Source organism: Streptomyces sp. NBC_01446 (genome assembly GCF_026340095.1).
GTDB lineage: Bacteria > Actinomycetota > Actinomycetes > Streptomycetales > Streptomycetaceae > Streptomyces > Streptomyces aureus.
The window spans coordinates 6,240,294-6,352,738 of sequence record NZ_JAPEPO010000001.1 but is presented as its reverse complement, the minus strand read 5'-3'; the positions used below and the strand labels follow the sequence as shown (position 1 = coordinate 6,352,738).

Here is a 112,445-nt window from a genome sequence, read left to right as displayed (position 1 = left end):
ATCTCCTCGCGGGAGGTCAGGGTCCGCTCCAGGTCCATGCCGCCGATGATGTTGCGCAGGGTGGTGACCGTGAGCTGCTCGATGGCCTGGATGTAGCTGGCGACCTCGTAGGTCGCGGCGCGGGCGTCGGTCACCTGGTAGTAGATGACGGTGTCGATGTTCACGACCAGGTTGTCCTGGGTGATCACCGGCTGGGGCGGGAAGGGGACGACCTGTTCACGCAGGTCGATCCGGTTGCGGATCGAGTCGATGAACGGGACGACGATGTTCAGGCCCGCGTTCAGTGTGCGGGTGTAGCGGCCGAAGCGTTCGACGATCGCCGCGCTCGCCTGCGGGATGACTTGAATGGTCTTGATCAGGGCTATGAAGACCAGCACCACCAGAATGATCAGGACGATGATGATCGCTGACATCGCGTCTCCCGTGCCCTTCGTGCCGTCGTCGTTCCGGCGGGTCCCGCCGGAAGATCTTGCGGATCTTGCTGGTCGAGTCTGTCAGAACGGGCCCTGCGGCGTGAGGAGTTCAAGCCACCTCCCCGATCACGTCACCATGATCACACGACGATCGCGGTGGCTCCCTCGATGTCGACGACGTCGACGTGACGGCCCGGCTCGTAGCTCTCGGACTCGTCGAGTGAGCGGGCGGACCAGATCTCTCCGGCCAGCTTGATACGGCCGCCGCTGCCGTCGACGCGTTCGACGACGACGGCCTGTTTGCCCTTAAGGGCCTCGATTCCGGTGGCGAGCAAGGGGCGTTGGGCGCTGTGGCGGGCCGCGATGGGCCGTACGACGGCGATGAGCGCGACCGAGACGGCGGCGAAGACGAGGACCTGCATCACCATCCCGCCGCCGAGGCCGGCGGTCACGGCGCCCGCGACGGCGCCGGCGGAGAGCATGCCGAATTCGGGCATCGCGGTGATGACGAGAGGGATTCCAAGCGCGGCCGCCCCGATCAGCCACCACACCCATGCGTCGATGTCTGCCACATGGTCATGGTAGGACCGGGGTTCCCTCCGGCGACAGGGTGCCGTGGGAGCGGCCCGCGCCGGGTCAGCCCAGCGGGAGGCCCTGCGCGCTCCAGCGCTCGCCGCGCTGCTCGACGATGAGCGGGAGGCCGAAGCAGAGGGAGAGGTTGCGGGAGGTCAGCTCCAGCTCCAGGGGGCCCGCGGCGAGTACCTTGCCCTGGCGGATCATGAGGACGTGGGTGAAGCCGGGGGCGATCTCCTCGACATGGTGCGTGACCATGATCATCGAGGGGGCGATCGGGTCGCGGGCGAGACGGCCGAGACGGCGCACCAGGTCCTCGCGGCCGCCGAGGTCGAGGCCGGCGGCGGGCTCGTCGAGGAGCAGGAGCTCGGGGTCGGTCATGAGGGCGCGGGCGATGAGGGTGCGCTTGCGCTCGCCCTCGGAGAGCGTGCCGAACTTGCGGTCCACGTACTCGGTCATGCCGAGGCGGTCGAGGAAGGCGCGGGCGCGCTGCTCGTCGATGTCCTCGTAGTCCTCGTGCCAGCCGGCGGTCATGCCGTACGCGGCGGTGAGGACCGTCTGCAGGACGGTCTGGCGCTTGGGGAGCTTCTCGGCGAGGGCGATGCCGGCGACGCCGATGCGCGGGCGCAGCTCGAAGACGTCGGTGCCGGGCTTGCCGAGGGTCTCGCCGAGGATCGTGGCGGCGCCCTGGCTGGGGAAGAGGTAGCTGGAGGCGACGTTCAGGAGGGTCGTCTTGCCGGCGCCGTTCGGGCCGAGGATGACCCAGCGCTCACCTTCCTTGACCGACCAGGAGACCTGGTCCACCAGAGCCCGGCCCTCGCGGACCACGGATACGTCCACCAGCTCCAGTACATCGCTCATGAGCGCGTTGTCTCCCATTGCAGTCTCGGCTGTCGCGTGCGTCTTGTGGACGCATCCCCCAAGGGAAAACCTACGCCACCGGTCGACCGGTCCAATCCATCGGCCGGTCTTTAGGGTGGAGCCCATGCTTTCGGAACCACGCTCAGGTCGGCTGGCCTCATGGGGAAATGCACTTTTGGCCGGGTTTGTTGCTCCCGATGACGCCGCGCTCGCCATCGTCGGCGAGGACGCGGTGCACCGGGTGGAGGGGCTGCCCGGCGAGTCGACGCCGGTGGGGCTGACCCTCGCCCTGGGGCGGCTGCGCACGCTGGGGGCGATTGGGCTGCGGGTGGCGCTGCCCGCGCCGGGCCACCCGCTGGGCCTGAGCGGTCCTCCCGAGTTCAACGCGCGCGCCCTCGAGGCGGAGGAGGCCGTCGTATGTCAGGGGGCCGCGCTCGGGCTCGTGCCCGAGGTGTACGAGGCCGGGCCCGCCGGCGACGTCCATGTGGACGTCCTGTGGCACTGCCTTCCCGTGCGGGAGGCGCCCCCTGCCGATGTGCCCTCCCTCGGTGAGGCCGAGCGGGAGCTGGCGGAGGCGCTGCGGGACGCGACGGCCGTGCTCTCGCGGCTCGACGTCGCCGGGTCGGGCCCGGTGGCCGAGGCGGCGGTGGACGCGTACCGGGCGCGGGCCGAGCGGGGGCGTGAGGTTCTCGCGCCTGGGTATCCGCCGCGCGCGGTGAGGGTGCTGGAGCTGGCGCAGCGCGTCGGGCTGCTGATCTCGGTGGCGTACGAGAGCGGGCACGGCGGGGCCGTGAGTGCCTCGGAGATGGCGGCGCGGTCGGAGGCGCTACGTCCGGTGGAGCGGACGGCCCGGCGGGCGCAGGTCGCGGCGTACAACGCTTTCGTGGAGGAGCGGGAGCGCGGGGGGAGGTAAGGCCGGGGCCGTATGGCGTTGGGGGCGGGGGCGCCGGTACACGGACGCCCGCCCGGGATTGACGTAACACATAGGAAGGGCCCCACGGATCCATGTCCGTGGGGCCCTTCCAGGGGGGTGTGTCAGCCGTTCGCGGAGGCGTTGCCGAACGTCGGGTTCAGCAGTCCGATCACGTTGACACTGTCGCCCGTGACGTTGACCGGAACGTGGACCGGGACCTGTACCGCGTTGCCGGAGCCCACACCCGGGGAGTGGGCCGCCAGGCCCTCGGCACCCGAGTCCGCGACAGCGGCTCCGGCGGAAGCGCCCGCGGCGATCCCGGCGACGGCGACGGCCAGGGCGGCCTTCTTGGCGATGTTCATGAGAAGCATTCCTCCAGCTATGGCGATTCGACCCCAGCCACGGGGGTGCACGCTGTGCAACGGGTGGGCCGGGCGGATGACACGGGCGGGGGCGGCGATGCGCCCGTTCGGATCAACCGGTCTGCGGCCGGGCCGGAAACGGGACCGGCCCCCGGGGTCACCCGGGGGCCGGTGGTCACTGGTGGACCTGAGGCGTACGTCAGTGGTTGACGCCGAGGTTGCCGAAGGCCGGGTTGAGCACACCGATGACGTTCACAGTGTTGCCGACGACGTTGACCGGGACGTGGACCGGAGCCTGGATCACGTTGCCCGAGACGACGCCGGGCGAGTGCACGGCCTGGCCGTCCGCGTGCGCGTCGGTGGCGGAGGCCATACCGGCACCGGCGGCGACGAGCCCACCGGCGACCATCGATACGGCCGCGACCCTCTTCAGCTTCTTCACTTCTTGACCCTCCTAGGCGATCACTGCGACGAACCGCCGCAGCACGCACTGGAGAACGCCGGAGCCTCGCGCAGGATGCGCCATCTGGGGGACATACACACGACAGTATGAATCTCAGCCCGGAACGGAACCATCCGAGTTGCCGTCCCCCTCGCCCGGTCCGGCGAAGCCTCATGCCGTCCCGCGGCCGCGGCATCGTTCAGCCGGCCGCCCCATGGCGTACGGCCCACAGAGCGGCCTGGGTGCGGTCAGCCAAGTCGAGTTTCATCAGGATGTTGGACACATGGGTCTTGACCGTCTTCTCGGAGAGGACGAGGGCGCGGGCGATCTCCCGGTTCGACCGACCGTCCGCGATCAGGCCGAGCACCTCGCGCTCCCGCTCGGTCAGGGAATTGCCTCTCCCCTGCCCGCCGTTGGTCTCCTCCTGCGAGAGCAGGGCGCCGGCCACCTCCGGCTGGAGCAGCACATGGCCCGCGTGCACCGAGCGGATGGCGCCGGCCAGGGCGTCCGGGTCGACGTCCTTGTAGACGTACCCGGCGGCGCCCGCGCGCAGGGCGGGGACCACGGTGCGCTGTTCGGTGAAGCTCGTGACGATGAGCACGCGCGCGGGGTTGGCCAGCTCGCGCAGCTTGCGCAGGGCCTCGACGCCGTCCATGACGGGCATCTTGACGTCCATCAGGACGACGTCCGGCCTCAGCTCCTCGGTACGGGCGACGCCCTCGGCGCCGTCCGACGCCTCCCCCACGACCTCGATGTCGTCCTGGACCTCGAGGAACGTGCGCAGCCCTCGGCGGACGACCTGGTGGTCGTCGACCAGCAGCACCCGGATCCTGTTGTCAGCCACCGGGGACCTCCATCTCGATCGTGGTGCCCTTGCCGGGCTCCGATTCCACCGTCAGACGGCCGCCGACGCCACCGGACCGGTCACGCATCGAGACCAGGCCGAGGTGGCGTCCCGCATGCCGGACGGCCTGTGGTTCGAAGCCGCCGCCGTCGTCGCTGACGCGCAGGACGGCTCCGGGGCCTCGCTTGTCGAGCGTCACGCGGACGTGCTCGGCGCCCGAGTGGCGCAGCGCGTTGTGCAGCGCCTCCTGGGCGACGCGGAGCATGGCCTCCTCCTGGGCGGCGGGCAGGGCGCGGATGCCGCCGCAGTCGAAGGTGACGTGGGCCGAGTGGGCGCGGTCGAGTACCTGGATCTGCGTGCGCAGCGTGGCGATCAGGCCGTCCTCGTCGAGCGCGGCGGGGCGCAACTCGACCACGGCGGCGCGCAGTTCGTCGGCGGCTTCGGCGGCCAGCTCCGCCACGTGCTGCAACTCGCCCTTGGCGCGGGACGGGTCGCGGTCGACGAGGGCCGCGGCGGCCTGGGCGGTCAGGCGCAGGGAGAAGAGTTTCTGGCTTACGGCGTCGTGCAGTTCGTGGGCGAGGCGCGAGCGCTCCTCGGCGATGGTGAGCTCGCGGCTGCGCTCGTACAGGCGGGCGTTCGTCAGGGCGATGGCCGCGTGCTGGGCGAGGATCGTCAGCAGCTCCTCGTCCTCCATGGTGAAGCCGCAACCTCCTTGCGGCTTGGGGCACTTCTTGTTGGCGAGGAAGAGGGCGCCGATGACCTCGTCCCCGTCACGGATGGGCAGGCCGAGGAAATCGGACATCTCGGGGTGCGCGGACGGCCAGCCCTCGAAGCGCGGGTCCTTGCGCACGTCGCCCAGGCGCTCGGTCTTCGCCTCGCGCAGCATCGCGGCGAGGATGCCGTGCTGGCGCGGGAGCGGGCCGATGGCCTTCCACTGCGCGTCGCTGACGCCGTCGACGACGAACTGGGCGAAGCCTCCGTGGTCGTCCGGCACTCCGAGGGCCGCGTACTCGGCGTCGAGCAGCTCGCGGGCCGACGCGACGATCGTCTTGAGGACGTCGCGCACCTCGAGGTGTCTGCTCATGGCCAGCAGCGCGGAGCTCACCGCGGAAAGGCCTGATCGTGGGCCGTGACTCATGACCTCAAGGTACCGGCGGGGTGTGACAGCGCGTATCGGGCCTGTAGCGGCCGCCTTCTGGTCCGGTGGACGTAGGGCGAAGGGCCCCGGTGAGGTGCGGCCCGCGGACGAGGCGCCCTGGGCGGGTCGGTTCCTACGTTGGAGGCGGATCGAAGCACGTACGGCACAAGGGCGGCCCGACGGGCCCGAGGGGACGGATGTCATGCCGGTGGCGATCATCACGGGGGCTTCGAAGGGGCTCGGTCGCGCGCTCGCCGTGGCGCTCGCGCGGCGCGGCTGGGATCTGGTGCTCGACGCCAGGTCCGGGGCGGTGCTGCGGGAGGCCGCGGACGAGGCGGGGAAGTACGGGACGCGGGTGGAGGCGCTGTCCGGGGATGTCACGGACGCGGCGCACCGCGCGGATCTGGTGACGGCGGCGCGCGGTCTCGGGGGGCTCGATCTGCTGGTGAACAACGCGAGCGCGCTGGGGGCCGAGCCGCTGGTGCGCCTTGACGCGCTGCCGGTGGAGGGGCTGCGGCGGGCGCTGGAGGTCAATGTCGTGGCGGCGCTCGGGCTGGTGCAGGAGGCGTTGCCGCTGCTGAGGGAGACGGCCGGGGGCGCGGTCGTCTCGGTGAGCTCGGACGCGTCGGCGGAGGCGTACGAGACCTGGGGCGGGTACGGCGCTTCCAAGGCCGCGCTCGACCAGCTGTCCGCGGTCCTCGCGGTGGAGGAGCCGGGGCTGCGGGTGTGGGCGGTGGATCCGGGCGACATGCGCACGGATCTCTACCGGGCGGCGGCGCCGCTCGACGACGACTCGGACCGGCCGCTGCCGGAGACGGTGGTGCCGGCGTTCCTGCGGCTCCTCGACGAGCGGCCGGACAGCGGCCGATATGCCGCCCCCTCTCTTCTTCTGGGGGCACGGTGACCGTCGCGGTGCGGGTACCGGAGGAGTTGTCGGCCCGGGTGCCGGCGGAGCAGCGTGGGCCCGGCCTGGACAGGGACGCGGTGCGGCTGCTCGTCTCGCGCGGCACGGACGTCACGCACCGGGACTTCGCTCAGCTGCCGGGAGAGTTGCGGGCCGGGGATCTGCTCGTGGTCAATACGTCGCCGACGCTGGCCGCCGCGGTCGACGGGCGGATCGGGCACGCGCGCGTGGTGGTGCATTTCTCCACGCGTGGCGATGACGGGCGATGGGCCGTCGAGTTGCGGGACCCGGACGGGCGTGGCACCACGCGCCCGCGTGCGGGCGGTCCCGAGGGGACGGTGGCGGTGCTCCCCGGAGGTGTGCGCCTCGTATGGGAGGAGCCGCTGGCGGGTGGTGGGGCGCGGTTGTGGTGGGTGCGGGCCACGGGGGACGTGCCCGCGCTGCTGCGGGGGCACGGCAGGCCCATCCGCTACTCCTATACGGAGCGTGATCAGCCGCTCTCCGTCTATCAGACGGTGTTCGCGCTGCCGTACGCGGACGGGGCCGGCAGTGCGGAGATGCCGAGTGCGGCACGTCCGTTCACTGCGCGACTGGTGGCGGAGCTGGTCAGCAGGGGGGTGCAGTTCGCGCCCATCACGCTGCACACGGGGGTGGCGTCGGCGGAGTCGCACGAGCCGCCGTATCCGGAGCGGTTCGAAGTGCCGGAGGCGTCGGCGCGGCTGATCAACGCGGCGAGGGCCGGGGGCGGGCGGGTGGTGGCGGTCGGGACGACGGCCGTACGGGCCGTGGAGTCGGCCGCGGGGCGGGACGGGGTGGTGCGGGCGGCCGCGGGCTGGACGGACCTCGTGGTGACGCCCGAGCGGGGTGTGCGGGTGGTGGACGGCCTCCTCACCGGGCTGCACGAGCCGGAGGCGTCGCATCTGCTGATGCTGGAGGCCATCGCAGGAGCCGAGGCAATTACCCGTACATATGCGGAAGCATTGGGACATTTTTACCTGTGGCATGAGTTTGGGGACGTCCACCTCATACTTCCTGACGAATCCGGTCACGCAGCGCGTTGCAGTGGCAACGCTTGGTGAGGTTGTTACGTGCCCGATGTGACCCCGCACATAGGGCCCACGTCACGTACGAAGGCGGCTAGGAATTAGCTGTGGGCGGCAGTACCGGGGCAGGAAGGGCGAAATGGACCTCGCCAGGGGGCCTGATCCACTACCCGGCTTCGTACGTCACACCTTTGCCACGGAATTTTGCGGCCGCTAACAATGGCTCTCGTTGCTCGACAGCGTGGGCCGGTACCCACGGCGTTCATGACCGAAACATGAGCGGTCCTGCTCTGGACCGGTGAGCGACTTCCCCGATTCGAAGAGGTCCTCCATGTCCAAGCTCAGCTTCTCCGGTCATAGTCCCCTGACGAAGACCCACAAGTACTCGATCGCCGGTATCGCCACTCTCGGCGCCGCTGCCCTCGCGTTCACGCTGGTGCCGGGCAACTCCAACGCGGAGGCCGAGACGATTTCGGCGGCTCCGGCCGCCTTCGAGGTGGCCGCCGGCAAGCCCCAGATCAAGGACGTGCACGCCAGCGTCACCAACCAGATGGCCACCGCCGACCAGCAGGTCAGGAACGCGGCCGCCAAGCTGAAGGCCACGCAGGTCGCCGCGACGAAGAAGGCCGCCGACGCGGCCGCGGCGAAGGCCAAGGTCGACGCAGCTGCAAAGGCCAAGGTCGAGAAGGACCGCCAGGTCAGGGAGGCCGCCAGCCGCGCCGCCGCCCGGAAGCCGGTCTACGCGAACAACCTGGACGGCTGGATCCGCGAGTCCCTGGCCATCATGAAGGCCAAGGGCATCCCGGGCTCCTACAACGGCCTGCACCGCAACATCATCCGCGAGTCGTCCGGCAACCCGCAGGCGATCAACAACTGGGACATCAACGCGATCAACGGCATCCCGTCGAAGGGTCTGCTGCAGGTCATCCCGCCGACCTTCGCCGCGTACCACGTCCCCGGTACCTCGTGGAACATCTACGACCCGGTCGCCAACATCACCGCCGCCGCGAACTACGCCGCGGACAAGTACGGCTCGATGGACAACGTGAACAGCGCTTACTGAGACTCTCCCTGGACCTCAGGGTCTTCGTGAACGCCGAAGGGCGGCACCCCGTGCGGGGTGCCGCCCTTCATCCGTGCGCGGGTCACGCTACTTGCGCATGACCTCGGGCTCGTGGCGGCGCAGCAGGCGCGCGACCGCGAAGCCGCAGATGACACCGAGGGCGATGAGGATCGCGAGGTTGATGCCCCACTGGCTCACCGAGTGCTCCCACAGCGGGTCCAGGTCGTTCGGGTGCGCCTGGTCCCACGGCGGCATGAGGTGCGCGAGGTCGAGCGTCGAACCGGCGCCGGCGATGGCCCAGCGCGACGGCATCAGCCACGCGAACTGCTCCAGGCCCGGCGAGCCGTACACCTGGAACAGGATGCCGGTGAAGACGACCTGGACGATCGCGAACATGACCAGGAGCGGCATCGTCTTCTCGGCGGTCTTCACCAGCGAGGAGATGACCAGGCCGAACATCATCGAGGTGAAGCCGAGCGCGATGATCACGATGCACAGCTCGACGGCCGGCGGCATCATCAGACCCTCGGCCGGCAGGTCGCGCGGGACGAAGCCGATGGCGCAGATGATCACGCCCTGGATGGCCGTGACGACGCCGAGGACGATCACCTTGGACATCAGGTACGCCGAGCGGGACAGGCCGGTGGCCCGCTCCCGTTCGTAGATGACGCGTTCCTTGATCAGCTCACGTACGGAGTTGGCCGCGCCCGAGAAGCACATGCCGACCGCGAGGATCAGCATGATCGTGCCGGCGTCGCCGTTGAACCGGGACGGCGGCTTTGGCGGGCCCAGGCCGAAGTCGGCCGGGATCACCGTGCTGACGACGCCGAGGACCGCCGGCAGGATCACCATCAGGCCCAGGAAGCCCTTGTCGGACGCGATCACCGACGTGTAGCGGCGGATCAGGGTCCACAGCTGTGAGCCCCAGCCCTGCGGCTTGGGCGGCTTCATCGCCTGCGGCGGCGGCATGTGTACGGACTGTGCGGCGACGGCGTCGATGTCCGCGGCGTACATCTGGTAGTGCTGCGAGCCCTTCCAGCGGCCCGCCCAGTCGTAGTCGCGGTAGTTCTCGAAGGCGGAGAAGACATCGGCCCAGGTGCTGTAGCCGAAGAAGTTCAGAGCCTCCTCGGGCGGACCGAAGTACGCCACCGAACCGCCCGGCGCCATCACCAGGAGCTTGTCGCAGATCGCCAGCTCGGCGACCGAGTGCGTGACGACGAGGACCGTGCGGCCGTCGTCGGCGAGGCCGCGCAGGAGCTGCATGACGTCGCGGTCCATGCCCGGGTCGAGGCCGGAGGTCGGCTCGTCCAGGAAGATCAGCGACGGCTTGGTGAGCAGCTCCAGGGCGACGGAGACGCGCTTGCGCTGGCCACCGGAGAGGGAGGTGACCTTCTTCTCCTTGTGGATGTCCAGCTTGAGCTCGCGCAGCACCTCGTCGATGCGCTGCGCGCGCTCCTGCTCGCTGGTGTCCGAGGGGAAGCGCAGCTTGGCCGCGTACTTGAGAGCCTTCTTGACGGTCAGTTCCTTGTGCAGGATGTCGTCCTGCGGGACCAGACCGATGCGCTGACGCAGCTCGGCGAACTGCTTGTACAGGTTCCGGTTGTCGTAGAGCACGTCGCCCTTGTTGGCGGGCCGGTAGCCGGTGAGCGCCTTGAGCAGGGTGGACTTGCCGGAGCCCGAGGGGCCGATGACCGCGATGAGCGACTTCTCCGGGACGCCGAAGGAGACGTCCTTGAGGATGTCCTTGCCCCCGTCGACCGTCACCGTCAGATGGCGGGCGGAGAAGGAGACCTCACCGGTGTCGACGAACTCCTCGAGACGGTCGCCGACGAGGCGGAACGTCGAGTGGCCGACGCCGACGATGTCGTTCGGGCCGAGCAGCGCGGAGCCGCCCTTGGCGATCGGCATACCGTTGACGTACGTGCCGTTGTGCGAGCCGAGGTCACGGATCTCGTAGCGGCCGTCGGGCGTCGCGTGGAACTCGGCGTGCAGGCGCGAGACCTGGAGGTCGGAGACCACCAGCTCGTTCTCGAGGGCGCGGCCGATCCGCATCACGCGGCCGAGGGCCAGCTGGTGGAACGTGGTGGGGCTGCGGTCGCCGTACACCGGCGGAGCCCCCGCGACACCGCCGGGCCCCTGCTGGGGCGGGATGTTCTGCGCCTGCTGCGGCTGCTGCCAGCCCTGCTGGGCGGGCACCTGCTGCTGCGGGGCGTTGTGCGCCCAGCCGGCGCCACCACCTTGCGGCGCGGCGTGCGGCTGCTGGGCCGGCGCCTGCTGCGGGTGGACCTGCTGCTGGGCCTGCTGGGCCGCGGGCACGGCCGCGCCGGAGGCGCTGCCCGAGAGGCTGACCCGCGGACCGTCCGTCGCGTTGCCGAGGTGCAGCGTCGAGCCCGGGCCGATCTCCATCTGATGGATCCGCTGACCCTGCACGAACGTGCCGTTGGTGGAGCCGTGGTCCTCGATGACCCAACTGCGGCCGCCCCAGCTGATGGTGGCGTGACGCCAGGACACCCTGGCATCGTCGATCGCGACGTCCCCCTGCGGATCACGTCCGAGGGTGTATGACCTGGACGGGTCGAGCGTCCAGGTCCTTCCATTCAATTCCAGTACGAGTTCCGGCACTCCATGCCCCACTGAGTTGTCCCCCGAGCTAGCCCCCATCTTGGGGAGTCTAGGGATGTCGAACATCGTGGGGAACTATTTCAGGCGGAGCCCCCTGACCGAAAGTCGGGCCTTGAGGCGGTCCTTGGGAAGACTGTCTACGCGCCTGTACGCCCTCCCCGTTGACGAGGCAGAAACAGCCCCGGAGAGTGGTAAGCGCTCACAAGTGCCTACGGATCATGCGCGAATGGACATCCGATACATCACGGTACGGAACGGGGGCCCTGATGGAGACCGTTGTTCTGGGGACCGGGCACGAGGGCGTGCGCTGGAGCGATGTACTGCTCTCCGCGGTCGCCTCCGTGAGCTGGGCGTTCATCGGGATGGCGGCGGTCGCCGCGGCCGGCCTTCATCTGCTCGGTGCGGATTCCGCGGGCTCGCTCGGCCCGATGACGGCCGCGGTGGTGGTCCTTGGAGTGGGTGGGAAAGTCACGCCGTCGGGAGACGTCTCAGCCTTCGGGCTGGACGGCGCGCAGGCCCACACGGCGATCGATATCGCGCCGCTCGGTGTGGGCCTCACGGGCGCTCTGCTGCTCAGCTGGTTCTTCCTGCGTTCCTTACGTGGGACGGGAGTTGAGGTCACGCTGGCCGAACTCGCGGCACGCGCGGGGAGCGTGGCCGCGCTGTTTCTGGCGATGCTCGCAGGGCTCGCCTGGGCGGGTCACGACCTCATCACGATTGACGGCGGGAAGCTCGGGCTCGACCGGATACCGGACGGGGATCTGCCGGGCGGCATCAAGGACAAGCTGCCGGGCGGCCTCGACCTCGGAGGGCTCCTGCCGGACCACATCGGCGGCCTCGCGGACGCGAAGGCGACCGTCGGGTTCACCGTCGAGACCGGGTCCTCTCTGCTGGGCGGCGCCGCGTGGGTGATCGGCGTCCTGCTGATCGCACTGCTCGCCTCACGTCGGACGCCGCTCCCGCGCGCCCTCGACGCGCTGCACCGGGTGGTTCGTCCCGCCGCTTCGTCGCTGGTCACGGTGTTACTGGTAGCGGTGGCCGCGGGGCTCGCGGCGGCGGCGTACGCGATGATCGGCGACGACCATCCGCGGCGGATCGCGGGCGCCGCGCTGCTCGGGGCACCCAACGGGGTGTGGCTCGGCATTCCCCTAGGCCTCTTCGTCCCGTGGGACGGCAAGGCGACGGGCGCCCTCGCGCAGGCCCTTCCCCACCCGGTCGACGAGCTGCTGCGGGTACACACGAACGAGCCGGTGACGCTGGGCCGTCTTGCCGAACTGGACGGCAGGATATGGCTGTTGGCCTTCGCGACCGTTCTGATGACGGTGCTCGCGGGCGTGCTGACCGCCGTACGGACACCTGCGGTGACCGGCGGGCCCGGGTCGCGGCCGATGGGCGCCGTCGGCTTCGCCGGGAGGTGCGCGCTGCGGCTCGGGGTCGTCACGGCGCTCGGCCTGCCGCTGCTCGTGCGGCTGACGGACGTGTCGGCGGACGCCTCGCTGTCCGTACTCGGCTTCGACGCATTCGGGGCCGGCATCGAGCTGCACGGACATCTCGGCATGGCGCTGCTGCTCGGGGCCGCTTGGGGAGCGGGGGCCGGAGCCGTGGGGGCGCTGCTGGCTCACGGGGCGGGGGCGGCGGGCCGCCGGGCGGCTCCTGCTGCGCTGGGCGGGGGCGGCGTGGAACCGGAGGAGCGGTGGGAACGGGGGGACCGCGCGGTCCGGCCCGTCGGGCCCGTCCCGCCCCAGGAGGCGGGGCCGTATCGGCCGAGCATTCCGTACCGGGCGTCGCCGGACGGGGCGAACCCGTATCTGAAGCCGCCGGACGAACGGGCGGACGAACGGGCGGGCGACCGGACGAGCGATCGGTCGGGGAACAGGTCGAGCGATCGGTCGCGGGACCGGTCGGGCAATCGGCAGGATGGTCTGCCGGACGATCTGTACGGGGCGCCGACGGTGGTGGGGCCGGTCAGGCCACCGGTGCCGCCGCGTCCGCGGGGGCGGCCCGGGTCGGGTTCCGGGTCCGGGTCCGGGTCCGGCAAGGGCGGATGGCCCGTGCCGCCACCGCCACCTCCCCCGCCGCCACTGCCGCGCTCGCCGGCACCGTCGCCGTCGTCGCCGGACGAGGAGGGGCCGCCGCCACCCCGGAGGGGCCCGCGCGGCTGAGCCGAGTACGGGCGGTGGACGGTGAAGGGGCCGGTCGGGGTGGGCGCCGCACATGTCCGCCACACGGACCACCACCGCGCACCGCGACGTGGGCCGGATAACGTGGGACCACCATGAGTGCTTCGCAGCCCCGCCACCCCGCTGACGTCCCGGTCGCAGTTCCGGACGACGTCCCGACGCTCCTCGTCAAGATATTCGGCAAGGACCGCCCCGGCATCACCGCCGGGCTCTTCGACACCCTCGCCGCCTACTCCGTCGATGTCGTCGACATCGAGCAGGTCGTCACCCGAGGCCGCATTGTCCTGTGCGCCCTGGTGACGGAGCCGCCCCCCGGTCTCGAGGGCGACCTGCGGGCCACCGTCCACAGCTGGGCGGAGTCCATGCGGATGCAGGCCGAGATCATCTCGGGCATCGGCGACAACCGTCCGCGCGGTCTCGGCCGCTCGCTCGTCACCGTGCTCGGCCACCCGCTGACCGCGGAGACGACGGCCGCCATCGCAGCCAGGATCACCGGCACCGGCGGCAACATCGACCGTATCTTCCGGCTCGCGAAGTACCCCGTGACCGCGGTCGAGTTCGCCGTCTCCGGCACCGAGACCGAGCCCCTGCGCACCGCACTCGCGACGGAGTCGGCGGCGCTCGGCGTCGATGTCGCCGTCGTCGCGGCCGGGCTGCACCGGCGCGCCCAGCGCCTCGTCGTGATGGACGTCGACTCGACGCTCATCCAGGACGAGGTCATCGAGCTCTTCGCGGCGCACGCCGGCTGCGAGGACAAGGTCGCCGAGGTCACCGCGGCGGCGATGCGGGGCGAGCTGGACTTCGAGCAGTCGCTGCACGCGCGGGTCGCGCTGCTCGCCGGGCTCGACGCGTCGGTCGTCGACAAGGTCCGCGCCGAGGTGCGGCTCACGCCCGGCGCGCGGACCCTGATCCGCACGCTGAAGCGGCTCGGCTATCAAGTGGGCGTCGTCTCGGGCGGGTTCACCCAGGTCACGGACGATCTGCAGGACCGGCTCGGGCTCGACTTCGCCCAGGCCAACACCCTGGAGATCGTCGACGGAAAGCTGACCGGCCGGGTCACCGGCGAGATCGTGGACCGCGCGGGCAAGGCGCGTCTGCTGCGCCGGTTCGCAGCGGAGGCGGGGGTGCCGCTCGCGCAGACCGTGGCGATCGGCGACGGCGCCAACGATCTGGACATGCTGAACGCGGCGGGCCTCGGTGTCGCCTTCAACGCGAAGCCCGTGGTCCGCGAGGCCGCGCACACCGCGGTGAACGTGCCGTTCCTCGACACCGTCCTCTACCTTCTCGGCATCACCCGTGAAGAGGTCGAGGCCGCGGACGCCCACGACGACTGATTCCGGTCGACGCGGACGATCACTGATGCGGCGGGCCCCGGTACCCATGCGGTACCGGGGCCCGCCGGCGTATCAGGGGCCGGCCGTCGGGCGACGGGTCACTCGGACGGCGCCCAGTAGTCGAGGAGGGTGGCGGTGCCCGGCTCGAGGGACTTCCAGGGGCCGGTGAAGGACAGGACCGCGAAGGCGGAGGTCGGGAAGCCGCGCCGGGCCATCCGCTCCCCCGCGTCGCCCTCGACCTGCCCGGAGAGGACGTCGGCGAGCCCCTGGATCCCGGGGTTGTGGCCGACCAGCACCGCGCTCCGCACGTCGTCCGGGGTCTCGTTCAGCACGGCGATGAGCTCACCGGGCGAGGCCTCGTAGACCCGCTCCTCGTACACCGTCCTCGGCCGGTGGGGCAGCTCGTGGACGGCGAGCTTCCACGTCTCGCGGGTCCTCGCGGAGGTCGAGCAGATGGCCAGGTCGAGGTCGATACCGGAGTCGGCGAGCTTGCGGCCGGCGACGGGGGCGTCCTTGCGGCCCCTCTCGGCGAGAGGCCTCTCGTGGTCGGAGACCTGGGGCCAGTCCGCCTTCGCATGCCGGAAAAGGACAATCCTGCGGGGTTCTGCGACGCTCATGGGTCCCAGCTTCGCACGAAACCGGCCACGGGGCGCAGAGAGTTGAAGCGCTCGACCGGCACGGGTGACGCGCCTTGCGGGCCGCTCACGGGGCCGTGTGCAGCACCGCCTGCTGGATGCGGTCGAGGAGCTGGCCGACTGCCGGGTCGCCGGTCGCGGCGTGCGCGTCGGCCGGGTTGAGTATCAGGAGCAGGAGTACGGCGAAGGTGAGCGCGGGCAGGGCGATCGCCCACCACGGGAGTCTGACGTCGACGCCGCCCGCCGGGGCCGGGTGGGGCCGGGTGTGCGTAGGGGCCGACATGACGCCTCCGGGGTCATCGAGATGCTCGGTGCCGTGGTCCGCGGTGCTCGCGGTCACATCTCGAATTTACGGAAGGCCGGGCCCTCAACCCATCCGGTGATCCACCCAGTTGACCCTGACACTGACCCCCTAGGGGTTAGGGGTGCTAGCCCCACCAGCCCCGGCCGCCATCGACGCCATCGGGACCGCCGTCACGGTGCCGCGATGACGGTCCCGATGGCGTCGATGGTCACGGTGAGGCGATCGAGGCGATGACCGCGATGATCACGGTGATGGCCAGCATCGAGCCGAGCACGATGAGGAGCTTCTTCTGGCCATTCTGGGGGTTCGGGTCGAGCACAGGCGACATGCGGTCAGTCTCGCACCCTTTGCCTCGGCTCCGGGAGCCGGGGTGGGCACCGGCGGACGTCAGACCGCGCCGGCCGGAGCGGCCTCGTCCTCGACCGTACGGTTGCGTCCCGCGATGACGCCCACCACGATCTGCGGCACCATCAGGGCCGCCATGAGCGCGATCGGGACTCCCCAGCCGCCGCTGTGCTGGTAGAGCACGCCGACGAGCAGCGGCCCCGGGATGGAGATCAGGTAGCCGGTGCTCTGGGCGAAGGCGGAGAGCTTGGCGACGCCCGTGCCGGTCCGCGCCCGCATGCCCACCATCGTCAGGGCGAGCGGGAAGGCGCAGTTGGAGATGCCGAGGAGGACGGCCCACGCCCAGGCGCCACCGGACGGGGCGAGGTAGAGGCCCGCGTAACCGGCGAGTCCGCACACGCCGAGGGCGACCACGATGGGGCCCTGGCTGGGCAGCCGGGTGGCGAGGCGGGGGATGACGAAGGCGAGCGGTACGCCCATCGCCATGGTGACGGCGAGCAGCACGCCCGCGGTCCCGGCGGAGACTCCGGCGTCACGGAAGATCTGGGCCATCCAGCCCATGGTGATGTAGGCGGCGGTGGCCTGGAGGCCGAAGAAGACGGCGAGCGCCCAGGCGGTGCGGCTGCGGGTGATGCGCAGGCCGTCGTCCTGCTGCGAGGTGCCGGCGGTGGTGCCGCCCTCGGCTCCCCGTTCGCGTACGAGCGGGACCCACGGGACGACGGCGGCCACGGCGAGAGCGGCCCAGACGGCGAGTCCGGTCTTCCAGTTGCCGCCGAGCGCGTCCGTCATGGGCACGGTCACGGCCGCCGCGAGGGAGGTGCCGAGCGCGAGGGCCATCGAGTAGAGGCCGGTCATGGAGCCCACGCGGTCGGGGAACCAGCGCTTGACGATCACCGGCATGAGGACGTTGCTGACCGCGATGCCCATGAGGGCGAGGCCGCTGGCGACGAGGAAGCCGACGGTGCTGCCGGTGAACGGGCGGATCACCAGACCGGCGGCGATCGCGGCCATGCCGGCGCACACCACGGCGCCGGGGCCGAAGCGGCGGGCGAGCCGGGGCGCCATCACTCCGAAGATCGCGAAACAGAGCGGGGGTACGGACGTGAGGAGGCCGGCGACGCTGCCGCTCATGCCGAGCCCGTCGCGCACCTCTTCGAGGAGGGCACCGAGGCTGGTGATGGCGGGGCGCAGGTTCAGAGCCGCGAGGACGATGCCCACGATCATCAGGCGCACGGCCCACGCGCGCGTGGGGGCTGTTTTCGCCTCGGGTGCGCTCGCGGTCCGTATCGGGGGCTGTGTCATCGTCGGGGTTTCCTCACTGGCCATGGCCCCATCTTAGAATCATGGGATGATTGGGTGTCCAATCGGATTGCGTCACACTTGGCGCGGCCACCACGCCCGCGCCCCGTTTCTGCCCGCCCCGGTTCGCCCCGGACATCGCACCAAGGACCGTCATGCCGCTGACCTCCCCCAGGCGCTCGGCTCTCTCCGAACAGGTCATCGCCGAGCTGCGCGCCCAGATCTCGTCGGGCGAGTGGCCGGTGGGCTCCCGCATCCCGACCGAGCCCGAGCTGGTCGAGCAGCTCGGCGTCGCGCGCAACACGGTGCGCGAGGCCGTGCGCGCACTCGCCCACAACGGCCTGCTCGACATCCGGCAGGGGTCGGGCACCTACGTCGTCGCGACCAGCGAGCTGGCGGGCGTGATGCAGCGCAGGTTCGCCGACGCCGACCCCCGGCACATCGCCGAGCTGCGCTCGACCCTGGAGTCCAGCGCCGCGAGCCTCGCCGCGCAGCGTCGTACCGAACGCGACCTCAAGCAGCTCGACGCGCTGATGGTGCGCCGCGAGGACGCCTGGGCGTCGGGCGACGCGGAGGCGTTCGTGGCGGCCGACGCGACCTTCCACCTGGCGGTCGTGGCCGCCTCGCACAACGACGTCATGACGGCGATGTACGCGGACCTCGGTGAGGTCCTGCGGGACGTCCTGCGCGTGGATGTGGGCGAGGAGCTGACGCCCGAGAACCACATGGACCACACGGGTCTGCTCGACGCGATCCGGGTCGGTGACGCGGAGGCGGCCGCCGCCGAGGCGGCGCGCTATCCGTTCCTGTGCCTGCCGATCCCGTCCGCCACTCAGTAGGCCGAGAACCCAGGCCCGGGCCCGGCGCTCAGTCGTCGACCCTGGCGTGGCTGATCCAGGCCGAGCGGACCTCTTTCCAGCACCGGCCGGTGAGCCGCACGGTCTCGGCGGCCTCGGCCGGAACCAGCCCGCCGTCGCTGTCTATGTCCCACCAACGGTCGCACTCGACGTGCAGGCTGACCGCGTCGGTCGCCGGATACGGGTTGTGGCAGTACGCCGTCACGTCCGAACCGGAGACGGTCACCCGGCAGTCCGCTCCGAAGGGTTCGGTCCTGCGGTCGTCCCCGCCGTCGGCCACGCGCGCGTGGGGCGCGGTCCGGGCGGAATGGGAAGCGGCGTCGTACGGCACCGCGAAGAGGAGTACGAGAGCTGCGAGTACCTGGGCACTGCGCTGGAAATGGCGCACAAAGGGACCTCCTCGGCCGTACGGGAGAGGGGGAACGAACGCCTTCTCAGCCTGCGTGCCCACCCCGCGCGCCCGCCCGGCCGGTGGGCCGAACGGGTGACGCCCCGCCCCCCGCGCAGTGCGGGGAACGGGGCGTCGGCCACGTACGGGTGATCAGGCGCCGATCGCGTGCAGACCGCCGTCGACGTGGATGATCTCGCCGGTGGTCTTCGGGAACCAGTCGCTCAACAGGGCGACGATGCCCTTGCCGGCCGGCTCCGGGTCCTTGAGGTCCCACTCCAGCGGAGCGCGGTCGTCCCAGACGGCGGCCAGCTCGCCGAAGCCCGGGATGGACTTGGCGGCCATGGAGCCGATCGGGCCGGCCGAGATGAGGTTCGAGCGGACGTTCTGCTTGCCGAGGTCACGCGCGAGGTACCGGTTGGTGGCCTCGAGGGCGGCCTTGGCCGGGCCCATCCAGTCATACTGCGGCCAGGCGTACTGGGCGTCGAAGGTGAGGCCGACGACCGAGCCGCCGTTCTGCATCAGCGGCAGGCAGGCCATGGTCAGCGACTTCAGGGAGAAGGCGGAGACGTGCATGGCCGTGGCGACCGACTCGAACGGGGTGTTGAGGAAGTTGCCGCCGAGGGCGTCCTGCGGCGCGAAGCCGATGGAGTGCACGACGCCGTCGAGGCCGCCGAGCTCCTCGCCGACGAGCTCGGCGAGGCGGCCGAGGTGCTCGTCGTTGGTGACGTCGAGCTCGATGACCTTGGTGGGCTTGGGGAGCTTCTTGGCAATGCGCTCGGTCAGCGTGGGCCGCGGGAACGCGGTGAGGATGATCTCCGCACCCTGCTCCTGGGCCAGCTTCGCGGCGTGGAAGGCGATGGAGGACTCCATCAGCACACCGGTGATCAGGACGCGCTTGCCCTCGAGAATTCCACTCATGGTGATCAGTGACCCATGCCCAATCCGCCGTCGACGGGAATGACGGCTCCAGTGATGTACGAGGCGTCGTCCGAGGCGAGGAACCGCACCGTCGCGGCGATCTCCTCGGGCTGCGCGTAGCGGCCGAGGGGCACCTGCTTCACGATGCCCTCGCGCTGCTCGTCGGTGAGCGCCTTGGTCATGTCGGTGTCGACGAAACCGGGCGCGACGACGTTGAAAGTGAGGTTGCGCGACCCGAGCTCACGGGCGAGGGAGCGCGCGAAACCGACCAGACCCGCCTTCGACGCGGCGTAGTTCGCCTGTCCCGCGGAGCCGAGCAGGCCGACCACGGAGGAGATGAGTACGACGCGGCCCTTCTTGGCGCGCAGCATGCCGCGGTTGGCACGCTTCACGACCCGGAAGGTGCCGGTGAGGTTGGTGTCGAGGACCGACGTGAAGTCGTCCTCGGACATGCGCATGAGGAGCTGGTCCTTGGTGACGCCGGCGTTGGCCACGAGGACCTCGACGGGACCGTGCTTCTCCTCGATCTCCTTGTAGGCCTGCTCCACCTGCTCGCTGTCGGTGATGTCGCACTTGACGGCGAGGAAGCCGGCCTTCTCCAGCTCGGCGGCGTCGCCCGAGCGGTATGTGATCGCGACCTTGTCGCCGGCGTCGGCGAACGCACGGGCGATGGCGAGGCCGATGCCCCGGTTTCCTCCGGTGACGAGAACCGAGCGGCTCAACGGATCACCCTTTCGATAGCGGTCTGGTACCTCGAAAACCTATCGGTACCGCCCTGGATACGGAGAATCGACCACCGACAGTGGCGCCGGACAGTCGCTGTCGGGTCCCTACAGAAAAGTGTGGCCGCGAGGCCCGCCGACGCGACATGATCGGGGCTGACCGGTGCCCGTACCCGGGAGCGGCCGGGTGCCCGAGGCTCCTGACAGCACTGGCGACAGCGCCTCCGACAGCAGGGAGAACATCCGTGCCCCATTCGATCGATGAAGCCTTCACGGCGCTGCCGCTGCGGGCCCTCGCCGATGCCGCGCTGGCCCGCGCGCGGGCTCTCGGCGCCGACCACGCGGACTTCCGCCTGGAGCGGGTGCGCAGCGCGGAGCGGCGGCTGCGGGACGCGCGGCCCGCGGGCTCGTCGGACACCACGGACCTCGGGTACGCGGTGCGGGTCGTACACGGCGGCACATGGGGCTTCGCGTCGGGCGTGGATCTGACGATGGACGCGGCCGCGAAGGTGGCCTCGCAGGCCGTCGCGATGGCGAAGCTGTCGGCCCAGGTGATCAAGGCCGCGGGTTCGGACGAGAGAGTGGAGCTGGCCCCCGAGCCGGTGCACGAGGACCGGACGTGGGTGTCCTCGTACGAGATCGATCCGTTCTCCGTGCCGGACGAGGAGAAGGCCGGGCTGCTCGCCGACTGGAGTGCGCGGCTGCTCGGTGCGAACGGCGTCGACCATGTGGACGCCTCGCTGCTCACCGTGCACGAGAACAAGTTCTACGCCGACACGGCGGGGACGGTGACGACGCAGCAGCGGGTGCGGCTGCATCCGCAGCTGACGGCGGTCGCCGTGGACGGTTCGAGCGGCGAGTTCGATTCCATGCGGACGCTTGCGCCGCCGGTGGGCCGGGGCTGGGAGTACCTCACCGGGACCGGCTGGGACTGGGACCGCGAGCTGGCCGAGATCCCGGAGCTGCTCGCCGAGAAGATGCGGGCGCCCAGCGTCGAGGCGGGCCTGTACGACCTCGTGGTCGACCCGTCCAACCTGTGGCTGACCATCCACGAGTCCATCGGCCACGCGACCGAACTCGACCGGGCGCTCGGCTACGAGGCGGCGTACGCGGGCACGTCCTTCGCCACGTTCGACCAGCTCGGCAAGCTCAGGTACGGCTCCGAGATCATGAACGTGACGGGTGACCGCACCGCCGAGCACGGCCTCGCGACCATCGGGTACGACGACGAGGGCGTGGCCGGGCAGTCCTGGGACCTGGTCAGGGACGGGACGCTCGTCGGCTATCAGCTGGACCGCCGCATCGCGAAGCTGACGGGCTTCGACCGGTCGAACGGCTGCGCGTACGCGGACTCTCCCGGCCATGTGCCCGTACAGCGCATGGCGAACGTGTCGCTCCGGCCGGACCCGGGCGGCCTGTCGACCGAGGACCTGATCGGGGGCGTCGACCGCGGGATCTACGTCGTCGGCGACCGTTCCTGGTCGATCGACATGCAGCGCTACAACTTCCAGTTCACGGGGCAGCGCTTCTACCGCATCGAGAACGGCCGGCTCGCCGGACAGCTGCGCGATGTCGCCTACCAGGCCACGACCACCGACTTCTGGGGTTCGATGGCGGCGGTCGGCGGCCCGCAGACGTACGTGCTGGGCGGCGCGTTCAACTGCGGAAAGGCCCAGCCCGGGCAGGTCGCCGCGGTGTCGCACGGCTGCCCGTCCGCCCTCTTCAAGGGCGTGAACATTCTGAACACCACGCAGGAGGCGGGTCGATGAGCCCTCGTACGAACAAGCCGCACGAGATCGTCGAGCGTGCCCTCGAACTGTCCACGGCCGACGGCTGCGTGGTCATCGCCGACGAGCAGTCCACCGCCAATCTGCGCTGGGCGGGCAACGCGCTCACCACGAACGGGGTCACGCGCGGGCGCACCCTCACGGTCATCGCGACCGTCGACGGCAAGGAGGGCACCGCCTCCGGGGTCGTCTCCCGCTCGGCCGTGACCACGGACGACCTGGAACCACTGGTGCGGGCCGCCGAGGCCGCCGCCCGGGGCGCGGCGCCCGCCGAGGACGCCGGGCCGCTGGTCTCCGCGGTGCCGCACTCCCCCGACTTCACGGACGCGCCCGCCGAGACCTCGTCGGCCGTCTTCGCGGACTTCGCCCCGGCCCTGGGCGAGTCGTTCGCCCGCGCCCACGCGGGAGGCCGTGAGCTGTACGGCTTCGCCAACCATGAGCTCGTCTCCAGCTATCTCGGTACGTCGACGGGCCTGCGCCTGCGGCACGACCAGCCGAACGGGACGCTGGAGGTGAACGCGAAGTCCCCGGACCGGACGCGCTCGGCCTGGGCGGGGCGCTCGACGCGCGACTTCAAGGACGTCGACCCGGGCGCGCTCGACGCCGAGCTGGCGCAGCGCCTCGACTGGGCGCGCCGCCGCATCGAGCTGCCCGCGGGCCGTTACGAGACGCTCCTGCCGCCGACCGCGGTCGCCGACCTGCTGATCTACCAGCTGTGGTCGTCCGCGGCCCGGGACGCCGCCGAGGGCCGGACCGTCTTCAGCAGGCCGGGCGGCGGCACGCGCGTCGGCGAGCGGCTGACCGAGCTCCCGCTGACACTGCGCAGCGACCCGAACGAGCCGGGCCTGGAGTCGGCGCCGTTCGTCCTCGCGCACGCCTCGGGCGACAGCGCCTCCGTGTTCGACAACGGGCTGCCGCTGACGGCGACGGACTGGGTGCGCGAGGGCGAGCTGGCCCATCTGGCGACGACCCGGCACAGCGCGGGCCTCACCGGTCTCCCGGTGGCGCCGGCGATCGACAACCTGATCCTGGACGGGGGCGAGGACCGTTCCCTGGACGAGATGGTCGCGGCCACCGGGCGCGGGCTGCTCCTGACCTGCCTCTGGTACATCCGCGAGGTCGATCCGGCGACGCTGCTGCTGACCGGTCTGACCCGGGACGGGGTGTACCTCGTGGAGGACGGCGAGGTGGTGGGCGAGGTGAACAACTTCCGGTTCAACGAGTCGCCCGTCGACCTGCTGGGGCGCGCGGTGGAGGCCGGGCGGACGGAAAAGACGCTGCCCAGGGAGTGGAGCGACTGGTTCACTAGGGCTGCGATGCCCGCCCTGCGGGTGCCGGACTTCAACATGAGCTCGGTCAGCCAGGGCGTATGACCCCGTAACCTGGTCGGACAGCATCCAAGTCATCCGAGGAGATAAGAGAACCGTGACGGACATCGTCGACGAACTTCAGTGGCGCGGCCTGCTGGCCCTGTCCACTGACGAGGACGCATTGCGCAAGGCGTTCGCGGACGGTCCCCTCACGTTCTATTGCGGGTTCGACCCGACCGCGCCGAGTCTCCACCTCGGCAACCTGGTCCAGATCCTCACCATGCGCCGCATCCAGCTCGCGGGGAACCTCCCGCTGGGCCTGGTCGGCGGGGCCACCGGCCTGATCGGCGACCCGAAGCCGAACGCCGAGCGGACGCTGAACGCCCCGGAGACGGTGGCGCTGTGGGTCGAGCGGCTGCGCGGGCAGATCGAGCGGTTCCTCGACTTCGAGGGCCCGTACGCCGCCCGCATGGTCAACAACCTGGACTGGACCTCGGGTCTGTCGGCGATCGACTTCCTGCGGGACATCGGCAAGTACTTCCGGGTCAACAAGATGATCGCCAAGGAGGCCGTCTCCCGACGGCTCAATTCCGACGCGGGCATCAGCTACACCGAGTTCAGCTACCAGATCCTCCAGGGCATGGACTTCATGCAGCTGAACCGTCGGTACGGCTGCACGCTGCAGACCGGCGGCAGCGACCAGTGGGGCAACCTCACCGCGGGCACCGACCTGATCCACCGGGTCGAGCCGGAGGCGTCGGTGCACGCGCTGGCCACCCCGTTGATCACCAAGGCGGACGGCACCAAGTTCGGCAAGACGGAGTCCGGCACGGTCTGGCTCGACGCCGAGCTGACCACCCCGTACGCCTTCTACCAGTTCTGGCTGAACGCCGACGACCGTGATGTGTCCAAGTTCCTGCGGATCTTCAGCTTCAAGTCCCGTGAGGAGATCGAGGAGCTGGAGCGGCAGACCGAGGAGCGGCCGCAGGCGCGGACCGCCCAGCGGGCCCTGGCCGAGGAGCTGACGACGCTGGTGCACGGCGCCGACCAGTGCGCCGCCGTCATCGCCGCGTCCAAGGCGCTGTTCGGGCAGGGTGACCTGGGTGAGCTGGACGAGGCGACCCTCGCGGCCGCCCTGTCCGAGCTGCCGCACGCGAAGGTCGACGCGCTCGGCCCGGTCGTGGACCTGCTCGCCGAGGTCGGTCTCGTGGCGAGCAAGTCGGCCGCCCGGCGCACGGTGAAGGAGGGCGGTGCCTACGTGAACAACGTGAAGGTCGCCGCCGAGGACGCGGTGCCGGCCGCGGACGAGCTGCTGCACGGGCGCTGGCTCGTGCTGCGCCGCGGCAAGAAGAACCTGGCAGCGATCGAGGTCGTCAGCGCCTGAGCGCACAGCTTCTGAACACGCTCTGAGACAGCCGGAAGGGCGGCCGCGCACCTGGTGCGTGGCCGCCCTTCCGGCTGTCTCTTCAGACGCGCTGTTTGTCGCGTCGCAGGGCCACCCAGGCCATGTCTCCCAGCCACACGATGAGCACGGCTCCGGCGAGTTGGAGCAGGTGGCGGGTCCAGTCGATGCCCTTGGTGTCGTTGACGCCGATCCAGGTGGCGACCGAGTTGCCCAGCACGCTGCCGATGATTCCGAAGATCACGGTCAGCCACAGAGGGATCTGCTGCTTGCCCGGCAGGATCGCCTTCGCGATCAGTCCGAGCACCAGACCCACGATGATCGCCCACAACCAGCTCATGTCGTCGCCTCCTCTGTGGCGCGCTGTGCGCATCTGCGCCCAGTCTCGGCTTATCCGCCATACAGCGCATGTCGGGCGCATCCATACGCGGTACGGCGCAGCAAGTACGCACAGGTCGGGCCCGCCCCGGTCTCGAACGGGGAGGAAGCCGGGCGTACGGTGGAGAGAGTCCGGACCGGGGAGAGTCCGGCATGGCAGGCAGGCGGTGGAACGTGATGCGGAAGCAGAGCAGCGACGAGGTCTTCCGGATCACCGGGGCGAGGCAGGGCCTCGCCGACGACGTCCGTGGCAGGCAGCGCCGCTATGTCATCTCGATGTCGGTCCGCACGCTCGCCGTGATCCTCGGCGCGGTCCTGTGGAACATCGAACGCCCGGTCGCGATCGTGGCCCTGGTGCTCGGTCTGCTGCTCCCCTACGTCGCCGTGGTGATCGCCAACGCGGGCCGGGAGAACGTCCCTTCGCTGCCGTCGACCTTCGTGTCCCCGCCGGTGCGGCCGATGCTCACGCCGCCCGCGGCCACCACCTCGGCGGAATCCGATCCGGAGGACGACGCCGGAGCGCACGACAAGGAGCGGCTTGATCACTTGGGTGACCGCGGCTGACCACCGACGATCCGCAAAGCTCAAGAAAAGCTCAGATCAATCATGTAGTTCCGGTGCCGGGCGGCCGGTCCCCCATGACATACTTCGTACGCGCTCCGCATCCCCCGTCGGAGCGACGGACCGACGCCGGGCAGCTCCCCCCGTGGCTGCTCGGCGTCGCCTTTGTTCGGGCGCGTATGTGTTTGGGGCGGTACCTGTGAGTGACGAAAACCCGATCTGTTCCGCCAAGGGCTGCCGCGTCGACGCGGTCTGGGTGCTCGCCTGGAACAACCCGAAGCTGCACACGCCGGAGCGGCGCAAGACGTGGCTCGCGTGCGACGAACACCGCGAGCATCTCTCCCAGTTCCTCGGTGTGCGCGGCTTCCTGAAGGACGTCGTCGCGCTGAAGGACTGGGAGTCCGGGGACCACGAGGGCTGAGGCCCCGGGTCAGCCGCCGATCGCGGACATCGGGCGCTCGGGCTGGAGGAACGTCGGGTCGTCCAGGCCGGAGCCGGCCTTCTTGCCCCACATCGCGAGCTTCCAGACACGGGCGATCTCGTCGTCCCCGCTGTCCGAGCGCAGGGCCGCGCGCAGGTCCGTCTCCTCGCTGGCGAACAGGCAGGTGCGCACCTGTCCGTCGGCGGTGAGCCGGGTGCGGTCGCAGGCCGAGCAGAACGGGCGGGTGACGGAGGCGATGACGCCGACGCGCTGCGGCCCGCCGTCCACCAGCCAGCGTTCGGCGGGGGCGGAACCGCGCTCGCCGGAGCCTTCGGGCGTGAGGTCGAAGCGCGTGCGCAGGGACGCGAGGATGTCACCGGCGGTGATCATGCCGTCGCGCTTCCAGCCGTGCTGGGCGTCCAGCGGCATCTGCTCGATGAAGCGCAGCTCGTAGTCGTGCTCGACGGCCCAGGCCAGGAGTTCGGGTGCCTCGTCTTCGTTCAGCCCCGGCATCAGCACGGAGTTGACCTTGACCGGGGTGAGGCCGGCTTCGCTCGCGGCTTCGAGGCCGGCGATGACGTCCTTGTGGCGGTCGCGCCGCGTGAGGGTCTTGAAGACGTCGGGGCGCAGGGTGTCCAGCGAGACGTTGACCCGGTCGAGGCCGGCCTGCTTGAGGGCGGCGGCGGTGCGCTTGAGTCCGATCCCGTTCGTCGTCAGGGACATCTGGGGGCGGGGCTCCAACTGGGCCACGCGCTCCACGATGCCGACGAGGCCGGGGCGCAGCAGGGGCTCGCCGCCGGTGAACCTGACCTCCGTGATGCCGAGCTGCGTGACGGCGATCCGGATGAGCCGGACGATCTCGTCGTCCGTGAGCAGATCGGGCTTGGCCAGCCACTGAAGGCCCTCTTCGGGCATGCAGTACGTACACCGGAGATTGCACCGGTCGGTCAGCGAGACGCGAAGGTCGGTGGCCACTCGGCCATAAGTGTCGATCAGCACGTGGGCCCCCTCTCCGATGCGGATCTGATAGTGCGAGCCTACGTGATGGGTCCGACACCGGGGTGCCCCTGATCCCACGGGAGCTGGACGGCCGCGTCGTAGATCCATACGAGGATGTGCGAGGCGGCCGTCCGAATCCCGAGGTCAGTGGGCTCCCGTACCGGTGAGGGAGCGGACTTCGAGCTCCGCGTACTTGCCGGCGTCCGCCTTCTCCTTGGACAGGACGGTGCCGAGCCAGCCGAGCAGGAAGCCGACCGGGATCGAGATGATGCCCGGGTTGTCCAGCGGGAACCAGTGGAAGTCGACGCCCTTGAACATGGACGTCTTCGGGTTGCCGGAGACGACCGGCGAGAACAGCACCAGGAAGACCGCCGCGAAGAGGCCTCCGTAGATCGACCAGAGCGCGCCCTGGGTGGTGAAGCGCTTCCAGAAGAGGCTGTAGAGGATCGTCGGCAGGTTGGCGGAGGCGGCGACCGCGAAGGCGAGCGCGACCAGGCCGGCCACGTTCAGGTCGCGGGCGAGGGCGCCGAGGCCGATGGAGACGATGCCGATGAAGACGGTCGCCCAGCGGGCCGCCTTCATCTCCTGCTTCTCGGAGGCCTTCCCCTTCTTGATGACGTTCGCGTAGATGTCGTGCGCGAACGAGGAGGACGAGGCGAGGGTCAGGCCCGCGACGACCGCGAGGATCGTGGCGAAGGCGACCGCCGAGATCGTCGCGAGGAGGATCGCGCCCCACGACGAGTCGACCCCGCCGAGGTGGAGGGCGAGCAGCGGCGCCGCGGTGTTGCCCGCCGGGTTGGACGCGATGATCTCTTCCGGCTTGATGAGGGCGGCGGCGCCGAAGCCGAGCGCGATCGTCATCAGGTAGAAGGCGCCGATGATGCCGATCGCCCAGTTCACGGACTTACGGGCGGCCTTGGCGGTGGGGACCGTGTAGAAGCGGATCAGGATGTGGGGCAGTCCCGCGGTGCCGAGGACGAGCGCGATGCCGAGCGAGATGAAGTCGATCTTCGACGTCGACGTGGCCCCGTACTTGAGTCCGGGCTCCAGGAACGAGGCGCCCTTCCCGCTGTTGGACGCCGCCTTGCCGAGCAGGTCGGAGATGTTGAAGTTGAACTTCAACAGGACCAGGAAGGTGAGCAGGATCGTGCCCGCGATCAGGAGCACGGCCTTGACCATCTGGACCCAGGTGGTGCCCTTCATGCCGCCGATGGTGACGTACACGATCATGAGAAGACCGACCAGGGCGACGATGCCGACCTTGCCCGCGTCGGACGTGATGCCGAGGAGCAGCGAGACGAGGACGCCCGCGCCCGCCATCTGCGCGAGCAGGTAGAAGATCGAGACGACGATCGTGGAGGTGCCGGCGGCGGTGCGGACCGGGCGCTGGCGCATCCGGTAGGCGAGGACGTCGCCCATCGTGTAGCGGCCGGAGTTGCGTAGCGGCTCGGCGACCAGGAGCAGGGCGACGAGCCAGGCGACGAGGAAGCCGATGGAGTAGAGGAAGCCGTCGTAGCCGAAGAGGGCGATGGCTCCGGCGATGCCGAGGAACGAGGCCGCGGACATGTAGTCGCCGGAGACGGCGAGTCCGTTCTGGAAGCCGGTGAACTGGCGCCCGCCCGCGTAGAAGTCGGAGGCGTTCCTCGTCTGGCGGCCCGCCCAGACGGTGATCACCAGGGTGGCGAGGACGAACACCGCGAACAGGGAGATGATCAGCGGCCGGTGCTCGCTCGCCTCACCCGCGGCGAGTACCTGCGTGACTGCGGGGCTCATGCGCCGCCCTCCATCCGGGACTTGATCGCCTCGGCCTTGGGGTCGAGCTTGGTGGCGGCGTGGCGGGAGTACCACCAGGCGATGAGGAACGTGGTCAGGAACTGGGCGAGGCCGAGGACCAGCGCGACATTGATGTTGCCGAAGAGCTTGGTGCCCATGAAGTCGCCCGCGTAGTTCGACAGCAGTACGTACAGCAGGTACCAGGCGATGAAGGCGACGGTCAGTGGAAAGGCGAACGAGCGGTGCGCGTGGCGCAGTTCGGCGAACTCCGCGCTCTCCTGCTCCGCGATGAACTCCTCCGTGGAGGGCGGTGCGGATCGGTTGCGGGAGCCGCTTTGCGACGGTGGCGGTGCATCGGTGGCCACGGAGTCTCCTCGCGGTGCGGGTGCGGCGGGTGAAACGGACATGTGGTTCTCAGACCTCACAGTGATCTGGATCACCTGGGCCGGGAGGCGATGGTAGGGCTACCCGACGTGATCCGACAGGGGGCGGGGATCGTGCGCATGCCCCCTGCTCAACGTCACGGCGGCACGCGCGCACCGGTTCAACTGCGTTGCCCAGTCATGCGCTTTCTTTGGGATTTCATTGCTGGCCTGCGAGGACCCGGGATACGTTCACCCGAGCACCACGCGTCATGCACCTGCCCGGGCACCAACTGTGTTCGGGCTTTTCCATATACGACGGATGATGTGGAGATCCCATGGCTCATCTGCGCTCCAGACGCCGGCCGGCGCTCACCCTGCCGCTCGGCCTCGCGCTCACCGCGTCCCTCGGCTTCCTGCCCGGTGCCGCGTCGGCCGCACCCGCCGACTCCCTTGCCGCCACGGCCGGTTCGGCCACCGCCGACGCCGGGGCACTCGCGTACGTCGTGAACACCAGGACGGACCACCGCACCCTCGCGTCCGTGAAGAAGGCGATCGCCGAGGCCGGCGGGACCGTCGTCGTCTCGTACGACCGGATCGGCGTGATCGTCGTCCACGCGTCGAACCCGGACTTCGGCCGGCAGATCCGCGCCGCCAAGGGGGTGCAGTCGGCGGGCGCCACACGTACGTCACCGCTGGTCGCCGCCGGCACCACGGACGAGGGCGCCGCCCAGGTCCTGTCGAAGGCTCAGGCCAAGTCCCTTGCCGCGCACGCCGCTTCGGGCACCGAGCCGCTCGAGGCCGACCAGTGGGACCTGCGGGCGATCGGCGCCGACAAGGCCGCGAAGATCAACCCGGGCAGCCGCGACGTCACTGTCGGCGTCATCGACACGGGCGTCGACGACACCCACCCCGACCTCGCCCCGAACTTCTCCGCCTCGCAGTCCGCGAACTGTGTCGGCGGCAAGGCGGACACCTCGCCCGGCGCATGGCGCCCCTACGACCCAGCCGAGGACTACCACGGCACGCACGTCGCCGGTGAGATAGCCGCGGCCCGCAACGGCATAGGCGTCGCCGGGGTCGCTCCCGGTGTGAAGGTCGCGGGCATCAAGGTCAGTGACCCCAACGACGGCCTCTTCTACCCGGAGAACGTGGTCTGCGCCTTCGTGTTCGCCGCCGACCACGGCGTCGAGGTCACCAACAACAGCTATTACGTGGACCCCTGGCTCTACAACTGCATGGACGACCCGGACCAGAAGGCCATCGTCGACGCGGTCGACCGGGCCCAGCTGTACGCCCAGAAGAAGGGCACCCTCAACCTGGCGGCGGCCGGCAACTCCAACGACGACCTGGACTCGGACGCGCTCGTCGACGACTCCAGCCCCGACGACTCGACGCCGGTCAACCGCACGATCGATCCGCACAAGTGCTTCGACATCCCGACGCAGCTGCCGGGCGTCGTCACCGTCAGCGCCTCGGGCCCGACGGGTGCCAAGGCGTACTACTCCAGCTACGGCAAGGGTGTCATCGACATCGCGGCGCCGGGCGGCGACAAGTTCCGGTTCCCGGACACCCCGTCGAAGAACGGCCGCATCCTGTCGACGATGCCGGGCGGCCAGTACGGCTTCCTCCAGGGCACATCGATGGCGTCGCCGCACGCCGCCGGGGTCGCCGCGCTGCTCAAGTCGGCGCACCCGAGGGCCACTCCGGCCCAGCTCCAGGCCCTGCTCAAGGCCGAGGCCGACAACCCGGGCTGCCCGTCGGACCCGTACGACGGGGACGGCGACGGTGTCGTCGACGCCACCTGCGAGGGCGGGAAGCACGTCAACGGCTTCTACGGCTTCGGCATCGTCGACGCGCTCGACGCCGTCAAGAAGTGACCCGGACGCGACCCGCCGAGCAGCCCTGCACCAGAGGTGCTCGGGGCGGCTCCGGCTGCCTGCCGCTCCACGCATCCCGAACGCAACGAACCCAGGAGACACCATGACGGCGCCCCTCGCGCGCTCCCGCTCCATCCGCCGTTCGATAGCCATCCCGGCCGGGATGGCCATGGCCACGGCGCTCGCGTTCCTGCCGAACGCCACGGCGTCGGCCGCGGGTCAGGCCCCGCAGGCCCCTCAGGCCCCGGTCGCCACGGACGGTCCCTCGCTCAGCTATGTGGTCAACGTGCGTTCCGGACACGGCACTTCGGCCGCCGTCCAGAAGGAGATCGCCAAGGCCGGCGGCACCGTCGTCATCGCGTACGACAAGATCGGTGTCATCGTCGCGCACTCCTCGAACCCGGACTTCGCGAAGACGCTCCGCAAGGCCCGCGGGGTCGACTCGGCGGGTGCCACGCGCACCGCGCCGCTGCCCGCCCAGTCCACGACCGACCTCGGCACCCCGAAGGCGCTGACCGCCGCCCAGCTGTCGGCCACGGCCGGTCAGGCCGCGGCCGGGCAGGACCCGCTGGAGCCGTTGCAGTGGGACCTGCCCGCCATCAAGGCGGACAAGGCGCACGAGAAGTCGCTCGGCAGCAGGAAGGTCACCGTCGCCGTGATCGACACCGGCGTCGACGACACCCACCCGGACATCGCGCCGAACTTCGACCGCGGGGCGTCCGCGAACTGTGTCTCGGGCAAGCCGGACACGACGGACGGCTCCTGGCGTCCCAGTGCCTCGGAGAGCCCGCACGGCACGCATGTCGCGGGTGAGATCGCGGGCGCCAAGAACGGCGTCGGCATCACGGGCGTCGCGCCCGGCGTGAAGGTCTCGGGCATCAAGGTGGGCAACCCGGACGGCTTCTTCTACACGGAGGCCGTGGTGTGCGGCTTCGTGTTCGCGGCCGAGCACGGCGTCGACGTCACCAACAACAGCTATTACACCGACCCGTGGTACTTCAACTGCACGGACGACCCGGACCAGAAGGCCCTGGTGAAGGCCGTCGCGCGGGCCTCGCAGTACGCGGAGAAGAAGGGCGCCGTGAACGTCGCGGCGGCGGGCAACGAGAACTACGATTTCGCCTCCGACGAGATCACCGACCCGTCGAGCCCGAACGACACGACGCCCGGCGACCGGGTCGTCGACCCGTCCAAGTGCTTCGACATCCCGACGCAGCTGCCGGGCGTCGTCACCACCGCGGCGACCGGGGCCAAGGGCCTCAAGTCGTCGTTCTCCAACTACGGTCGGGGCATCATCGACATCGCGGCCCCCGGCGGCGACTCGACGGCGTACCAGACGCCGGCGCCGCCCGCCACGAGCGGCCTGATCCTCGGCCCGCTGCCCGGCGGCAAGTGGGGCTACATGGCCGGTACGTCGATGGCGTCCCCGCACGTCGCCGGCGTCGCCGCGCTGATCAAGTCGACGCACCCGCACGCCTCCGCGGCGGCCGTGAAGGCGCTCCTGTACGCGCAGGCCGACGCCACGCCGTGCACCGACCCGTACGACATCGACGGCGACGGCAAGGTCGACGCGGTGTGCGAGGGCGGCAAGAACAAGAACGGCTTCTACGGGCACGGCATCGCCGACGCCTTGGACGCGGTGACCAAGTAACCGCGTAGGCACGGCGGTTCAGGTGGGCCGGGCGGCTGCGTCCGGCCCACCTGTGTCGTTCCGGAGGCCGTGCGCGATAGTGCCCGCATGACACATGCACCGGTGGGTGAGGGAACGCGGGCGGCCTGGGCGGCGCTCGGCGGCGACCCGGCCCTGACCTCGCACATCGCATCCGTAGTGAGGGAAGGGGCGCTGCCCGCGCGGCTGCCCGTGATCGACCTGGCACGCGCGTGCGTGGGCGCGTGCTCGCTGGCCGCGGCCGAGCTGGCCGCCCGGCGCACCGGACGGCCCGTACCCCGCGTGGTCCTCGACGACGGCGCCCTGGCCACCGCGTTCGTCAGCGAGCGGCATCTGCTGATCGACGGCCGCGCGACGGTCAACTTCGCGCCGCTGTCCCGGTTCTGGCGCACGGCGGACGGGTGGCTGCGCACCCACGCCAACTATCCGCACCACCGAGCACGGCTCCTGGCCGCGCTCGGGCTCGGCGACGACGCGTCCGTGGAGCGGGTCGCCGCGCTGCTCGCGGAGCGGTCGGCCGCCGAGGTCGAGGAGACCATGTACGCCGCCGGGGGCCTGGCCGTCGCCCTGCGCACCATGGAGGAATGGGCCGCGCACCCTCAGGCGGTGGCGATCGCCGGGCGGCCGCTGCTCGACCGGGAGCGGCTCGACAAGGCGGCGCCCCGGTCACTGCCCCCGCTCACGGGCGACCCGGTGCTGCCCGCGTCCGGCCTTCGCGTCCTCGACCTGACGCGGGTCACCGGTGGGCCCGTCGCCACGCGCACCCTCGCGCTGTTCGGCGCGGACGTGCTGCGCGTCGACGCCCCGCAGCTGCCGGAGGATCCGGAGGCGCACGCGGACACCGGGTTCGGGAAGCGGTCCACGCGGCTCGATCTGAGGGGCGCGGCGGACCGGCGCGCCTTCGAGGACCTCCTCGCGGGCGCGGACGTCGTCGTGACCGGCTACCGGCCCGGCGCGCTCGACCGGTTCGGCCTCTCCCCCGATGCGCTGGCCTCCCGCAGGCCGGGGCTCGTCGTGGCGCAGCTGTCCGCGTGGGGTGCGTACGGGCCGTGGGGCGAGCGGCGCGGCTTCGACAGCGTGGTGCAGGCGACCACGGGCATCGCGGCCGTCGAAGGGTCCGGGGAGCGGCCGGGGGCGCTGCCCGCGCAGGCCCTGGACCACGGCACGGGCTATCTCCTGGCGGCGGCCGTGCTGCGCGCCGTCACCGAGCAGTTGGACGAGGGCGGCACGCGCGCGCTGCGGCTGGCGCTCGCCCGGACCGCGCACTGGCTGACGCGGGAGCTCCCGCACGGGCCCACCGCGGCCAGAAAGACGTACGACGCCGAGAACCCGGCGCGCTGGCTCACGGAGACCGACAGTCCCGCGGGCCGGCTGCGGCACGCGCTGCCGTCGGCCGGCTTCACCGGCGGGCCCGTCAACTGGGCGCGTCCGCCCGGGCTTTGGGGTGCCGACTCGCCCGGGTGGCGCCATGGCTGAAGCCGGCCGCTCAGGCGGAATGCCACTGCGCCAGTTGTTTTCCCAGCCTTGCCCGGATCTGTCACACCTGGTGAAGATCATGTGGTGAGTTCCGTACGACCTGCCACCGAGGTGCCCGCCCCCGGTGGGGACGACCCTTCCCTTCCCGCCCGACGGCCCGCCACCGGGCGGGCCGTCGCCGTGCTCGTCCTCGTCGCCGCGGCCGCGGTGATCCCCCTGCTCGGGCCCTCCGCCGCCCTTGACGGCACGGGAGAGGCGGCGGCACCCGGGGTCACCGGCGTGGCGCTCCTTCGGGCGGTCCTGTTCGCCGCCCTCTGCGTGCAGGCGGGCGAGCTGTTCGCGGCGCGGCTGTCCCGGCGGGTGCCCGGGGCGCCGTCCATGGACGGGCCGCGCAGCTGGTCGGCGTACGCGCCCTGGGCGGGGTTCCTGGCCGCGCTGGGGCTCGCGTCGATCGTGGCGAACGGCAACCTCGTGCCGCACGCGCTCTCCGACCTGGACGTCGCCGGGCTCTACGGGACCAGGGACGGCACCCTCGCCCTCCTTGAGGTCAACGCGTTCGTGGTGGCGGCCCTGTGCGCCCGTTCGCGCCGCCCGGCGACCGCGCTCGCGCCGCTGGCCGCCGTCGTGGTGGCCGAGGCGCTGCGCGTCCACCCGCCGGCCGAGCACACGGCGTACCTCGGCTCGGCCCTGACCGTCGTCCATCTGACGTGTGCCGCGCTGTGGGTGGGCGGTCTGCTGCACGTCCTGCGGACGCTGCGCCGCTGGCGTACGACGGCGCCCGAAGCGGGAGCCGCGCTGCTGGGGCTCTACGCGCGCGTGGCGGCCGTCCTGCTCGCCGCCCTCACGGCGACCGGTGTGTGCAGCACGCTGCGCCGGATGCCGGCGGGCACTGTCCTCGATCAGCTGGTGACGACGGCCTACGGGCGCACCCTGCTGGCGAAGGTGATCCTCGTGGCCGTCGTCTCGGTGTACGCGCTGGCCGCGCGGGGGCGGCTGCGCCACGGCGACCTGGGGGCCGCGTACGTGCCCGCGCGCGCGGAGGTGGCCGCCTTGGGCGTGGTGGTCGCGGTGTCGGCCGTCCTGACCGCGCTGCCGCTCCCGATCCGCTGGTCGTGAACCCCCGCGCGCGGGACGTCAGTTCGTGACGAGCACCTTGAGCGCGGTGCGCTGGTCCATCGCCTTGTAGCCGTCCGGGACTCCTTCGAGGCCGACGGTCAGGTCGAAGACGGGCGACGGGTCGATCGTGCCGTCGAGGATGTCGGGCAACAGCTGCGGGATGTACGTCCGCACGGGCGCGACGCCGCCGCGCAGGGCGATGTTCCGGTCGAACATGACGCTGAGGTCGAGACCGGTGCCGCTGCCGTGCGGCACGCCGACGAAGCCGATGGCGCCGCCGTCGCGGGTGATGTTCACGGCCGTGCTCATGGACTGTTCGGTGCCGACGGCCTCGATCACGGCGTGGGCGCCCTGGCCGCGGGTCAGCTCACGGACGGCCTCGATCGCCGCGTCACCGCGCTCGGCGACGACGTCGGTGGCGCCGAAGCGGCGCGCGATGTCGGTACGGACCTGGTGGCGGCCGAGCGCGATGATCCGCTCGGCGCCGAGCCGCTTGGCCGCGAGGACCGCGCACAGGCCGACGGCGCCGTCACCGACGACGGCGACCGTGGCACCCGCGCGCGCACCCGCGCCGAGCGCGGCGTGGTGGCCGGTGCCCATGACGTCGGAGAGCGTGAGCAGCGCGGACAGGAGGTGCTCGTCGGAGGCGGCGTCGGCGGGCAGCTGCACGAGGGTGCCGTCCGCGTACGGGACGCGGACCGCTTCGCCCTGCCCGCCGTCGTAACCGACCGCGCCCCAGAAGCCGCCGTGCTCGCAGGAGGTGGTGAGCCCCTCGGTGCAGTAGTCGCAGACCCCGTCCGACCACATGAAGGGGGCGACGACCAGGTCGCCGCGCCGGACGCCGGTCACCTCGGAGCCGGTCCCCTCGACGATGCCGAGGAACTCGTGTCCGATGCGCTGGCCGGGCCGGCGGGCCGCCTCGCCGCGGTACGCCCACAGGTCGCTGCCGCAGATGCAGGCCCGCAGGACCCTGACGACGGCGTCGGTGGGGAGCTGGACGACGGGTTCCGGCACGTCCTCCACGCGCATGTCGAACGGGGCGTGGATGGTGGTGGCGCGCATGAGTGGGGGTCCTTCGTGCTGGTCACAGGCGCCGCTGACGGATCGCGTGCGGGGCGCCTCAGGTGGTGGTCGTGCGCCTTTCACGGTACGCCGCCACCGGTACCGCCCGCGCGCCGAGGGGGTGTCCGAGCCCGCCGCGCGCCAGCAGGTACTGGGCGGCGATGTAGGTGAGCATCACCCAGAAGTCGGGCCGGGGGAGCTGCGGCCAGTCGGCGACGCCGGTCGCGATGAGAGTGTCCGACAGGAGGAAGAGCGCGCCGCCCCATCCCGCCGTGGCGCCCAGGCGCGAGGAGCCGTACGCCATGGCGGTCAGGAGCAGGCTGTAACCGGCGACGGGCCCGCGCATGTCGGCCGGCAGGTCGGGCCACAGGAGCGCCACGGTCGTCACGAGCGCGATGCCGTACGCGGCCGCGAGCAGGGCGCCACGAGCGCGTGGCGTGCCCGCGCGCTTGAAGAGCACGAGGTAGCAGACGTGTCCGGCGGCGAAGGACCCCATGCCCGCGAGGAACGTGATGTCGGCGTCGAAGAGCAGCAGCACGTCGCCGCCCCACCCGAGGAGCAGCGCGACGGTCAGGAGCCGGGGGCCGCCGCGCACGGCGACGTACGCGGCGAGCAGCGGCATGAGAAGTGGCTTGGCGGCGGTGTGGACGGCGTCGGCCCCGGCGAGCAGGGCGATCAGGTCGACGGCGGACGCCAGGGCGAAGGCGGCGAGCAGGAGGCGTGCCGCGCGCTCACGTGCGGGTACCGGCGCCCCTCCGGGCTCTGGCGCCGGGGCCGGAAGCGGCGTCACGCGGCGCCCTCGGCTGCCTTCTCGGTGGTCTGACCCGCGGCGGGGGCCGGGACCGGCGTGGGCGCGCCCTTCGGCTGCCACCCCGGCCCGCCGAACACCCGGCCGCCGCGCTCGCGCCAGCTGCCGGCCGCCTTCACGTCCCGGGCGATGGCCGCGTACTCGTGCGTGGCGACCCGCAGCGGGTTGTACGTGCTGATGTTCTTGGTCAGGCCGAACACCGGGCGCTCGACCTCGGGCACGAAGGACCTGAAGAGGCGGTCCCAGACGATGAGGATGCCGCCGAAGTTGCGGTCCAGGTAGCCGCCCTGGGAGGCGTGGTGGACGCGGTGGTGGGAGGGCGTGTTGAGGACGAACTCGAAGGCGCGGGGCAGCTTGTCGATGCGCTCGGTGTGGATCCAGAACTGGTAGACGAGGTTCACCGACGAGCAGAACGCGAGCGCGGCCGGGTGCACGCCGCACGCGATGAGCGGCAGGTAGAACGGCCACACCGTCAGGCTCGTCCACGGCTGGCGCAGCGCGGTCGACAGGTTGAACTTGCGGCTGGAGTGGTGCACGACGTGGCAGGCCCACAGGATGCGGATGACGTGGTGCCCACGGTGCGACCAGTAGTAGAAGAAGTCCTGCGCGAGGAGCATCAGCGGGATCGTCCACCACAGGATCGGCACGCGCAGCGGCGTCAGCTCGTAGACCGCCGTGTAGATCGCGACGATCGGGATCTTCCACAGGAAGTCGAAGACGAGGCTGCCGAGCCCCATGCCGATGCTCGTCGCGGCGTCCCTGGTCTCGTAGCCTGCGGCGTCGTCGTCGGGATGGATGCGTACGCTCACGATCTCGACGACGGTGAGCAGCACGAAGGCCGGGATCGACCAGAGCACGACATCGGGAAGGTTCGGCGACATGCCTGCACCGTAGAGCCGCGGACGGGCCACGGCTAGACGGTGTTACCGACAAGTATTACCTGCGGTACGACGCTCGTTGTTGGTGCCTTCCGCCATTGATCTCCGCCGGTTCCCGCGCGTTCACTCAGACACCGGCCGCCCCCAGGAGCGACCCCGCCCCGTACGTCACGGCCATCGCGAGCGCCCCGCCCGCCATGTTCCGCCACACCGCGGGCCGCACCGCCGCCGACCCCGTCCGGGCGCTGCTCCAGCCGGTGAGGGCGAGCGCCCCGAGCACGGAGACCACGGTGACGGGCAGCCGCCAGGCGGTGGGCGGCAGGACGATCGCGAGCAGCGGCAGCAGCGCGCCCACGGTGAAGGCGAGGAAGCTCGCCCAGGCGGCGTGCCACGGGTTGGTGAGGTCGTCGGGGTCGATACCGAGCTCCACGCGCGCGTGCGCCCGCAGCGCGTCGCGCGCGGTGAGCTGCTCCGCGGCCTCCCGCGCCACTTCGGGGCTGAGCCCGCGATCCTCGAGCAGCCCCGTCAGCTCCACAAGCTCGGCTTCCGGGTACTCGCGCAGCTCACGCTTCTCCTGGGCGAGCGCCGCCTTCTCCGAGTCGCGCTGCGTGGACACGGAGACGTACTCCCCCGCGGCCATCGACATGGAGCCGGCGAGCAGCCCGGCGAGGCCCGCCGTCAGGAGGGTGCTGCGGTCCTCGGTGGCGCCGGCCACGCCGACGACCAGCCCGGCGGTGGAGACCACGCCGTCGTTGGCGCCGAGCACGGCGGCGCGCAGCCAGTTGAGCCGCGCTCCGAGCGCGCCGCCGTGGGACTCCTCGTGCGGTGCGTCCTGCTCATCGTCAGTCACCCGACGAGCATCGCACCGTCGGTCACCAGATCCGGACCGACCCTCCCCGGGCGAACACCGGACTTGTCGCGTCCTTCGGCGCCTCGTCGAGGGGTTCGTCCAGTTCCTGGACGGTCGGTCCGACGCGGGCCGCGATCGGGTCGAGCAGGCCGAGGTCGAAGCCGTAGACGCGGGCCGTGTTGCCGCCGACCATCGCGGCGACCTCGTCGCGCGGCAGCCCCGCGTACGCGATCCGCAGCCCTTCGCGCGTGTACGGGTAAGTGCCCTCGTCGTGCGGGTAGTCGCTGCCCCACATGATCTTGTCGAGGCCGATGCGGTCGCGCAGCGGCACCTCGTGCGGGCGCATGAAACTGGCCCCCACGTAGCAGTTCTCGCGCCACACCTCGGACGGCCCCTTGCCCATCGAATCGGCCAGCCCCGCACCGAACTTGGACTCCGCCGTGTTCGCCCGCGTCGCCGCGGCCACCAGGCGCCCGTGGTAGTAGTCCAGCATGTCCAGGACCCCGGGGATCCAGCCCGAGCCCTGTTCGGTGAGGACCAGCTTCAGGCCGGGGTGACGGCGGAACGCGCCGCCGAACACCAGGTGCCACAGGGCCCGGTGCGAGAACCATGTCGTCTCCACCATGAACACGGCACGCGCGGCCGGTTCGTCGCCGAGCGGCGGGGACGCCGAGCCCGCGTGGTGGTTGACCGGCACGCCGAGCTCGGCGCAGGTCGCCCAGATCGGGTCGTACGCGGCCGAGTACAACTCGGGCAGGCCCGAGCCCGGTGGTGTGCCGGGCAGCAGCAGCCCGCCGGTGAGCCCGGCGGCCGCGGCCCACCTGATCTCCTCGACGGCCTCGTCGACGTCGTTGAGGAGGATCTGGAAGACGCCCGCCCTGCGCCCCGGGGCGGCGGCGCAGAAGTCGGCGAGCCAGCGGTTGTGGGCGCGCAGACCCGCCCAGCGCCGAGTGAACTCCTCGCGCGTCGGGGCCGGGGCCATCAGGGACGCGGACGGGAAGAACGGCGGGATCGTGTTCGGGAAGACGACCTCCGCGACGATGCCGTCCTGTTCGAGCTCGGCGATGCGCCGGTCCGAGTTCCAGTTCCGGTCGGCGGTGTCCGCGAGCAGGTCGGCGTACGGGTTGACGTAGCTCGCCGCCCACGCGTCGAACGCGTCGTGGTGGCGGGACTCCAAGTAGGGCCGGTAGTCGAGGAGATCGGCTCCCGCGTGGCAGTCCGCGGAGATCACGGTGTAGCGCTCGCTCATGAAGTCACCCCCAGGGTGGGGAAGTCGTGATCGGTCAGCCAGTGGCGGCCCACCTCACGCGAGCGCGCCCAGGAGGCCTCGACGGCCGACTGGTCGCTGTCCTGGCCGAGTTCGGCGGGGGTCGGGCCGATGCGGGCGGCCAGCGGGGCCAGTTTCTCCGTGTCGAAGCCGAAGACCTCGGCGGCGGCGAGCCCCAGCATGCGCCGGGTCTCCGCCACCGGGATGTCGTGGAAGGTCTTCTTCAGCCACGCGCGCGTGTCGGGCCAGGTGCCCTCGGGGTGCGGGAAGTCGCTGCCCCAGAGGATGTTGTCGACGCCGATCTCGTAGCGCTGGGCGAGTTCGCGGCGCTTGGTGTTGGTGGCGCAGATGAACACCTGGCGGTCCAGGTACTCGTGCGGGGAGCGTTTCAGCTCCGCGAACGGCGAGAGCTTCTTGCCGCCGTGCGCGCCCAGGTAGAGGCGGTCCATGAACCAGAGCAGGTTGGGCAGCCACCAGCAGCCCGACTCCGCGACGCCGAACTTCAGGCCCGGGTGGCGCTCGAAGACACCCGACCAGAGCATGAACCACAGCGGCCGCGCGGGCCACCACGTCACTTCGGAGACATAGATCCCGAGATGGTCGCCGTACTCGTGGCGGGGCGCCGCCCCGGAGTGCGTGACCACGGGCATCGCGCACTCGGCAGCCGCGGCCCACACGGGGTCGTAACGCCGGTCGTGGTAGGGCGCCTTGTCGACCCACATGGAGGGGATCATCAGCGCGCCGAGCCCCGACTCTTTGGCGCGGTGGACCTCGGCGACGACGCGGCCGACCTCGCCGGTGATGGGCAGCAGGGCGACCCCGCAGTGCCGTTCGGGGTGTTCGGAGACGAAGTCGGCGAGCCAGCGATTGTGCGCCTGGGCGCCCGCCATGCCGAGCTCCGGGTCCTGGTCACCGGAGAGCCCGAGCCCCACGCCGAAGGGCGCGGCCGTCTGGCTGTCCACGGCGTCCGCGTCGGGGAAGACGACCTCGGCGGCCACCCCGTCGCCGTCCAGCTCCTTGAGGCGCTGCGCGGTGTCCCAACCGCCGCGCAGACCTTCCGAGTTGTCGGCGAACCATTTGGCGGCGAACGCGTCGTTGCGGATGCCGAGCCGCGTCGCCTCCTCGCGGCGGGCGCCCCGCTCGCCGAGGAACTCGTCGAAGGCGCGGTGGAAACGGCTGTCCAGATAAGGCCGGTACTCCTCGGTGGGCAGCCCGGCGTGGCAGTCGGAGGAGATGATCAGGTAGGGATCCTGGTCGGTCATCACATGCCCTTCAGTCCAGAATGAAGCTCTCCAGGTACGCCGGGTTCGCGCGCTCCAGCATCGAGGCCGACCTGGCCTTGATCTGCCGGTCGCTGTGCTCGCTCTGCGGCAGCAGCCAGAAGCGCCCGGCACCGATGCCCTCGGCGACGAAGTCCGCGACCTCCTCGACCGGCGTGAACTCCACCTCCTGGCCCGCGTCCTTCATCGCGGACTCCCACTGGCCGAGGCTGCGGTACGGGGTCCTGCGCGGCCTCTCCTTGGCGTACCGCTCGGGCCGGTTGCGGTGCGACTCCCACAGCCCGGTGCGCAGCATGTGGGGTCCGGGGAAGAGCACGGAGGCGCCCACGCGCGCGTGCTCCGCCTTCAGGTGCGCGTACAGGGACTCGGTCATCGTCACGACGGCCGCCTTGGTGACCGCGTACACGGAGGCGGTGGGCAGCGGGGCGATACCGCCGTCGCCGGAGGACGTGTTGACGACGTGGCCGGGCGCGCCGCCCTCGATCATGCGCGGCACGAAGGCCTGGATTCCGTGGAAGACGCCCCACACGTTGACCTCGAACGCCCACTTCCAGTCGTTCGGTTCGTGCTGCCACATGCGACCCTCGGCGCCCGAGCCGACGCCCGCGTTGTTGCACAGGACATGGACGGCGCCGAACTTCTCGTACGCCGCGTCCGCGAGGGCGAAGACCTGGCCGCGGTCGCCGACGTCGACCACGCGCGCGTGCACGGCGGCACCGTCCTCGCTCAGGCCGGCGGCGGCCTTCTCCAGGGCGGACTCCTCGACGTCCGCGAGCACGACCTTCAGGCCGTCGGCCGCGAACCGCCGTGCCATCGCGAGGCCGATGCCGCTCGCCGCGCCCGTGACGACGGCGACCTGTCCCGCCTCCAGCCGCATCAGACGCTCCCCTCGGGCGGCCCGTCGAGGATCTGCTGCGGGTCGTCGTAGCGCTGGTGGATGTACGGCAGCAGCGCCTGTGCGCTGACGCGTTCGACGACCTTGCCCTTCTGGTCGGTCGTCTTCTCGCCGATGGTGAGCTCGACGACGGCGCGCACCGGAAGGTCGGCGACCGGGTCGTACATCGACTCGCGCAGGACCACGTCCCCGGTGATCCGCTCCAGCTTGCGGACCTTCTCGTTGCGCAGGCAGTGCACGAGCACCGGCTCCATGTCGAAGCCCGAACCGTCCACTGCGGGAAGGAACTTGAAGTAGAAGTCCGTCTTGAGCGTCGGCTCGGGCAGGGGCAGGGCGCCGCTCACCGCGCCGCGCACCTCCACGAAGGCGATGCCGTGCCGGGCGAGTGCCGCGCGCACCACGAGGCCGTCGCGCTCGACGCTCACCTCACCGAGCTTCTTGGGCTCGCCGAAGACCTCACGGCCGCCGATCAGGGCGCGCTCGTGCGTCATCGGCATGACGAGCGGATACCAGCCCTCGACGCCGCCGTGCTCGGCGGCGACGGCGACCGAGCCGGCGCCCAGGGGGTAGCCGGGCAGGTCGACCTTGCTGATGTTGGCCCGCACCAGCGGGCGTTCGGTGGGCTTGAGCGGGGGCGGAAGTACCGCGGCGACCGCGTCCGGGTCGCTCTCCCAGACGGCCACCACCCCCGTGGACCAGATGTCGGGGAGCTTCGAGCTCGCGGTGCGCGCGGCGGAGATCTCTGCCTCCGTGCGTGCTCCGTATCGAATGCGTGCCATGTCGTACCACCCTTCGTCGGCGCGGACTTGCGTGGCCGGGCGTGCACTTGCGGATGTTCTGTAACACAGTTACAACAGCTTCCGTGAAGGGTAAAGACACGCGCACACATCTCGACAGGGAACAGGTCCTCGCCGCCGCCGCGAAGCTGGTGAAACAGCAGGGCCCGCAGTCCCTGACGATGCGCAAGCTCGCCGCCGAGCTCGGCACCGCCGTCACCTCGATCTACTGGCACGTCGGTAACCGCGAGTCGCTGCTCGAAGCCCTGGTCGAGCGCACCGTCGCCGACCTCGGGGAGATCCGCCCCCGCGGCGCCACACCGGAGCAGCGCGTCGCCTCCGTCGCCCGCGCCCTGCGCCGGCAACTGCGCGACCATCCGCACCTCGTCGCGATGGTCCACGAACGCGGTCTGACCGAGCGGATGTTCCTGCCGGCGCAACAGGTCCTCGTGCGCGAGGTGCACGCCGCGGGCCTGCGCGGGACCCGCGCCGCCGGGGTCGTACGGGCGGTGCAGTTCCATGTCGTCGGCCATGTCCTGGTGGAGCGTCAACGCGAGCGCGCGCCCGTGCAGCGGCCCGGCGAGGAGGAGCTGTGGGGCGCGCGGACGGCGGAGGGCGACGCCGCCTTGGCCCGCGCGCTCAGCCTTCCGGCCGACCCGGAGAAGGTGTTCGACGCCTCCGTCAGGGCCCTGGTGTCAGGCCTGTTGCGGACATAACGGACGCAGCCGCGGGACCGGGCGACGGAGGTGTCAGTCGCGGCCCGTATCCTCATGGACCATGCTCGAAGACCAGACGACCGCCGCGTCCGCCGCTCCTTGGCCGGCCGCGTATCCGCAGGGATACGCGGTCGTCGACGTGGAGACCACCGGCCTCTCCCGGGACGACCGGATAATCTCCGCAGCCGTCTACCGGCTCGACGCGCGGGGCGAGGTCGAGGACCACTGGTACACGCTGGTCAACCCCGAGCGCGACCCGGGCCCCGTCTGGATCCACGGCCTGACGAACGACGTGCTCGAAGGCGCGCCCCTCTTCAAGGACATCGCCGAGGAGTTCGCGACCCGGCTCGACGGCCGCGTGCTCGTCGCCCACAACGCGGTCTTCGACTGGTCGATGATCGCCCGGGAGTACGCCCGCGCGGAGCGCACCGCCCCCGTCCGCCAGCGCCTGTGCACCATCGCGCTGTCCAAGGAGCTCGGCCTCCCCCTGCCCAACCACAAGCTGGAGTCCCTCGCCGCGCACTTCGGCGTAGTCCAGCGCAACGCGCACCACGCGCTCGACGACGCGCGCGTGCTCGCCGAGGCGTTCCGGCCGAGCCTGCGTGCCGCCGCGAGCGGCGGGGTACGGCTGCCCCTGCTCGAGTGCAGACCGCTCACGGAGTGGACGGACGGCGCGGCGCGCATCGGCCGCCAGGGCTCGGCCCCGTCGTCGTCCTCGTACGGGGGCGGCGGGACGTGGCGCCCGTCGCGCAAGCGGCAGCCGTGCCCGTACCCGAACCCCGGGCGATACGAACCGGGCAAACAGCTCAAGCAGGGCATGCGGGTGGCGTTCTCCGGAGACACCTCGGTGGACCGCGAGCTCCTGGAGGACCGCGCCGTCGAGGCCGGGCTGCACATCGCGACGAGCCTGTCCCGGCTCACCAGCGTCCTCGTCACGAACGACCCCGACTCGTACACGTCGAAGGCCGTCAAGGCGAAGCAGTACGGCACACCGGTCATCGACGAGGCGGCCTTCGGCCAGCTCCTGCGCGACGTGGCCCCGGCGTCAGACGGGTGATTGCGCGGCGACTCGCCCGCCCACCGCTCGCCCCGCGCGACCGCGAAGCCCACCCTGTGGCGCATGGCACGTTGTGAGGTCTGCGGAAACGACTACGGAATGTCCTTCGAGGTGCACGCGCAGGGCGCGGTGCACGTCTTCGACTGTTTCTCCTGCGCCATCCACCGCATGGCGCCGATCTGCGAGCACTGCCGGTGCCGCATCGTCGGCCAGGGAGTAGAGGTCGACGGGCACTGGTACTGCGGGGCGCACTGCTCGCGCGCGGAGGGGAGGGTGGGGATCGTCGACAAGGTCTGAGCCCTCCGGCACACCCCCGTGATGTCGCCCCACGACCGAGTTGTACGGTCGTGGGGTGTACCGCTTCCTGTTGTCCCGGCAGTGGGTGATCCTCGCCCTCATCACCCTCCTTCTCATCCCCACGATGATCAAGCTGGGCTTCTGGCAGCTGCACCGTCACGAGCACCGCGTCGCTCAGAACCAGCAGATCGGTGACGCGCTCTCCGCGAAGCCGCTGCCCGCCGAGCAGCTCACCTCCCCCGGGAAGCCCGTACCCAAGGCCGAGATCCACCGCCGGGTCTCCGCGAAGGGGGCGTTCGACACCGCGCACGAGGTCGTCGTGCGGCGCCGCACGAACACCGACGGCGAGGTCGGCTTCCACGTCCTGACCCCGTTCGTCCTCGACGACGGCAAGGTGCTCCTCGTCAACCGCGGCTGGATCCCGGCCAACGGCGCGCAGACCGCGTTCCCGAAGATCCCCGCGCCCGCGCGCGGCGAGATCACCGTCACCGGCCGCCTGCTGGCCGACGAGACGACCGCCGCGAGCGGCATCAAGAACGTCAAGGGGCTGCCGGACCGTCAGATCATGCTGATCAGCAGCGGCCAGCAGGCCAAGGCGCTCGGCAAGCAGGTCCTCGGCGGATTCATCGAGCAGACGTCGCCCGGCCCGAAGGGCAACACCCCCCAGCTGATCCCCACGCCCAACCACAGCGACATCGGCCCGCACATGGCGTACGCGGTCCAGTGGTGGCTGTTCGCCGCGGCCGTGCCCGTCGGCTTCGTCGTGCTGGTCCGGCGCGAGCGCCGCGACCGCGCCGAGGCGGCGTCGGCCGAGGAGGCCCCCGCGGGCCCCGAACCCGCCACGGTGTAGGACCCGGAGCCGCTGCCGCGCGCGCATGCGCCCTCACCCGCCCGGCCCTCGGTGGGGATTGGCGGCCCCTTCCGCCGGGAACCCGCCTCACGTGCACCGACCCCTAGAGGACTACGCGCTCATCGGCGACCAGCAGACAGCCGCCCTCGTCTCCCGTGCCGGCTCCGTCGACTGGCTCTGCCTCCCCCGCTTCGACTCGGCGGCCTGTTTCGCCGCGCTCGTGGGCAAGAAGGAGGAGAACGGCCACTGGCAGCTCGCCCCGAAGGGCGCGGGCGACTGCACCCGCCGCTCCTACCGCCCCGGCACCCTCGTCCTCGACACGGAGTGGGACACCGACGAGGGCAGCGTCCGGGTCACCGACCTGATGCCGCAGCGCGACGAGGCCCCCGACCTCGTACGCATTGTCGAGGGGCTCAGGGGCCGCGTCACGATGCGCGGCACCCTGCGCCTGCGCTTCGACTACGGGTCGATCGTGCCGTGGATGCGCAAGTCCGACGGCCACCGCGTGGCCGTCGCGGGGCCCGATTCGATGTGGCTGCGCAGCGAACCCCCCGTACGCACCTGGGGCAAGGACCTCACGACCCACTCCGAGTTCACCGTCGAGGAGGGAGAGTCCGTCGCGTTCGTGCTGACCTGGCACCCGTCGCACGAGCCGCGCCCCCGCCTCATCGACCCGTTCGAGTCCCTGCGCCGCTCCCAGGAGGAGTGGGAGCAGTGGTCGGCGCAGTGCCGTTACGAGGGCCCGCGCAAGGACGTGGTCCTGCGCTCCCTGGTCACGCTGAAGGCGCTCACGTTCGAACCCACCGGCGGGATCGTCGCCGCGCCCACCACGTCGCTGCCGGAGGAGCTCGGCGGCGTGCGCAACTGGGACTACCGGTACTGCTGGCTGCGCGACTCGACCCTCACCCTCGGCGCGCTCGTGTCGGCCGGCTTTCTCGACGAGGCCAAGGCATGGCGGGACTGGCTGCTGCGCGCGGTCGCGGGCGACCCGGCGGACCTGCAGATCATGTACGGGCTCTCCGGCGAGCGCCGCCTGCCCGAGATCGAACTCCCGTGGCTGGCCGGATACAGCCACTCCGTCCCCGTACGCGCGGGCAACGACGCCGTGCACCAGCTCCAGCTCGACGTGTACGGAGAGGTGATCGACTCGCTCTCCCTGGCGCGGCTCGCGGGCATGCCGTCCGAGCCGCACGCGTGGCGGCTGCAGCTGGCCCTCGTGGAGTTCCTGAGCACCGCGTGGCGCCAGCCCGACCAGGGACTCTGGGAGGTCCGCGGGCCGCGCCGGCACTTCGTGCACTCGAAGGTGATGGCGTGGGTGGCCGCCGACCGCATCGTCATGGCTCTGGAGGACGAGCCCGATCTGCCGGGCGATCTCGACGCCATAAGGCGGCTGCGCGACGACATCCACCGTGACGTCCTGGAGCGCGGGTACGACCCGGAACGCAACACGTTCACGCAGTACTACGGCTCGACCGAGCTCGACGCGTCACTGCTGATCATCCCCCGCGTCGGCTTCCTGCCGCCGGACGACCCGCGCGTCCTCGGCACCGTCCAGGCGATCCGCGACGAGCTCTCCGACAACGGCTTCGTGCGCCGCTACAGCGCCGAGGCGACCGGTGTCGACGGACTCCCGGGCCGCGAGGGCACGTTCCTCGTCTGCTCGTTCTGGCTCGCGGACGCGCTGCATCTGACGGGGCACACGCAGGAGGCCCGCGAGCTGTTCGACCAGCTCTGCGCGCTCGGCAACGACGTGGGGCTGCTCGCCGAGGAGTACGACCCCGCGTCGGGGCGCCAGCTCGGGAACTTCCCGCAGGCCTTCAGCCATATCGGCCTGGTGGGGACCGCCCTCACGCTGTTCGGGACCGGCGAGGCAGGATAGGACCCATGGATCTTGGACTGAAGGACCGTGTCTACGTCGTCACCGGCGCCACCCGCGGCCTGGGCAACGCCGCCGCGCGTGAGCTCGTCGCCGACGGCGCGAAGGTGATCATCACAGGGCGGGACGAGAAGCGGGTGGCCGAGGCCGCCGAAGCGCTCGGCGAGAACGCCGTGGGCATCGCCGCCGACAACGCCGAACCCGCCGTCGCGCGGCGTCTGATCGACGCGGCGCGCGAGAACTTCGGCGGCTTCGACGGCGTACTGATCAGCGTCGGCGGGCCGGCCCCCGGCTTCCTCTCGGACAACACCGACGAGCAGTGGGAGTCGGCCTTCGAGTCGGTCTTCCTCGGCGCGGTGCGGCTCGCCCGCTCGGCCGCGGCCGAACTCGGTGAGGGCGGTGTCATCGGCTTCGTGCTCTCCGGCTCCGTCCACGAGCCGATTCCCGGCCTGACCATCTCCAACGGCCTGCGCCCCGGACTCGCCGGGTTCGCGAAGTCCCTCGCGGACGAGCTGGGCCCGCGCGGGATCCGCGTCGTCGGCCTGCTCCCGGCACGGATCGACACGGACCGGGTCCGTGAGCTCGACGGCCTGTCCGCCGACCCGGAGGCGACCCGCGCCGCCAACGAGGCGCGCATCCCGCTGCGCCGCTACGGCAGGCCGGAGGAGTTCGGCCGCGCCGCCGCCTTCTTCCTCTCGCCCGCCGCGTCGTACCTCACGGGCGTGATGCTCCCGGTGGACGGCGGCTCCCGGCACGGCTTCTGAGCCGGCGGGCGCTGGGCCTGTCGGGTCAGCTCACGCGCTCCGCACGGTGCTTCACCGCGCGGAGCCGTACCTCGGCCGGGAGGGCGGCGAGCCCGGCGGAGTCCCGGGCGTGGCCCAGTGCCTCCTCGCTGATCCGCTGAAGCGCGGCCCCGGGCTCAACGTGCGGTTCGAGGAGCAGGCCCATGTGTACGTGGGGTGCGGAGCGCCGCCCGGTCAGGCGGACCCGGGCGCTCTCCACGCCGTCGAGCGACTCCGCCTCGCCGACGAGGACCCCTTCGAGCGCCCGGCCGCGCAGCAGCGCGCCCTCGCCGTCCCCGGTGTCGACGAGGACCTCGGCGAGCCGGCGCCGGCGCAGCTGGGCGACCAGCCACCACAGCGCGAGCAGCACACAGACGGCGAGCACGGCGATGACGACCGGCCACCACCAGGCGTCGCCGCGCCACCGGTAGCCGTCCGCCCTGCTGAGCAGCACGTCGTGCCGCCCGTCGTAGATCCACCAGGACGGCGGGGACACACCGAGTCCGACGGCGAGGACGGACCCTCCGGCCACTACGAGGATCAGCCCGACGAGGCCGACGACGACCCGGTTCACGGTCCTGAGCACGGGGCTCATCCCTTCTTTCCGGGCCGCGCCACGTGTACGGACAGGCCGGGTGTGGCGGTGAGTCCGAGCCCCTTGACGGTCTCGCCGATCACGGCATCCAAGTCGGCGCGTACGTCGTCGAGTTGACGGAAGTGCGAGACGGCCCGCACCTCGGCCTTGGAGCGCTTCATCCGTACGCGTACGGACTGCACGCCCGCCACCTCCATGGCCCGGTCACGCAGGACCATGGCGGCCGCGTCGCGGTGCAGTCCGGCCCGTACGTCGGTGTGGGTGCGGCGCATCGGCAGGACGGCGCGGAGGCCGGGCGTCACGGCGAGCACGATCAGCCACAGCCCGAGCAGGGCGGCCACGCCGGCGCCGACCAGCACCCACACGTTGTCCAGGGGCCGGTCGGCGAGTTCTCGAGCGAGGGCGCGCCGCCAGCGCATCGCGGAGTGGCCCGCGCGCACGGCGGCGATGTCGTAGAGCAGGATCCCGGAGCCGCCGAGGAGGACGATCGCCACCAGTGCGGCGGGGATCCGGCGCGGCGACCAGAAGCGGCCGGTGCCGTGCTCGCCCTCCAGCGTGGGCAGCGCCTTGTAGGTGGCCGCAGACCCCGACTGGCCGAACTGGTCGAGCTCGCCCTGCCCGCGTTCGACGACGGGCAGGGACTGTGTGGGCTCGCTCATCGGATCCTCCGCTGTGCCGCGCCGCGATCGTGCTCGGAGTGCAGCCGCTCCACCTGGACGGCCACCTCGGGCACTTCCATCCCCGCCAACGCCTTTACCCGCTCGGCGACTTGACGACGCACGGCGCCGCACTGCGTTCCGATGTCGCCGGGATACTCCAGTTCGAGGCTGATCCGCACATGGGCGATGTCGTGGCGCACGGAGACGGTGGCGTGCGGGGCGCTGCCCTCCGCCGGAACGGCGGGGATTGCCTCACGCGCCGCCTGTGCGGCGATCTTCGCGACGACCCGGTCGGCGATCCGGGTCGCGCCGCGATCGGCGGGCGCGACCTGCGTCGCCACCGGTCACCGCCGCCGGTCGCCGCGCGAGCGGAAGAAGTCACCGGGTTCCAGGTCCCCCTCGAGGAACCGGCCGGCGACGAAGCCGACGGCGCCGAGCGCCGCCACCAGCAGGAAGGCCCCGAATCCGCCGAAGTATCCGGCGAAAGCGAGAGCCATTCCGGCGATCATGCCGATCACGGCCAGGTTCATCGAGCGCTCCTCCTCAAGGGCAAGCTCGCGGGCGGGTGATTACTGAAGCCGGGACTCCGGCTCCTCGTCCTCTTCGTCGGGCAGCTTGACGTCGCTCACCGCGATGTTGACCTCGACGACCTCGAGGCCGGTCATGCGCTCGACGGCCGCGACCACGTTCTCGCGCACGTCACGGGCGACATCGGCGATCGACACCCCGTACTCCACGACGATTTCCAGGTCGAGCGCCGTCTGTACCTCGCCGACCTCGGCCTTCACCCCGCGCGACACGGATTTGGTGCCGCCGGGCACCCGGTCGCGTACGGCTCCGAAGGTGCGGGACAGGCCGCTGCCCATCGCGTGCACGCCCATGACGTCCCGCGCGGCGAGGCCGGCGATCTTCTCGACCACACCGTCGGCGATGGTGGTGCGTCCTCGTGTCCCGGCGGATCCGCCGCCCCGCTTGGTCACACTGGTCCTGCCCCCGGTCGCTTCGCCCGGCTTCTCTGCGGTGTCGCTCATCGCGGGTCGTCCCTTTCGAAGAGGTTCTCTCAGGTCGTTCTCTGGGAGTCACTGCTCTTTCGACCACACTAAGTGCGGTTGCCCGGTCGCGCGCCATGGATGCGGCAGGCTGGGGCAATGAGCGCTGACCGATGGACGCAGGCAGTACGACACCAGCTCGGGCTCGGCAGGCTGGTACCGCTCGGAGGGCCGCAGGACGGGTGCTGGCTGGCCGAATCGGCGGCGCGGTCGGCGTTGCGCCGGACAGCCCAGTCGGTGCCGGGGGTGCGGCTGGAAAGCCTGCGCATCGAGCTCGCCGACCCCGAGGGCTCCTACGAGTCCGTGGTGTCCCCGCCGCCGAGTGCTCTGCCGCCGGGGCCGCTGCGCATCGTCGCGGAGTGCGCGGCGGCACCGGACGAACCGCTGCCCACGGCCGCGTCCCGGCTGCGCGCGGCCCTGACCCGCGCGGCGTCCGACGGCCTCGGGCTCGCGGTGGTCCAGGTGGACCTGCGGGTGACGGCGCTGCTCGACGACGGCGCGCAGGCGCAGCCCGCCTCGGTGGACGCGGAGGCGGATGTCGTGGACAGCCGGCAGGCCACGGGTGACAGCGACGAGGAACGGGCCGGGCAGGCCGCGCTCTCCGTGCCGGGGGTGTCGCGGCTGACCGGTGCGCTGGGCGGCCTGGGGCGTGCGGTGCACATCGGGGAGCGTTCCGAGGGCACGGCGACGCTGCCGCGCCGCCATGTACGGATCGAACTGGCCGTGTCGGGCGGGCGGCGGGCGCTCGACGTGGCGCGGGACGTGCGGACGGCGGTCACCGAGGCCCTGGCGGATCATCCGTCAGTGGCCGTTCTGGTGACCGCCGTGCACTGAGGGCCGTCCGGCCCGGGTCAGCCCCGGTCATGCGTGGGCCAGGTGTGGGTCGCGTCAGTCGCCGAGGCCCGCCAGGTCCCGGAGCCGGCGTCCCTGAGCGGCGCGCTCGGCGGTGCGCTGCTCCTCGTACGAGCGTCCGGAGACGCCCTGGAGCAGGGCCTTGGTCTCGATGACGGCGTCGCGGGGCGCGGCGATGAGTGCTCCGGCGAGGTCGCGCGCGGCGGCGTCGAGCTGGTCGGCGGGCACCACGAGGTTGGCCAGGCCGATGCGGCCGGCCTCGTCGGCGTGGACGTAGCGGCCGGTGACGCAGATCTCCAGGGCGCGCGCGTATCCCACGAGGGAGACGAGGGGGTGCGTGCCGGTGAGGTCGGGCACCAGACCGAGGCTGGTCTCGCGCATGGAGAACTGCACGTCCTCGGCGGCGATCCGCAGATCGCAGGCGAGGGCGAGCTGGAAGCCCGCGCCGATCGCGTGCCCCTGCACCGCGGCGACGGTGATGATGTCGCTGCGCCGCCACCAGGTGAACGCCTCCTGGTACTCGGCGATGGTGTCGTCGAGCACGTCGTCGGAGCCGCGCGCCAAGTCGATGAAGGACGGCTCGCCGTCGAAACCCTCGGGCGTGAACGCCTGACGGTCGAGGCCCGCGGAGAACGAGAGTCCCTCCGCGCGCAGTACGACAACGCGCACGCTGCCCGGCAGGGACTTCCCGGCGTCGGCCAACGCCCGCCACAGAGCAGGACTTTGGGCGTTGCGCTTGTCCGGGTTGGCCAGCGTCACCGTGGCGATGGAGCCGTCGACGGTGAGGCGGACCCCGTCCTTGTCGAGTACCGGTGCGATCTTGCCGGATCCGGTGTCGAGCGAAGCCATGCGTGCCTCCGATGGTGTGCGCAGTGAGACAGGGTCGCGCGACGCGTGATGTGTCGACGCCCTAAAACTACTGCACAGTAACCAACCGGCCGGTCGGCGGACCGACCGGGTGGTCACCATCGAAGCCTGTGCACTGCCCAGGTCAGCCGGCCGCGGTCGCCTTCTTGCCGCGTGTAGCCCCGCCGCGACCTCGCAGCGTGACTCCCGACTCACTGAGCATCCGGTGCACGAACCCATACGAGCGGCCGGTTTCTTCGGCCAGCGCTCGAATGCTCGCACCGGAGTCGTACTTCTTCTTCAGGTCTGCCGCGAGCTTGTCACGCGCGGCGCCGGTTACCCGGCTGCCCTTCTTCAGAGTCTCGGCCACCCGTGCCTCCTCATGGGAAGTGCGCTCTGGACTTCTCATGATCACCCCTCCCGGGCTTCCTGGCCACCCATTCGGCAAGGTCCGTACGACGAGCTTGTGCGGTCGGGAAGCGGTCGACACGAGTGGAATGGAGGGTTCCGGGCGCACCTGGGCAGGGTTGGAAACGGCGTCCTCCACGAAGGGCCAGGTCAGCGCCTTGCCAGTCGGCACAAGGGACCCGGCGCCGGTGCGGCGACGAAATCCGTGTAGGACACACCGCGGTACGAGGAGATCTCACTCAGATGATGGATCACGGGTCGGCCGAATGATCCATACCGAGTGGATCAGCCTTTCGATCAAGCCGTGCTGACGGCCGACCGTGATCGTGCGGGCCCGGACGCGGGCGCCGGAGGGTCAGGCGAGGCTGACCAGATCCGCGTAGTCCTGGCCCCAGAGGTCCTCGACGCCGTCGGGCAGCAGGATGATCCGCTCCGGCTGGAGCGCGTCCACGGCGCCCTCGTCGTGGGTGACGAGGACGACGGCGCCCTTGTAGGTGCGCAGCGCGCCGAGGATCTCCTCGCGGCTGGCCGGGTCGAGGTTGTTCGTGGGCTCGTCGAGGAGCAGGACGTTCGCGGACGACACGACGAGCGTGGCGAGCGCGAGGCGGGTCTTCTCACCGCCGGACAGGACACCGGCCGGCTTGTCGACGTCGTCCCCGGAGAACAGGAACGAGCCGAGCGTCTTGCGCACCTCGACGAGGTCAAGGTCGGGGGCGGCGGAGCGCATGTTCTCCAGGACCGTGCGCTCCGGGTCGAGGGTCTCGTGCTCCTGCGCGTAGTAGCCGAGCTTGAGGCCGTGGCCCTCGATGATCTCGCCGGTGTCGGGCTTCTCGGCTCCGCCGAGCAGCTTGAGCAGGGTGGTCTTGCCCGCGCCGTTGAGGCCGAGGATGACGACGCGCGAGCCCTTGTCGATGGCCAGGTCGACGTCGGTGAAGATCTCCAGGGAGCCGTACGACTTCGACAGGCCCTCGGCCATCAGCGGCGTCTTGCCGCACGGGGAGGGCTCGGGGAAGCGCAGCTTGGCGACCTTGTCGGAGACGCGGACGGCGTCGAGCCCGGCGAGCAGCCGGTCGGCGCGCTTGGCCATGTTCTGCGCGGCGACGGTCTTGGTCGCCTTGGCGCGCATCTTGTCGGCCTGGGAGTTGAGGGCCGCGGCCTTCTTCTCGGCGTTCTGGCGCTCGCGCTTGCGGCGCTTCTCGTCGGCCTCGCGCTGCTGCTGGTAGAGCTTCCAGCCCATGTTGTAGACGTCGATCTGGGACCGGTTCGCGTCCAGGTAGAACACCTTGTTGACGACCGTCTCGACGAGGTCGACGTCGTGGGAGATCACGATGAAGCCGCCGCGGTACGACTTCAGGTAGTCGCGCAGCCAGACGATGGAGTCGGCGTCGAGGTGGTTCGTGGGCTCGTCGAGGAGCAGGGTGTCCGCGTCCGAGAAAAGGATGCGGGCCAGCTCGATACGGCGGCGCTGACCGCCGGAGAGCGTGTGCAGGGGCTGGCCGAGCACGCGGTCGGGCAGGTTGAGCGCGGCGGCGATGGTGGCGGCCTCGGCCTCGGCGGCGTACCCGCCCTTGGTGAGGAACTCCGTCTCCTGGCGCTCGTACTGCTTGAGCGCCTTCGCGCGCGTGGCGCCCGTGCCGCTGGCGATGCGCTGCTCGTTGTCGCGCATCTTCTGGATCAGGGTGTCGAGGCCGCGCGCGGACAGGATGCGGTCGCGGGCCAGGATGTCGAGGTCGCCGGTGCGGGGGTCCTGCGGGAGGTAGCCGACCTCTCCGGAGCGGGCGATCTGGCCCCCGGCCGGGGTGCCCTCGCCGGCGAGGCACTTGGTGAGCGTCGTCTTGCCCGCGCCGTTGCGTCCGACCAGGCCGATGCGGTCGCCCTTGGCGATACGGAAGGTGGCGTTCTCAATGAGGATGCGGGCGCCGGCGCGCAGCTCGATGCCGGAAGCGGTGATCACGGACAGACTCCTGAGCAGGTCTATGGACGGCGGAAGGGCTACTGAGGGCGATGAGCCGTCTAGTGCATGCGGAGAATGGCCATGGGCCAAGTCTAACGGGGCGATGCAAACAGTTTTCCGCCCTGCCGTTCCCGGACCGAGGGGCAGACCACCACGAACTGTTCGATAGTGGGCGTTGGGCGGCGGGCCGCCGCCCCTGACGTGCGGTAGAGGGCGGTGCGGCCATGCAGTTCGACGACGACGCCGACCTGGACACCTCCGAGGTCCAGGACGGGCGCCGGGTCCCTGGCGGCCGGCGGACCGTCGGCGCCGGCCTCGCGGGCCTGCTCGCCGTCCTGGTCGGCCTCTTCTTCGGCACGAACGAATTCGGCCTCTCCTCCGACAGTGGCGAACCCGACACCAGCGTCTCGTCCGCGGCCCAGGTCAGCCAGGACTGCCGTACGGGCCAGGACGCGAACAACAAGGAGGACTGCCGCATCGTGGCGGTCGTCAACAGCGTCCAGGACTACTGGCGTCAGGAGTTCCGCGACCGCGGGGGCACCTACTCCCCCGCGCAGACCGTGTTCTACACCGGCCAGGTCACCACCGCTTGCGGCACGGCGACCTCGGCGGTCGGGCCCTTCTACTGCCCGGGCGACCGCAAGGTCTATCTGGACCTGGGCTTCTTCGACGAGCTGCGCACCAAGTTCGGCTCCAGCGGCGGTCCCTTCGCGCAGGCCTACGTGGTGGCGCACGAGTACGGGCACCACGTGCAGAACCTGATGGGGACGCTCCAGCGCTCCCAGGACGGGCGTACGGGGCGGAACAGCAACGCGGTGCGGGTCGAGCTCCAGGCGGACTGCTACGCCGGGGTCTGGGCGCACCACGCGACGACGACGCCCGACGACAAGACGGGCAAGCCCTTGATCACGAACCTGACCGACGCGGACATCCGAGACGGCCTGGACGCGGCGGCCGCCGTCGGCGACGACCGGATCCAGGAGAGGTTCCAGGGCCGGGTGACGCCCGAGACCTGGACGCACGGCTCGGCCCAGCAGCGGCAGCAGTGGTTCTACGAGGGCTACCGCAGCGGCGACATGGCGCGGTGCAACACGTTCCGGTGAGCGGTGGCGCCTCTCGGGGCGGATTGTCGGTGCCGGGTGCCAGGCTGGATCCGGCAGCGCATTCCGGACCGGCGAAGAAGGAGTGAGCACAGTGAGCGGTGCGAAGGGGCGCGCGAGTCTCTACCCGTCCTTGCTGTACGCCGACGCGAAGGCCGCGATCGAGCAGCTGACCTCGGCGTTCGGCTTCACCGCCGCGGCCGTGTACGAGGGCGAGGGCGGCTCGGTGATGCACGCCGAGCTGACGTACGGGAACGGCGCGGTGATGCTCGGCTCGAAGGGCCGCGGCGGCCGCTTCGACGAGGCCATGCGGGGCGCCGGACCGACCGGGATCTATGTCGTCGTGGACGATGTCGACGCCCATCACCGCCGGGCCGTCGAGCACGGCGTGGAGATCCTGATGCCCCCGACGGACCAGGACTACGGCTCCCGGGACTACCTGGCCAAGGACGCCGAGGGCAACGTGTGGAGCTTCGGGACGTACGCGCCGGAGATACCCGCCTGATCGCGGGGACGCGGTGTCACACGCCTCCGGTGTGCACCTGGAAGGCGGCCCGGCGGACGGCCTTGGCGAGCGCCGGATCCGGGTGCGCCGCGGCCAGCGCGACGAGCACCTGCACGGTACGCGGATGCCCGGCCGCCCGGACCTCGTCGAGCAGTGCCGGCACGGTGGGCTGCACGGCGGACTCCAGATGGCGCACGAGGAGCTGGGCCTCGCCGTGGTCCGCGACGGCCGCCGCGGTGTCCACCCACAGCCAGGTCGTCTCCTCGCGGGTCAGCACCATGTGGACGTCCTCGGGATCGGCGCCTTCGTACTCGGCGAGCCACAGCAGCGCGTAGGGGCGCAGGGACGGCTCGTCGGCGACGGATCGGACGACGGGCTCGGCGGGGGCTCCGACGACGCGCAGGGCCTCGAAGGCCAGGCCGCGCAGCAGGGCGTCCTCGCCGCGTGCGGCGGCGATCAGCTCGGTGACGGCGCTGCCGACGGGGCGGGCGGCGAGCCAGGCGCGGTACTCGGCACGGGCCGCGTTCGGGCGCAGCCGTGCGCAGCCTCTGAGCATGTCCTCGGCGGACTGCTCGATGTTGCCCGCCGGGGACTGGGCGGCCACGCAGATCTGCTCCAGCTTGACCCAGACCGCCCAGCTGCCGAGCGGCGTGAGGGTGGCCTGGCCGTCGGCGTAGGTGAGGGCGCCGACGGCGGCCAGGCCGTGCAGGGCCCAGTCGAGGAGCGGGGGGAGGTCGGTGCCGGTGGTGCCGGTCGCGGGTCCCGTGCGCTCGGGCTGCGGACCGTAGGGGATCTCGCAGCGCTCCGTGCGCAGTTCCTCGACGCGCTGGCCGAGCAGGTCGAGGAGTTGCGGGACGGGGACCGGGCCGGCCGAGAGCTGGAGGAGGGAGAGCACCTGGGGCATCGCCGAGACGACCTCGGCGACCGCGGCGGCCTCCAGGGTCTCGTCGGCGGGGTGGGCCAGGGACCAGGCGTCGAAGAGCGCGACCCAGCCGCGCAGCACGGCGGTGTCGTCGCGGTCCCAGGCGCGCAGGCGCCAGCCGGGGCGCGCGCTGTCGCCGTGCACCTCGACGAGGCCCGCGAGGCGTGCGGTGTCCCAGTCGGCGCGGACCTGTCGCGCGGTCAGCTCCAGGTCGGCCGCCGCGCGTTCGGCGGTGGGTGCGGAGAGGGCGCCCCTGCCGTCGGGGGCGCCTTGGCCGCTGCCGGGGCTGAGGACGGCGTCGGCCCAGCGGGCCACGCGGACGGCGTCGGCGAGGCCGCGGCGGGCCATGCGGGCCAGTTCCGCCGGTGGTGGGGTGCCCTCCGGCGGGCGGGGCGCCGGGCGGGGCGGGCGAGCCTGGGTCACCACTCCGTCGGCCCGCACGGGGGCGGCGGCGAGGGTGCGCGGGCCGACGAGTCGGAGCCTGGAGTCGCGCGGGATACGGGACGTCACAGGGGCAGTCTTCCGGTTGACGGTCCGAAAACCCAAACGGAATGGTTCCGGGCCTCTTTGCGGGCGTCGCGGGAGGGTCCGCGGACCGGCGCACGCCGGGGGTCTACGCGGGCCTTCCTGCGCATCTGTCCTGTGCGGCCGGCGGGCGGATCCCGTGGGTGCGACGGACCGTGCCGGAGCTGTGCCGGAGCTACATGAGGGGGGTGAGGAAGCGGCGGAGCGTCTCCTCGTACATGTGTGGGTCCGCGTTCCACATGGCTCCGTGCGGGGCGTCGCCGACGGTGTGGAGGGTGACCAAGTCGGGGCGCCGGGCGGCCAGTTCGCGGGACAGGGCCCAAGGGGCGATCTCGTCGTCGGGGCCGTGGATCACGAGGGTGGGGACCTTGAGCGCGTCGGGGTGGGCGGCGACGTCGAGGCGGTCGCCGTGCAGCCCGGTGCGCCCCTGGGCGGCGCGGACCGCGAGGGGCAGCAGGAGGCCGGGGATGCCGCGGACTCCGGCGAGAGCACGCAGCGTCACGTCCCACGCGAGGACCGGTGAGTCGAGGACGAGCCCGGAGATGCGGTCCCGCAAAGCGGAATGGGCCGCCGCATGCAGTGCCATGGCGGCGCCGGTCGACCAGCCGTGCACGATGACGCGCTGCGCGCCGTAGCGCACGGCATAGCGGATCGCGGCGTCCAGGTCGCGCCACTCCGTCTCGCCGAGGTGGCCCAGGCCGTCCGGGGAGCGGGGGGCGCCGAGGTCGCCGCGGTAGGCGAGATCGAGCACGGGGAAGCGGTGGCGGTGCAGGAAGTCCATGAGGACCATGGGGTGCTCGCGGGTGGTGCCCAGGCCGTGGACGGTGATGACCCAGGTGTCGCGGGCGCCGGGGACGAACCAGGCGGGGAGCGCGCCCAGTTCGCCGGGGATGTCGATGTCGGCGTGGTCGAGGCCGAGCGCCGCCTTGGGGTCGCCGATGTGGACCTGGGGCGTGAGCCAGGCCTTGGCGCCGGGTTCGAGGGAGCCGTGGGTGACGCGCTCCAGGCGTCGCACGACGGCGTGCGCGGCGTGCGGGGCGGACTCGAGGACGGGCCCGACCACGGCGTGGAATCCGTCGCCGCTCAGGCCGTAGGTTCCCGGGCGCAGGGAGGCCAGGTCGCGGGTGAGGGTGATCCGGCCCGCGGCGGTGGCTTGGACGGTCAGGCGTGGCTCGGTGGGGAGCGGTCGGCCCGCGGGCGCCTTGAGGGCGGCATCGCTGGCCAACCGGCCGACCGCGACCGCGGCCGCGCCGGCACAGATGACTCCGGTGACGGCAGCGGCCGTCGCTCTGGCGGTGCGCACCGTCCCAGTGTCCGCGCCCGGGCTCCGACCGGCCAGTGGGACGCGGCCATGGCGGCGCCGGGTGGAGGTTCAGCCCTGCTGCCCGTACCCGCGCAGCTTCTCCTCCACCTCGCGCACCTGGTCGCGGGTGAGGAGCTTCGGCGTGTGGTGCGGGTGGGCGCTCGCGGTGAGCCAGACGCGGCACAGCCATTCGAGCTGGGCCGTGCGGTCGTAGGCGGCGGCGAGGGTGTCGCCGTAGGTGAGGGTGCCGTGGTTCTGGAGCAGGCAGCCTGTCCGCCCCTTGAGAGCGTCGAGGACGTTCTCGGCCAACCGCTCGGTGCCGTACGTCGCATACGGGGCAACCCGGACGGGTCCGCCGAGGGCCGCGGCCATGTAGTGGATCAGCGGGAGTTCGGGCACGAGGGTGGAGACGGCGGTGGCGTGGACCGCGTGGGTGTGGACGACGGCGCGGGCGGGCGTGGCGCGGTAGACCGCCAGATGCATCGGGAGTTCGCTGGTCGGGGTCAGGGTTCCGGCGCTCTGCTCGCCGTCGAGGCCGACGGCGACGAGGTCGTCCGGGGTCAGCTCGTCGTAGGGGACCCCGCTGGGCGTGACGAGGACGGTGTCGCCGATCCGCACCGAGACGTTTCCCGAGGTCCCGACGACGAGGCCGTCGGCGACGGTGCGCCGGGCCGTCGCCACGAGCGCGCTCCATGCCTGCGCGAGCCCGTCCGCGCCCTGCCCCGCACCGCCCGGTTCCTCCGCCATGCCCGCATCCTGCCAGCCGCACGGCGGGCCCGCGCGGATCGTGAGGCCGGGGCACTTTAGTGCGGAGCTCAGGAGTCCGGAAGCGCACGAATGGGGATGAATGCCCGCCTGGCAACGATTGGCTGGAGATCGGCGGGCATGGAGGGATCTTCCGGTAGCCTCCATGCGGGATTTGTCATGCACGTCGCCATTTCGGGGGGAAATATGGCTCGTGGTCACAAACCGTCCCGTCGCCGTGCGCACATCGCGACCGCGACATCACTGGCCGCCCTGACGTTCGGAGGGACCGCTCTCACCCAGACTCCGGCGTCCGCGGCGGGCGAAACCAAGGGACACGACGTCTCGTCGCACCAGAAGAACGTCAACTGGCAGAAGGCCAAGAGCAAGGGCGCACGGTTCGTCTACGTCAAGGCGACCGAGTCCACCACCTACCGCAATCCCTACTTCGACCAGCAGTACGACGGAGCACGGAGCGCGGGCATCATCCGAGGCGCGTACCACTTCGCGCTCCCGAACAAGTCGTCCGGCCGGACGCAGGCCTCGTACTTCGTGCGCAACGGGGGTGCGTGGCGGGCGGACGGCTGGACGCTGCCGCCGGCGCTCGACATCGAGTACAACCCGTACGGCTCGAAGAAGTGCTACGGCCTGAGCAAGGCGAAGATGATCTCCTGGATCAGGTCGTTCAGCGACGAGGTGCGCCGCAGGACGGGCCGCCGGCCGGTGACTACACCAACTACCGCTGGTGGAAGAACTGCACGGGCGACAGCACGGCCTTCGCGGGCAACCACGCGCTATGGCTGGCCCGCTACGACGCGTCCGCCGGGGCGCTGCCCTCGGGCTGGCCGTACTGGACGTTCTGGCAGTACGACAACAGCGGCGGACTGCCGGGTGACCAGAATCTCTTCAACGGTTCCCAGGCCCAGTTGCGGAGGTTCGCCCGCGGCTAGCGGAGGGCCTGCTTCCGCTTGATTCGGCCGCCGTTCCGCTTCGCGGACGACCCCGTGCCGCCGCCCCGTTCTCAACGGAGTGGCGGCACTCCGCTTCGAGTCACCGCACCGCCCGCCCCAGTTCATCTTCCGTTCACTCAGATTGCCTACGGTCGCCGAGCCACTGACGTCCAACAGAAGCCTGGGTAAATGGAACACATCACGCTTCTCCTCGGGATCGTGATCGTTACCGCTCTCGTGTTCGATTTCACGAACGGTTTCCACGACACAGCCAACGCGATGGCCACCACCATCTCGACCGGCGCTCTCAAGCCCAAGACGGCGGTGGCCATGTCCGCCGTGCTGAACCTCGTCGGAGCCTTCCTCTCCGTGGAGGTCGCCAAGACGATCTCCGGCGGCATCATCAACGAGGACGGACTCAAGACCGAGGTCATCTTCGCGGCGCTGGTGGGCGCCATCCTGTGGAATCTCCTGACCTGGCTGGTGGGGCTCCCCTCCAGCTCCTCCCACGCTCTCTTCGGCGGCCTCATCGGCGCCGCCGTGATGTCGATGGGCTGGTCGTCGATCGACGGCGGCACCGTCGTCACCAAGATCCTCCTCCCGGCCGTCGCCGCGCCGCTCGTGGCGGGCATCGCCGCGATGCTGGCCACCCGGCTCACGTACCGGATAGGCAGCAAGACCGACCAGAAGGCGACCGCCAAGGGCTACCGCGCCGGGCAGATCGCCTCCGCGGGCCTGGTCTCGCTGGCGCACGGGACGAACGACGCGCAGAAGACGATGGGCATCATCACGCTCGCCCTGATCACGGGCGGCGTCCTGAACCCCGGCGCGAACCCCCCGATGTGGGTCATCGTCTCGGCCGGTACGGCCATCGCGCTCGGCACCTACCTCGGCGGCTGGCGCATCATCCGCACCATGGGCAAGGGCCTCACGGACCTCGCGCCGCAGCAGGGCTTCGCCGCCCAGACCAGCGCCGCGACCGCGATCCTCGCCTCCTCGCACATCGGCTTCTCGCTCTCCACGACGCAGGTCTGCTCCGGCGCCGTGATGGGCTCGGGCCTCGGCCGCAAGGGCGGCGTCGTCCGCTGGTCGACCGCGACCCGCATGTTCATCGCCTGGGGCCTGACCCTGCCGGCCGCCGGTCTGGTCGGTGCGGGAGCCGAGTTCCTCACCAAGCAGGGCTCGTGGGGCGTCGCCGTCACCGCGCTGCTCCTGATCGCCGGCGCGGGCACCATCTGGGCGCTGTCCCGGCGCAACTCGATCGACCACACGAACGTCACGGACGACGACGTCACCGACGTCACGGACGAGCCCGCCGGCGTCGTGACCACCGCGATCGCGGCCGTCACCCCGCCGCCCGCCGGCACGGTCGCCGACCTGGACACCGACGTGAAGACCACCATCCCCGCCTCGCCCGCCCCGCCCTCGGCGGAGCCCGCGCGACCGGCCACGGTCTAAGGAAGCAGCAGCGCTATGCACATCGACTGGGCAGCACTCGGCTCCGTGTTCGGAGTCAGCCTCGTGATCACGGTGGCCCTCGTGGGCCTGTTCACCCTCGGCATCGTCGGCCTCACCAAGCGGGAGTCGGCGGCGGCCCAGGGCAACTCGGCGGCGCTGGCCGTCTCCGGCGCGTACGCCTGCTTCGCCCTGTGCGCGGCGGCCGTCGGGTACGGGATCTTCCTGATCGTCGCCTGACCGGAGGTAACCGGCAGGAGTGCGGGGTGCGGGACGCGAAGGCGTCCCGCACCCCGCTTCGTGTGTGCCTCAGCACACTCTCCCTCCGCAGGTCAACGGCAAGTTGACGGGCGTTCGCGGAGCGTGGTGGACTTCCGGGGCCATCTACGGCAGCAGGAGAGGAAGCCGGTGCGAATCCGGCGCGGTCCCGCCACTGTCACCGGGGAGTGATCCCCGCGAGCCAGGAACTCTCGCCGCCGGTCTCTTCCAACCAGGGCGTGGACACCCTGAGTGAGGACATATCGCCATGCGCGGCTGCCAGTTGCGGGTGCTCCCGCCGAGAACGAGTACAAGGGTTCCGTTCGCCGTAGCGGCGGGCTGACCGTGCGAGCCGAGCGCGTCTTCGCGTACGGCAGCGCCGCCGGACTCCTCGGTGACCTCCTGTTCGGCGATCCGCGCCGCGGGCATCCGGTCGCCGCGTTCGGGCGGGCCGCGAGCGCCGTCGAGCGAGTGCTGTGGAGTGACCACCGAGCGTGGGGCGCGCTGCACACCGCCGTGTGCGCCGGCGGCGCCGCCGTCGCCGGTGGCCTCGCCGCGCGCGCCGTGCGCCGCTCCCCCGCCGCCTCCATCGCACTGACCGCCGCCGCCACCTGGGCCGTCGTCGGCGGTACGTCGCTGGGGCGCGAGGCGCGCGCCATCGGGGGCGCGCTGGCCGCCGGTGACGTGGACGCGGCGCGCGAGCGGCTGCCGCATCTGTGCGGGCGCGACCCGCAGGCCCTGGACGCGGACGGGATCGCGCGGGCCGTCGTCGAGTCCGTCGCCGAGAACACTTCCGACGCCGTCGTGGGCGCGCTCGTGTGGGGCGCCGTCGCCGGGGTCCCCGGGCTCGTCGCCTTCCGCGCCGTGAACACGCTGGACGCCATGGTCGGGCACAAGTCGGCCAGGTACCGCCGTTACGGCTGGGCCTCCGCGCGCCTCGACGACGTGGCCGGCTGGCCGGGGGCGCGGCTGACCGGCGTGCTCGCCGCGGTCGCGGGCGGCCGTCCGCGCGGCGCGCTCACCGCGTGGCGCGAGGACGCGCGACTGCACCCGAGCCCCAACGCCGGTGTCGTCGAGGCCTCGTTCGCGGGGGCGCTCGGGGTGCGGCTCGGGGGCACCTTGTCGTACGGCGGGCGGGTCGAGCACCGGCCCGTACTGAACGCGTCGGGCCGGTCCGTGGAGACCGCCGACGTCGAGCGGGCGGCGCGGCTTTCGCGGCGCGTGAGCTGGCTGGCCCTCGGCGTGTGTGTCGCCGGGCGGGCACTGTTGCGGAGGGGGAAGTCGTGAGTGGTGGCGGACTGCTGGTGGCAGGGACCACGTCCGATGCCGGGAAGAGCGTCGTCACCGCGGGCATCTGCCGGTGGCTGGTGCGGCAGGGGGTGAAGGTCGCGCCGTTCAAGGGACAGAACATGTCCCTCAACTCCTTTGTGACGCGCGAGGGCGCCGAGATCGGCCGTGCGCAGGCCATGCAGGCGCAGGCCGCCCGCGTCGAGCCGAGCGCCCTGATGAACCCCGTACTGCTGAAGCCGGGCAGCGACCGGAGCAGCCAGGTGGTGCTCATGGGCAAGCCGGTCGGCGAGTTGAGCGCCCGCGGGTTCTTCGGGGGGTCCGGGCCCGCGGCGAAGCCGCTGTCAGGCGCCGTGTCCCCCGGGAGGGCGCTGCACGGAGGGCGCCAGGCCGCACTCCTCGACACCGTCGTGGGATGCCTGGAGGAACTCCGGGGCAGCTATGACGCCGTGATCTGTGAAGGGGCGGGCTCTCCCGCCGAGATCAACCTGCGCCGCACCGACATCGTCAACATGGGGATCGCGCGGGCCGCGCGGCTGCCCGTGCTCGTGGTCGGCGACATCGACCGCGGCGGCGTCTTCGCGTCGTTCTTCGGCACGACGGCGCTGCTCGCGCCCGAGGACCAGGAGCTGCTGGCCGGCTATCTGGTGAACAAGTTCCGCGGGGACGTCTCGCTGCTCGAACCCGGCCTCGACATGCTCAAGGACCTGACCGGGCGCGCCACATACGGAGTGCTCCCCTTCCAGCACGGCCTCGGCATCGACGAGGAGGACGGGCTGCGCGTGTCGCTGCGCGGCTCCGTGCGCGAGTCACGGACGACGGCCCCCGTCGGCGAGGACGTGCTGCGCGTCGCCGTGTGCGCCGTGCCGCTGATGTCGAACTTCACCGACGTGGACGCGCTGGCCGCGGAGCCGGGCGTCGTCGTGCGGTTCGTCGACCGGGCCGAGGAGCTCGTCGACGCGGACCTGGTCGTCGTGCCGGGAACGCGCGGCACCGTCAAGGCACTTCAGTGGCTGCGCGAGCGCGGCCTCGCCGACGCCCTCGCGCGCCGGGCCGTCGAGGGGCGCCCGGTCCTCGGGATCTGCGGCGGTTTCCAGGTGCTCGGCGAGCGCATCGAGGACGACGTCGAGTCGCGCGCGGGCGCCGTGGACGGGCTCGGACTGCTGCCCGTACGGGTGCGGTTCGAGCGCGATAAGACCCTCGCCCGGCCCGTCGGCGAAGCGCTCAGCGAGCACGTCGAGGGCTACGAGATCCATCACGGGGTCGCCGAAATCACCGGCGGAGAAGCCTTCTTGGACGGGTGCCGCGTCGGCTCCGTCTGGGGCACGCACTGGCACGGCTCGCTGGAGGCGGACGGCTTCCGCCGGGCGTTCCTGCGCGAGGTCGCGGCCGCCGCGGGCCGCCGTTTCGTGCCGGCGCCCGACACGTCGTTCGGCGCGCTGCGCGAGGAGCAGCTCGACCGGCTCGGCGATCTGATCGAAGAACACGCGGACACGGACGCGCTGTGGCGGCTCATCGAGTCCGGCGCTCCGTCAGGACTGCCTTTCATTCCACCGGGAGCGCCCGCATGAGCACAGTGTTGTTGTTGTCGACCGCAGACACCGATCTGCTGGCGGCCCGGGCCTCCGGCGCCCCCTACCGGATCGGGAACCCGACCCGCGTCGACGTGCAGGGCGAACTGCCGGAGCTGCTCGACGGCGTCGACATCGCCGTCGTACGGCTCCTCGGAGGCAAGCGCGCCTGGGAGGACGGGCTCGCGGCGCTGAAGGCGTCCGGCGTGCCGACGGTCCTGCTCGGCGGCGAGAGCGTCCCGGACGCGGAGCTGATGGCCGAGTCGACCGTGCACGCGGGCGCCGTGGCCGAGGCGCTGCGCTACCTCGTCGAGGGCGGTCCCGGCAACCTCGTCGAGCTGGCCCGCTTCCTCGGCCAGGACGTGCTGCGGAGCGGGCACGGCCGGGCCGGGAGCACGCAGGAGCGGCACAGCGCCGAGCCGCAGAAGATGCCCGAGTACGGGGTGCACGGCCGCCGTGCGCGCGTCGAGGGCCGTCCGACGGTCGGCGTGCTCTTCTACCGCGCCCACGAGCTGTCCGGGAACACCGCGTTCGTGGACACGCTGTGCGACGCGATCGAGGCGCGCGGCGTCAACTCCCTTCCGGTGTACTGCGGTTCACTGCGCGGCGCCGACCCCGGCCTGTACGAGCTCCTCGGCGAGGCCGACACCCTGGTCGCGACCGTGCTCGCGGCGGGCGGTACACACGCCTCGCAGGCGTCCGCGGGCGGCGACGAGGAGGCCTGGGACATCGGCGCGCTCGCCGACCTCGACATCCCTGTCCTTCAGGGTCTTTGCCTCACGTCGTCGAAGGCGGCCTGGGAGGCGTCGGACGCCGCCCTGTCGCCGATGGACGCGGCGATGCAGGTCGCGATCCCCGAGTTCGACGGCCGGATCGTCACGGTGCCGTTCTCGTTCAAGGAGGAAGGTCCCGACGGCGTCCCCGTGTACGCCGCCGACCCCGAGCGCGCCGCGCGCGTCGCCGGGATCGCCGTGCGCCACGCCCGTCTCGGCCACAAGCCGAACGGCGAGAAGAAGCTCGCCGTCGTCTTCACCGCCTACCCGACCAAGCACTCGCGGGTCGGCAACGCGGTGGGCCTCGACACGCCCGCCTCCGCGGTCCGCGTCCTGGACGCGCTGCGCGAGGCCGGTTACGGGGTCGACGGCTACCCGGACAACGGGGACGAGCTGATCCACCGGCTCATCGAGGCGGGCGGCCACGACGTCGAGTGGCTCACCGAGGACCAGCTGGCGTCGGCGCCCGCGCGGGTGCCGCTCGCCGACTACCGTGCCTGGTTCGACAAGCTGGCGCCCGAGCTGCGCGACGGGATGCTGAAGGCGTGGGGCGAGCCGCCGGGCTCCCTCTACGTCGACGGCGACGACATCGTGCTCGCGTCCCTGCAGTTCGGCAACGTCGTCGTGATGATCCAGCCGCCGCGCGGCTTCGGCGAGAACCCCATCGCGATCTACCACGACCCGGACATGCCGCCGTCGCACCACTACATGGCCGCGTACCGCTGGCTGGAGAACAGTTTCGGTGCGGACGCCGTCATCCACATGGGCAAGCACGGCACGATGGAGTGGCTGCCCGGCAAGGGTCTCGGCCTGAGCGGGAGTTGTGCGCCCGACGCGGTCCTCGGCGAGCTGCCGCTGATCTACCCGTTCATCGTGAACGACCCGGGCGAGGGCACGCAGGCCAAGCGCCGCGGGCACGCCACGGTCGTCGACCACCTGGTCCCGCCGATGGCCCGCGCCGACACGTACGGCGATCTGGCGAAGCTGGAGCAGCTCCTCGACGAGTACGCGCTCGTCTCCGACCTGGACCCGACGAAGGCCCCGGCCGTGCGCGCCCAGATCTGGACGCTGGTGAAGGCCGCCGAGCTCCACCACGACCTGCATGTCGCCGAGCAGCCGGACGACGGTGACTTCGACGAGTTCGTGATGCACATCGACGGCTATCTGTGCGAGATCAAGGACGTGCAGATCCGTGACGGTCTGCACATCCTGGGCGGCGGCCCGGTCGGGGAGCCGCGCGTGAACCTCGTGCTCGCCGTGCTGCGCGCCTCGCAGGTGTGGGGCGGCACCGCGAACGCCCTGCCCGGCCTGCGGGCCTGTCTGGCCGAGCACTTCGGCCTGGTGGAGAAGGAGCTGCTCGGCGAGCCCGGCGCGCCGGTGAAGGTGCCGGACGGGCTGACAAACCTCGTCGACGGTCCCGCCCGCAGCGCCGCCGACGCGATCGACCTCCTGGAGCAGCTGTGCCGGCGCGCGGCCGAGGGCATGGAGGAGCGCGGCTGGGACGCTGCGGCCGTCCCCGCGCTCGTCCGGGACGTCGTCGGGACCGAACTCCCGGACGCCGTCGCGGTGTTGGAGTTCGCGTGCCGTGAGGTCGTGCCCCGGCTCGCGCGCACCACGGACGAGATCGGGCACATTCTGCGTGCGCTCGACGGCGGATACGTGCCCGCGGGACCGTCCGGGTCGCCGACGCGCGGCCTGGTCAACGTGCTGCCGACGGGCCGCAACTTCTACTCCGTCGACCCGAAGGCGATTCCGTCGCGGCTGAGCTGGGAGGTCGGGCAGGCGCTCGCCGACTCGCTGGTGGCGCGCTACCTCGCCGACACCGGCGAGCACCCCAAGTCCGTGGGCCTGACGGTGTGGGGCACCTCCGCGATGCGTACGCAGGGCGACGACATCGCGGAGATCCTCGCGCTGCTCGGCTGCCGCCCGGTGTGGGACGACGCCTCGCGCCGTGTCACCGGCTTCGAGGTCGTGCCGGCCGCCGAACTCGGGCGCCCGCGCATCGATGTGACGGTCCGTATCTCCGGCTTCTTCCGTGACGCGTTCCCGCACGTCGTCGGTCTGATCGACGACGCCGTGCAGGCCGTCGCCGCGCTCGACGAGAGCCCCGAGCAGAACTACGTACGGGCGCATGTCGAGGAGGACGCCGTCGAGCACGGCGACAGGCGGCGGGCCACGGCCCGGATCTTCGGGTCGAAGCCGGGTGCGTACGGGGCGGGTCTGCTGCCGCTGATCGACGCCCGCAACTGGCAGTCCGACGCGGACCTCGCCGAGGTGTACGCGGTGTGGGGCGGCTACGCGTACGGGCGCGGGCTCGACGGACGGGCCGCGCGCGGCGACATGGAGACGGCGTTCCGGCGCATCAACGTGGCGGCGAAGAACGTCGACACCCGCGAGCACGACCTCGTCGACGCCGACGACTACTTCCAGTACCACGGCGGCATGGTCGCCATGGTGCGGCATCTGACGGGGGCCTCCCCCGAGGCGTACGTCGGCGACTCCGCCGTGCCCGACCAGGTGAAGACCCGCACACTCGGCGAGGAGACCCACCGGGTGTTCCGGGCGCGTGTGGTCAACCCGCGCTGGATGGCCGCGATGCGCCGCCACGGCTACAAGGGCGCCTTCGAGATGGCCGCCACCGTCGACTACCTCTTCGGGTACGACGCGACGGCCGGCGTGGTCGACGACTGGATGTACGAGAAGCTGTCGGCCGAGTACGTCTTCGACGCGGAGAACCAGGACTTCATGAAGAAGTCCAACCCGTGGGCCCTGCGCGGCATCACCGAGCGGCTACTCGAAGCGGCCGAGCGCGGGCTGTGGGCCGAGCCGGACGCGCAGACGCTGGAGCGGCTGCGGGCCACATATCTGGAACTTGAGGGCGACTTGGAGGGCGACGACCAGTGAGTACCCCCTATCCGTTCACCGCGCTCGTCGGGCAGGACGACCTGCGTCTTGCCCTGCTGCTGAACGCGGTCAGCCCCGCCGTCGGCGGTGTGCTCGTGCGCGGCGAGAAGGGCACGGCCAAGTCGACGGCCGTACGCGCTCTTTCGGCGCTCGTGCCGGAGGTCGAGGTCGTCGCCGGGTGCCGGTTCTCGTGTGCGCCCGGCGCGCCCGACCCCGCGTGCCCGGACGGGCCGCACGAGACCGGACCCGGCACCTCACGTGCCGCCCGCATGGTCGAGCTGCCCGTCGGCGCGTCCGAGGACCGGCTCGTCGGCGCGCTCGACATCGAGCGGGCGCTCGCCGAGGGCGTCAAGGCCTTCGAGCCGGGACTCCTCGCCGACGCGCACCGCGGGATCCTGTACGTCGACGAAGTGAACCTGCTGCACGACCACTTGGTGGACCTGCTGCTCGACGCGGCCGCGATGGGCGCCTCGTACGTGGAGCGCGAGGGCGTCTCCGTACGGCACGCCGCGCGCTTCCTGCTCGTCGGCACCATGAACCCCGAAGAGGGCGAGCTGCGGCCGCAGTTGCTCGACCGGTTCGGGCTCACCGTGGAGGTCGCCGCCTCCCGCGAGCCCGACCAGCGCGTCGAGGTCGTCAAGCGGCGTCTCGCCTACGACGACGACCCCGAGGGCTTCGCCGGGAAGTGGGAGCAGGAGGAGTCCGCCGTACGGGCGCGGATCGTCGCGGCCCGTGACCTGCTGCCTTCGGTGCGGCTCGGTGACGCCGCGCTGCGTCAGATCGCCGCGACGTGCGCCGCGTTCGAGGTCGACGGGATGCGCGCGGACATCGTGATGGCGCGTACGGCGACGGCGCTCGCCGCGTGGGCGGGCCGCACGGACGTGCTGGCCGAGGATGTGCGGCAGGCCGCGCTCCTGGCGCTGCCGCACCGCAGGCGCCGCAACCCGTTCGACGCGCCGGGGCTCGACGAGGACAAGCTCGACGACACTCTTGAGGAGTTCGGCGGACAGGACGACGAGCCCGATCCCGACGGTGACGGGGACGGCGGCGGGGACGGTCCCGGCGGCGGTGGCGGGCAGCCGCCGCAGGACGCGCCCGAGGGCGACGGCCCCGACGCGGGCGGCGACCAGGCCGCCGACATCCCCGCACAGGGCGAGCCCTCCGACAGCGGCGAGCAGAAGGCTCCCGCGGGCGGCGGCGAGCAGGCGGCCGCACGGGCCTCCGAGCCGTTCCGTACGAAGATGCTGAGCGTGCCCGGACTCGGTGAGGGTGCCGCCGGGCGGCGCTCGCGGGCCCGTACGGAACACGGGCGTACGACGGGTGCGCGGCGCCCGCGTGGCGCGCTCACCAAGCTGCACCTGGCGGCGACCGTGCAGGCCGCGGCCCCGCACCAGCGGGCACGGGGGCGTTCCGGTCCTGGGCTCGTGGTGCGGCGTGACGATCTGCGGCAGGCGACCCGGGAGGGCCGCGAGGGCAACCTCGTGCTGTTCGTGGTCGACGCCTCCGGGTCGATGGCGGCGCGGCAGCGGATGAGCGCCGTGAAGGGCGCTGTCCTGTCGCTGCTCCTCGACGCGTACCAGCGGCGGGACAAGGTGGGGCTCGTGACGTTCCGCGGCTCCTCGGCCGACGTGGCGCTCCCGCCGACGTCCTCCGTGGACGCGGCAGCCGTACGGCTGGAGTCGCTGCCCACCGGCGGGCGTACGCCGCTGTCCGCGGGGCTCCTCAAGGCGCACGACGTGCTGCGCGTGGAGCGGCTGCGGGACCCGGCGCGCCGGCCGCTCGTCGTGGTGGTGACCGACGGGCGTGCGACGGGCGGGCCGGAGCCGGTGGCGCTCGCGGGGCGTGCGGCGCGGCTGCTCGCGGCCGAGGGAACGGCGTCGGTCGTCGTGGACTGCGAGTCGGGTCCGGTGCGGCTCGGGCTCGCCGGTCAGCTGGCGGGCGAGCTGGGCGCGACGGCGGTGACGCTCGACGAGCTGCGGGCCGATTCGATAGCCGGGCTCGTGAAGGAGGTCCGACAAATGCAAGGGCTGCAGTCGAACAGCAGGAGGGTCGCGTAATGCCTCAGGGACAGCCGAGCGTCGTGCCGGACGACGGGCTCACGACGCGGCAGCGGCGCAACCGGCCGCTCGTCGTCGTCCACACCGGCATCGGCAAGGGCAAGTCGACGGCGGCCTTCGGGCTCGCCCTGCGCGCCTGGAACCAGGGCTGGCCGATCGGGGTGTTCCAGTTCGTCAAGTCGGCGAAGTGGAAGGTCGGCGAGGAGAACGCGCTGCGCGTCCTCGGCGCGAGCGGCGAGGGCGGGACCGTCGACTGGCACAAGATGGGCGAGGGCTGGTCCTGGGTCCAGCGCGACGCGCAGATGGACAACGAGGAGAAGGCCCGCGAGGGCTGGGAGCAGGTCAAGCGCGACCTGGCCGCCGAGACGTACCAGCTGTACGTGCTCGACGAGTTCGCCTACCCGATGCACTGGGGCTGGATCGACACGGACGAGGTCATCTCCGTGCTGCGGGACCGGCCCGGGACCCAGCACGTCGTGATCACCGGGCGCAACGCCCCCGGGAAGCTGGTGGACTTCGCGGACCTGGTCACCGACATGTCCAAGGTCAAGCACCCGATGGACGCGGGCCAGAAGGGCCAGAGGGGCATCGAGTGGTGAGTACGTCCATGCCTCGGCTCGTCATCGCCGCGCCCTCGTCGGGCAGCGGCAAGACGACCGTCGCGACGGGTCTGATGGCGGCGTTCGCCGGGCGCGGGCTCGCCGTGTCACCGCACAAGGTCGGGCCCGACTACATCGACCCCGGGTACCACGCCCTGGCCACGGGGCGCCCGGGTCGCAACCTCGACGCGTACCTGTGCGGGCCCGAGCTCGTGACGCCGCTCTTCGCGCACGGGGCGCGGGGGTGCGATCTCGCCGTCGTCGAGGGCGTGATGGGGCTTTTCGACGGGGTCTCCGGCCAGGGGGAGCTGGCGTCGACCGCGCACGTCGCGAAGCTCCTTCGGGCGCCGGTCGTGCTGGTCGTCGACGCGTCGTCGCAGGCCCGGTCCGTGGCCGCGCTCGTGCACGGTTTTGCGTCGTTCGATCCTGAGGTGCGGCTCGCCGGGGTGATCCTCAACAAGGTCGGGTCCGACCGGCATGAGGCGATCCTGCGGGAGGCGCTGGACGAGTCGGGGGTGCCGGTGTTCGGCGCCTTGCGCCGGGGCGGGGAAGTGATGACTCCCTCGCGGCACCTGGGGCTCGTGCCGGTGGCCGAGCGGGGGGCGGAGGCGGTTGCGGCTGTTGCCGCGATGGCCGAGTTGGTGCGGGTCGGGTGTGACCTGGACGCGCTGTACGCCATGGCGCGTAGTGCTCCGTCGTTGGGGGGTGCGGCTTGGGACGCGGCTGAAGTCTTGGGGTCGCTCCCCCAGCCCGCCCCTTCCCGGAACCGGGGCTCTGCACCGGACCCCGGTCCTCGGACGCCGGACGGGCCGAATCGGCCGGACCGCACCGTGGATGACAAGCCTCGCGTTGCCGTAGCCGGTGGGCCCGCCTTCACCTTCTCCTATGCCGAGCACAGTGAGCTGCTTGCCGCCGCCGGGGCCGACGTCGTGGCCTTCGATCCGCTTCGGGACGAGCAACTCCCGGATGGAACAGGCGCGTTGGTCATCGGTGGGGGTTTTCCGGAGGTGTACGCCTCCGAGCTGTCCGCCAATGAACCGCTGCGCAAGGCCGTCGGTGAGCTCGCGCGGTCCGGGGCGCCCGTCGTCGCCGAGTGTGCGGGGCTGCTGTATCTGGCGCGTTCCCTGGACGGGCAGCCCATGTGCGGGGTCCTGGACGCCGACGCGCGGATGTCGCAGCGGCTGACGCTCGGGTACCGGGACGGCGTGGCCGTGTCCGACAGCGTGCTGGCCTCGAACGGGACGCGGGTGCGCGGCCATGAGTTCCACCGCACCGTCGTCGAACCCGGGGCCGGCGCCACCCCCGCGTGGGGCATCACGCGTCCCGAGCGGCGCGTCGAAGGGTTTGTGCAGGGCGGGGTGCACGCCTCGTATCTGCATGTGCACTGGGCCTCCGTGCCCCAGGCGGCGCGGCGCATCGTCGCGCAGGCAACCGAAGTCGCGCGGGCAACCGAAGGAGTCACCCCGTCATGACCGACAACACCACGCACCGGCTGACCGGCGTCGGCGTGGGTCCCGGTGACCCCGAACTCGTGACCGTGAAGGGCGTGAACGCCCTGCGCGAGGCCGCCGTCGTCGTCGTACCGGTGATGGCCGCTGCCGACGGGACCGACGGCGGAGAGCCCGGCCGCGCCGAGGCGACCGTCCTGCACTACGTGCCCGCCGACAAGGTCGTCCGCGTCGTCTTCGCGCTCAACGAGCGCTCCGACCGGGCCCGGCGCGAGGCAGCCTGGGACGCGGCCGGCGAGCGTGTCGCGGCGCTCCTGCGGGAGAACGGCTCCGTCGCGTTCGCGACGATCGGCGACCCGAACGTGTACTCCACGTTCACGTATCTCGCCCTGACCGTGGGGGAGCTCGTGCCGGGGACCGTCGTCGAGACCGTGCCGGGCATCACCGCCATGCAGGATCTCGCCGCGCGGTCCGGCGCCGTGCTCACCGAGGGCACCGAGCCGCTGACGCTCGTGCCGGTGACCGCCGGTTCGGCCGTGCTCAAGGAGGCGCTCGCGGGGCCCGGCACCGTCGTCGCGTACAAGTTCGGGCGGCTCGCCGGCGAGGTCGCCGCGGCGCTGCGCGAGACGGGACGGACGCAGGACGCCGTGTGGGGGTCCGCGCTCGGGCTGCCCGAGGAGTCCATCAGGCCCGCCGCCGAACTGGGCGCCGACGCCGCGCTGCCGTACCTGTCGACGCTGATCGCGCCCGCGCGGCGCGACGGCGGACGGGGCGGGAAACTGTGAACCGCCGGGGGGCGGGCCCGGCGCTACTGCCCCGCCGTGCCGATCACCAGCCACATCAGGGCGGCGCCCGCGATCGTGCACAGGAGCGTGGTGCGCGCCGGGTGGTGGTGGCTGGCCTCGGGCAGGATCTCCGCGGCCGCGATGTACAGCAGAACGCCGCCGAAGAACCCGAGGTAGCAGGCGAGGGCCTGCGCCGGGATGGTGAACAGCAGCGTCGACGCGGCGCCCACCACCGGCGCGAGCGCGTCCGCGCCGACCATCGCGAGTGCCTTGCGACGGGCGTTCCCGTAGGCGCGCGTGATCGTGTACGTGTTGAAGCCGTCGGCGAAGTCGTGCGTGATCACGGCGAGCGCGACGGTGTACCCCATGGTGCTGCTCACCTGGAACGAGGCGCCGATCGCGACGCCGTCCGCGACGCTGTGCCCGACCATCGCGGAGGCGGCGCCGAGGCCGACCTGGGGCACCTGCTCCTCGCCCTCCTGCGCCCCGTGCGCGGCCTGGCGCATCGCGAGCAGCCGCTCGACGACGTGGGCGACGAGGAAGCCCGCGACGAACAGGAGCAGCGCGGCGGGCACTCCGTAGATCTCGTTTCCGGCGCCGTGCAGGGCTTCCGGGAGCAGGTCGAAGCCGACCACGCCGAGCATCAGGCCGCCGGCGAATCCGAGCACCAAGTGGCGCCGGTCGGTGACGTGGTGGGCGGTCCAGCCGCCGACGAGTGTCATCACGAACGAGCCAAGGGCGACGAGGACGGCCATGGTCCCTTGCTAGCGGATCGGCACGGGCCGCGCACGCCCGGGACCGGCTGAGCCGCACCTTCCGACCCGTCCGATACCGCTCCCGTACCTCCGTACGACCGAACCGCGTACGAACCCGTACGACCGATCTCCGTACGACCCACGCTGCATCCCCGAGAGGACCCCAGTCATGCCCGAAGCAACCACCGGCAAGGTGACCTTCGTCGGTGCCGGGCCCGGCGCCGCCGATCTGCTCACGTTCCGCGCCGCGCGCGCCATCGCGGACGCCGATGTCGTCATCTGGGCGGCCAGTCTGGTGCAGGAGGAGGTCCTCGACCACGCGCGCGAGGGCGCGGAGATCCTGGACTCGGCGACGATGTCGCTGGAGGACGTCGTCGCCGTGTACGAGCGGGCGCACCGCGACGGTCTGCGGGTCGCGCGCATCCACTCCGGCGACCCGGCGCTGTGGGGCGGCACGCAGGAGCAGGTCGACCGGTGCGCGCGGCTCGGCATCGCGACGGAGGTGATCCCGGGTGTCTCGTCGTTCTCGGCGGTGGCCGCGCTCGCGCAGCGCGAGCTGACGATCCCCGAGGTCGCGCAGTCCGTGATCCTGACGCGGCTCGGCGGCGGCAAGACGCCGATGCCTCCGGGTGAGGAGGTGCGGGAGTTCGCGCGGCACGGCACGACGATGGCGCTGTTCCTTTCGGCTGCGCGCAGCGGCCAGTTGGTGCGTGAGCTTCTGGAGGGCGGCTACCCGACGTCGACGCCGGTCGTCGTCGCGTACCAGGCGACCTGGCCGGAGGAGCTGATCGTGAAGTGCACGATCAGCACGCTGGAGGAGACCGTGAAGCAGCACAAGCTGTGGAAGCACACGCTGTTCCTGGTCGGCCCGGCGCTGGACGCGGAGGGCACGCGTTCACACCTCTACCACCCGGGCCACTTCCACGGTTTCCGCAAGGCCGACCCCGAGGCGCGGGCGGCGCTGCGGGCCGGGAAATCCGCGCAGGCCCAGTCGTGATCACGGTCTTCGGTACGGGGACGGGGGCGCCGCTGTCCCCGGATCCTGCCCTGTCGTCCGCGGGCCTGGTGGTCGGCGGGCGGCGTCATCTCGACGCGGCCGAGGCGCTGCTGGCAGCCGGGGCGGAGCGGGTCGTGCTCGGGCCGCTGACTCCGGCGCTCGACGTCGTCGAGCGGTACACCGAGAAGGGACAGGACGTCGCGGTGCTCGCCTCCGGCGATCCCGGGTTCTTCGGGATCGTGCGGGCGCTCGCCGAGCGGTTCGGGCCCGCGGCGCTCGACGTGCGGCCGGGGGTGTCGTCCGTGGCGACGGCGTTCGCGCGCGTCGGCCTTCCATGGGACGACGCGGCGGTGGTCAGCGCGCACGGCCGTGACCTTCGGACCGCGGCCAACGTGTGCCGCGCGTACCCGAAGACCGCTGTGCTCACGGGTCCCGGCGCGGGCCCTGCCGAGCTGGGCGCCGAACTCGCGCACCGCGGCGCCGACCGCGTCCTCGTCGTCGCGTCCCGCCTCGGCGACCCCGAACACGAGAGCCTTGAGCGGGTCACGCCGTCGGAGGCCGCCGCCCGTGACTGGGGCGACGCGGTGAGCGTGGTCCTCTGCCTGGACGAGGAGCGGGTGCTCGCACCGGTGCGCACCCTCGCCGGTCCCGGCCGCCCGCCGGCCCGGTGGGCCCTGGACGAGAGCGAGTTCGCGCACCGCGACTCGATGATCACCAAGTTCGAGGTGCGGGCGCTCGCGCTCGCGCGGCTCGGGCCGCGCCCGGGCGACCTGGTGTGGGACATCGGGGCGGGGTCCGGCTCGGTCGCCGTGGAGTGCGCGCGGTTCGGCGCCGCGGCCGTGGCTGTCGAGAAGACCATGGACGGCGTGGCCCGGATCCGGGACAACGCCGCCGCCCACGGCGTCGACGTACGCGTCGTGCACGGTGCGGCGCCCACCGTCCTGTCCGATCTCGCCGACCCCGACGCGGTGTTCATCGGCGGGGGCGGGCGTGAGCTGACCGCGATCGTGACGGCGTGCGCGCGACGCACGCGGCGGTCCGTGGTGGTCGCGGTGGCGGCGGTGGACCGGGTGGGCGCGGTGCGGGACGCACTGGGCGCGGCCGGGTTCGTCAGTGACGGGGTGCTGCTGCAGTCGTCCCGGCTCGCGCCGCTGCCGGGCGACGTGTCGCGGCTCGCCGCGGCCAATCCGGTGTTCCTGGTGTGGGGCGTACGGCCCGATACGCAGAGCGCCACTTCCGTGGACTTCCTTGAACGAAGGAGTAGTTGAGTGATCGGCCTGATTTCCGCCACGGCGGCTGGGGCGGTGGCCCGCGACCGGCTCGCGTCGGCGTGGCCGTCGCGTACGCGGGTGTACGAGGGTTCCGTGGGGGACGCCGTGCGGCACGCGTTCTCGGAGTGCGAGCAGGTGGTGTGCTTCCTGGCGACGGGGGCCGTGGTCCGGCTCGTCGCGCCGCTGCTGCGGGACAAGCACGTGGACCCGGGCGTGGTGTGCGTCGACGAGGCCGGGCGCTTCGCGGTGTCGCTGCTCGGGGGACACGAGGGCGGGGCGAACGCGCTCGCGCGTGAGGTGGCCGCCGTCCTGGAGGCCGAGCCGGTGGTGACCACGGCGACGGACGCCGTGGACGTGCCCGGGCTCGACACGCTCGGCCTGCCCGTCGAGGGGGACGTCGCCGGGGTCACCCGGGCGGTCCTCGACGGTGAACCGGTCGCTCTGCACGCCGAGTTGGCGTACCCGCTGCCCGCGCTGCCGGGGAATGTCGCCGCGGACCGGGCGGCCGCGCACACGATCCGTGTCAGCGACCGCGCCGTGGAGCCCGCCGACCGCGAGGTCGTCTTGCGACCCCCGTCCCTCGTCGTGGGGGTCGGTGCCAGCAAGGGCGCGCCCGCGGACGAGGTGCTCGGGCTCGTGCGCGACACGCTGCGGGACGCGGGGCTCTCGCCGCTGTCCGTGGCGCGGCTCGCGACCGTCGACGCCAAGGCCGGTGAGCCGGGCATCGTCGAGGCCGCCGAGCAGTTGGGCGTGCCCGTCGTGACGTACGGCGCCGGGACGCTCGCCGCCGTAGCCGTGCCGAACCCGTCCGACGCGCCGCTCGACGCCGTCGGTACGCCCTCCGTGGCGGAGGCGGCCGCGCTGGTCGCCGGCGGTGAACTCCTCGTACCGAAGCGGAAGTCGGTGCGCGCCGACGGGAAGCCCGCGATGGCGACGTGCGCCGTCGTGCGCGCCGCGTCGCGCGGCCGGCTCGCCGTCGTCGGGCTCGGCCCCGGCGCCCGTGACCTCGTGACTCCGCGCGCCCGCGACGAGCTGCGCGCCGCGTCCGTCCTCGTCGGCCTCGATCAGTACGTCGACCAGATCCGGGACCTGCTGCGGCCCGGCACACGGATCCTGGAGTCCGGGCTCGGCGCCGAGGAGGCGCGGGCCCGCACGGCGGTCGCCGAGGCCCGCAAGGGGCAGGCCGTCGCGCTGATCGGCAGCGGGGACGCGGGCGTGTACGCGATGGCGTCGCCCGCGCTCGCCGAGGCGTCCGACGACATCGACGTGGTGGGCGTACCGGGCGTGACGGCCGCGCTCGCGGCGGCCGCGATCCTGGGCGCGCCGCTCGGCCACGACCATGTCTCGATCAGCCTGTCCGACCTGCACACGCCGTGGGAGGTCATCGAGCGCCGGGTGCGGGCCGCCGCGGAGGCGGACATCGTGGTCACGTTCTACAACCCGCGCAGCCGGGGCCGCGACTGGCAGCTGCCCAAGGCCCTCGGCATCCTCGCCGAGCACCGCGAGCCGGGCACGCCCGTGGGCGTGGTCCGCAACGCGTCCCGCGTCGACGAGTCGAGCCGGCTGACCACGCTCGGCGAACTCGACCCGGCCTGGGTCGACATGATGACCGTCGTGACCGTCGGCAACACGGCCACGCGGCGGATCGCGGGCCGCATGGTCACCCCGCGCGGCTACCGCTGGCAGCAGCCGGCCGCCACTGCCGCTTCCGGCTCTCCCGACACCACCACCGGCACCACCCGTAAGGAGTCCTCGTGACCACCCCGCCCGCTCTGCTCATCGCCGGACACGGCACCCGCGACGAGGCCGGCGCCGAAGCCTTCCGCGACTTCGTCAGGGAACTCGGCCGCCGCCGTCCCGACCTGCCCGTGGCGGGCGGCTTCATCGAGCTGTCGCCGCCGCCGCTGACGGAGGCGGTGGGCGAGCTCGTGGAGCGCGGGGTGCGCCGGTTCGCGGCAGTGCCGCTGATGCTGGTGTCGGCGGGGCACGCCAAGGGCGACATCCCGGCGGCGCTGGCCCGCGAGAAGGAGCGGCACCCGGGGATCTCGTACACGTACGGGCGTCCGCTGGGTCCGCACCCGTCGCTGCTCCAGGTGCTCGAGCGGCGTCTCGACGAGGCGCTGGGCGGCGGCGCCCGCACGCCGCAGGACCGGGCCGATGTGACGGTGCTGCTGGTGGGCCGCGGTTCGACGGACCCGGACGCCAACTCCGAGGTGCACAAGGCGGCGCGTCTGCTGTGGGAGGGCCGCGGTTACGCGGGCGTGGAGACGGCGTTCGTGTCGCTGGCCGCGCCGGACGTGCCGTCGGGCCTCGACCGGTGCGTCAAGCTCGGCGCGCGGCGCATCGTCGTCCTGCCGTACTTCCTGTTCACGGGGATCCTGCCGGACCGGGTGCGGCAGCAGACGGAGGGCTGGGCGTCGGCCCACCCGGACGTCGAGGTGCTCTCCGCCGACGTGATCGGCCCGGAGCCGGAGCTGGTCGACCTGGTCATGGAGCGGTACGAGGAGGCCGTCCGCGGCGATCTGCGGATGAACTGCGACACCTGCGTGTACCGGATCGCGCTGCCGGGGTTCGAGGACAAGGTGGGGCTCCCGCAGCAGCCGCACTTCCACCCGGACGACGACGGCGACCACCACGGCCACGCGCACTCGCACGGTCACGGCCACTCCCACTCGCATGCGCACTGACGACGGTCACGATCTGCGCCACCACGGCGACGCGGAGGTCCGCGGCACGGGCGCGGACCTCGTGGATCTCGCGGTGAACGTCCGCGCGGACACTCCCCCGGTGTGGCTGCGCGAGCACATCGCGAACTCGCTCGGCGGGCTCGCCGCGTATCCGGACGGGCGGGCGGCCCGCGAGGCGGTGGCCCGCCGGCACGGGCTTCCCGTGGAACGGGTGCTGCTCACGGCAGGAGCCGCGGAGGCGTTCGTGCTGCTCGCCCGCGCCCTGAAGGTCCGTCATGCGGTGGTCGTGCACCCGCAGTTCACGGAGCCGGAGGCGGCGCTGCGGGACGCGGGGCACGCCGTGGACCGGGTACTGCTGCGCGAGGAGGACGGCTTCCGGCTCGATCCGGCGGCTGTGCCCGAGGACGCGGACCTCGTGGTGATAGGCAATCCGACGAACCCGACGTCGGTCCTGCATCCGGCCGCGCTCATCGTTCAACTGGCCCGTCCTGGGCGGGTGTTGGTGGTGGACGAGGCGTTCATGGACGCGGTCCCCGGCGAGCGGGAGGCCCTCGCGGGCCGGAGCGACGTGCCGGGGCTCGTGGTACTGCGCAGCCTGACGAAGACGTGGGGGCTGGCGGGGCTGCGGATCGGCTACGTACTGGCGGAGCCGGACACCGTCGCGGAACTGGAGCGGGCCCAGCCGCTGTGGCCGGTGTCCACGCCGGCGCTGGCCGCGGCCGAGTCGTGTGTGTCGCCGCGCGCCCTTGCGGAGGCGGCGCACGCGGCGCACCGCATCGCGGCGGACCGGGCCCATCTGGTCGCGGGGCTCGCGGAGTTCGCGGCTGAGGGCGTGTCGGTGGCGGGTCCCGCGGAGGGTCCGTTCGTGCTGGTGCGGGCCCTCGGGGCGGCGGCGCTGCGCGCGCGGCTGCGGGAGCGGGGTTTCGCGGTGCGGCGCGGCGACACGTTCCCGGGCCTCGGCACGGACTGGCTGCGTCTCGCGGTGCGGGACAGGGCGACGACGGGCCGGTTCCTCCAGGCCCTCGACCAGGCGGTGACGAGCGCCTGACGGACACATGCGGGTGGACGGGAGTCCCCGACTCCCGCCCACCCGCTCCCCTCCGGTCCCCCCTCGGGCCCTCGGGTCAGGAGCGCCCGCGCCGGGCGACGGCGACAGCTCCGCCACCGGCGACCAGCAGCACGATGGCACCGCCCGCAATGTACGGCGTCATCGAGTTCCCCCCGGTCTCCGCGAGGTCCGCCTTGGCGGCGGGCTTGGCGATCGGCTCGGCGGCGCCGCCCTGCGGCTTCACGTCGTCGGCCGGCTTGGCCGGGGGCTTCTGCGCGGGCGCCGCCTTGGGCGTCTCGCAGGTCGCGCCCGCGAGGGTCACCGTGCCCTCCACCTCCGCCACGTTCAGCTTGAGCGGGTTGACGGACACCTTCAGTTCGAGCGCCGAGGCAGCGGCCGTACGGGATGTGGTGTGCGTCTTCGAGAGGTCGAGCCGGACCTCGCCCACACCCGGAACCTTCACCTCAGTAGTGCCTCCCGCCGAGAGGGTCACCTTCTTGCCGAGGACCGTGACGCCGCCCAGGACGTTCGACTCGGCGACGGGCCGCTTGCCCGTCTCGCAGACCGCTTTCGACGTGACCTGGCCGACCTCGATGAGCGAGAGCAGCGGCAGGCCCGGGATGTGGACCTTGGCGTGGGCGAGGTTGCTGTACCCCTCCGCCTTGTGGTCGCCGACGGTGGCCTTCGCCGTGGCCACGTCCGCCCGCAGGACGCTGAACGGCTGCCCGCCGTTGACACCGTCCAGCTTGACGGTGAGGGCGGTCTCCTGGGCACTGGCGGGGGCCTGCACCTCGTTGAGCGTGGCCGTGAGCGGGACGTTCACGGTCTTGTTGAGCAGGGAGACATCCAGGTCGGTGCGCAGGACGACGGCGCTGGACCTGCCGCCGTGTCCGCCCGTCGCGTGCGCGGTGCCCGCGGTCGCGAGCAGCGCCGGGGCGGCGGCCAGGGCCGTGGCGGCGGCTGACACGGCGAGGCGGCGTCCGGGCGTGCGGAAGGTGGTGCTGGGCATGCTGATGGGACCCCCACAAGAGAAATGGAGCCGTCGGCCCCGCCCCGCCATGGGGGACATCGCTGGGCGTGCGCCGTCGGCCTCGATGGAGGGAATCTTTACGCACCGAGAGTGAACGGGCAGCAACCTGACGTGAGTTCACTCCAAAGTGAGGTTTCCGAGCTGATCTTCGAATCTTTGAGCTCGAATGTTCGCCTGTTCCTCTGTTTTCCCTCTACTGCCCCTCTGCTGTCACCCGGTCGACCGGCGCGTGTCGAACACGCCGGTGGCCGCGCGGGCGCGCACGAGTGGTGTGCAACGAGCGGGCGGACCGCGGCGTCACGTTCCGTCAACCCGCGTCCGCCCGCGGCCGGTTCAGCCCACGATGCGGCCGCGCAGCACCACGCGCCGGGGCGCGGCGAGCACCCGTACGTCGGCGCGGGGGTCCGACTCGTAGACCACGAGGTCGGCCGAGGCGCCCTCCTCCAGGCCGGGGCGGCCGAGCCAGGCGCGGGCGCCCCACGCCGTCGCGGAGAGCGCGTCCACGGCCGGGAGTCCGGCCTTGAGCAGTTCGGCCACCTCCCCGGCGACCAGGCCGTGCGCGAGCGAACCGCCGGCGTCGGTGCCGACGTAGACCGGAACCCCCGCGTCGTACGCCGCTCGCACGGTGTCGTAGCGGCGCTCGTACAAGCGGTTCAGATGGGCGGACCAGCGGGGGAACTTGGTCTCGCCGGCCGCGGCGATCTCCGGGAACGTGGCGATGTTGACGAGGGTCGGGACGATCGCGACGCCGCGCTCGGCGAACAGCGGGATGGTGTCCTCGGTGAGGCCTGTCGCGTGCTCGATGCAGTCGATGCCCGCCTCGACGAGGTCGCGCAGCGAGTCCTCGGCGAAGCAGTGGGCGGTGACGCGGGCGCCGAGCCGGTGCGCCTCCGCGATGGCGGCCTCGACCTCCTCGCGGGGCCAGCACGCGGTCAGGTCGCCCGCGTCCCGGTCGATCCAGTCGCCGACCAGCTTCACCCAGCCGTCGCCGCGCTTCGCCTCCCGGGCCAAATAGGCGACCAGCTCGGGCGGTTCGATCTCGTGCGCGTAGTTGCGGATGTAGCGGCGGGTGCGGGCGATGTGCCGCCCGGCCCGGATGATCCTGGGCAGGTCCTCGCGGTCGTCGATCCAGCGGGTGTCCGAGGGGGAGCCCGCGTCGCGGATCAGGAGCGTGCCGGCCTCGCGGTCGGTCAGGGCCTGCTTCTCGGCGACGTCGGCGGGCACCGGGCCGTGCGCGTCCAGGCCTACATGGCAGTGCGCGTCGACGAGTCCGGGCATGGCCCACCCGTCGACGGTGGTGATGTCGAGGCCGGGCCCGGCCGGCCGGTCGTACGTCACCCGGCCGCCGACGACCCACAGCTCGTCCCGGACGTCGTCGGGCCCGACGAGCACCCGCCCCTTCACGTGCAGCACCGTGCGCTCACTCATGTCAGAAGCCTATGAGGCCGGTGGGTACGCTCGGAACGGCAGCCCGCCGTACGAACTCGTGAACGAAGATCACGGGCGACGTGAGCGAAGAGAGCGAAGAGAGCACGATCGTGACCCACCCTTTTCTTGACCTGGCCCCCCTGAGCGCCGAGCACTTCGCCTCCATCGAGCGGCGCGTGGCCGGGCTGCTCGACACCTCGCAGGACGTCGTGATCATGCAGGGCGAGGCGCTGCTTCCCCTCGAGGGCGCGATCCGCGGCACCGCCCGCCCCGGCACCGTGGCCCTGAACATCGTCACGGGCCCCTACGGCCAGACCTTCGGCGACTGGCTGCGGGACAGCGGGGCGAGGGTGTACGACCTGGCGGTCCCCTTCCACACCGCCGTGACGGCCGAGCAGGTGCGCGACGCGCTCGCCGAGCACCCCGAGACCGACTTCGTCTCGCTCGTGCACGCGGAGGCCGCGACGGGCAACACGAACCCGGTCGCCGAGATCGGCGAGGTGGTGCGGGAGCACGGCGCGCTGTTCTACCTGGACGCGGTCGCGTCGATCGCCGCCGAGCCGGTCCTTCCCGACGCCTGGGGCGTGGACCTGTGCGTGATCGGCGCGCAAAAGGCCATGGGCGGTCCGGCGGGCGTCTCCGCGGTGTCCGTCAGCGCGCGGGCGTGGGAGCGGATGGAGTCCAACCCGCAGGCGCCGCGCCACTCCTACCTGTCCCTGCTCGACTGGAAGCACCGCTGGATCGACGGCGAGCGCAAGGCGCTGCTGCACGCGCCGGCCCAGCTGGAGATGCTCGCCCTGGAGGCTTGCGTCGAGCGCATCGAGGCGGAGGGCCTCGACGCCCTGATGGCCCGTCACGCCCGCGCGGCCGCGGCCACGCGGGCGGGCGCACTCGCGCTGGGTGGCGGCATCGAGCCGTACGTGTACGAGGCGCGGGACGCGGCGCCGGTGGCGACGACGCTGCGCGCCCCGGCGGGGATCGACGCCTCGGAGCTGGTCGCGCGGGCGCTGGCGGTGGACCCGGTGCTGCCGCTGGTGGCCGGGGGCGGGGCACTCGCCAAGGAGATGATCCGCGTCAACCATTACGGCCCGCAGGCCACCCGGGGCGTCGTGCAGTCCTCGCTCGCGGCCCTCGGCGGTGCGCTCGCCGAGATGGAGGGGACCGGCGCGCCGGTGGACCTGGAGGGTGCGCGCAGGGCCGTCGCCGCGGCCTGGGTGTAGTAACCCCTGTAGTCCCGCGACTTCACAAAGTGAGACGCCGCCCCCTTCAATGGGGGTGGCGTCTTCTTTTGCTTTCCGAGTCAATTCTCGCACATTTCTCAGCACAGCTTCCCATATTCTTCTGCCCGCTTTCCGGGGACGTAAACACTAAGATTTCAACAAGGGGAAATGGCGTATTCCGGACGCGTCTCGCGCGAGTTTTGCGCTTGTGACGCACTCCACACCGGAGGTGATTTGCCCAATTCATCCCGACTAAATCGTCACATACCTCCGAGATTTCGCGTGCGCGCCCCCACCCGCGCGTAACACAGGGCGAGCATTTACGTAACCCTCTCCCGCGATGCAATCCCAGAACTTGCTCGGTAAATTGAATTCACATGACCGCGCAATTCCTGGAAATGCCCGAGAGCCTGCGGATCGACCGGCCCGAGGTGGCCGACGGAGCCGCAATCTGGCGCATCGCCCGCGACTCGAAGGTGCTCGACCTCAACTCCTCGTACAGCTATCTGCTGTGGTGCCGGGACTTCGCCGCCACGTCCGTCGTGGCGCGCGACTCCGCCGGCTCCGTCGCAGGGTTCATCACCGGGTACATCCGGCCGGAGAACCCGCGCACCCTCGTGGTGTGGCAGGTGGCCGTCGACCACGCGCACCGGGGGCGCGGTCTGGCCGGAGCACTGCTCGACGGGCTCTGGGCAAAGGTCGCCACCGACCGCGCCACGACCGTGCTCGAAACGACGATCTCGCCGGACAACACCGCTTCGCAGCGCCTGTTCGCCTCGTTCGCGCGCCGCAACGGCGCGGAGGTCGCGCAGACAGTGCTGTTCGACGCGGGCCTCTTCCCGGACGACGGGCACGAGCCCGAGGTGCTCCACCGCATCGGGCCGATCGTCTGACCCACGACCGACCCCCATCGCTTGTCTGCAGCGCAAGACCGCAGACCGCACGACCGCTTGACCCCTTCCACGCCATCCCCCACTCCCATCTCCCAGGAGATTCGCTGTGACCATCACCCAGCCGGACCTGAGCGTCTTCGAGACCCTTGAGTCGGAGGTGCGCAGCTACTGCCGCGGTTGGCCCACCGTCTTCGACCGGGCGCAGGGCAGCCGCATGTTCGACGAGGACGGGCACGAGTACCTCGACTTCTTCGCGGGCGCGGGATCGCTCAACTACGGGCACAACAACCCGGTCCTCAAACGCGCCCTGATCGACTACCTGGAGCGGGACGGCGTCACGCACGGGCTCGACATGTCGACGACGGCGAAGCGCGCCTTCCTGGAGTCGTTCCAGAACATCATCCTGCGCCCGCGTGACCTGCCGTACAAGGTCATGTTCCCGGGCCCGACGGGCACCAACGCCGTCGAGTCGGCGCTGAAGCTGGCCCGCAAGGTCAAGGGCCGCGAGTCGATCGTGTCGTTCACGAACGCCTTCCACGGCATGTCGCTCGGCTCCCTCGCGGTGACCGGCAACGCCTTCAAGCGCGCGGGCGCCGGCATCCCCCTGGTGCACGGCACCCCGATGCCGTTCGACAACTACCTCGACGGACAGACACCGGACTTCATCTGGTTCGAGCGCCTCCTGGAGGACTCCGGCTCGGGTCTGAACACGCCCGCCGCCGTGATCGTCGAGACGGTGCAGGGCGAGGGCGGCATCAACGTCGCCCGCGCGGAGTGGCTGCGCAAGCTGGCCGATGTCTGCGAGCGCTGGGACATGCTCCTGATCGTCGACGACATCCAGATGGGCTGCGGCCGCACCGGTGCGTTCTTCTCCTTCGAGGAGGCGGGCATCACACCGGACATCGTCACTGTTTCGAAGTCCATCAGCGGGTACGGGCTCCCCATGTCCCTGTGCCTGTTCAAGCCGGAGCTCGACGTCTGGGAGCCGGGCGAGCACAACGGCACGTTCCGCGGCAACAACCCCGCGTTCGTGACGGCCGCCGCCGCCCTTGAGGCGTACTGGACCGACGGCCCCGCCATGGAGAAGCAGACGCTCGCCCGCGGCCAGCAGATCGAGGAGGCCCTCGGCGCTCTTCGCGACGAGTTCCGCGACGCCACCGTCGAGTACCGCGGGCGCGGCCTGGTGTGGGGCCTGGAATTCCGCGACAAGGACCGGGCGAACAAGGTCGCCAAGCGCGCCTTCGAGCTCGGTCTGCTCATCGAGACCTCCGGCCCCGAGAGCGAGGTCGTCAAGCTGCTTCCGGCGCTGACGATCACGCCCGAGGAGCTGGAAGAGGGACTGCGCACGCTCACCCGGGCCGTGCGCGAGACCGCCTGACTTCCGCTCAAGCGGGCAGGCGCCCCCTCACCACGTAGAAGAGAAAGGCAGCAACTCACCGTGATCGTCCGTTCGTTCAAGGAGATCGAGAACACCGACCGGCATGTGAAGTCGGCGACCGGCACCTGGGAGAGCAAGCGCATCGTCCTTGCCAAGGAGAAGGTCGGCTTCTCACTGCACGAGACGATCCTCTACGCGGGCACGGAGACCGACATGTGGTACGCCAACCACATCGAGGCCGTGCTGTGCGTCGAGGGCGAGGCCGAGCTCACCAACAAGGAGACCGGCGAGAAGCACTGGATCGAGCCGGGCACGATGTACCTCCTGAACGGCCATGAGCGCCACACCCTGCGCCCCAAGACCGACTTCCGCTGCGTGTGCGTGTTCAACCCTCCCGTGACCGGACGGGAGGACCACGACGAGAACGGCGTCTACCCGCTGCTGACCGAGGAGGCCTGACCCTTATGAGCACGGTGACACGTACCGACCTCTACCCGACCCGCGGCGTCTCCGAGGTGGCGACGCCCCGCGTCGACCCCGTCGTCTGGTCTCCGCCGGGCGCGCGCGGTCCGATCCGCCAGTCGGACCTCGAGGGCTTCGAGCGGGACGGCTTCCTCGCGATCGAGGAGCTGATCGGTCCAGACGAGATCGGCACGTACCAGGCCGAGTTGAACCGGCTGATCACGGATCCGGCAGTCAAGGCCGACGAGCGTTCCGTCGTCGAGCCCACCTCGCAGGACGTGCGGTCCGTCTTCGAGGTCCACAGGATCAGCGAGGTGTTCGCGAAACTGGTGCACGACGAGCGGGTCGTGGGCCGGGCACGGCAGATCCTCGGCTCGGACGTGTACGTCCACCAGTCGCGGATCAATGTGAAGCCGGGCTTCGGGGCGAGTGGCTTCTACTGGCACTCGGACTTCGAGACCTGGCACGCGGAGGACGGCCTGCCGAATATGCGGACCGTGTCCGTCTCGATCGCGCTGACCGAGAACTACGACACCAACGGCGGCTTGATGATCATGCCGGGGTCGCACAGGACGTTCCTGGGCTGCGCGGGCGAGACGCCGCGGGACAACTACAAGAAGTCCCTCCAGATGCAGGACGCGGGCACGCCGTCGGACGAGGCGCTGACCAAGTTCGCCGACCGGCACGGCATCCGCCTGTTCACGGGCAGCGCGGGCTCGGCGACGTGGTTCGACTGCAACGCCATGCACGGCTCCGGGGACAACATCACCCCGTACCCGCGCTCGAACGTCTTCATCGTGTTCAACAGCGTGGAGAACGCCGCGGTGGAGCCGTTCGCGGCTCCGGTGCGGCGGCCCGAGTTCATCGGCGCACGGGACTTCACTGCGGTGAAGTGACCTTCGTACACGCGTAGTCGGGGCGGCTTCCGGTCGGAAGCCGCCCCGACTCGCGTATCCGGAGGAGGTCAGGCGGTCAGGCGGTCAGGGCCGGGTAGTCCGTGTAGCCCTTCGCGTCGCCGCCGAAGAACGTGGCCGGGTCCGGGGTGTTGTACGGGCCCTGCGTCTTCAGACGGGCGGGCAGGTCGGGGTTGGCGAGGAACAGCGCCCCGAACGTGATGATGTCGGCGATGCCGTCCTCGATCACGGAGAGGTCGCCGTGCCCGGTGGGCCCGTCGCTGAGGACGTTGATGACGAAGGTGCCCGAGAACTGCTTGCGCAGCGCCAGCGTCAGCTCGCGGATGTCGGAGTTCTCAAGAACGTGCAGGTAGGAGATGCCGAGCGGCTCGATCTCCTTGACCAGCGCGGTGTACGTCGGCGCCGGGTCGCTCTCCTCGATGGAGTTGTACGGGTTCCCGGGCGAGATCCGCAGCCCGGTCCGCTCGGCACCGATCTCGGCGACGACGGCCTTGACGACCTCGACGGCGAAACGGATGCGGTTCTCCACGCTGCCGCCCCACTCGTCGTCACGCAGATTGCTGTTGGGCGCGAGGAACTGGTGGATGAGATAGCCGTTGGCGCCGTGCAGCTCGACACCATCGAAGCCGGCCTCGATCGCGTTGCGGGCGGCAGTGGCGTAGTCGGCGACGGTGGCGCGGATCTCGTCGCCGGTCAGCGCCCGCGGCGTGGTGAAGTCCTTCATGCCCTCATGCGTGAAGCCCTGGCCCGTCGGGGCGACCGGGGACGGGGCGACCGGGGTCTCCCCCTCGGGCAGCAGAACCGGGTGGCTGATCCGGCCCGCGTGCATGATCTGCGCGTAGATCGTGCCGCCCTTGGCGTGCACGGCGTCGGTGACCTTGCGCCAGGAGGCGATCTGCTCGTCGCTGTGCAGGCCCGGGGTCCATGCGTAGCCCTGCCCGACGGCGGACGGCTGGATGCCCTCCGTGATGATCAGGCCGGCCGAGGCGCGCTGCGCGTAGTACTCGGCGGTCAGGTCGGTGGCGGTGCCGCCTTCGCCGGCCCGGCTGCGGGTCATCGGGGCCATGGCGATGCGGTTGGCGAGCTGGACGCCGGAGAGGTCAATCGGATCGAAGGCGGTGGTCATGGCTACTCCATCCAAGTGCGGGCAAGGCAATGCCGACCAATATGTGGTCGGCCAAGTAATCGGGCTGTGTGCCACTGTAACCGATTCATTGGCCGACCAAGGTAATCTCTACGTGAAGAGACCGAACCCCCGTGGAGAGACCGGACTCCACGGCGAGGCCGGAACCGATCAGGAGTCGCCATGACGGACGAGCCGCCCTGTAGTGAGCACCTGCCCGAGGCCGCCCGCTGCGGTCCCGTCAGCCATGCGCTCTCCCGCGTGGCGCGGCTGCACCGGATCACCGCGGGCAAGCTGCTGCGCGGGCTGGGCCTCTATCCGGGGCAGGAGTTCCTGATGATGCACCTGTGGGACAAGGGGCCCGTGCGTCAGTCGGAGCTCATCAAGGCGGTCGACCTGGACCCGTCCACGGTGACGAAGATGCTCCAGCGGCTCGAACAGGCCGGCCATGTACGCCGGTGCCCCGACCCGCGCGACCGGCGGGCCGTGCTCGTGGAGACGACGGACGCCAGCTGCGGCCTGCTCGGCGACGTGCAGCACAAGTGGGGCGACCTGGAGGACCACACACTGCGCGGCCTCGACAAGGAGGAGCGGACCGAACTCCTGCGGCTGCTCGCCAAGGTCGAGGCGAACCTGTGCACCGATCCGGCGAGCTGCCCGAAGACGGAACCGGTCGACGGGTGATCTCGGGCCGGCGGGCGGGCCCGCTCCGCCCCCCCCCCCCCCCTCGACGGATGGGCGGCGGGGGACGGAGCGGGCCCGACGGGCGGGCCGGATCAGTCTGCTGTCTGAAGCGCCCGGCCCGAAGGGGTCAGCCGGAGAGCGCCTCAAGGAGCCGGTCGACGTCGGACTCCGTGTTGTACAAGTGGAAGGCCGCCCGCAGGTTGCCCGCGCGGTCGGAGACCTCGATGCCGGCCCGGCTCAGTTCCGGCTGCCGTACGCCGAGGCCCGGGACGGAGACCACGGGCGAACCCGGCGCGGGCACGGGCGCGTGGCCGAGCGTGGCCAGGCCCGCGCGGAAGCGGTCGGCCAGGGCGAGGTCATGGGCGCGGATCGTGTCGACGCCGAGTTCCTCGACGAGCGCCAGGGAGTGCCGCGCGCCCGCGTACGAGAACAGACTGGGGCTCTCGTCGAACCGCCGTGCGGAGTGCGCGAGCTCCTCCACGGGCCCGTAGCAGCTGTCCCACGGGCGCTCGCCCGCGACCCAGCCCGCGAAGACCGCGCTGAGCGAGCCCAGGTCCTCGGGGACGACGAAGAAGGTCACACCGCGCGGGCACAGGAGCCACTTGAAGGCGACGGCGGACGTGTAGTCCTGCGCGTCCGCGTCGACGGGCAGCCAGCCGGCCGCCTGGGAGCAGTCGATGTAGGTGCGGGCGCCGTGGGCGCGGGCGGCCTCGCGGATCGCGGGCAGGTCGGCGACGCGTCCGTCGGCGGACTGGGCCGCGCTGACGGCGACCAGCGCCGTGCCGGGGCGCACGGCGTCGGCGATCCCTTCCAGGGGCGCGGTGCGGACCTTGAGGTCGCCGCGTACGTGGAAGGGGTTCACGGTGGAGCTGAAGTCGTCCTGCGCGGTGAGGACCTCGGCGCCCGACGGGAGCGAGGCGGCGATGACTCCGGTGTAGACGGCGACCGAGGCGCCGGCCGCCACCCGGTCGGCCGGGACGCCGGCGATCCGTGCGAAGGCGGCGCGGGCGGCCTCGACGTCCGCGAACATGTCGGCGGGCCGGCCGGCCGCGACGGAGGCGACCGCGTCGCTCATGGCCGCCACCGCGCGGGACGGGAGCAGCCCGGTGCTCGCGGTGTTCAGATAGGTGGTGACGGGTGCGAACTCGGCGCGCACGAGCGCGTGATCGAGAGTCTCCATGCGTCCACTGTGCCGCCTCGCCAACTATCGGTCCATTGCGAGTTGTTGAGCAGTACCCCTAAGCGTCTCTTATAAGTGCTGCTCCGCGGTGGAGTACTGCTCCCGCGGCGGGTGTCAGTTCTGCGGGACCGCGCATCCGTCCGGGCCGCACGCCTCGGCGTCGCCGCTGTCGATGACCTGCAGCGGCGAGCGGCTGTCCCACGCCTGCTCCAGGGCCTGGGCGAAGACCTCGGCGGGCTGGGCGCCGGAGACGCCGTACTTTCGGTCGAGGACGAAGAAGGGCACGCCGTTCGCGCCGAGCTCGGCGGCCTCGCGCTCGTCGGCGCGCACGTCGTCGGCGTACCGGGCGGGGTCGGCGAGGACGGCGCGGGCCTCGTCGGCGTCGAGACCGGCCTCGGCGGCGAGGCCGGTCAGGTACTCGTCGGCGTCGGCGAAGACGGACCGCTCCTCGGCGAAGTTCGCCCGGTACAGGAGGCCGATCAACTCGTCCTGGCGACCCTGCTCCTTCGCGAAGTGGAGGAGGCGGTGCATGTCGAAGGTGTTGCCGTGGTCGCGGCCCTCGGTGAGGTAGGTGAGGCCCTCGGAGGCGGCGTTCTCGCCGAGGTTGCGCTCGGCGGCCTGCGCCTGGTCCTCGGTCATGCCGTACTTCTGCGCGAGCATCGGGATGACGAGTCCGCTGTCGCCCTTGGCGCGCGTCGGGTCGAGCTCGAAGGAGCGGTGGACCACCTCGACGCCGTCACGGTGCGGGAAGGCGGCCAGGGCCTTCTCGAAGCGGGCCTTGCCGACGTAGCACCAGGGGCAGGCTATGTCGGACCAGATCTCGACGCGCATGGGGGTCACTCCAGATTCGTACGGCGCAGGGGGTGCCCTGCGACGGCTTTCAACGCACGCCTTCGGTGCCGCATTCCCCGGGCCGGGCGGTCAGGTGCAGCCGCATCCGCAGGTGGCTGCCGCCGTCGTCGCCGTATCCCTCGTCGGTCCAGCCCTGGCGGGCGTAGAACGCCTGGGCGCGTGTGTTGTCGCCGTGCACGTCGAGATACGCCTGCTCGACGCCGTCCGCGTGCCACTCCTCGACGCAGGCGGCGTGCAGCTCGGCGCCGACGCCGCGGCGCCAGAGGCCGGGGCTGACGTGGAACTGGAACAGCTTGACCACCTCCTTCGGCTCACCGTCGGGCGTGCGGAAGGAGGCGAGGCCGGCGAGCGCGCCCTCCCGTACGGAGACCAGGACGTGCGAGCGGGGGCGGGTTATCGCCTCCACCCATACCTGCTCCCAGTCGGTGCCGTCGTCCGGCAGACCGTCGGGGTAGTACGTGGCGCGGGCGCGCAGGTGCAGGGCGGCGATGGCCGGGGCGTCGGCGGGGACGGCTGTTCTGATCACGCCGGGAAAGACGCCCTCTCCGGCTCCCGGGTTCCCGCGCCCCCGGTGTCCGGGCGTCAGGAACCGTCGCGCAGGCCCTGCGGCCAGCTCGGGCGGAACTCGATGTCCTCGTACGTGACGACGCAGCCGTCGCCGACCGGGGCCTGCGCCATGAAGCCGACCAGCGCCGCGCCCGCGGACTCCTCGTCGCCCAGCGAGAAGATCCGGACGAAGGTCCACTTCTCGCCGTCCGGCGAGGCGTGGAAGGCGAACGCCGAACCGGTGCGGCTGATGCGCAGCCACACCGTGCTGCCGCCCACGACGAACGCGTTCGCGTCGTCGGAGCGGCCGCGCGTGACGACGGTGCACACGGTCGGCTCGTCGGGCGAGCGCTCCAGGCACAGCTTGGCCCACTCGCGCTCGCCGACGTGCAGATAGAGCACGCCCGCGTCGAAGGCGGCGGTGAAGCCGACCGTGACCCGGGCGAGCAGCTGGAAGTCGCCCTTCGGCGCCCCGAGCAGGCGGGGCGCGTCGGACGCCGGGTCCAGGGCCGTGCCGGTGGGCGGCACGAAGCGGTCCTGGCGGGGTCCGGCCCAGCCGGTGAGCGCCCCGTCCTCGTACGACCAGTGCCCGTCGGGGCCGTAGGTGCGCAGCGGGAACGGGAGTTCGGGGAGTTCGATGTCCATCGGGTCAGTTTTCCAGGTGACGAGCGGCGGGCGGGTTCAGAGTTCCTGACGGCCTTCGTAGCGGCGCGGCAGGCCCAGCGGGTTGTCGTCGCGCAGCTCCGGCGGCAGGAGCGCCTCGGGGGTGTTCTGGTACGCGACCGGGCGCAGCCAGCGCTCGACGGCGGTGCCGCCCACGGACGTCGAGGTGGACGTCGTGGCCGGGTACGGGCCGCCGTGGTGCTGGGCGGGGGCGACGGCGACACCGGTGGGCCAGCCGTTGACCAGGACACGGCCCGCGAGCGGGGTGAGCTCGGCGAGGATCTCGGCGCCGCGCCCCTGGCCCGCGGCCTCGCCCTCGGACAGGTGGACGGTGGCCGAGAGGTTGCCGGGCAGCCGCGAGAGCACGGAGGTGACCTCGGCGTCGTCCTCGTAGCGGGCGACGACCGTGACCGGGCCGAAGCACTCCTCCAGGAGGAGGTCGTGATCGCCGCCCTCGGTGGCCAGGCGCTGGGCGGGGACGGTGAGGAAGCCGGGGCTGACGGTGTGCTCGCTGCCCGCGCCCGGGGTCACGGGGGCGTCCACGTCGGGGAGTTCCGCGCGTTCGGCGACGCCCGCGACGAAGTTGTCGCGCATGCGGTGGTCGAGGAGCACGCCCGCGTCGGTGTCGCTGACGGCGTCGGTGAGGGACTTGACGAGGCGGTCGCCGTCGGCGCCGGCGGGCGCGAGGACGAGGCCGGGCTTCACGCAGAACTGGCCGACGCCGAGCGTCATCGAGCCCGCGAGCCCGGCGCCGATCTGCTCGGCGCGCTCGGCCGCGGCCTCGGCCGTGATGACCACGGGGTTGAGGGAGCCGAGTTCGCCGTGGAAGGGGATCGGCACGGGGCGGGCGGCAGCCGCGTCGAAGAGGGCGCGTCCGCCCCGTACGGAACCGGTGAATCCGGCGGCCGAGACCAGCGGGTGCTTGACGAGCTCGACGCCCGCCTCGAACCCGTGGACCAGGCCGAGGACGCCCTCGGGGATGCCGTGCTGGGCGGCGGCCCTGCGCAGCACCGAGGCGACCAGTTCGGAGGTGGCGGGGTGGTCGGGGTGGGCCTTGACGACGACGGGGCAGCCCGCGGCGAGCGCGCTCGCGGTGTCGCCGCCGGGTACGGAGAAGGCGAACGGGAAGTTCGACGCCGAGTAGACGGCGACGACGCCCAGCGGCACCTTGTAGCGGCGCAGGTCCGGGATCGGCGGGGTCGCCGAGTCGTCGGGGTGGTCGATGACGATGCCCAGGAAGGCACCCTCGTCGACGATGTCCGCGAAGGCGCGCAACTGGTAGCTGGTGCGGGCGAGTTCACCGGTGAGGCGGACGGGACCGAGAGCGGTCTCCGCGTCCGCGGCCTCCACCAGGTGGTCCTTCGAGGCGTCGAGGAGCTCGGCGGCGCTGCGCAGGAAGGCGGCGCGCACGGTGCGGTCCGCGAGGGCGCCCGTGGCGGCGTGCGCTGCGCGGACCGCCTGGTCCACCTCTTCGGCTGTGGCTTCCACCGCAACCTGCTCCCGCCGCTTCCCGGTTCGGGGGTCGACACTCCAGACTGGTGCTGCTGCCACCGAGGGTTCCTCCCAGATCTGTGCCGCTCACCTGACGACGAACAGCAGCTGTTCGATATGCTGAACGCTGTCCCTGATGATGAATACGCTATGGACTCAGGACACTAATTCTCGTCGAACGAAGGGGTCAAGGGAATGTCGGCAGGTGAGACGGGCGGCGGGGCGCAGGTCAAGTCCGCGGTACGGACCGTGGAATTGCTCGAATACTTCGCGGGCCGGCCCGGTATGCACTCGCTGGCGGCCGTCCAGGAAGCGGTCGGCTACCCCAAGTCCAGCCTCTACATGCTCCTTCGCACACTCGTCGAGCTCGGCTGGGTGGAGACGGACGCGACGGGCACGCGGTACGGCATCGGCGTACGCGCCCTGCTCGTCGGTACGTCGTACATCGACGGAGACGAGGTGGTGGCCGCGGCCCGCCCCACCCTCGACCGGCTCTCCGACGACACCACGGAGACGATCCACCTGGCGCGCCTCGACGGCACGAACGTCGTCTACCTGGCCACGCGCCAGTCGCAGCACTATCTGCGGCCCTTCACCCGCGTCGGCCGCCGGCTGCCCGCGCACTCCACGTCCCTCGGCAAGGCGCTCCTCGCGACGCACACCGACGAGCAGGTCCGCAAGATGCTCCCCGAGACGCTCCCGGCGCTCACCGAGCACACCATCACCGACCGCGAGAAGCTCATCGAGGAGCTGCACGCGGTGCGCGAGCAGGGCATCGCGGTGGACAGCGAGGAGAACACGCTGGGCCTTCGCTGCTTCGGCGTCGCGATCCCGTACCGCACGCCCGCGCGCGACGCGATCAGCTGCTCGGTTCCGGTGGCGCGCCTGACCCCCGCGCACGAGCAGATGGTGAAGGACGCGCTGTTCGACGCCCGCGACCGGCTGACCCTGGCGACGCGCAGGCTCTGACGCGAGCGCCTTCCGGGGGCGGCCCCGTCTCCCCCGTGCGGCGGAGGCGGATCGCCCGCCGGCGGGACGTGTGGCGGGGGGGGCCGGGGCGGGAGCGTGGACGTAGCGGAGATCGCGCGGCGGATGGGGTGGGCCCCGCCGCGGTGGAGGCCACGGTGAAGACGCATGCGGCGGCGGTCCTCGCGAAGACCGGGGCCCGGGACCGTACACAGGCCGTGATCGCGGCGTACGAGGCGGCTTCATGAAGGCGTGAGCCTCATGGCGACGGGCGTCTGCGGCCGGGGCGTGACGCGGATCTCTTGATGAGGATTCACTGAGAAACCGGGCCGGAACGGAACGATCCGCTCTCGTCCGCTCGTCTTCTGTGCGGGATGAACAAGACGATCAGACGCGCCTCGGTCTTCTGTCTGCTCCTCGTGCTCGCTCTGCTGGTGAGGGCGACGTGGGTGCAGTTCTACGACGGCCGGGCCCTCGCGGACAACAAGGACAACCGGCGGAACGTGATGGAGCAGTACGCGTATCCCCTGGGCGACATCATCGTGGGCGGTGAGGCGGTCACCGGTTCGAAGAGAACGGGCGACGGCAGCGACCTCGCGTACAAGCGCACGTACAAGGACGGCGATCTCTATGCGGGTGTGACGGGCTTCAGCTCGCAGGTGTACGGCCAGACCCAGCTCGAGGGCATCTACCAGGACATCCTCGACGGGACGGACACCCGGCTCAAGAACCCCGTCGACGCGGTCACCGGCAAGCACACCGAGCCGGGTGATGTGGTCACGACCATCGACCCGTCGGTGCAGAAGGCCGCGTACCGCGCGCTCGGCGACAAGAAGGGCGCGGCCGTCGCGATCGACCCGAAGACCGGGAAGGTGCTCGGCCTCGTCTCGACGCCGTCGTTCGACCCGTCGAAGATCAGCGGCTCGGACTCGTCCACGGACGGCAAGGCATGGACGGCGCTGTCGAAGGACAAGGACCAGCCGACGCTGAACCGCGCGATCAAGCAGGCACTGCCGCCCGGATCCACGTTCAAGCTGGTCGTCGCGGCGGCCGCGCTGGAGGACGGGCTCTACTCGTCGGTGGATGCGAAGACCGACAGCCCGAATCCCTTCCGCCTGCCGGGCACGACCACCGACCTGAAGAACGAGAGCGCGTCCGCGCCCTGCGAGAACGCCTCCATCCGTACGGCGCTGCAGTACTCCTGCAACAACGTCTTCGGGAAGATCGCCGTCGACCTGGGCCAGGACAAGGTCAGGGCGATGGCCGAGAAGTTCGGCTTCAACGACGCCGAGCAGGACATGCCGGTCCGGGCCTCGCAGAGCGTGTACCCGAAGGACATGGACAAGGCGCAGACGGGCCTGTCGGGCATCGGACAGTTCGACGTGACGGCGACGCCGCTGCAGATGGCGATGGTCTCGGCGACGATCGCCCACGGCGGCGAGCAGGCATCCCCGCACATGGTCTCGCAGGTCACGGACGCCGACGGCAACGCGATCAAGAGCTTCGCCGACGGTGACGACGCGCGCGTGGTCAGCTCGTCGACGGCCTCACAGCTCCAGTCGGCGATGGAGACGGTCGTGAAACAGGGCACCGGTACGAACGCGCAGATCGCGGGCGCGACGGTGGGCGGCAAGACGGGCACGGCCCAGCACGGCGAGAACAACAGCAAGACGCCGTACGCCTGGTTCACGTCGTACGCGAAGGACGACTCCACCGGCAAGGAGGTCGCGGTGGCGGTCGTGGTGGAGCAGTCGGACGCGGCCCGCTCGGAGGTGAGCGGCAACGGTCTGGCGGCGCCGATCGCGCAGGCGATGATGTCGGCGGCGCTCAAGGGGTAGGCGGGCTCGGCGAGGGGCCGGAACCCGTGCTCCGGCCCCTCGCCGTGAAGGCCCTAGCGGCGCCGGCCGCGTGCCGCCCAGGCCGTCACCGGCGGCACCAACGCTCCCACCGGCAGGCCCACCGCGAGACCCACCGCGAGACCCACGCCGAAGCCTGTGCCGGTGCTCGCCGCCACCACGACAGCGGCGACGAGGGCCATGGCGCCGCCCATGAGTACGTAGCCGCGCCGGCGCCCCGGGAACGTGGGGCGCCGCGGGACCGGCGGCGGTTCGGGCGGCGCGGGCGCCGGGCCGGTGCCGACCGCCTTCTCACGCTTGAACCACGCGTACACCACCCAGCTGCCGCACGGCTCCCAGCCGTCGCGCACGAGCCGCTCGTCGAGCCGCTCGCCGCCCCCGGTGATCAGCTCGCGCCGGTACTCCCAGCGCCGCGGCCGCTCCGGGTCACGGTGGCTGACGAAGCGGCCGAGCGGGTCGACCCGCTCGACCTCCCAGCCCTCGTCGCCGAAGCGGTTCAGGAGGTGCTCGTCCACATACGTGTCGGCGAGCCAGCGCCAGGTCTCCAGGTGCTCGTCGGCTGCGGACGCCCCGGACGGGGCGAGGCGCCGGGCGAACACGCCGACCGGACCGAACGCGTCCTGCGGGTCCGCTCCCCCGGCCTGCGCCAGATACGCCGCGAGATCGGCGACCGCGGCGGCGACCTGGTCCGGCGGAAGCCCGTGCGCCTCGTGCAGCAGCTCCGCGAGGCGGTCGAGATAGCCGGTCATCGCACCACGGTAGATCACCGGATCACGCCTACCTGACGCCGAGCAGTTGCTCCAAGGGGTCGATCGCGAAGTACACGAGGAAGAGGGCGGAGGCGCCCCAGAGCAGCCAGTGCACCTCACGCGCCTTGCCGACGACGGTCTTGATGACGACGTAGGCGAGGAAGCCGACGCCGATACCGTTCGTGATCGAGTACGTGAACGGCATCACGGCGATGGTCAGGAACGCCGGCACCGCGATGTCGTAACGGTCCCAGTCGATGTGCTTGACCTGCGTCATCATCAAGAAGCCGACCGCGACGAGGGCGGGGGCCGCGGCCTGGAGCGGCACGATGGTCAGGAGCGGGGACAGGAAGAGGGCAAGGGCGAAGAGGCCGCCCGTGACGAGGTTGGCGAATCCGGTGCGGGCGCCCTCGCCGACACCGGCCGCGGACTCGATGTAGGTGGTCGAGGAGGAGGCGGAAGCCGCGCCGCCCGCGACGGCGGCGGCACCGTCGATGAGCAACACCCGCCCCAGATTGGGCACTTGACCGTTCTCGTCGAGCAGTCCGGCTTCGGCGGTGATACCCACCACCGTGCCCATCGTGTCGAAGAAGTCCGACAGGATGAGGGTGAAGACGAGCAGGATCACGGTGAGCGCGCCGGTTCTGCCGAACGCGCCGAAGAGGCTGAAGTCGCCGAGCAGCCCGAAGTCGGGCGCGGCGAACACGTCGTCCGGGATCTCGGGCGTGGTCAGGCCCCAACTCTTCACATCGGCGACGGAGTTGATGATGACGGACACGACCGTCATCACGACGATGCTGATGAGGATGGCGCCCTTCACCTTGCGCGCGAGCAGGCCGATGGTCAGCAGCACGCCGAGACAGAAGACGAGGACGGGCCAGCCGGAGAGGGTGCCCGTGCCGCCGAGCTGCACCGGCACGGTGGACTGCGCGATGTCCGGGATCCTGGTCACGAACCCGGCGTCGACGAAGCCGATGAAGGCGATGAACAGTCCGATGCCGACGCTGATGGCCTGTTTCAGCGGCTGGGGTATCGCGCGCATGACCGCCTCGCGCAGCCCGGTGACAACGAGGACGCAGATCAGCAGGCCCTCCAGGACGATGAGCCCCATCGCGTCCGGCCAGCTCATCAGCGGGGCTATCTGGAAGGCGACGACGGCGTTGAGGCCGAGGCCCGCCGCGAGGGCGAGCGGCAGATTGCCGCCGACGCCCATGATGACGGTCATCACGGCGGCCACGAGGGCGGTGGCGGTGACGAGTTCGGCCCCGTCGAGCTGGTGCCCGAACTTGTCCTTCGCGCTGCCCAGGATGATCGGGTTCAGGACGAGGATGTAGGCCATGGTGAAGAACGTGGCGAATCCGCCGCGCACTTCGCGGGAGTACGTGGATCCACGCGCGGTGATGCGGAAGTATCGGTCCAACGGGGCGAGCATGACGGGCTCCTCGGGTCAGCCGTGCCAAGTGGTGGCTGGATTGTTCCCCCGAGGAGCCCGTTTCAGGTTTTCGTAGTGTTACGAAATGCGGCTGCGGGTGGGTGTGCTCACTCGACGAAGTACGTAGGGTTCGGGAACTTGTAGGTCCGGTCGGCGTGCCCGCCCTCGAGGTCCGAGTACTGGTCGCCGAAGTTGGCGACGACGTCGTAGCCGAGGGACTCGATGTGCTTGCGGGTGCCGGACTTGTACTGCACGGTGGTGCAGTTCCAGGCGCTCGCGGTGGCGCAACCGCTCAGGTAGGCGGGCGGGTTGACCTTGTCCTTGAGGAACATGTGGGCGGCGTCGAGGTTGACGCCGATGCCGACCTTCTTGAGGTTCTCGACGGCGGACGCGCGCTGCGCCTCGCTCAGCCCGGAGTTGTAGAAGACCTCGACGCCCTTCTTCTGCGCGTACGCGATGAGGTCGGGCGTCCCGAACACGGCGGGCCGGTTCGCCTTGGCGACGTACTCCTTCCACGTGGCGTCGTTGTAGACGTAGTTGGTCTTCTTCTCGTAGTCGAGGCTGAGGAGAAGGGTGTCGTCGATGTCGAAGACGACGGCGGGCCTGTCGCCCTTGTGGTGATGCCCGGCGGCAGCCTTGGCGATCTGCTTCTTCGCACCCGCCTCGATACGACCGAGGTCCTGGGCGTACTGGCTGGACGGAGACGCCTGGTAGACACCGTCCGCGTCGAGGGCGGTGCCGTAGTAGGAGTCGATCTCCTTGACGAGCTGCCCGATGTTCTTGGGCTCGGCGGTGGTGTGCGCGGACTCTCCGCCGGCGTTCGCGACGCCGGTCCCGTAGAGAGCAACACCCGCGAGAGCAGCGGAGGCCGCGACGACGGCAGAGATGCGTGTGGTCTTATGCATGACAGGTTTCTACGCGCGTCACGCGCACGGGGGCGAGCCCCTTTGCCCGATCGATATCTGATCCACAGCCGGCCGGACCTCCCCCGTGGCACCACTCCTCCGTCCATTGCCCGCGCCTGAAGCCCACATGACCTTCCCTTGAACCGTCTCGCCTAAGGTCATGGGTCGCACGCGCGAACGACGGGGGACCCAAGCGCATGGGTGACGGCAGCAACGACGGCATGGTCCTGGACATCAAAACCGCGGACATCAAAAGCGCGGCCCCCGGCGTTGGCCGTAATTAATCATCGACGGAAAAGACCATGACTGCAGCCCTCACCTTCGCCTCCGGGGTCCACGCACCCTCGCCCGTGCTTCTTGCCGTCTTCGCCCTCGGGGGGCTCGTCGCCCTCTGGTGCGGCGCGAGTTGGGCGTTCGACGTGCGGGGGATCACCACCCGGCGGTCCGAGCGGATTCGGCGGAAGAACGCTGATACCTGGGCGGCCGCGGGGCGGCTCGACGCGGCGCCCAGCGTCTTCGGCACACCCGGGTACCTGCGGTTCCTGGGCGTGCTCATGGCGTTCGCCGGGCTCGTCCTGCTGATCGCCTCGTACGCCCTCTGGCACCTCAACTGACGTCAGGCAGCCGGCTTCCAGCCCGGGTCGCGGCCGCTCAGGCCGATGGCCCGGTCGAGCAGGGGCGCGGCGTCCGCCACCTGGACCACCGGGCCGAAGATGTCGGGGCGGGGGCCCTCGGCGGACTGGACCAGGAAGGCGTGGGCCGCTTGCAGGGCGGCCTCGTCGGGGGCGTAGTCCTGACCCGTCGCCTTCGCCAGGTCCCAGCTGTGCACGACGAGTTCGTCCAGGGCCACGAGCGCCGCCACCGCTCCGGGCAGGTCGACCCCGCCCGCCCGGGTCATTCCCTGCCACGCCTGCGGGTCGCGCCACACCTCCGCGAGTTCGTCGAGCGCCTTGGCCAGCGCCTCACGCCAGCCGTCCGTGATGTCGGGCAGGGACGTCGTGGGGCTCGTGTCCGTCGTCGGCCCCAGGTTCTTGCGTCCCGCGTCGCAGAAGGCGACGGTCAGGCCGAGGATGTGCCCGAGCAGGTTGTGCACCGCGTATTCCGGACACGGGGTCGCCAGGTCCAGCTGGTCCTCGCCCACTCCGTCCGCGAGGCGCGCCACGATCCGCGTCTGCGGGCCGAAATCCACCATCTGCTGCGCCGTCCGGTCGGTCGCGTCGGTCATGCCGGGCTCCTTGCTTGTTCTGAGGACTCACAGATCCAGGACTCGTATTGCGTACTTACCTGTAGACCCCGGCTCCGCCCGAAAGTCATCGGCGCATCCGCCTAGGGCATCCTCCCGATCCCCCGCTGGGGGCCTTAGCACCACGATGACCTGGCATGACGTTCACTTCTACCACCACACGGGGCGGTTCCCGGCTCCTCCTTGCCGGCATCGTCGTGTCCGGGTTCGGGACCTCCGCCATGTGGCTGGCCGCCGGGATCTGGGTGAAGGACCTGACCGGCTCGGACAGCCTCGCCGCGCTGGGCGCCTTCGCGCTGTGGGCGCCCACGCTCGCCGGGCCCGTGCTCGGCACGGTCGCCGACCGCACCCGGCGACGGCCCCTCCTCGTCGCCGCGAACCTGGGCCTCGGCCTGCTGCTCCTGTCACTGCTCGCCGTCGGCTCGGCGGGCCGACTGTGGATCCTGTTCGCGGTCCTCGTCGCGTACGGGACATGCGGCGTCGTCACCGACGCGGCCGAGGCCGCTCTCGTACCGGCCGTCGTCGGCAGGGACGCGCTCGGTGACTTCAACGGGCTGCGGATGACGGCCGACGAGGGCATGAAGCTGGTCGCCCCGCTCGCAGGCGCGGGCCTCTTCGCAGGGTACGGAGGCGGGGGCGTGGCCCTGCTCGACGCCGCGACCTTCGCCGCCGCGGCCGGGCTGTACGCGCGGCTCCGGGTCCGGGAGCCCGCGCCCGCACGCCGGACCACGGGCGTGTGGGCCCGCACCGCGGAGGGCGTGCGCGCACTGTGGCGGCAGGAGCGGCTGGCCCCTCGTCCTGGCCGCCGCGGCCACCATGCTGCTTGCGGGCCTGAACGGCGCCGCGCTCTACGCGGTCGTCGACGGCGGCCTCGGCCGCTCCCCCTCGTACGCGGGGGTCTTGTACGCCGCGCAGGGCGCCGGTTCGGTCGTGGCCGGGCTCGCCGCGGGAGGGCTGCTGCGGCGGCTCGGCGAGCGCCGGTTCGCGGCGGCGGGGATCGCCCTGTTCGCGGTGGGCGCGGGCCTGCGCGCGCTCCCGTACGACGCCGTGGCACTCGGGTGCAGCGCGGCGATCGGCATGGGCCTGCCGTGCGTCCTGATCGCGGCGCTCACCGCGGTCCAGCGCGAGACCCCGGACGCGTTCGTCGGCCGCGCGGTGGCGAGTGCGAACACGCTGATGTTCGCGCCGAACGCGGTGGCCCTCGCGATGGGCGCGGGCCTCATCGCGGTCGTGGACCACCGCGTCCTGCTGCCGCTGCTCGGTGCGGCCGGACTCGCGCTCGCGTGCGCTACTGCACGCCGGCCCAGCGCTTGACGGTGGCGACGGCCTTGGCCTGTTCGTCGGCGGGCAGCTTGGCGATGGACGCGCCGTGGTTGGAGCCGGGCACGACGTAGCGGTACGAGTCGTGCCCGCTCGGGGTGAACTTCTCGGCGCTCCACGGGTCGTTCTGCCCGTACACGAACATCATCCGCTCGCCCCGCGTCCTGACCCACTTGTCGACGCCGGAGATCGCGGAACCGTCGTACGTGCCGCGCATGGCGGCGGGCAGGACCGAGTTGGGCTGGTAGATGTCCGGGTAGTGACGGACGTCCTTGAGGTGCTTGAACTTGAGGTCGGCCCAGCCGAGTTGGGTGGCGGCCTGCCGGTAGTAGGGCCCGGTGCCGTTCGTGCCGAGGGTCTCGTCCTGGTAGACGCTGAAGCCGTGCCCCTTCGACCAGGTGTAGAGCTCGTCGTCGGTGGCCTTCTTAGCGTCGGGCACGGTCGGGCAGTCGTCGATCGTGCCGCTCTGCCAGAAGTTCCACACCTGGTCGAGCACGGCGAACTCGTAGGCCCTGTCGGTGGTTCCGAGGGTCTCCTCGAACGTGTCACCGGCCGCCGCCGCGTCGGCCTCGAACTTGGGGATGAGGGCGTCGCGGCGCACCAGCATCTCTCGCTGTACGGCGTTCAGGGCGGCACGGCACTCGGGCGTGCCGACCGTCCTGAAGAAGTTCTCGTAGCCGCTGTCGTCCTTGTTGTTGGCGTCGTTCGGGGCGACGAACGCGACGACGGCGTCGAGGTCCTTCGGGTAGAAGCGCTCGTGGAACGTGGCGGTCATGCCGCCCTTGCTGCCGCCCGTGCCGAGCCACTTGCCCTTCTCGATGGTGCGCAGGGCCTGCGTGACGCGGTGCTCGTCGCTGGACTCCTGCCAGACCGTGAGCTTGGACCAGTCGTCGCCCGCCGCGCCCTTGGGGCGGGACTCCGCGAAGTAGCGGTGCTCGATGGAGACCTGGTTGGCGTCGAGCAGCTTGGTGATCTCGCGGGTGCTGGAGGAGAGCGTGTAGCCGCCGGTGTAGAAGACGGTGGGCTTGGCGGCCGCCTTGTGCCAGAGCGTGAGGCGCTGCGTGAACGTGCCGGCCTTGGGGTTGCTGTGGTCGACCGGCTGCGCGTACGTGAGCGTGTAGAAGGGGTAGCCCTCCTTGTCGGTCACGGAGACGACCGACATGCCCGGGATGGCCGCCAACTGTGCCTGGATGTCCTCCTGTTGGACGGCGCCGGTCACATCTGCCTGCGCCGCCGCCGCGGGCACCGTCCCGCCGAGCACCGCCGCGCCCGCCATCACCCCCGCGCACAGCAGCGCGGCTGCCCCCTGACTCCGAACCTGTCTGCGACCCTGGCCCCGCCCCTGGTTACGCACGCGCACCTCGTGTCCCCTCCGTAGGAAGCGTCGATTGTGGTGCGCGGATGGTAACCGCTTTCAGGCGAGGTCCGACAGGGCCTCCGCGATCAGTTCCAGGTCGCTGTCCGACGCCAAGCCCGCGTGATAGAGCCGCAGTTCGGTGGCGCCGAGTCCGGCGGCGCGCCGGGCGTCGGCGGCGAGCGTGCCGGGGCTGCCGCCCATCCCGGCGACCACGGTGAGGTTGGCGGCCACCACTCCCCCGCCCTGAGCGGCGAAGGGAGCTATCAGCTCCGCGCCGCCCGTGCACGGCACGACCACGCCGTCCGCGACCGCGAGGATGTGCGCCGGGTCCACACCCGCGTTCGCCCCGCAGTGGTACGACGCCGGGTCGGCGTGCAGCAGGATGCGGAAACCGTCCGGCGCCTGCGCACGGACCGCGGCGACGGCGTCCTCCTGGAGGCCACGGGCGACGCCGTCGCGCCACGCGCGCGTGCCCGCCGCCGCGCGCGCCCCGAGCAGCTTCTCCACTGCCGCCCAGCCGGCGTCCGGGGTGCCGCGCCCGCGCCACAGGGGTTCGAGGGCGCGCCTGACGTCGGCCGCCAACTCGTCCGCGTCCAGGCCCTGTCGGCCGTATCCGTCGCGGCACGACGGGCAGAAGCAGAGCGACATCAGGTACTGGCCGGCTTCCCCCAGGCCGACGCCCGCGGTCTTGTCGTGGGCGTGCAGATGCGCGAGCCCGTACCAGCCGAGGGATTCGAGTTCGGTGCCCTTCGCGCCGGGCCGCACGGCCGCCTCCGCCGCCAGGTCGACGAGGTACGCGCGCGTGGCGGGCTGCGCGATGCAGGGGGCCCACGGATAGCGGTCGCCGTAGGCGTTGACGACGGAGGTGTCCGGACGTTCCGCGCCCAGACGGGAGTTGTGGGCGAGGACGACCCAGGTGTGGACGTCGAGCCCGGCGCCGGCGAGCGCCTCGGCGGCCTGCCCGAAGGCGTCGCCGGGTGCCCAGTCCCCCGCCTCGTACGGCCGCAGGTCCCGGCCCCGCCAGCGGTCGCCGGGCGGGTAGAGGACCGCGGCGTGTTCGGCCGTGACGACGCGGTGGCTCGGGTGACGGGGCGTCAGGGCGCGGGTGGAGTGGTAGGCGGAGGCCAGGGTGACCTGCTGGACGCCGAGGCCGGCGATGCGGCCGGCGGCTTCGGGGTCGCCGTTGACGTCCCACGGGTAGACGAAGGCGGATGCCCTCACGCCTGGTCCCCCGTCTCCGCCAGGAGCGCGCGGCCCCGCTCGACGATGCCGGCGAGCCGCTTGAGGTGCTCGTCGGTGGGCTCGTGCAGGGGCGGGCGGACCTCGCCGACGTCGAGGCCGGTGAGCCGGACGCCGGCCTTGACGAGGGAGACGGCGTAGCCGCGGCCTTCGTTGCGGAGTTCGACGAGTGGCCGGTAGAAGCCGTCGAGGAGGCGGTTGGCGGTGGCGTCGTCGCCGGTGCGCAGGGCCGTGTGGAAGGCGAGGGCGATGTCGGGCGCGAAGCAGAACACGGCGGACGAGTAGAGACCGACGCCGATACCGCGGTAGGCGAGTCCGGTGAGTTCGGCGGTGGGCAGGCCGTTGAAGTAGAGGAAGTCGGTGAGGCCCTCGGCGCGTACGGCGCTGATGGTGCGCTGGAGGAGGTCGAGGTCGCCGAGGCCGTCCTTGAGGCCGAGGATCTTGGGGTGACGGGCGAGGGCGACGACGGTCGCGGGCGTGAACACCGCGTTGTCGCGCTGGTAGACGATGATCTCCAGGGCGGTCGCGTCGGCCAGCTCCGAGTAGTGGCGCAGCAGGCCTTCCTGGCCGGCGACCACGAGGTAGGGCGGCATCGCGAGGAGCCCGTCGGCGCCGGCTTCGTCGGCGAGGCGCGCGTAGCGCACGGCGAGGGCCGTGCCGTACCCGGCGCCCGCGACGACCGGCACCCGCCCCGCGGTCTCCTCGACGGCCGCGGCCACACACGCCTGGAACTCCTCGGGGGTCAGGGCGTGGAACTCACCCGTCCCGCAGCACGCGAAGACCGCGGCGGCCCCGGCCTCGACGCCCTGGCGCACATGGGTGCGGAAGGTGTCGAGGTCGAGGGTGCCGTCGGGTCCGAAGGCGGTGACCGGGAAGAACAGCGGCCCGCTGGGGATGCTGAGTCGAGCGGCGAGAGGGGCTGACGTCACGGGCTCTCCCTTGGCGTGCACGGTTCTGATTTGCGTCTATATTTCTGAACACGCTCACGCTAATCCGCCCCCCGGGCATGGGTCAAGCACGCTAACTCGCATCGTGGCAGCGGATTTCGAGCCTCCGCAGGAGACTTGACTCCGCCCGGCGGCAATCTTTAGCGTGTCCACGGATGTGAATGCCGTGCATGAATGCGGCCATCTGGCTGACTATTCGAGGAGACTCCCGCATGCCCGCTCCCCGCACTGTCCTGCTCACCGGAGCCGCCGGCGGCCTCGGCACCCTGATGCGCGGACTGCTTCCGGCCTACGGCTACGAGCTGCGCCTCCTCGACGCCCGGCCGATCGAGGGCGAGCCGGACGCGATCACGGCCGACCTCGCCGACCGGGACGCCCTGCGCGAGGCCGTGCGCGGCGTGGACGCGATCGTCCATCTCGCGGGCATCTCCCTGGAGTCCACCTTCGACAAGATCCTCAAGGCGAACATCGAAGGGCTCTACAACCTCTACGAGGCCGCGCGTGAGGAAGGCGTGCGCCGCATCGTGTTCGCCTCGTCGAACCACGCGATCGGCTACACACCCCGCCCCGCGGACGGCGACCCGCGCGTGCCCGTCGACACGCACCGCCGCCCCGACACCTACTACGGCCTGTCGAAGTCGTTCGGCGAGGACCTCGCGCAGTTCTACTGGGACAAGTTCGGCCAGGAGACCGTGTCCGTGCGCATCGGCTCGTGCTTCATGGAGCCGACGAACGTACGGATGATGTCCGTGTGGCTGAGCCCGGGCGACGGCGCGAGGCTCTTCGACGCCGCGATCAGGGCCGAGGGCGTCGGGCACACCGTCGTCTACGGCTCGTCCGACAACACGCGCGTGTGGTGGGACCTGTCCTCCGCGCGGGCGCTCGGTTACGAGCCGCAGGACGACTCGGAGCAGTTCGCGGAGAAGCTGATCGCCGAATTCGGCGAGCTGGACCCGGAGAACCCCGACCACACACGGATGGGCGGGCACTTCGTGACGAACCCGCCCATCTGGCCGTACTGAGGCGGCGGTTCAGAGCCCTGTGTCGCGGCTCCTGAGGTCCTGTGCCGACTCGCGGCGCACCAGGAGCCTGGCCCGCCCGTCCGCCACGGCGACGACGGGCGGCCGCCCCACCAAGTTGTAGCCGGACGCCATCGACAGGTGGTAGGCGCCCGCCACGGGCACGGCGAGGAGGTCCCCGGGCCGTACGTCGTCCGGCAGCGGCACGTCCGAGGCGAGGACGTCGCCCGCCTCGCAGTGCCGCCCGACGACCGTGACGGGGCGCGTGGCCGCCGTGGAGCGCCTGCCGACGAGGCGGGGCGCGTAGCGGACGCCGTAGAGCGCGGGCCGCGGGTTGTCACTCATACCTCCGTCGACGGCGACGAAGACGCGGGCGCCGGTGCGCTTCACTGCGAGCACCCGGTACAGGGCCACGCCCGCGCGGGCGACGACGGCGCGGCCCGGCTCGACGGCGAGGCGCGGCACGGGAAGGTCCGACTGGGCGCAGGCGTCTGCGAGTTCCCGGCGCACGCGGCGGGCCAGCTCCGGCACGTCGAGCGAGTGCTCGCCGGGCCGGTGGGCGACCGCATGGCCGCCGCCGATGTCGAGCTCAGGCAGCGTGATCCCGTGCCGGTCGCGGACGCGGGCCATCAGGCCGACGAGGTGCCGCACAGCGACGACGTACGGCTTCACGGTGTCGATCTGCGAGCCGATGTGGCAGTGCAGCCCGGCCAGTTCGAGCCCCGGCTGCTCGACGAGGCGTGTCACGGCGTGCATCGCGGAGCCGTCGGCGATGGGCAGGCCGAACTTCTGGTCGTCCGTCCCGGTGCGGATCGCGGCGTGCCCGCCCGCGGCGACGCCCGGCACGACGCGTGCCATGACGCGCTGCCGGGTGCCCTGGGGGACGTACGCGGCGAGGCGGGCCATCTCGGAGGTCGAGTCGACGACGATGCGCCCCACGCCGTGCCGCAGGGCCGCACGCAGGTCTTCGGGGCTCTTGGGGTTGCCGTGGAAGACGATCCGCTCGGGCGGCAGGCCGGCGATGACCGCGAGTTCCAGCTCGCCCGCCGAGCACACGTCGAGCCCGAGTCCCTCCTCGTGGACCCAGTGGACCATCGCACGGCACAGGAACGCCTTGGCCGCGTACAGGACGTCGGCGCCGGGGAAGGCGCTGCGGTAGGCGCGGCAGCGTTCGCGCACGTCCGTCTCATCGAGTACGTAGACGGGGGTGCCGAACTCCGCTGCCACGTCCGGGAGTTCGACCCCGGAGACGGTCGGATCGCCGTGCGGTCCCCGGACGGTGGTGGCGGGCCAGAGTGAGAGATCGTCGGGCGACTGCGCCGGAATGGCGGTGGCCAAGGTCGTGACGGCCATGTGGACGGGCCCCTTCAGCCGCGGTGACCGGCGGGCGCCGCCGCCGGGCGCGGGTCGACGGTGAGTTCGGTGACACCCACCGGTCCCGTGAGGGCCCGCAGGGCGGGTTCGGCGAGCCTGATCCACGGCTGGCCGGGGCCGAGCACGTCGACGAGGAGGCGCTCGCTGGTGAAGCCGACGGCGGTGCGGCCACCGCGCGTGGTGCGGAAGAGACGGGTCGCGCAGGTTCCGGGTCCCGGCCGGACGGGGACGAACAGGGGTCCGGCCGGGGTGGGTTCGCAGGGCTCGGCGTCGTCGGCTTCGATGCGGTCGTTCACGGCTGCTCCTGGGTGGTGGCAAAAGGTGCTGACGAATGAGTGCTTCGGCAGTGACGTTATGCCCGCCCGCACCCGCCCCGGCCCCGCCGATGACGTGCTGTTGACGCCTTCTCGGCACTCCTTGACGCAAAGCGAACGCGGCATGCGGGCAGCGAACGGGCGGCCGCGGCGCCCCGAACGGGCATCGCCGTGCCCGCTTGCGCGCACCGCCCCAGGTCCGTGGCGGGCAGACGCCGGTGCGAACGGGCACAGACGGGCAGCATCGGACCGGTAACGAACCTGGTCACGGCCGCGGGCCCGCTGTACAAATTTCCCAGAGTCGCCGCACGGGCCCGAACGGGCGGCGGGACCGGACACCGGGCAGGCCCCCCCACGGCCCGCAACGCACAGCCAGGACCGCACAGAGAGGTGCACAGCATGAGCGCGGAGGAACGCCAGCGGGAGATCGTGCGCGCCGCACGCCGCAGCGGCTCCGTCGACGTCACCGTGCTCGCGGCCGAACTCGGCGTCGCGAAGGAGACCGTGCGGCGCGACCTGCGGGCCCTGGAGGACCACGGCCTGGTGCGGCGCACGCACGGCGGCGCCTATCCCGTGGAGAGCGCCGGGTTCGAGACGACGCTCGCCTTCCGGACCACCATGCACGTCCCGGAGAAGCGCCGGATCGCCGCCGCGGCGGCCGAGCTGCTCGGGGACGCGGAGACCGTCTTCGTCGACGAGGGGTTCACGCCCCAGCTCATCGCCGAGGCCCTGCCGCGGGACCGGCCGCTCACCGTGGTCACCGCGTCGCTGGCCACGGCGGGCGCACTCGCCGAGGCGGAGAACACGACGGTGCTGCTGCTCGGCGGCAGGGTGCGGTCCGGCACGCTGGCAACGGTCGACCACTGGACGACGAAGATGCTCGCCGGGTTCGTGATCGACCTGGCGTTCATCGGCGCCAACGGCATCTCGCGCGAGCACGGCCTGACCACGCCCGACCCCGCGGTCAGCGAGGTCAAGGCGCAGGCCGTGCGGGCCTCGCGGCGCACGGTGTTCGCGGGTGTGCACACCAAGTTCGGGGCGGTCAGCTTCTGCCGGTTCGCGCCGGTCTCCTCGCTGGAGGCGATCGTGACCAGCACCCTGCTGCCCGCGTCCGAGGCTCACCGCTATGCGTTGCAGGGGCCCCAGGTCATCCGCGTCTGACGCCCCTGCCTGCGTACGCCGACGGGTTCCGCACACCTCGGCGTACCCCTTTTCTCCCCTTTTGCCTCATACGTTCAGGAGCATTCATGCGAACCCAGAGCCGACGGAGGCCGCGCGCGCTGTGCGCCGCGGCCGCCGCAGGGACGCTGCTCGCCCCGCTGCTCTCCGGCTGCTGGGCCGGCGCCGGCGGGACCGGCTCGGGCGGTGACTCCATCAACGTCCTGATGGTGAACAACCCGCAGATGACCGAGCTGCAGAAGCTGACCGCCGCGCACTTCACCAAGGAGACCGGCATCAAGGTGAACTTCACCGTCCTGCCGGAGAACGACGTCCGCGACAAGATCAGCCAGGACTTCGCCAACCAGGCGGGCCAGTACGACGTCGCGACGCTGAGCAACTACGAGATTCCGATCTACGCCCGCAACGGCTGGCTGCACGAACTCGGTTCGTACGCGCGCAAGGACACCGCGTACGACGAGCGGGACATCCTCAAGCCGATGCGCGAGTCGCTCACCGGGGACGACGGGAAGCTCTACGGCCAGCCGTTCTACGGCGAGTCGTCCTTCCTCATGTACCGCAAGGACGTCTTCGCCAGGAAGGGGCTGCGCATGCCCGCGCACCCCACCTGGCAACAGGTCGCCGACCTCGCCGCGAAGGCGGACGGCGCCGAGCCCGGGATGAAGGGCATCTGTCTGCGCGGCCTGCCCGGCTGGGGCGAGCTCATGGCGCCACTGACTACGGTGGTGAACACCTTCGGAGGCACCTGGTTCGACAAGAACTGGAAGGCGCAGCTCACCTCGCCCGGGTTCGAGAAGGCGACCCGCTTCTACGTGGACCTCGTCCGCAAGCACGGCGAGTCCGGAGCCGCCCAGTCCGGCTACGCGGAATGCCTCAACAACCTCACCCAGGGCAAGACCGCCATGTGGTACGACGCCACGGCCGCCGCCGGTTCGCTCGAATCGGGGAAGTCCCCGGTCAAGGGCAAGATCGGCTATGTACCCGCGCCGGTCGAGAGGACGGCGAGCTCGGGCTGGCTCTACACGTGGGCCTGGGGCGTGCAGAACGCCTCACGCAACCCCGACAAGGCGTGGAAGTTCGTCTCCTGGGCGTCGGGCAAGGGCTACGAGAACCTGGTCGGCAACAAGATCGGCTGGTCGAACGTGCCGGCCGGCAAGCGCGCCTCGACGTACACCAACCCGGAGTACCGCAAGGAGGCCGCCGCCTTCCAGGACGTGACGCGCGCGGCCATCGAAGGGGCCCGCCCCCGCGACCCGGGCGTCCAGCCGCGGCCCGCGCCCGGCATCCAGTTCGTCGGCATCCCCGAGTTCACCGATCTCGGCACCAAGGTCTCGCAGGAGATCAGTGCGGCCATCGCCGGACGCCAGTCGGTCGACACGGCCCTGAGGAAGTCCCAGAAGCTCGCCGACGAGATCGCGAAGGAGTACGAGGGACGATGACCGCGACCACGACCGTTCCCGTCGCCCACGCGCGCGTGGGCACCGCCAAAACCCCCGGCCGGCTGCGCGCCTGGGCCACCAGGGCCCCGCTCCTGCCCGCCCTCGTGTTCATGATCGTGGTGACCCAGCTGCCCTTCGTGGCGACGCTGGTGATCTCGTTCTTCGACTGGAACGCCCTGTATCCGGACGCCCGCCGCTTCACCTGGTTCGCCAACTACGGCGAGGTGCTCACCGACCCGGACCT

General features: G+C 71.6%; 108 protein-coding genes, 3 pseudogenes and 1 riboswitch (2 of these 112 cut by a window edge). Of the genes and pseudogenes, 55 read left to right on the top strand and 56 right to left on the bottom strand.

Translation table 11 applies throughout. From position 1 onward, the window contains the following. From OG456_RS28520 to OG456_RS28510, 3 genes are all read right to left on the bottom strand, one after another. Positions 1-413: the 5' portion of an SPFH domain-containing protein gene (locus OG456_RS28520; protein WP_266565896.1), read on the bottom strand. Its footprint begins 520 nt before the window's first position; 413 of the gene's 933 nt are visible here — the first part of the coding sequence; its start codon is at positions 411-413; its stop codon lies off the left edge, out of view. 140 nt (positions 414-553) lie between these two features. Next, positions 554-985 carry an NfeD family protein gene (locus tag OG456_RS28515; RefSeq protein WP_266565863.1) on the bottom strand — a complete coding sequence of 144 codons (432 nt, stop codon included), beginning with the start codon at positions 983-985 and terminating at the stop codon, positions 554-556. 64 nt (positions 986-1,049) lie between these two features. Next, complete coding sequence (locus tag OG456_RS28510; protein WP_266565861.1) at positions 1,050-1,847, bottom strand: ABC transporter ATP-binding protein; 798 nt, start codon at positions 1,845-1,847, stop codon at positions 1,050-1,052. A gap of 124 nt (positions 1,848-1,971) precedes the next feature. Here OG456_RS28510 and OG456_RS28505 point away from each other — a divergent pair, with 124 nt between their 5' ends. Continuing rightward, complete coding sequence (locus tag OG456_RS28505; protein ID WP_266565859.1) at positions 1,972-2,760, top strand: hypothetical protein; 789 nt, start codon at positions 1,972-1,974, stop codon at positions 2,758-2,760. Positions 2,761-2,882: 122 nt separating this feature from the next. Here OG456_RS28505 and OG456_RS28500 read toward each other — a convergent pair whose 3' ends face one another. The 4 genes from OG456_RS28500 to OG456_RS28485 form a co-directional block, all read right to left on the bottom strand. Beyond that, positions 2,883-3,122, bottom strand: coding sequence for a chaplin (locus tag OG456_RS28500; protein ID WP_266565857.1), 240 nt, complete (start codon positions 3,120-3,122; stop codon positions 2,883-2,885). Between the two features lie 199 nt (positions 3,123-3,321). Then, the gene (locus OG456_RS28495) at positions 3,322-3,564 is read right to left on the bottom strand and encodes a chaplin (RefSeq protein WP_100592533.1); all 243 of its coding nucleotides are present in this window, start codon (positions 3,562-3,564) and stop codon (positions 3,322-3,324) included. A gap of 199 nt (positions 3,565-3,763) precedes the next feature. Beyond that, positions 3,764-4,408: a response regulator transcription factor gene (locus tag OG456_RS28490; protein WP_266565853.1), complete on the bottom strand. Its 645-nt coding sequence runs from the start codon at positions 4,406-4,408 to the stop codon at positions 3,764-3,766. Then, entirely contained in the window at positions 4,401-5,546 is a 1,146-nt protein-coding gene (locus OG456_RS28485) for a GAF domain-containing sensor histidine kinase (protein WP_266565851.1), read from the bottom strand. Before OG456_RS28485 ends, OG456_RS28490 begins: the two co-directional genes overlap by 8 nt. 202 nt (positions 5,547-5,748) lie before the next feature. On the opposite strand from OG456_RS28485, the gene OG456_RS28480 reads away from it, so the two are divergent. From OG456_RS28480 to OG456_RS28470, 3 genes are all read left to right on the top strand, one after another. Continuing rightward, on the top strand, positions 5,749-6,450 hold the full coding sequence (locus tag OG456_RS28480; protein WP_266565849.1) for an SDR family oxidoreductase: 702 nt from the start codon (positions 5,749-5,751) through the stop codon (positions 6,448-6,450). Next, positions 6,447-7,529 carry an S-adenosylmethionine:tRNA ribosyltransferase-isomerase gene (locus OG456_RS28475; RefSeq protein ID WP_266565842.1) on the top strand — a complete coding sequence of 361 codons (1,083 nt, stop codon included), beginning with the start codon at positions 6,447-6,449 and terminating at the stop codon, positions 7,527-7,529. The genes OG456_RS28480 and OG456_RS28475 overlap by 4 nt, the downstream gene beginning before the upstream one ends. A gap of 295 nt (positions 7,530-7,824) precedes the next feature. After that, entirely contained in the window at positions 7,825-8,556 is a 732-nt protein-coding gene (locus OG456_RS28470) for a transglycosylase SLT domain-containing protein (protein ID WP_266565840.1), read from the top strand. Positions 8,557-8,643: 87 nt separating this feature from the next. Here OG456_RS28470 and OG456_RS28465 read toward each other — a convergent pair whose 3' ends face one another. Then, entirely contained in the window at positions 8,644-11,217 is a 2,574-nt protein-coding gene (locus OG456_RS28465; RefSeq protein WP_266565838.1) for an FHA domain-containing protein, read from the bottom strand. Between the two features lie 227 nt (positions 11,218-11,444). Here OG456_RS28465 and OG456_RS28460 point away from each other — a divergent pair, with 227 nt between their 5' ends. Further along, the gene (locus OG456_RS28460; protein ID WP_266565836.1) at positions 11,445-13,340 is read left to right on the top strand and encodes a streptophobe family protein; all 1,896 of its coding nucleotides are present in this window, start codon (positions 11,445-11,447) and stop codon (positions 13,338-13,340) included. Positions 13,341-13,453: 113 nt separating this feature from the next. After that, complete coding sequence (gene serB, locus OG456_RS28455) at positions 13,454-14,692, top strand: phosphoserine phosphatase SerB (RefSeq protein WP_266565834.1); 1,239 nt, start codon at positions 13,454-13,456, stop codon at positions 14,690-14,692. A 98-nt stretch (positions 14,693-14,790) separates the two neighbouring features. Here serB and OG456_RS28450 read toward each other — a convergent pair whose 3' ends face one another. From OG456_RS28450 to OG456_RS28435, 4 genes are all read right to left on the bottom strand, one after another. Further along, a complete protein-coding gene (locus OG456_RS28450; RefSeq protein ID WP_266565832.1) occupies positions 14,791-15,309 on the bottom strand; it encodes a histidine phosphatase family protein in 519 nt (172 codons plus the stop codon). Positions 15,310-15,394: 85 nt separating this feature from the next. Next, a complete protein-coding gene (locus OG456_RS28445) occupies positions 15,395-15,610 on the bottom strand; it encodes a hypothetical protein (RefSeq protein ID WP_266569465.1) in 216 nt (71 codons plus the stop codon). Between the two features lie 229 nt (positions 15,611-15,839). After that, entirely contained in the window at positions 15,840-15,959 is a 120-nt protein-coding gene (locus OG456_RS28440; RefSeq protein ID WP_264484672.1) for an SGM_5486 family transporter-associated protein, read from the bottom strand. A 59-nt stretch (positions 15,960-16,018) separates the two neighbouring features. After that, positions 16,019-17,302 (bottom strand): CynX/NimT family MFS transporter, encoded by a 1,284-nt coding sequence (locus tag OG456_RS28435; RefSeq protein WP_266565830.1) that lies wholly within the window; start codon positions 17,300-17,302, stop codon positions 16,019-16,021. A gap of 128 nt (positions 17,303-17,430) precedes the next feature. Between OG456_RS28435 and OG456_RS28430 the strand changes: the two genes are divergently transcribed. Next, positions 17,431-18,114 carry a FadR/GntR family transcriptional regulator gene (locus OG456_RS28430; protein WP_266565828.1) on the top strand — a complete coding sequence of 228 codons (684 nt, stop codon included), beginning with the start codon at positions 17,431-17,433 and terminating at the stop codon, positions 18,112-18,114. 28 nt (positions 18,115-18,142) lie between these two features. Here the strand turns inward: OG456_RS28430 and OG456_RS28425 are convergent, their stop codons facing one another. The 3 genes from OG456_RS28425 to fabG all read right to left on the bottom strand — a co-directional run bounded on the left by OG456_RS28425 (position 18,143) and on the right by fabG (position 20,163). Then, positions 18,143-18,520 carry a hypothetical protein gene (locus OG456_RS28425; RefSeq protein ID WP_266565826.1) on the bottom strand — a complete coding sequence of 126 codons (378 nt, stop codon included), beginning with the start codon at positions 18,518-18,520 and terminating at the stop codon, positions 18,143-18,145. 153 nt (positions 18,521-18,673) lie between these two features. Beyond that, positions 18,674-19,441: an enoyl-ACP reductase FabI gene (gene fabI / locus OG456_RS28420; RefSeq protein WP_266565824.1), complete on the bottom strand. Its 768-nt coding sequence runs from the start codon at positions 19,439-19,441 to the stop codon at positions 18,674-18,676. A gap of 5 nt (positions 19,442-19,446) precedes the next feature. Then, complete coding sequence (gene fabG, locus OG456_RS28415; protein ID WP_116502852.1) at positions 19,447-20,163, bottom strand: 3-oxoacyl-[acyl-carrier-protein] reductase; 717 nt, start codon at positions 20,161-20,163, stop codon at positions 19,447-19,449. A 245-nt stretch (positions 20,164-20,408) separates the two neighbouring features. On the opposite strand from fabG, the gene OG456_RS28410 reads away from it, so the two are divergent. From OG456_RS28410 to tyrS, 3 genes are read left to right on the top strand one after another with little or no spacing between them, the layout of a single operon-like run. Then, complete coding sequence (locus tag OG456_RS28410; RefSeq protein ID WP_266565820.1) at positions 20,409-21,932, top strand: TldD/PmbA family protein; 1,524 nt, start codon at positions 20,409-20,411, stop codon at positions 21,930-21,932. Then, positions 21,929-23,323 (top strand): metallopeptidase TldD-related protein, encoded by a 1,395-nt coding sequence (locus tag OG456_RS28405; protein ID WP_266565818.1) that lies wholly within the window; start codon positions 21,929-21,931, stop codon positions 23,321-23,323. Before OG456_RS28410 ends, OG456_RS28405 begins: the two co-directional genes overlap by 4 nt. A 52-nt stretch (positions 23,324-23,375) precedes the next feature. Beyond that, the gene (tyrS, locus tag OG456_RS28400; protein ID WP_266565816.1) at positions 23,376-24,644 is read left to right on the top strand and encodes a tyrosine--tRNA ligase; all 1,269 of its coding nucleotides are present in this window, start codon (positions 23,376-23,378) and stop codon (positions 24,642-24,644) included. 82 nt (positions 24,645-24,726) lie between these two features. Here tyrS and OG456_RS28395 read toward each other — a convergent pair whose 3' ends face one another. Continuing rightward, positions 24,727-25,002, bottom strand: coding sequence for a GlsB/YeaQ/YmgE family stress response membrane protein (locus OG456_RS28395; RefSeq protein WP_266565814.1), 276 nt, complete (start codon positions 25,000-25,002; stop codon positions 24,727-24,729). A 191-nt stretch (positions 25,003-25,193) separates the two neighbouring features. Between OG456_RS28395 and OG456_RS28390 the strand changes: the two genes are divergently transcribed. Further along, positions 25,194-25,604: a DUF3099 domain-containing protein gene (locus tag OG456_RS28390; protein WP_266565812.1), complete on the top strand. Its 411-nt coding sequence runs from the start codon at positions 25,194-25,196 to the stop codon at positions 25,602-25,604. A 196-nt stretch (positions 25,605-25,800) separates the two neighbouring features. Next, positions 25,801-26,022: a hypothetical protein gene (locus OG456_RS28385; protein ID WP_206301923.1), complete on the top strand. Its 222-nt coding sequence runs from the start codon at positions 25,801-25,803 to the stop codon at positions 26,020-26,022. Between the two features lie 9 nt (positions 26,023-26,031). Here OG456_RS28385 and moaA read toward each other — a convergent pair whose 3' ends face one another. From moaA to OG456_RS28370, 3 genes are all read right to left on the bottom strand, one after another. Beyond that, the gene (moaA, locus tag OG456_RS28380; protein WP_266565810.1) at positions 26,032-27,021 is read right to left on the bottom strand and encodes a GTP 3',8-cyclase MoaA; all 990 of its coding nucleotides are present in this window, start codon (positions 27,019-27,021) and stop codon (positions 26,032-26,034) included. Positions 27,022-27,165: 144 nt separating this feature from the next. Beyond that, on the bottom strand, positions 27,166-28,794 hold the full coding sequence (locus tag OG456_RS28375) for a cation acetate symporter (protein ID WP_266565808.1): 1,629 nt from the start codon (positions 28,792-28,794) through the stop codon (positions 27,166-27,168). Beyond that, on the bottom strand, positions 28,791-29,159 hold the full coding sequence (locus OG456_RS28370; protein ID WP_266565806.1) for a DUF485 domain-containing protein: 369 nt from the start codon (positions 29,157-29,159) through the stop codon (positions 28,791-28,793). Before OG456_RS28370 ends, OG456_RS28375 begins: the two co-directional genes overlap by 4 nt. Positions 29,160-29,494: 335 nt before the next feature. Here OG456_RS28370 and OG456_RS28365 point away from each other — a divergent pair, with 335 nt between their 5' ends. The 4 genes from OG456_RS28365 (at position 29,495) to OG456_RS28350 (ending at position 35,297) form a co-directional block, all read left to right on the top strand. Further along, a complete protein-coding gene (locus OG456_RS28365; RefSeq protein WP_266565804.1) occupies positions 29,495-31,036 on the top strand; it encodes a S8 family serine peptidase in 1,542 nt (513 codons plus the stop codon). 103 nt (positions 31,037-31,139) lie between these two features. Continuing rightward, positions 31,140-32,687, top strand: a complete 1,548-nt coding sequence (locus OG456_RS28360; protein WP_266565802.1) for a S8 family serine peptidase — start codon at positions 31,140-31,142, stop codon at positions 32,685-32,687. A gap of 87 nt (positions 32,688-32,774) precedes the next feature. After that, complete coding sequence (locus OG456_RS28355) at positions 32,775-34,181, top strand: CoA transferase (RefSeq protein ID WP_266565801.1); 1,407 nt, start codon at positions 32,775-32,777, stop codon at positions 34,179-34,181. Positions 34,182-34,292: 111 nt separating this feature from the next. Beyond that, positions 34,293-35,297 carry a CopD family protein gene (locus OG456_RS28350; protein ID WP_266569464.1) on the top strand — a complete coding sequence of 335 codons (1,005 nt, stop codon included), beginning with the start codon at positions 34,293-34,295 and terminating at the stop codon, positions 35,295-35,297. A gap of 18 nt (positions 35,298-35,315) precedes the next feature. Here the strand turns inward: OG456_RS28350 and OG456_RS28345 are convergent, their stop codons facing one another. From OG456_RS28345 to OG456_RS28310, 8 genes are all read right to left on the bottom strand, one after another. Then, the gene (locus OG456_RS28345; RefSeq protein ID WP_266565799.1) at positions 35,316-36,359 is read right to left on the bottom strand and encodes a zinc-dependent alcohol dehydrogenase family protein; all 1,044 of its coding nucleotides are present in this window, start codon (positions 36,357-36,359) and stop codon (positions 35,316-35,318) included. Between the two features lie 58 nt (positions 36,360-36,417). Beyond that, complete coding sequence (locus tag OG456_RS28340) at positions 36,418-37,074, bottom strand: lysoplasmalogenase (protein ID WP_266569463.1); 657 nt, start codon at positions 37,072-37,074, stop codon at positions 36,418-36,420. Between the two features lie 71 nt (positions 37,075-37,145). Further along, complete coding sequence (locus tag OG456_RS28335; RefSeq protein WP_266565797.1) at positions 37,146-38,048, bottom strand: sterol desaturase family protein; 903 nt, start codon at positions 38,046-38,048, stop codon at positions 37,146-37,148. 124 nt (positions 38,049-38,172) lie between these two features. Continuing rightward, positions 38,173-38,895: a VIT family protein gene (locus OG456_RS28330; protein WP_266565795.1), complete on the bottom strand. Its 723-nt coding sequence runs from the start codon at positions 38,893-38,895 to the stop codon at positions 38,173-38,175. Positions 38,896-38,917: 22 nt separating this feature from the next. Continuing rightward, on the bottom strand, positions 38,918-40,144 hold the full coding sequence (locus OG456_RS28325; RefSeq protein WP_266565793.1) for an amidohydrolase family protein: 1,227 nt from the start codon (positions 40,142-40,144) through the stop codon (positions 38,918-38,920). Further along, positions 40,141-41,424: an amidohydrolase family protein gene (locus tag OG456_RS28320; protein ID WP_266565791.1), complete on the bottom strand. Its 1,284-nt coding sequence runs from the start codon at positions 41,422-41,424 to the stop codon at positions 40,141-40,143. Before OG456_RS28320 ends, OG456_RS28325 begins: the two co-directional genes overlap by 4 nt. A gap of 10 nt (positions 41,425-41,434) precedes the next feature. Next, positions 41,435-42,319, bottom strand: a complete 885-nt coding sequence (locus tag OG456_RS28315; protein WP_266565789.1) for an SDR family NAD(P)-dependent oxidoreductase — start codon at positions 42,317-42,319, stop codon at positions 41,435-41,437. Beyond that, positions 42,319-43,116 (bottom strand): acetoacetate decarboxylase family protein, encoded by a 798-nt coding sequence (locus OG456_RS28310; RefSeq protein ID WP_266565787.1) that lies wholly within the window; start codon positions 43,114-43,116, stop codon positions 42,319-42,321. The genes OG456_RS28315 and OG456_RS28310 overlap by 1 nt, the downstream gene beginning before the upstream one ends. An 83-nt stretch (positions 43,117-43,199) precedes the next feature. Between OG456_RS28310 and OG456_RS28305 the strand changes: the two genes are divergently transcribed. The 6 genes from OG456_RS28305 (at position 43,200) to OG456_RS28280 (ending at position 48,673) form a co-directional block, all read left to right on the top strand. Further along, complete coding sequence (locus tag OG456_RS28305; protein WP_266565785.1) at positions 43,200-43,829, top strand: TetR/AcrR family transcriptional regulator; 630 nt, start codon at positions 43,200-43,202, stop codon at positions 43,827-43,829. 61 nt (positions 43,830-43,890) lie between these two features. Next, on the top strand, positions 43,891-44,886 hold the full coding sequence (locus OG456_RS28300; protein WP_266565783.1) for a DEDDh family exonuclease: 996 nt from the start codon (positions 43,891-43,893) through the stop codon (positions 44,884-44,886). Positions 44,887-44,949: 63 nt separating this feature from the next. Beyond that, positions 44,950-45,183: a hypothetical protein gene (locus tag OG456_RS28295; RefSeq protein WP_127830357.1), complete on the top strand. Its 234-nt coding sequence runs from the start codon at positions 44,950-44,952 to the stop codon at positions 45,181-45,183. A gap of 55 nt (positions 45,184-45,238) precedes the next feature. Further along, the gene (locus OG456_RS28290) at positions 45,239-46,033 is read left to right on the top strand and encodes an SURF1 family protein (RefSeq protein WP_266565777.1); all 795 of its coding nucleotides are present in this window, start codon (positions 45,239-45,241) and stop codon (positions 46,031-46,033) included. A 91-nt stretch (positions 46,034-46,124) separates the two neighbouring features. After that, positions 46,125-47,912, top strand: coding sequence for a glycoside hydrolase family 15 protein (locus OG456_RS28285; protein WP_266565775.1), 1,788 nt, complete (start codon positions 46,125-46,127; stop codon positions 47,910-47,912). A 5-nt stretch (positions 47,913-47,917) separates the two neighbouring features. Beyond that, positions 47,918-48,673, top strand: a complete 756-nt coding sequence (locus tag OG456_RS28280) for an SDR family oxidoreductase (protein WP_266565773.1) — start codon at positions 47,918-47,920, stop codon at positions 48,671-48,673. Positions 48,674-48,698: 25 nt separating this feature from the next. Here OG456_RS28280 and amaP read toward each other — a convergent pair whose 3' ends face one another. From amaP to OG456_RS28255, 5 genes are read right to left on the bottom strand one after another with little or no spacing between them, the layout of a single operon-like run. Continuing rightward, the gene (gene amaP, locus OG456_RS28275; RefSeq protein ID WP_266565771.1) at positions 48,699-49,286 is read right to left on the bottom strand and encodes an alkaline shock response membrane anchor protein AmaP; all 588 of its coding nucleotides are present in this window, start codon (positions 49,284-49,286) and stop codon (positions 48,699-48,701) included. Next, positions 49,283-49,945, bottom strand: coding sequence for a DUF6286 domain-containing protein (locus OG456_RS28270; RefSeq protein ID WP_266565769.1), 663 nt, complete (start codon positions 49,943-49,945; stop codon positions 49,283-49,285). The genes amaP and OG456_RS28270 overlap by 4 nt, the downstream gene beginning before the upstream one ends. After that, positions 49,942-50,286, bottom strand: a complete 345-nt coding sequence (locus tag OG456_RS28265) for a hypothetical protein (protein ID WP_266565767.1) — start codon at positions 50,284-50,286, stop codon at positions 49,942-49,944. Before OG456_RS28265 ends, OG456_RS28270 begins: the two co-directional genes overlap by 4 nt. Positions 50,287-50,289: 3 nt before the next feature. Continuing rightward, entirely contained in the window at positions 50,290-50,475 is a 186-nt protein-coding gene (locus OG456_RS28260) for a hypothetical protein (protein ID WP_227293983.1), read from the bottom strand. A gap of 39 nt (positions 50,476-50,514) precedes the next feature. Then, on the bottom strand, positions 50,515-50,976 hold the full coding sequence (locus tag OG456_RS28255) for an Asp23/Gls24 family envelope stress response protein (protein ID WP_266565764.1): 462 nt from the start codon (positions 50,974-50,976) through the stop codon (positions 50,515-50,517). Between the two features lie 117 nt (positions 50,977-51,093). Here OG456_RS28255 and OG456_RS28250 point away from each other — a divergent pair, with 117 nt between their 5' ends. Next, positions 51,094-51,828, top strand: a complete 735-nt coding sequence (locus OG456_RS28250) for a nucleopolyhedrovirus P10 family protein (protein ID WP_266565762.1) — start codon at positions 51,094-51,096, stop codon at positions 51,826-51,828. Between the two features lie 54 nt (positions 51,829-51,882). On the opposite strand, the gene OG456_RS28245 is transcribed toward OG456_RS28250, so the two are convergent. The 3 genes from OG456_RS28245 to OG456_RS28235 all read right to left on the bottom strand — a co-directional run bounded on the left by OG456_RS28245 (position 51,883) and on the right by OG456_RS28235 (position 55,054). Further along, entirely contained in the window at positions 51,883-52,695 is an 813-nt protein-coding gene (locus OG456_RS28245; protein ID WP_266565760.1) for an enoyl-CoA hydratase/isomerase family protein, read from the bottom strand. Between the two features lie 142 nt (positions 52,696-52,837). Then, positions 52,838-53,062 (bottom strand): helix-turn-helix domain-containing protein, encoded by a 225-nt coding sequence (locus OG456_RS28240; RefSeq protein ID WP_189492003.1) that lies wholly within the window; start codon positions 53,060-53,062, stop codon positions 52,838-52,840. 393 nt (positions 53,063-53,455) lie between these two features. After that, complete coding sequence (locus tag OG456_RS28235; protein ID WP_266565756.1) at positions 53,456-55,054, bottom strand: ABC-F family ATP-binding cassette domain-containing protein; 1,599 nt, start codon at positions 55,052-55,054, stop codon at positions 53,456-53,458. A gap of 224 nt (positions 55,055-55,278) precedes the next feature. On the opposite strand from OG456_RS28235, the gene OG456_RS28230 reads away from it, so the two are divergent. Together OG456_RS28230 and OG456_RS28225 are read left to right on the top strand one after the other, a co-directional pair. After that, positions 55,279-56,157: a neutral zinc metallopeptidase gene (locus OG456_RS28230; protein ID WP_266565754.1), complete on the top strand. Its 879-nt coding sequence runs from the start codon at positions 55,279-55,281 to the stop codon at positions 56,155-56,157. Positions 56,158-56,248: 91 nt separating this feature from the next. Then, complete coding sequence (locus tag OG456_RS28225) at positions 56,249-56,659, top strand: VOC family protein (RefSeq protein WP_323136361.1); 411 nt, start codon at positions 56,249-56,251, stop codon at positions 56,657-56,659. A 16-nt stretch (positions 56,660-56,675) separates the two neighbouring features. On the opposite strand, the gene OG456_RS28220 is transcribed toward OG456_RS28225, so the two are convergent. The 3 genes from OG456_RS28220 to OG456_RS28210 all read right to left on the bottom strand — a co-directional run bounded on the left by OG456_RS28220 (position 56,676) and on the right by OG456_RS28210 (position 60,156). After that, complete coding sequence (locus OG456_RS28220; RefSeq protein WP_266565750.1) at positions 56,676-58,091, bottom strand: hypothetical protein; 1,416 nt, start codon at positions 58,089-58,091, stop codon at positions 56,676-56,678. A gap of 190 nt (positions 58,092-58,281) precedes the next feature. Then, positions 58,282-59,409: a S9 family peptidase gene (locus OG456_RS28215; RefSeq protein WP_266565748.1), complete on the bottom strand. Its 1,128-nt coding sequence runs from the start codon at positions 59,407-59,409 to the stop codon at positions 58,282-58,284. Positions 59,410-59,478: 69 nt separating this feature from the next. Continuing rightward, positions 59,479-60,156: a class II aldolase/adducin family protein gene (locus OG456_RS28210; RefSeq protein WP_266565746.1), complete on the bottom strand. Its 678-nt coding sequence runs from the start codon at positions 60,154-60,156 to the stop codon at positions 59,479-59,481. Between the two features lie 204 nt (positions 60,157-60,360). On the opposite strand from OG456_RS28210, the pseudogene OG456_RS28205 reads away from it, so the two are divergent. The 10 genes and pseudogenes from OG456_RS28205 (at position 60,361) to cobI (ending at position 74,240) form a co-directional block, all read left to right on the top strand. Next, a pseudogene (locus OG456_RS28205) lies at positions 60,361-61,103 on the top strand (lysozyme). Between the two features lie 189 nt (positions 61,104-61,292). Continuing rightward, on the top strand, positions 61,293-62,561 hold the full coding sequence (locus OG456_RS28200) for an inorganic phosphate transporter (RefSeq protein ID WP_266565744.1): 1,269 nt from the start codon (positions 61,293-61,295) through the stop codon (positions 62,559-62,561). Between the two features lie 15 nt (positions 62,562-62,576). Beyond that, a complete protein-coding gene (locus tag OG456_RS28195) occupies positions 62,577-62,798 on the top strand; it encodes a hypothetical protein (RefSeq protein ID WP_100592482.1) in 222 nt (73 codons plus the stop codon). A gap of 109 nt (positions 62,799-62,907) precedes the next feature. After that, a riboswitch (cobalamin riboswitch) is annotated at positions 62,908-63,049 on the top strand. A gap of 112 nt (positions 63,050-63,161) precedes the next feature. Beyond that, positions 63,162-64,103 (top strand): cobalamin biosynthesis protein, encoded by a 942-nt coding sequence (locus OG456_RS28190; protein ID WP_266565740.1) that lies wholly within the window; start codon positions 63,162-63,164, stop codon positions 64,101-64,103. After that, positions 64,100-65,674: a cobyric acid synthase gene (locus tag OG456_RS28185; RefSeq protein ID WP_266565738.1), complete on the top strand. Its 1,575-nt coding sequence runs from the start codon at positions 64,100-64,102 to the stop codon at positions 65,672-65,674. Before OG456_RS28190 ends, OG456_RS28185 begins: the two co-directional genes overlap by 4 nt. After that, the gene (cobN, locus tag OG456_RS28180; protein ID WP_266565736.1) at positions 65,671-69,351 is read left to right on the top strand and encodes a cobaltochelatase subunit CobN; all 3,681 of its coding nucleotides are present in this window, start codon (positions 65,671-65,673) and stop codon (positions 69,349-69,351) included. The genes OG456_RS28185 and cobN overlap by 4 nt, the downstream gene beginning before the upstream one ends. Then, a complete protein-coding gene (locus tag OG456_RS28175; RefSeq protein ID WP_266565734.1) occupies positions 69,348-71,408 on the top strand; it encodes a putative cobaltochelatase in 2,061 nt (686 codons plus the stop codon). Before cobN ends, OG456_RS28175 begins: the two co-directional genes overlap by 4 nt. Further along, positions 71,408-72,007 carry a cob(I)yrinic acid a,c-diamide adenosyltransferase gene (cobO, locus tag OG456_RS28170; RefSeq protein ID WP_266565732.1) on the top strand — a complete coding sequence of 200 codons (600 nt, stop codon included), beginning with the start codon at positions 71,408-71,410 and terminating at the stop codon, positions 72,005-72,007. Before OG456_RS28175 ends, cobO begins: the two co-directional genes overlap by 1 nt. Before the next feature lie 8 nt (positions 72,008-72,015). Beyond that, positions 72,016-73,479, top strand: a complete 1,464-nt coding sequence (locus OG456_RS28165; protein ID WP_266569462.1) for a cobyrinate a,c-diamide synthase — start codon at positions 72,016-72,018, stop codon at positions 73,477-73,479. Then, on the top strand, positions 73,476-74,240 hold the full coding sequence (gene cobI, locus OG456_RS28160; RefSeq protein ID WP_266565731.1) for a precorrin-2 C(20)-methyltransferase: 765 nt from the start codon (positions 73,476-73,478) through the stop codon (positions 74,238-74,240). Before OG456_RS28165 ends, cobI begins: the two co-directional genes overlap by 4 nt. Before the next feature lie 23 nt (positions 74,241-74,263). Here the strand turns inward: cobI and OG456_RS28155 are convergent, their stop codons facing one another. Continuing rightward, positions 74,264-74,995: a ZIP family metal transporter gene (locus OG456_RS28155; protein ID WP_266565730.1), complete on the bottom strand. Its 732-nt coding sequence runs from the start codon at positions 74,993-74,995 to the stop codon at positions 74,264-74,266. A 169-nt stretch (positions 74,996-75,164) separates the two neighbouring features. Between OG456_RS28155 and cobM the strand changes: the two genes are divergently transcribed. The 5 genes from cobM to cobC are packed head-to-tail and all read left to right on the top strand — an operon-like array spanning position 75,165 to position 80,998. Then, positions 75,165-75,992, top strand: a complete 828-nt coding sequence (gene cobM, locus OG456_RS28150) for a precorrin-4 C(11)-methyltransferase (protein ID WP_266565728.1) — start codon at positions 75,165-75,167, stop codon at positions 75,990-75,992. Further along, positions 75,989-77,260, top strand: coding sequence for a precorrin-6y C5,15-methyltransferase (decarboxylating) subunit CbiE (gene cbiE / locus OG456_RS28145; protein ID WP_266565726.1), 1,272 nt, complete (start codon positions 75,989-75,991; stop codon positions 77,258-77,260). Before cobM ends, cbiE begins: the two co-directional genes overlap by 4 nt. After that, on the top strand, positions 77,261-79,021 hold the full coding sequence (gene cobJ, locus OG456_RS28140; protein WP_266565724.1) for a precorrin-3B C(17)-methyltransferase: 1,761 nt from the start codon (positions 77,261-77,263) through the stop codon (positions 79,019-79,021). It begins immediately after the preceding gene. Further along, entirely contained in the window at positions 79,018-79,950 is a 933-nt protein-coding gene (locus tag OG456_RS28135) for a sirohydrochlorin chelatase (RefSeq protein ID WP_266565722.1), read from the top strand. The genes cobJ and OG456_RS28135 overlap by 4 nt, the downstream gene beginning before the upstream one ends. Next, positions 79,940-80,998 (top strand): Rv2231c family pyridoxal phosphate-dependent protein CobC, encoded by a 1,059-nt coding sequence (cobC, locus tag OG456_RS28130; RefSeq protein WP_266565720.1) that lies wholly within the window; start codon positions 79,940-79,942, stop codon positions 80,996-80,998. Before OG456_RS28135 ends, cobC begins: the two co-directional genes overlap by 11 nt. Before the next feature lie 76 nt (positions 80,999-81,074). On the opposite strand, the gene OG456_RS28125 is transcribed toward cobC, so the two are convergent. After that, complete coding sequence (locus OG456_RS28125; protein WP_266565718.1) at positions 81,075-82,007, bottom strand: SCO1860 family LAETG-anchored protein; 933 nt, start codon at positions 82,005-82,007, stop codon at positions 81,075-81,077. A gap of 354 nt (positions 82,008-82,361) precedes the next feature. Further along, positions 82,362-83,456, bottom strand: coding sequence for an amidohydrolase family protein (locus tag OG456_RS28120; protein WP_266565716.1), 1,095 nt, complete (start codon positions 83,454-83,456; stop codon positions 82,362-82,364). Positions 83,457-83,566: 110 nt separating this feature from the next. On the opposite strand from OG456_RS28120, the gene OG456_RS28115 reads away from it, so the two are divergent. From OG456_RS28115 to thpD, 5 genes are all read left to right on the top strand, one after another. Next, on the top strand, positions 83,567-84,676 hold the full coding sequence (locus tag OG456_RS28115; protein WP_266569461.1) for an alanine--glyoxylate aminotransferase family protein: 1,110 nt from the start codon (positions 83,567-83,569) through the stop codon (positions 84,674-84,676). 398 nt (positions 84,677-85,074) lie between these two features. Next, positions 85,075-85,569: a diaminobutyrate acetyltransferase gene (ectA, locus tag OG456_RS28110; protein ID WP_266569460.1), complete on the top strand. Its 495-nt coding sequence runs from the start codon at positions 85,075-85,077 to the stop codon at positions 85,567-85,569. Between the two features lie 106 nt (positions 85,570-85,675). Beyond that, positions 85,676-86,947 (top strand): diaminobutyrate--2-oxoglutarate transaminase, encoded by a 1,272-nt coding sequence (ectB, locus tag OG456_RS28105; RefSeq protein WP_266565714.1) that lies wholly within the window; start codon positions 85,676-85,678, stop codon positions 86,945-86,947. A 60-nt stretch (positions 86,948-87,007) separates the two neighbouring features. Further along, a complete protein-coding gene (locus OG456_RS28100) occupies positions 87,008-87,406 on the top strand; it encodes an ectoine synthase (RefSeq protein ID WP_100592467.1) in 399 nt (132 codons plus the stop codon). 5 nt (positions 87,407-87,411) lie between these two features. Next, complete coding sequence (gene thpD, locus OG456_RS28095; RefSeq protein WP_266565711.1) at positions 87,412-88,305, top strand: ectoine hydroxylase; 894 nt, start codon at positions 87,412-87,414, stop codon at positions 88,303-88,305. Between the two features lie 76 nt (positions 88,306-88,381). Here thpD and OG456_RS28090 read toward each other — a convergent pair whose 3' ends face one another. Further along, positions 88,382-89,449 carry an alkene reductase gene (locus OG456_RS28090; RefSeq protein ID WP_266565709.1) on the bottom strand — a complete coding sequence of 356 codons (1,068 nt, stop codon included), beginning with the start codon at positions 89,447-89,449 and terminating at the stop codon, positions 88,382-88,384. Between the two features lie 180 nt (positions 89,450-89,629). On the opposite strand from OG456_RS28090, the gene OG456_RS28085 reads away from it, so the two are divergent. Continuing rightward, a complete protein-coding gene (locus tag OG456_RS28085; protein ID WP_266565707.1) occupies positions 89,630-90,130 on the top strand; it encodes a MarR family winged helix-turn-helix transcriptional regulator in 501 nt (166 codons plus the stop codon). 127 nt (positions 90,131-90,257) lie between these two features. Here OG456_RS28085 and OG456_RS28080 read toward each other — a convergent pair whose 3' ends face one another. The 5 genes from OG456_RS28080 to OG456_RS28060 form a co-directional block, all read right to left on the bottom strand. Next, positions 90,258-91,310, bottom strand: a complete 1,053-nt coding sequence (locus tag OG456_RS28080) for an aminotransferase class V-fold PLP-dependent enzyme (protein ID WP_266565705.1) — start codon at positions 91,308-91,310, stop codon at positions 90,258-90,260. A gap of 114 nt (positions 91,311-91,424) precedes the next feature. Beyond that, positions 91,425-92,141, bottom strand: a complete 717-nt coding sequence (locus OG456_RS28075) for a DsbA family oxidoreductase (protein ID WP_266565703.1) — start codon at positions 92,139-92,141, stop codon at positions 91,425-91,427. A gap of 49 nt (positions 92,142-92,190) precedes the next feature. After that, a complete protein-coding gene (locus OG456_RS28070) occupies positions 92,191-92,688 on the bottom strand; it encodes a GNAT family N-acetyltransferase (RefSeq protein WP_266565701.1) in 498 nt (165 codons plus the stop codon). A gap of 56 nt (positions 92,689-92,744) precedes the next feature. Then, positions 92,745-93,353 carry a DUF1349 domain-containing protein gene (locus OG456_RS28065; RefSeq protein ID WP_266565699.1) on the bottom strand — a complete coding sequence of 203 codons (609 nt, stop codon included), beginning with the start codon at positions 93,351-93,353 and terminating at the stop codon, positions 92,745-92,747. Between the two features lie 36 nt (positions 93,354-93,389). Next, the gene (locus tag OG456_RS28060) at positions 93,390-94,922 is read right to left on the bottom strand and encodes an aldehyde dehydrogenase (NADP(+)) (RefSeq protein WP_266565697.1); all 1,533 of its coding nucleotides are present in this window, start codon (positions 94,920-94,922) and stop codon (positions 93,390-93,392) included. A gap of 135 nt (positions 94,923-95,057) precedes the next feature. Here OG456_RS28060 and OG456_RS28055 point away from each other — a divergent pair, with 135 nt between their 5' ends. From OG456_RS28055 to OG456_RS28045, 3 genes and pseudogenes are all read left to right on the top strand, one after another. After that, positions 95,058-95,831, top strand: coding sequence for an IclR family transcriptional regulator (locus OG456_RS28055; protein ID WP_266565695.1), 774 nt, complete (start codon positions 95,058-95,060; stop codon positions 95,829-95,831). A 149-nt stretch (positions 95,832-95,980) separates the two neighbouring features. Then, positions 95,981-96,076 (top strand): annotated as a pseudogene (locus OG456_RS28050) (DNA-binding response regulator); the annotation flags it as partial. 126 nt (positions 96,077-96,202) lie between these two features. Further along, positions 96,203-97,666, top strand: a complete 1,464-nt coding sequence (locus tag OG456_RS28045) for a penicillin-binding transpeptidase domain-containing protein (protein ID WP_266565693.1) — start codon at positions 96,203-96,205, stop codon at positions 97,664-97,666. Positions 97,667-97,719: 53 nt separating this feature from the next. Here OG456_RS28045 and OG456_RS28040 read toward each other — a convergent pair whose 3' ends face one another. The 3 genes from OG456_RS28040 to OG456_RS28030 form a co-directional block, all read right to left on the bottom strand. Further along, complete coding sequence (locus OG456_RS28040; protein WP_266565691.1) at positions 97,720-98,433, bottom strand: hypothetical protein; 714 nt, start codon at positions 98,431-98,433, stop codon at positions 97,720-97,722. Between the two features lie 28 nt (positions 98,434-98,461). Then, positions 98,462-99,865, bottom strand: coding sequence for an NCS2 family permease (locus OG456_RS28035; protein ID WP_266565689.1), 1,404 nt, complete (start codon positions 99,863-99,865; stop codon positions 98,462-98,464). Between the two features lie 107 nt (positions 99,866-99,972). Further along, positions 99,973-100,770 carry an HAD family acid phosphatase gene (locus tag OG456_RS28030; RefSeq protein WP_266565687.1) on the bottom strand — a complete coding sequence of 266 codons (798 nt, stop codon included), beginning with the start codon at positions 100,768-100,770 and terminating at the stop codon, positions 99,973-99,975. A 302-nt stretch (positions 100,771-101,072) separates the two neighbouring features. On the opposite strand from OG456_RS28030, the gene OG456_RS28025 reads away from it, so the two are divergent. After that, a complete protein-coding gene (locus OG456_RS28025) occupies positions 101,073-101,384 on the top strand; it encodes a hypothetical protein (protein WP_266565685.1) in 312 nt (103 codons plus the stop codon). Positions 101,385-101,386: 2 nt separating this feature from the next. On the opposite strand, the gene OG456_RS28020 is transcribed toward OG456_RS28025, so the two are convergent. Then, positions 101,387-101,995 (bottom strand): TIGR03086 family metal-binding protein, encoded by a 609-nt coding sequence (locus OG456_RS28020; protein WP_266565683.1) that lies wholly within the window; start codon positions 101,993-101,995, stop codon positions 101,387-101,389. Positions 101,996-102,150: 155 nt separating this feature from the next. Here OG456_RS28020 and OG456_RS28015 point away from each other — a divergent pair. Next, positions 102,151-103,327, top strand: a pseudogene (locus tag OG456_RS28015) (MFS transporter). Here the strand turns inward: OG456_RS28015 and OG456_RS28010 are convergent. Genes OG456_RS28010 through OG456_RS28000 form a run of 3 tightly spaced genes read right to left on the bottom strand, consistent with a single transcriptional unit; the run spans position 103,302 to position 106,858 of the window. After that, entirely contained in the window at positions 103,302-104,693 is a 1,392-nt protein-coding gene (locus OG456_RS28010; protein ID WP_266565681.1) for a S28 family serine protease, read from the bottom strand. The pseudogene OG456_RS28015 and the gene OG456_RS28010 sit on opposite strands and share 26 nt — an antisense overlap. Positions 104,694-104,747: 54 nt before the next feature. Beyond that, positions 104,748-105,911 carry a hypothetical protein gene (locus tag OG456_RS28005; RefSeq protein WP_266565679.1) on the bottom strand — a complete coding sequence of 388 codons (1,164 nt, stop codon included), beginning with the start codon at positions 105,909-105,911 and terminating at the stop codon, positions 104,748-104,750. Then, positions 105,908-106,858 carry a 5-dehydro-4-deoxyglucarate dehydratase gene (locus tag OG456_RS28000; protein ID WP_266565677.1) on the bottom strand — a complete coding sequence of 317 codons (951 nt, stop codon included), beginning with the start codon at positions 106,856-106,858 and terminating at the stop codon, positions 105,908-105,910. The genes OG456_RS28005 and OG456_RS28000 overlap by 4 nt, the downstream gene beginning before the upstream one ends. Positions 106,859-107,088: 230 nt before the next feature. Here OG456_RS28000 and OG456_RS27995 point away from each other — a divergent pair, with 230 nt between their 5' ends. Next, positions 107,089-107,898 carry an NAD(P)-dependent oxidoreductase gene (locus OG456_RS27995; protein WP_266565675.1) on the top strand — a complete coding sequence of 270 codons (810 nt, stop codon included), beginning with the start codon at positions 107,089-107,091 and terminating at the stop codon, positions 107,896-107,898. Positions 107,899-107,907: 9 nt separating this feature from the next. On the opposite strand, the gene lysA is transcribed toward OG456_RS27995, so the two are convergent. Beyond that, positions 107,908-109,248, bottom strand: coding sequence for a diaminopimelate decarboxylase (gene lysA, locus OG456_RS27990; protein WP_266565673.1), 1,341 nt, complete (start codon positions 109,246-109,248; stop codon positions 107,908-107,910). Positions 109,249-109,262: 14 nt separating this feature from the next. Next, positions 109,263-109,565 carry an SAV_915 family protein gene (locus tag OG456_RS27985; RefSeq protein ID WP_266565671.1) on the bottom strand — a complete coding sequence of 101 codons (303 nt, stop codon included), beginning with the start codon at positions 109,563-109,565 and terminating at the stop codon, positions 109,263-109,265. A gap of 417 nt (positions 109,566-109,982) precedes the next feature. On the opposite strand from OG456_RS27985, the gene OG456_RS27980 reads away from it, so the two are divergent. The 3 genes from OG456_RS27980 to OG456_RS27970 all read left to right on the top strand — a co-directional run. After that, entirely contained in the window at positions 109,983-110,744 is a 762-nt protein-coding gene (locus OG456_RS27980) for a DeoR/GlpR family DNA-binding transcription regulator (RefSeq protein ID WP_266565669.1), read from the top strand. Between the two features lie 86 nt (positions 110,745-110,830). After that, positions 110,831-112,201, top strand: coding sequence for a sugar ABC transporter substrate-binding protein (locus tag OG456_RS27975; protein WP_266565667.1), 1,371 nt, complete (start codon positions 110,831-110,833; stop codon positions 112,199-112,201). Further along, positions 112,198-112,445: the 5' portion of a carbohydrate ABC transporter permease gene (locus OG456_RS27970; RefSeq protein WP_266565665.1), read on the top strand. 688 nt of this gene lie beyond the right edge of the window; only the first 248 of its 936 coding nucleotides appear in the window; it begins with the start codon at positions 112,198-112,200; its stop codon lies off the right edge, out of view. Before OG456_RS27975 ends, OG456_RS27970 begins: the two co-directional genes overlap by 4 nt.

What these genes read in the sequence shown, in the direction of transcription:
- OG456_RS28510 (WP_266565861.1), bottom strand. Translation starts at nt 1,847, where the DNA reads ATGAGCGATGTACTGGAGCTGGTGGACGTATCCGTGGTCCGCGAGGGC.
- OG456_RS28505 (WP_266565859.1), top strand. Translation starts at nt 1,972, where the DNA reads ATGCTTTCGGAACCACGCTCAGGTCGGCTGGCCTCATGGGGAAATGCA.
- OG456_RS28500 (WP_266565857.1), bottom strand. Translation starts at nt 3,122, where the DNA reads ATGAACATCGCCAAGAAGGCCGCCCTGGCCGTCGCCGTCGCCGGGATC.
- OG456_RS28485 (WP_266565851.1), bottom strand. Translation starts at nt 5,546, where the DNA reads ATGAGTCACGGCCCACGATCAGGCCTTTCCGCGGTGAGCTCCGCGCTG.
- OG456_RS28480 (WP_266565849.1), top strand. Translation starts at nt 5,749, where the DNA reads ATGCCGGTGGCGATCATCACGGGGGCTTCGAAGGGGCTCGGTCGCGCG.
- OG456_RS28470 (WP_266565840.1), top strand. Translation starts at nt 7,825, where the DNA reads ATGTCCAAGCTCAGCTTCTCCGGTCATAGTCCCCTGACGAAGACCCAC.
- OG456_RS28465 (WP_266565838.1), bottom strand. Translation starts at nt 11,217, where the DNA reads ATGGGGGCTAGCTCGGGGGACAACTCAGTGGGGCATGGAGTGCCGGAA.
- OG456_RS28460 (WP_266565836.1), top strand. Translation starts at nt 11,445, where the DNA reads ATGGAGACCGTTGTTCTGGGGACCGGGCACGAGGGCGTGCGCTGGAGC.
- serB (WP_266565834.1), top strand. Translation starts at nt 13,454, where the DNA reads ATGAGTGCTTCGCAGCCCCGCCACCCCGCTGACGTCCCGGTCGCAGTT.
- OG456_RS28450 (WP_266565832.1), bottom strand. Translation starts at nt 15,309, where the DNA reads ATGAGCGTCGCAGAACCCCGCAGGATTGTCCTTTTCCGGCATGCGAAG.
- OG456_RS28445 (WP_266569465.1), bottom strand. Translation starts at nt 15,610, where the DNA reads ATGTCGGCCCCTACGCACACCCGGCCCCACCCGGCCCCGGCGGGCGGC.
- OG456_RS28440 (WP_264484672.1), bottom strand. Translation starts at nt 15,959, where the DNA reads ATGTCGCCTGTGCTCGACCCGAACCCCCAGAATGGCCAGAAGAAGCTC.
- OG456_RS28435 (WP_266565830.1), bottom strand. Translation starts at nt 17,302, where the DNA reads ATGGCCAGTGAGGAAACCCCGACGATGACACAGCCCCCGATACGGACC.
- OG456_RS28430 (WP_266565828.1), top strand. Translation starts at nt 17,431, where the DNA reads ATGCCGCTGACCTCCCCCAGGCGCTCGGCTCTCTCCGAACAGGTCATC.
- fabI (WP_266565824.1), bottom strand. Translation starts at nt 19,441, where the DNA reads ATGAGTGGAATTCTCGAGGGCAAGCGCGTCCTGATCACCGGTGTGCTG.
- OG456_RS28405 (WP_266565818.1), top strand. Translation starts at nt 21,929, where the DNA reads ATGAGCCCTCGTACGAACAAGCCGCACGAGATCGTCGAGCGTGCCCTC.
- OG456_RS28395 (WP_266565814.1), bottom strand. Translation starts at nt 25,002, where the DNA reads ATGAGCTGGTTGTGGGCGATCATCGTGGGTCTGGTGCTCGGACTGATC.
- OG456_RS28390 (WP_266565812.1), top strand. Translation starts at nt 25,194, where the DNA reads ATGGCAGGCAGGCGGTGGAACGTGATGCGGAAGCAGAGCAGCGACGAG.
- OG456_RS28375 (WP_266565808.1), bottom strand. Translation starts at nt 28,794, where the DNA reads ATGAGCCCCGCAGTCACGCAGGTACTCGCCGCGGGTGAGGCGAGCGAG.
- OG456_RS28365 (WP_266565804.1), top strand. Translation starts at nt 29,495, where the DNA reads ATGGCTCATCTGCGCTCCAGACGCCGGCCGGCGCTCACCCTGCCGCTC.
- OG456_RS28360 (WP_266565802.1), top strand. Translation starts at nt 31,140, where the DNA reads ATGACGGCGCCCCTCGCGCGCTCCCGCTCCATCCGCCGTTCGATAGCC.
- OG456_RS28355 (WP_266565801.1), top strand. Translation starts at nt 32,775, where the DNA reads ATGACACATGCACCGGTGGGTGAGGGAACGCGGGCGGCCTGGGCGGCG.
- OG456_RS28345 (WP_266565799.1), bottom strand. Translation starts at nt 36,359, where the DNA reads ATGCGCGCCACCACCATCCACGCCCCGTTCGACATGCGCGTGGAGGAC.
- OG456_RS28335 (WP_266565797.1), bottom strand. Translation starts at nt 38,048, where the DNA reads ATGTCGCCGAACCTTCCCGATGTCGTGCTCTGGTCGATCCCGGCCTTC.
- OG456_RS28325 (WP_266565793.1), bottom strand. Translation starts at nt 40,144, where the DNA reads ATGAGCGAGCGCTACACCGTGATCTCCGCGGACTGCCACGCGGGAGCC.
- OG456_RS28320 (WP_266565791.1), bottom strand. Translation starts at nt 41,424, where the DNA reads ATGACCGACCAGGATCCCTACCTGATCATCTCCTCCGACTGCCACGCC.
- OG456_RS28315 (WP_266565789.1), bottom strand. Translation starts at nt 42,319, where the DNA reads ATGCGGCTGGAGGCGGGACAGGTCGCCGTCGTCACGGGCGCGGCGAGC.
- OG456_RS28310 (WP_266565787.1), bottom strand. Translation starts at nt 43,116, where the DNA reads ATGGCACGCATTCGATACGGAGCACGCACGGAGGCAGAGATCTCCGCC.
- OG456_RS28300 (WP_266565783.1), top strand. Translation starts at nt 43,891, where the DNA reads ATGCTCGAAGACCAGACGACCGCCGCGTCCGCCGCTCCTTGGCCGGCC.
- OG456_RS28295 (WP_127830357.1), top strand. Translation starts at nt 44,950, where the DNA reads ATGGCACGTTGTGAGGTCTGCGGAAACGACTACGGAATGTCCTTCGAG.
- OG456_RS28280 (WP_266565773.1), top strand. Translation starts at nt 47,918, where the DNA reads ATGGATCTTGGACTGAAGGACCGTGTCTACGTCGTCACCGGCGCCACC.
- amaP (WP_266565771.1), bottom strand. Translation starts at nt 49,286, where the DNA reads ATGAGCCCCGTGCTCAGGACCGTGAACCGGGTCGTCGTCGGCCTCGTC.
- OG456_RS28270 (WP_266565769.1), bottom strand. Translation starts at nt 49,945, where the DNA reads ATGAGCGAGCCCACACAGTCCCTGCCCGTCGTCGAACGCGGGCAGGGC.
- OG456_RS28260 (WP_227293983.1), bottom strand. Translation starts at nt 50,475, where the DNA reads ATGAACCTGGCCGTGATCGGCATGATCGCCGGAATGGCTCTCGCTTTC.
- OG456_RS28255 (WP_266565764.1), bottom strand. Translation starts at nt 50,976, where the DNA reads ATGAGCGACACCGCAGAGAAGCCGGGCGAAGCGACCGGGGGCAGGACC.
- OG456_RS28250 (WP_266565762.1), top strand. Translation starts at nt 51,094, where the DNA reads ATGAGCGCTGACCGATGGACGCAGGCAGTACGACACCAGCTCGGGCTC.
- OG456_RS28245 (WP_266565760.1), bottom strand. Translation starts at nt 52,695, where the DNA reads ATGGCTTCGCTCGACACCGGATCCGGCAAGATCGCACCGGTACTCGAC.
- OG456_RS28230 (WP_266565754.1), top strand. Translation starts at nt 55,279, where the DNA reads ATGCAGTTCGACGACGACGCCGACCTGGACACCTCCGAGGTCCAGGAC.
- OG456_RS28210 (WP_266565746.1), bottom strand. Translation starts at nt 60,156, where the DNA reads ATGGCGGAGGAACCGGGCGGTGCGGGGCAGGGCGCGGACGGGCTCGCG.
- OG456_RS28200 (WP_266565744.1), top strand. Translation starts at nt 61,293, where the DNA reads ATGGAACACATCACGCTTCTCCTCGGGATCGTGATCGTTACCGCTCTC.
- OG456_RS28195 (WP_100592482.1), top strand. Translation starts at nt 62,577, where the DNA reads ATGCACATCGACTGGGCAGCACTCGGCTCCGTGTTCGGAGTCAGCCTC.
- cobN (WP_266565736.1), top strand. Translation starts at nt 65,671, where the DNA reads ATGAGCACAGTGTTGTTGTTGTCGACCGCAGACACCGATCTGCTGGCG.
- cobO (WP_266565732.1), top strand. Translation starts at nt 71,408, where the DNA reads ATGCCTCAGGGACAGCCGAGCGTCGTGCCGGACGACGGGCTCACGACG.
- OG456_RS28165 (WP_266569462.1), top strand. Translation starts at nt 72,016, where the DNA reads ATGCCTCGGCTCGTCATCGCCGCGCCCTCGTCGGGCAGCGGCAAGACG.
- cobI (WP_266565731.1), top strand. Translation starts at nt 73,476, where the DNA reads ATGACCGACAACACCACGCACCGGCTGACCGGCGTCGGCGTGGGTCCC.
- OG456_RS28155 (WP_266565730.1), bottom strand. Translation starts at nt 74,995, where the DNA reads ATGGCCGTCCTCGTCGCCCTTGGCTCGTTCGTGATGACACTCGTCGGC.
- cobM (WP_266565728.1), top strand. Translation starts at nt 75,165, where the DNA reads ATGCCCGAAGCAACCACCGGCAAGGTGACCTTCGTCGGTGCCGGGCCC.
- cobC (WP_266565720.1), top strand. Translation starts at nt 79,940, where the DNA reads ATGCGCACTGACGACGGTCACGATCTGCGCCACCACGGCGACGCGGAG.
- OG456_RS28125 (WP_266565718.1), bottom strand. Translation starts at nt 82,007, where the DNA reads ATGCCCAGCACCACCTTCCGCACGCCCGGACGCCGCCTCGCCGTGTCA.
- OG456_RS28120 (WP_266565716.1), bottom strand. Translation starts at nt 83,456, where the DNA reads ATGAGTGAGCGCACGGTGCTGCACGTGAAGGGGCGGGTGCTCGTCGGG.
- ectA (WP_266569460.1), top strand. Translation starts at nt 85,075, where the DNA reads ATGCCCGAGAGCCTGCGGATCGACCGGCCCGAGGTGGCCGACGGAGCC.
- thpD (WP_266565711.1), top strand. Translation starts at nt 87,412, where the DNA reads ATGAGCACGGTGACACGTACCGACCTCTACCCGACCCGCGGCGTCTCC.
- OG456_RS28090 (WP_266565709.1), bottom strand. Translation starts at nt 89,449, where the DNA reads ATGACCACCGCCTTCGATCCGATTGACCTCTCCGGCGTCCAGCTCGCC.
- OG456_RS28085 (WP_266565707.1), top strand. Translation starts at nt 89,630, where the DNA reads ATGACGGACGAGCCGCCCTGTAGTGAGCACCTGCCCGAGGCCGCCCGC.
- OG456_RS28080 (WP_266565705.1), bottom strand. Translation starts at nt 91,310, where the DNA reads ATGGAGACTCTCGATCACGCGCTCGTGCGCGCCGAGTTCGCACCCGTC.
- OG456_RS28075 (WP_266565703.1), bottom strand. Translation starts at nt 92,141, where the DNA reads ATGCGCGTCGAGATCTGGTCCGACATAGCCTGCCCCTGGTGCTACGTC.
- OG456_RS28065 (WP_266565699.1), bottom strand. Translation starts at nt 93,353, where the DNA reads ATGGACATCGAACTCCCCGAACTCCCGTTCCCGCTGCGCACCTACGGC.
- OG456_RS28055 (WP_266565695.1), top strand. Translation starts at nt 95,058, where the DNA reads ATGTCGGCAGGTGAGACGGGCGGCGGGGCGCAGGTCAAGTCCGCGGTA.
- OG456_RS28045 (WP_266565693.1), top strand. Translation starts at nt 96,203, where the DNA reads ATGAACAAGACGATCAGACGCGCCTCGGTCTTCTGTCTGCTCCTCGTG.
- OG456_RS28040 (WP_266565691.1), bottom strand. Translation starts at nt 98,433, where the DNA reads ATGACCGGCTATCTCGACCGCCTCGCGGAGCTGCTGCACGAGGCGCAC.
- OG456_RS28035 (WP_266565689.1), bottom strand. Translation starts at nt 99,865, where the DNA reads ATGCTCGCCCCGTTGGACCGATACTTCCGCATCACCGCGCGTGGATCC.
- OG456_RS28030 (WP_266565687.1), bottom strand. Translation starts at nt 100,770, where the DNA reads ATGCATAAGACCACACGCATCTCTGCCGTCGTCGCGGCCTCCGCTGCT.
- OG456_RS28025 (WP_266565685.1), top strand. Translation starts at nt 101,073, where the DNA reads ATGACTGCAGCCCTCACCTTCGCCTCCGGGGTCCACGCACCCTCGCCC.
- OG456_RS28020 (WP_266565683.1), bottom strand. Translation starts at nt 101,995, where the DNA reads ATGACCGACGCGACCGACCGGACGGCGCAGCAGATGGTGGATTTCGGC.
- OG456_RS27995 (WP_266565675.1), top strand. Translation starts at nt 107,089, where the DNA reads ATGCCCGCTCCCCGCACTGTCCTGCTCACCGGAGCCGCCGGCGGCCTC.
- lysA (WP_266565673.1), bottom strand. Translation starts at nt 109,248, where the DNA reads ATGGCCGTCACGACCTTGGCCACCGCCATTCCGGCGCAGTCGCCCGAC.
- OG456_RS27980 (WP_266565669.1), top strand. Translation starts at nt 109,983, where the DNA reads ATGAGCGCGGAGGAACGCCAGCGGGAGATCGTGCGCGCCGCACGCCGC.
- OG456_RS27975 (WP_266565667.1), top strand. Translation starts at nt 110,831, where the DNA reads ATGCGAACCCAGAGCCGACGGAGGCCGCGCGCGCTGTGCGCCGCGGCC.